Raw genomic sequence first — 82,472 nt, forward strand, 5'->3', positions numbered from 1 at the left:
GAAAAAAAACAGTTTACCCCTTTAGTTTTTCCTTCTGGACAGGGAGATGCACCAATCGGGGCAAGTGAGGGGCTGTTTGAAAATGTTCTCAAACACTATTTTGGTGAAATTGTTTCTCCCCAGCAGGTGATGCTTCCTCCAGGGCATCGACTACCATTTACGGCTGATTTTCTTATTATTGAACCAAATACTGGCTTACACATAGATTTGGAGGTTGATGAGCCAATTTCGTTTGCAACTCTTAAGCCTACCCACTGTATCGGCGAGGATGATTACCGAAACAAGTGTTTTGTCGATGCAAACTGGCTTGTCATTCGGTTTGCAGAGGAACAAGTCTCGTCTCAACCAGAACGCTGCGCTCGATTTATTGCTGGTGCGATCGCTCAACTAACGGGTAATGATACTTATCGGCAGAAGCTACTTCATGTAGAGAAAGTTACTCCTATGCGTCAGTGGTCTGCACGTCAAGCTTCCAAATTAAAGAAGAGTGATTACCGCCAAGGCTATCTTGTCCAAAGGAAGAACTAAGGATGTGATATTCTATATAACAATATTAGTGAGAGCGATTAGCATTCTGGCTCAACTTAGATTTCTGCAATGCTTTAGCTACTAAAAATAAATTAAAATCCTTATTTATGCTTTAGTTTAGTTGAGAAAAAATCTGGCTTTCAAATACAAATTAATTCCCCAATCAAATTCGCCGCTCGCTCTCCATATTTTTTCTTAACAGCACTGCTATATGGCAATTTAGCTTCGCTCAAAAAGTCGCGGATAAATAGAGAAAAGTTAAATCCTCTCTTCGAGTCAACATATTCTACTAGTTCAATATTAAATAATGCTTTGAATTCGTCTTCTCTTTGTTTGAGCGCTGAATATTTAGTTAAGTTGTTTGAAGAGAAGATTGGGCTGACTGTCTCATTAAACAGTTTTTCCATTAAGCGATCGCTCATATTTTTCTCTACACTTCTTTCCTAAGTTTTACTTCAACAGAACTTCAAGTTGTGTAACTGTGCTTTGAACTAAAAAATAAGAAAACTTCTAAACCATAAACAGAGCAAGAGGCAATGTAATTTCGTACTTGAGCGCCAATAATGACATAAAACTTTGCATCTATGCTCTCTTAAAAATAACCGCAAGCTAACTTAAAATCTACTGCCCACTCCTATTGTCCAGTAATACCTTAATCTAAATCTATTATCCATAATCCATTATCCCACTTCCAACCCCAAGAATTCATATTATGACGTTCAAGTTCTGACATATTGGTATAAGTTTTCAAAGATTTATCTTCTACATAAATGATACCCGGCTCGTTTATCTCTGAGCCAATACCAACATTGGCTGATTCATCGTACTTAACAATTAGGTTTAATCCGTTTGATAAGCGTTGGATTGTTGACATAATTTACTACTGTTTATCTAACTCAACCGTTTCTTCAGATATGGTTGCATTTGCTCCATTCTAAGGGAACAGGTAAGTTTTTTGGTATCATCACCGGGGCGAATGCACTGCAACCGACATTTAGAACAACGCCAGCCCACAGATTGTTTGACTTCCAGAGCGATATTTGACCAGTTTTCTGGATAATGTGACTGGTATTTAGAAGGCATTTCTTGATTCTCAAAATGCGTAGCGATTTAATTACCAGTTCTTGGATTACGATTAATCTACTACAAATGGAGTTCAACATAGTTAGGGGTGTACTATGTGGTTTTGGGAAAAGGAATCGGTTGAGTACGAGGTATTTAAGAAATATGAAGGAGCGCTGATAACTATCGGTGTGAATTTTGCCGATGCCGAAGTCCAAGATGCACTTGAAGGTTGTTCGTATGATTTAGAAGATGCGTTGCGAAGTGCAATCGAATATGCGCTGTGGTTGAGTGAGCATGAGAAAGAGATTTTCCCCAATGCCTTATTAATTCGTGCGTTACAAGATAATTGGAAGCCTAAAGCATGGCGTGATGAATATTTAGAAAGGGAGATGTTCTCTTCACCTGGGCAACGGTGGTGGAATGCCTCAGAAAAAATGTGGGGACGCGATGTGCGAAATCAATTGGTTGTTGATGTATTTTCTGACGAAGGTGGAGAATTTATCAAATTCAGCAACGGTAAAGAGATCCTAGTAAAAACTGCATGGGTATTGGGATGGGAACGATTGCTTGAATATGCCAGCCCAATATCTGTTTATCGATAATGGCTATCCGGGAATGCTCAATGTCAAATCGCCAATAATTCCCGCAAGTAGTAACCTGGGATGATGGGATCGATGTCCCAGAGGAATCGATCGCAATCTCAGTCAATCAACGGCGAGGCGCGATCGCATTTTTTACCCGCCGCATTCTTTTGGGAACTATATAAACGTCACCCAAAATTCATAAGTAGGGTAATTTCGTTTAGGGACTTCCAAAAAATATTTAATAAAGTACAAGCATATAGTTGTGTATAGCGAGATGAACTTCACCCCACACTGGCAACAAATCCGACAAAGTTATCCAGAAGCACACGCATCTCTACAATGGGCAGCTGGTGGAATTTATCAGCAATCTAAGGAGACTGTGCCTATACCGCCAATTGATGAAGTTGATTTAAGTCCGGGGCTTGAACTTGGGTTTCTGAGAAGCGATAATGGCAAGGTAGGTTTTTCTGATCCAGCAGTTCGGCACGACTACTTAGTTCGTTATGCTGTGAATTTAGTAATAGCGGCTTGGGACGAACTTGAAAATTTTGCCAGTTTGTTTTATGAGATATACAGGTGCAGTATTCGCATAAATGTTGGTAGTCAAATCGGAGTTGCTGTATTGCTTGTACTTAACTCTGAATATAAAAAAGATTTAGTGGGTCGTGTAGCAGAAGTAGCCAGACTAGAAACATCAAGAGAAAAACGAGATAAATCAAGAGAGAAGATTTACGAATTTTTCTGCGATGCACTTCCAGAACTTGACCTTAAACTTGAATCTCTAGTGGATGTGTTTGAACTAATATTTCAAACCAATGCTGGATATAAGATATACTCAATTGTTGAGAATTTGGCTGCTCATTCTCAAAGCAATGCTGATTTTATATACAACAAGTTTGTAGTAGCTCAAGAGCCGCGTATAGTTTCGCTAGCTTTTTATGCTCTTCGAGGACTTGCCAAATTCAACCCTGACGAAGCCCATCGTCGCGCTCTTGTTTTGACAAATTCAGAACAATCAATACTTCGGCAGATAGGTATTGCTTTCCTGGGTGAGTTTAGTTACGAAACTAGCTAGCAAGCAATCTGATCTACTGCAAGCCACTTTGGATAGATTCAATAGTTTCAAAGAAAAATTCAACGTAGAGACTGACCTTGTATTACTACAAGCCTACGGCAATTTAGCAAATAAATCAGATGAAGCAGCAGCAATCCTAGTTGAATTTGCATCAAGTCAGAACCATGTTGTCCGGGAACAGTTGAGCAATATATTGTTTCAGAAAGCGAGTGAAGCCTACAGCTGCTCGTGGTACAAAGAAGTACTTCTTCATTTAGTGCAGATACCTTCTTTCTCTACAGAAATGTTGGATAGCTTAGACTATTGTATCAACTACTGTTTAAAAAATGATCCCAAGACTGCCCTTCAACTAGTTGAGTTCATAGCATTAAGTTGGGATTATAGTTCTGGAGAACAAGCATCACTACCAAAAATTATTGATAGCACTTTTATTGAGCTACATAATAACCATCTCAACGCACTCAATAGTACAATCACACGCTGGTTTGCATCTCATAATAAACAATTGCACCTTGCTGGAAGTGATGTAATTCGTTTCTTTAATTCAATTCCAGTACATGAAAGTGATGACGATACAACGAAACTTGTTCACAAAAAAACAGCAAAAAATCGCCGTTCAATAACGCTCAATAAAGAAGTACTTGATACCCTTGATGATCAAACAGTTGTCTGGGTGCTGTATAGGCTTGCAGGTTACATAACAGATATTGCTTCTCTTCCTGCACTTCTATTATCAGCACTAAACCGGGAAATATATTCGCTTAATATTGCTAGCTTGATAGTGGAATTCTTCAGTGAGTACGTACTTTATAATCACCCCCATGACGCTGGCGATTACCTCAAAAGCAGGATGAAAGATGATGATGTGACAGAAGCTGAACTGAATGTAATTCAGGAGGTATTAAATCGTTCTGAAGCTTATTTCGATGCGCGGCAAAAACTACCCTATCTCAAGGAACTCAAACCTTCTTCACAGCGAACGTATCTTCTGCAATTAGCCAAGTGGAAGCAGCAAGATTTAATAATGAAAAAAGCAGACCAAAATTCAGTATTCGCAAGTATATCACCAATGGTAAAACTCAAGTATGGTCACGCTATTGCCTCTGAGCGGGATGGTGATTTTACAGAACCATCTCATATGGCTACTTTCTCCTATGAAGCAGAATTTCCACAAGGAGAATTTATCAACCCCCTTGGACAATTTAGTATGCGGTTTCAATGGCAGAATGTCGGGTTAAACAATACGAAAAACAGTACAGAAGATGAAATCACAGGGGAGACTACTGTATGAAGTTGGTTATCCGTGAATATCTCAGTATGCTCAAAGAATCAGGCGAGATAGATGCGCTACTCGCCGACCTTCTATTGATGATGGGAATTGATTTATTAAGTCGTCCTGCTGTTGGTTCACGCCAATTTGGTGTTGATATTCCTGCTGTTGGTGTTGACCCTAAAGATAATAAACAGAAACTATTTTTATTCACTGTGAAAGAGGGAGATATTACTCGCAGCAGTTGGGATACTGGCAAAAATGCTGTGCGTCCGTCGCTCAACGAAATACTTGACTCATACCTGCGTAACCGTATTAGACCAGAACACGAGGCGCTACCAAAAAAAATTATTCTTGCTACTGGGGGTGAAATAAAGCAGGATGTTGAGCCTGACTGGATAAATTTTATCCATAGGAACACTGGGACTGATCCAAAATATGGCGAGATTGAGTTTGAGTTTTGGGGTGGTGACCAATTAGCTTTGCTTATTGAACGTTATTTCCTTGATGAGTACCTATTTCCAGAGTCCGCCCAAAAGCATCTGCGTAAGACGATTGCACTTGCCGACCAAAATGAAGATGAACCGCGTTTCTTTTATGAACTTATCGAGGAGACACTTTTTAAAAAAGACTTGCCAAAAGAGAAAAGTAACAGTGCGGTGCGTGAGCGCCAAAAAGCACTTTGTCAATTTAATCTGAGTCTCAATATTGTTTTCTATTGGTGTCAAGAAGCTGATAATCTTCGACCTGCATTACTCTGTGCCGAACGTGCCATTCTCCGTACTTGGGACTGGATGCGTCAAAATGAACTTTTTGATTGCAAGAAAACAGCGAAAAAATTTGACCAACTATTCTTAACTTACCTCAAAGTAACTGAAGCATACGCCACCAAGCTCAAACCACATTGTTTTGTTAGAGATGGGTTGTTTGGGTATGGTGCTGATGAACTGGAGTATCCTCTTCGCACTTTTGAAGTCATTGGTATTCTTGGCACACTGGGAATAGCGTTGAATAATTTATTCGCAATTACCACTGATGAGCAGCAGCGTGAGACTTATCAGGGACAGATGCAAGCGGTTGCACAGATGCTTGCTGCTCTAATTGAGAACAATCCTTCGGCACTGACACCTCGATATGACAACCATGCTATCGACATTGCTTTGGGGCTTTTAACACTATCTGTAGCTGGGTACAGAAATCAAGCTGCTTATTGGCTTATAGAACTCAGCCATAGTATTGTATTGGCTTACAGGATTGGTAAATACTTCCCTATTGCCTCTGATAGTTATGATGACCTTGTAGCTATGGAGGTGGGTCAAGCTCCACCAAAAGAAGAGTTGATGCACGCTTCCACACTTTTGCCCATGCTAGCTGGTTGGTATGCCGTGTTGAATCTTGCTAATGATTATAGAGCTTTCCAAGAAGCTGTTGCTCGAACTTTTACAAGCACTAATCTTCAGCTTTGGTTTCCAGACAAAGATACAGATAACTATTTGTACAGTACTAATGCAGGTTATGCCAGTGGGTTTAATTTCCACCCGTTTCGATTGCCACAGACATTAGATGAGCTTAAAACTTACATTATTCGTATTCACGAAAAATATCAAACTTACACAGACCTTTCCTGTCTTAGATGGCAGTTGCCTGTAATAGCCTTGATTGCAAGTCGCCACTTCCGAACCCCCATTATTCCCGCATATTGGCAGGGAAATGTCTGTAACCCACAACAGAACGATCACGACATCAGCACAGATGGGGCTGAGAAGAAGCAACTTCCCCCTGATTAGCGATTTATTGTAGGCGAAAACTAGGGCAACCAAAAGCTCATTGCCCATTGATTGATTTGACTAGCAGGCAATCACATAAAGGTATCTACTGTCTTAAAGGAAGTAATTATCTTATAGACAACTTAGAGACAAGTTATAGATATCTTAGAGAAAGTTGCTAAAAAGACAAGTTATAGTCAAATAGTTCATTAAACAAAGTAATAATTATGTCTAAACGGTCATCTCAATTATCAAGTGAAGGCTCTAAAATTGCTCAAAAAGCTTTAGAATTAAAAGGCTGGACTAAAGAATTTTTAGCAAGTCAAATTTATCTATCTTCAGGTACTATTCATAGTTTTTTTGCTCGTAAACCTGTAGAAAAAGAAAATTTTGCTAAAATTTGTGGAATTCTTAAGATAGCTACTCAAGAGGTTATTGACATACCAAAATTTCAAAATATTGATAACCTAGTTGCAGAGATTCGTCAAAAAACTCAAGATAGTATTATTCAAAAATGTGGGGCAATGAAGGTACTAGATATGACTTACCCCATTGAAATTAACCACATTTACACTAATGTAAATATTTTAGATAAAATTACTGGAAGACAGCGAAAGAGTATTGATGAAATTACACAAAAATTTGACCGAAATAATTTAGATAGATGGGGATTACCTCAAGTTTTTGAAACACGAGTACCTGGATTAGAAGCCGTAAAAAAATATGATAACCTCTTGGTTTTAGGAAAACCAGGCTCTGGCAAAACAACGTTTTTAAAGCATTTAGCAATTCAATGTATATCAGAGCAAATATTCAGTAATTATCTCCCAATATTTTTATCTCTTAAAGAGTTTGCAGATACCGATGTCAAACTTAAATTATTAGATTACATCTGTCAACAATTAGCTGATGATCGGGTTGACAATAATTCAGTGATATCCCTGTTTGAATCTGGACGAATATTATTGCTACTGGATGGCTTAGATGAAGTCCAACAGCAGGCAGATAATTATGTGATAAGAGAAATTCGTGATTTTTCTCAACGATTTTCTAGGAATCGGTTTGTATTGACTTGCAGAATAGCCGCCAAAGAATATACATTTGAGCAATTTACCGAGGTAGAATTAGCTGATTTTGACCAGGAACAGATTCAGTCATTTGCCACCAAGTGGTTCACAGCTAAAAACTCTAATCTTGATAAAGTATTTATAGAACAATTACAAGAAAATCCATCAATTTATGAACTGGCATCTAGTCCTATATTACTGACTTTATTATGTATTGAATTTGAGGATGCTGGTGACTTTCCCAGGACTCGTACTGAACTATATCAAAGGGCAACTCATACACTTTTAAGAAGATGGGATGCTAAACGTGCTATTAAAAGAGATGATTTCTATAAGCATCTTTCAGTACTGCATAAGGAAAATTTACTCAGCTATCTTGCTTTGATGACTTTTGAAAAAGGAGAGTATTTCTGGAAGCAACAGGATGTGCAGAAGTATATCGCTTCTTATATTAGGAATTTCCCCGAATCTCCCCATGCTCTAGAAGCTTTAATGTTAGATAGTGAAGCTGTATTAAAATCTATTGAGTCTCAACACGGATTATTAGTAGAAAGAGCTAGAGAAATTTATTCCTTTTCTCACTTGACATTTCATGAATATTTTACAGCTAAAGAAATTGTAGCTAAAGCCAATCCTGAAATATTTAATGACCCATCTCTACTTAATTTGAGCAAGTATGTTTTTTACAAACAATGGCACGAGGTTTTCTTATTAACCTCAGAGATGTTAAAAAGTGCTGATGTTCTTTTGCTGTCTATGAAGTTTCAGATTGATATAGCAGCATCACACAATAGACATATTCAGGAATTATTGGCTTGGGCTAGCCAAAAATCTATTCAAGTATCTAGCTCTCACCACCCTGCTGCAATTAGAGCATTTTGTCTTTGTTTAGCTGCGGGTATTTGCATATTGGATCATACAATTTATCCGTTTTTAGAACATTGGGAATTCTTAGAACTGAGCGATTTATTAGAGTCGCTAGACTCCAATATAGAGTTAAGCTTTTATACAGGAAGTGGTTTAGGCTTTGGCATGGGCAATTTTCATGCTCCTGTTGAACTTGTTGATTCAAATCTAGCTTTAGACATTAACCTAGCTCATGCTCGCGCTCAGGCATCGTTGCTGTATCGCATCGCTAATAGAGATATCGCTAATAGAGATATTGAAAATGAGAATTTTACATCTATCATTCTCTGGCAAGCAGATGATTATGAATATTCAGAATCCGATGATGAAATGAGAGAAAAGCATCCAATAGATGATACTAATTTTTATACCTTAAATGAAGCTTTGTATACAGCTAGAAATTTGATTGATAATCAAGAATTTTTTGATGAAGTAGTCAAGTTAGATGAAGAGCTACCCCAAGGAGTTTACGATTATTGGGACGAATATTACCACTGGTATAAAAATGATAGCGGTGCTTGGGCTAATCGGCTCAAGGAGTTGAATCAAAAGTATCGTAATATAGATTACGATTGGCCATTAAATAATGCAGAAGAATGGGGACTATTAAGAGCCTATTGCTATGCTAATAAATTGTTATTAGATTGTCTTAATACCCAATGCTATGTCAGTCTTGACACTAGAGAATATATTCAAGAAACACTGCTATTGCCTTTTAATGAAATTGAAAAAATGATGGAAATAGAGAGAAAAAAATTACTTAATAGAGATTGAATCTAATACTACTCCCAGACTACAATGCAAAGCTCACATAATCCCGAGAAGCTAATGGTGGTCAGATAAGGAAATCGCTTATCGGTTATTCCCGTCCCTGAAACGGTGGCTCAGAACATTCTGGCGCTCATAACCTCCTAACTCACACGAATGTCAGTAATTATCTATAAACTGAATATAACTAAAAATAAACTTGAAGTATGACAAATTAATCGATTCATGACTAAGCCCTTCAAAGGAGAAACCCGCCCCCGCCATAATTGGTCAGTGACCCTCTGCACTGACCCAGAAGGTAAAGGCTTTTACGCGCAATGCACTTCGCCATTAGGCTTAATTCTTTGCACAGATATCTACAGTGACAAAGGTTTAGTTTGGCAACAAGGTTATGAGCTAGTAGACCGGACAATCCGCTCCGAACAAACCCGTCGTTACAATGCGATCGCTCTGCCTCTGACTCTTGCATTGTTATATGTGTCTGGAGGAGATGAGTACGGTGAATTAGGTAATGAACAATGTTTTCAAGGTAGGCGTGCCTACAAAGGCTATGACTTCGATATTTTAGATTTACTGACTACTGCTGGACTCATAGAAGAACAACGCTATCCTAAACAAGTTAAGTCGGTAGTTTTAACGCCAAAGGGAATTAAGGAAGCAAGACGAGTTTTACGAGGATTTAATCTAGATGGGGTCGAGGAGTTTCTTGGCGCTCTTGCCGAACACGATGATTTACCAGATGAATCAAAGAATGAATAAAGCAAATAAATCTCTCACCAGGGGCGGTTACTCAAAATTGATATCACGAGCTTGATAGCAAAAATTTACAAAACGGTGGTAGATAAGCAAGTACAGACAATTTTGATAGCAAAACTGATACCAGCCAGAAAGAAAGCCATCTTTCATTAGCTGACTCAAGTTTTTGCTCCCGATGCAAGTTGACGCTTAGGCACAAGCCTTGAAAAAAGATACCAGCCGCCACACAGCAGCTCTTTCTCTGGTTGAACCTAATAGCGAAACTTTTTTTTGTGCTGCCTCCACTGACTGGTCAGCGCGGTCAATGGTGGTGAGGGTGGCTTGCTGCTGTTGGTTCAGTTCCAACCACAGATTAAGGTGTTTACTCATTACTGATACTCAAGAGCATCCTTAAAAATCCATCCAGATGCAAAGCTGCTTTTTTATATTCTAGAGGCTGCCTGCCCAATTCAGAGAAGTAAGGTAGTGTTCTCGTGCCGCGAGTAACCTTGCAAGGTCGCTTCATATCATCAACGTTCCCGGGTCTACCAATTTTAAACGATGGAGTTTTTAGATTTTAAAGTCTTGCCAGTTCCAAAAAATGCCACTACGACTAATTAAGAAAGGCTTACTAAGTTTATCCAATAGGCGAGTGCAACAGCTTAGAAGTTGAGCATAATCGTCAGGATGAATGTCAAAGCTGCTTCTAGCTCGCGTTAACTCTTGTGTTTGGTTTTTGTGCCATTCCCAAGACTTATACCACCACGATGGATAGAATTCACTTTGTGGAGCGATTACGGCATAATCACGCCCCTTTTGCCTATCTTCATAATCCCATGCAGGAAGGTATGCAAGTAAATCAGTGGTAGCCCACCATTCTTCGATAATTGCTGTACTATCATCATCGCGCGTACCGATTCGCTTTCTGGCTTTGATGCGAATTTTTGCATTCCTTGCAATCACGGCGTAATCTTCCAGTCTTGTTGCTAGTGGATTGAACTCGATCAACATAATTTAATTCTCTGCTACCTCAGCACCTATAAAACTCAAACTGTGGTTGTAAAGTTATTAAAACCAACGATACTAGGTTAATCAAGAATATCAAAAGTCAAGTCAGTAATACACAAAAATAATAATCCTTGAAAAAAGCACATTGTGCTTGAGCAATTTATTTTAGGGAAGTACCTTAGTTCAATCCCTAGCTGACTCCAAATAAAGATAGTTGTCCTGGCGATACATTTCCTCTGCGTCGGGTATGAAAACTCAGGTGACAAGCTGTGCATAAGGCATATAAGTTTTCTCGACGATTATCATAAGGCAGCAAATTAGAGTTCTGTGTTGGTGGTCAAAAGCTTATTGTTGATTTGACTCGATGAAAGAGGTAATAGATTAATTAATCAAGTGTTGAATAATCATAAACTTCTGTCGGTTCTAACTCCCTTAAAAAGCCAGTTAATGCAAATGTATATTTACAATTTAGTTCTTTTTCTATCAACTCAGCATTCAGATTATATTCTTGACACACAGCATTAAAAATATCTTCAGTGGTTAATTCGAGATTTTGATCTAATTCCCAAACTCGCTCTTCTATTAAGTGGATGTCATCTCTTTCTGGGTAGGAAATTTCTGTTTTATAAGCGATTATTAGGTCAGTTATTTTGGAGACCGCCATTTTTAAATCTCCTCTGACTTCACAATATAATCATCAAAAGCCTGCAAGTTTATTAGACACCAGCCATTAGGTTGGGTTTCAATGTAAAAATGATCCGACTCGCAGACCGTATACCATGTGACTTTGAAGCCGGAATTGAGAAACTCCATTGGTCTGCTAGTTAAATACCAGCTTTGCGGTTCTTCATGATTAATACCAAAGTCTTGATGCTCCTTATAACCATGATTTTCTAAATACGTGAACAAAGTTCCAAGGATGATGTATGCCTCACTTAAACTCATTTGTTTAATCTTGTTAACAGATTTTTTGTAGATCCATGAAATGATCAGCAAGTTTATAATGGATGTGCAATTAGATGCGATAAGCCCTTGATATAGGGATTTCTAGAAAATAAAATTCACAGATTTCCAGATAATCTCTAGAAATCTGCTCTGGGCGATTAGCAATAAAACTGCAAACATCATCTAGGGAACTATAAACATTTGTGCAGATAGTTGGGTGCTTGTAATCCCCAACCCCTACTAAATATTGCTCCTCTCCATCTTCCTTGTAAGAAGAAAGAAAAATTCTGACCACATTATCTGGATAGCAATGCCAGTTTTGTGGATCAGAAACTACAGATATTGCATCTGTAGGCATAGGCAATTCATGGTGAATTTTCCCATCTGGAAATTCAGCCTTGTGTTTCGCTATATATTCTTGAATTTTTAGTTTTGTCATTTATGCTCCCAATCAGTTTTCTTATATTTTATTGCCTGAAAGCAAAGGCGATCACTTTTATTTCGGTGGAGCGATCGCCTTGCTCATCAGTTGGTATTCCTGAAGCGTGCAGTACGTAAAATTTAGCTCACTTTTCCCGTTAAGTCTCTCAAGATCGCTGCCAACCCTCTCTACGTTCGCGCAGCGTGTCGCAGACAGACGCTATGCGAACGCAGAGGTCGTTCAATTTTAACCAGCCTCGCCACAAAACCTGGATGCCAATTGGTGTTTTGCTTCGATGTTATAGCTAGCCTCCAAGATGAGCGATCGCCCAGATCGCAGGTTTAGATAAACTGATATTAAAATAAATTACTATCAGTTTATACTTTTATTATGCTGACTGTTTAATCTGGGTTAAGGCTATTAACATTTCTTCTCGGTTGAGATGTCGTTTCTTACCTGTTTTGGATTCTTGGATAGCATAACTCCATTTTATTCCAGCTTGTGAGCATCTTTTTCTTAAGTGTTGAACAGTCATCTGTTTGGTTGTAGATACTTGATTTTTGTTTTTGTTAGATATCTGAATTTGGGATTTTTCAGTTAAGGTCTCGGTTTTAATTACACTGTGTTTTGTAGATGTAGTGCAGTTACACTGTTTTTCAAAAGCGATAGATATATCTAGCAAGAATTGGAAAATAAAGAGAGTAGAAAATCCGTAAATAATAACGTAGAGAATTCCTGTTAGGATATACTGTGCTAATTCCATTGTTTTAACTCCTGTTGATATAATTAGTAACTGGCTATTTATGAAGCGATATGCCAGGTTGCTATTTATATTAAGCGTTAGCTTGTGTGATATTAAAAATAACTTTTACAATATTACTATATCGGCTTTGATCTTATCCAAAAACCAGAAATATTTAATATGGGTAAATGAATTTTAATTATTTAGTTTTGGTTGGTGTCGGGAGTGTCGGGAGTATTGATATGATAACTTTCCTGTTAAGCAAAGGTTCAGTATCAACTCAAGTTTTGATAATTTCTGTATCAAACTGATGTAGGAATAGTGATAAGATAACTTTTGAGTTTGGTTTGGTTAGATGAACCTGTTCATTTATATGTACTTAATAAATGTTCTGATATTATCTACTAACTGTACTACCATACCCAAAATAGCTTTCCAGCCAAGTATTATCCCCCAAAAGCCGCTAACAAATAGACCAAATACTGACTTGAGGAAGATAACTCCCCTGTAATTTATCTCGATATTTGATTCAGCTTTGGCATAGATAAAACCATCCCCAATTTTGTTTTCCAACTTCCTCATTTTTCGTTCTTCTCTATCTCTTCTTTCTTCTTGTACCTTCCAACCCCAAGGGGCAAATCCCAAAATAATCGAAATTGGAAGATAGAATGGCCAGCTATATATGTAGCCAAGGGAAGCATAGATGATAAAAAAGGTTAGCCCCAAACCAGTGCGCCAAACTAAACACCAGAGGATAAAAAAACTGTCGATAATAGCGTTACGGATAACTATACTTCGGTTTTTGTAATATGACATTTTAAGCTTGCTCCCGATAACTAATATTTAAGTTTTTATTTAGGGTGATTGCATCCCTTCAGATTAAACTTAAACTTAGCAGTAGTTTGAATTATCATATTGATAGTTGAAAAATAGAAACTACCTAATCAATTGCAATTACCTATTGAGCCACACTAAATAAGATTAAATATGCCAACCTGTCGTAACGATGTTTGTACCTAGCCCGACATAGTTACTGTTGCTGTCATTGATATCTACAATTTCATCGATTATATCTTCACGGAGTTTAAATTGAGGCAAAGTTTTGATGATTTTTTGAAAAAGTTTAAAATGGTGCTATACTTTAAAAAAAATAAAAATGATTAAGATTTGACCCTTAACCATTTGATGATATTTTTGTAAAATGATGGAATATACCTATGTTTGATTCACATGGTTGGGGCGTATGCCATTAGTTGTGGTTTTTCTTGTTGCGAGACTTACTACCTGATTGCACCTTAAACCGTACCTGCTTCCCGATACTTACCTCGGCAAGATTGCTAATATCTTTACCAGATTTATAAGCTTCAAGAATTGCCTTATTATTAGCTTGGTACTTAATAACTCTAAATTCATCAGGAAAATCTTCATCATCTACTTCTACTAGTAAGTTAGCAACTTTGGGTGGATTATCCCTGATTTCAATTACCCTTTCCTTACCAATATTTTTGTCACTGATTAATCCAATCTCGTGCAGATGGATCAGGGTACGCTTGATTTGTTCAAGTTGAGTTTTACGACGTGAGATTACCTGGTCGTGGAGTTCGGCTACTCGCGCTTTTCTTTCCTCCCAGGTTTCAAGGTCAAGATTTAACTGGTCAACTACCCAGGCGATCGCATCGATTTTGGTTTCGATACCATCTTGAACACCCATAAGTTCTTGTAAGAGTTGTTCTACATTACCCTGTTCGCCTAACTCGCCTGCTTCTTCTATCTGTGACCAAAGTTTAGCAGCATCTAGGCTTAATTCTTTGAGAGTGAGTTGGTTGATTTCGCGTTCAATTGCTGAAGTCATAATTTACTTTTGATAGAAAAAACAACTAGCAGTTAGTTGCTACTAGTTGTTGACTAAGAAGAGTTGATGCTTGAAGGGAGATTGAATTTAGTATCCGTACTGCAAGTGATAGTAGTCTGATTTTTCTTGTGCTAATTCTGCTTCGTAGTCGTAGTAATCTGCTTCGCTTATGAAGGTGCTTCTTTTTTGAATTTGCTGTGCAGATTTTACTAATTCTTTGTTAGTTTTTGGGTTATAACTCGTAGTAGTTTTCATGTCTATACAACTTCAATTGCTTCAACGAAGTTGTTGCGTCAGCAAATGTTGTTATCTTGAATTAGAAAGATAATATTTATCTTTTACCTTTATCATAACTATCTACTATTGATTTGTCTTAAACTACTAGTTTTTCTACCACAAAGATAGTTGTCCTGGTGATACATTTCCCCGTCTGCGCGTATGGAACAGCATATGACAAGCTGTGCATAAAGCCGCGAGATTTTCTGCTCGGTTGTCCTCGGGCGTATAATTGCGGTGGTGAACTACTAACGTTTTAATGCTGCGTTCTCTACGATTTAATCCATCTCTTTTATCAGTTGGACGTAAGCATTGCATACCGCAGCGCGTACATTTCCAGTCTGATTTGGATTTGACCTCAAGTGCGATATTATCCCAGTTTGAAGAATAGCGACTGCGGTTTTTACCAGTCATCAATCAGTTCCTTTTGGGTTGCAAAAAACTAATTTTGATTGAATTTGACGCGATATTATTGTGATTATATTTACGCAGAAAGTTTTCCGGAAAAATTCACCTGTGACATAACTTGTGTGCGTATTGAATTAGCAGCCTTCTCTGCAATTTCTTCTCTATCAGAATCAGTAAGAACTACTGCAAGTAGCGATTTGAGGACTTCACGGTTAGATATAAACTCTTCACCGTATAAATCATCTTGCAACAAAGTAGCTTCCAAGTGAGGTATTAACTCAGGCGTAGGAGATAGCAACCGCTCTTTAATACGTGCCCTTGCAGTCTCTGTTGCAGAAGTTGTACCTATACCTAAATCCCATGTTTCAATTATTAGCCTGACTTCGCGGTTGAGAGATACACGCAGCGTTGATAGGCGACCAAATAAAGGAAGGTTGAGCATTAAAGGTGGTAATGCATTACCCCAATCCAAACCAGCACCAATAGTACAATTTGCTTCATCTTCGATGCAAACAGCCTCTTCGAGCCATCTTTCACCAAAAAGTAAATCTATAGCTTCTTGGGTTGTTATTGACTCGTTTGCCTCAGAATTATCCTTTTGCTGTTGATGATTCATAAAATTTTACCCGATCGGACTTTATTTTCGTCTCAATACACCATACTCAAAGTAGACTAAATTATCATATTCTTCTTCCGAACCGCAGTTCAACATGTTTTGTTTTTCGTAAAATCCTTCAGACCTTGGTAAGGAATGCAACCCAATTCTACCTTCATACCCTAACTCAACACTTCTAATTCTTGCGAAATTTAATAGTGCTTGACCAACACCTTTGAATTGAGGCGGACGCTGAATTTCCATTCGGTTAGTAGGGGCAGTGGCAATGCCATCAACATAAACTAGCCTCTTACCAATATTCAACCGAGAACCGTGCATTTGCGTTTCTATTATCATTAATCCTTGAGTTTTGTTTTCGCACTCGATTGCGTAACCTTCAAGATTTTCTTGATTGTCAATATATCTTAATTTGAATATCCAATCCCAGTATTTATCTTCTTGACTAAATAACCTTAAGCTTTCTACCCAATAATTGACATAATCATCAACATGTCTTTGGACTAAATCTACCAAATAGGCTTCAACAGATGTATTATCAACACCCCTTTTTAACTCGATTTTTCGCTGCACCTAAAGCTCCTAATTGTCAACTGATTATTAAAGCTTGTGACTGCTATTTGACTGGTAGATAAAAGAGTAAATGTGAATGCGTATATCAATAGCTTGATGCCAACCAGCAAGCACAGCATCATCTGAAATGTCTCCAAGAACTACCAAACCATCTTCTTTGTCCATATAGTAAGGTAAAGGTTCAGCGCTCAACCAACCATAAGCAATGGCTTCTTGGTCTCGCTCAAAAATTAAAACTTCTAAACTTTGTTCATACCTTGAATAGTAGTAAGGTAAATAGCAGGCTGGATACTCTCTTAGAGATTCACGATTAACTGTGTATGATTGCCAACGCAGTTGCTCTCCCTTGATTTCTTTTGGATTACCTTCTAGCCAATCATAGAGCTTTTTAGCTTGCCGCAATGCGTGGTCTTTGCCTGCAAAAATGACGTTGGGAAGAAAAATATCGCCGTCAAAATGCACCGCAACGTCAAATAAATCTTCATCTTCATCTTCTGCTTCTGTTACCTCAATGATTCCAGCCTTATATAGTTCGGTCATTTCCCTACATTGGTAGCTCTACCCCTACATGGTTAAAATTTTAGCTAGTTACAGAATAATCAGAACACTCTGTTGGTTCTAGCCCACTTATGAAACTAATCAACGCAAAGGGACGCTAGAATTTCAACCAAATTATGAGGTGATGTCTTAAGTTCACTTCTTAAATAAACTGGGACGATCTCTTTCGGATAGTGCGCTTATGTATCGGCACTAGGGAGTAATGAGTATACGGATAGCGAGGGGAAGTGCGTCAACGCTACCTTTGAAGGTCAACACGCCAGGTCTAAATAGCAAGTGCGATGGCGTAACCGCCTGCTGGAAGCGATCGCTCTAGTAATAACGTAGCGTGTGCGCGGCGTACAGGCAAGCGATTTATGGACGGATGCCTGGAGCGGGGTAAAGCACCTAACAGAAATTGTTGAACTTTTTTATTCCTCTACAGCAGATTGTTTCTAAATGTAACAATCTTTCAAAACATGGACACAATTAATACTCAGTAAATTATAGCTTTGCGCCAAACCTTTTACAATCAATATGTCGATATCAAAAATGATATCAAATGCCTGACCAAAAGTCCCCACCAAGCGAGATGATTCGTGTGCCCGTTCCACTAATTAAGGTGGTTCGGCGACTATCAAAACTACATAGGCAAGGGCATACAATTGCCTTGCTGCAAGCCTTAGAGGAATTACTAATAAAATTTGATATCAATAATGATATCGATGTAACGGCAGGCAGTAAATCAGTCAAACAGCTAGAGAAAAAGCTGGAGAAACTGGAATCCCATCTTGCCGATCAAGGCTCCTCGGTGGAAACAAAATTTGAAGCCATCACCAAAAAGCTGGAGCTAATCGAACGGGCGATCGCCTCTGGGAGATTGGGCAACAACAAACCGCGAAGACAAGTGCACCCATACCAACAAACACAAGTTGAATTACAACCCAGGACAAACGAAAGTCTTGCTCCAAGACTCGGTGTTAGCCCCCAAAGCCTGATTGCTGAAAGAGAAAAACTCAGCGCCAAAGAATTTTTGAGTTGGTCACGTAACCGCGATCCAATGAGCGTGGGTTGGGAATGGAATGCTCTTGACGAACTGTATCATCCGCTCAGGTGACGCAAGCGTTCACATTTCTGAGGTAGTGGCGTTCGCCGCTAATTTCTAATCGGGGCATGTCTCACAAAGCCTCAGCGATATCGTTTGAGGTTAAGAGAGCTAGCTTCATCTTCACCCACGTGTAGATAGTTGTCTATCGTGATTTTCCCTGACGAGTGGCCCAGCGTTTTGGTGATGATGTGAATAGGCGTGTTTTTAGCAGCATGGGTAGCGTGGCTGTGCCGTAACCAGTGTGGGGAGGGGATGCGACTTAACCCTGCTACTTCGGCAATGGATTTGATGATGCGGCGGATGTGGCGATCGCAAATGGGTTCACCCGTTTTTTGGCTTGTGAAAAGCGGCTCGGTTTTGTCTTTAGTATGTTGTCGATTAGCCAAAAGGTATTGGTAAAGTTCTATTGGTATGGGAACATCGCGCTCCTTGTCTCCTTTGCCTACCACTTTAATGTAAGGTAGCCCGGACTGATTTGAATGCATGGTAGCCCAGGTTAAACCACTCTCACCTACCCGAATAGCACCGTAGTAAAAAAGCTCCAGAATTAGTTGGTTGCGTTGCGCTTGTATCTTTTTGTGAGGAGTGGGGGCTTGTTCTACAACTTGTGCAGCTGCATCGAATAGGATTTCAATCTCAGTTTCAGTCAGGGTGCGCTCCTTAATCTTTTTGCGCTCCGGAGGTACTTTCAACAACATTGCAGGGTTGGCCCGCAAGTAGCCTACATCGCAAGCGTAGCGCAGAAAGCTTTTAAGTGAAGCAAGGCGACGGCGGACGGAAGCACGAGCAATTTCCCCTGTTTTCTCTTTTTTAAGTAGGTGGGCTTTGTAATTGTCCACATCTTCTTTGGTGGTGGTGTGCAGGTTTAAATTATCTAAGTCTGGATAGTCAATGCCTAGTCGCCACTGAACAAAGTGCATCACGTCATTTCGGTATGCCCGCACAGTTTGCTCTGACTCCCTACTGGTGAGCCAACTAGAAAACAGTTCGCTGGTAGTTTCCGCCCCAGTGATTTTGGGTGTGCCAGTTGCCTGTACCACCGCTTCGACTGTTGCTTTGATCACCGCTAGTTGTTCCGGTGATAACTGAGCGATCGCCACCCCTAATTCTTCTGTATCTACACCTGCGTCTGTACGTGATAACGTCATCACACAGCCTCAAAATAATACGCGGGATGAAGCGGGTTTATCCGCCCCAAAATAATGTCCGATAACGTTTGTTCCCAGACATTTTTAGTCTCATTCTACTCCCCCTTGCTACTCTACTCACTACTAACAAAAAGGGTTTTGCCAAATTAATTGAAATGTTAACTTGTGTGAACGCACGAGTCGGTTTTCTGATACTCAAGAGCAAGGGTGTTCATCAGGCTTAGTATCTAAAACTACTCTTGGAATAGACATTCTGAAACTAATTCACCGCCCGTGTTTGTTCCGGAAGCTGATGCTGTTATAGCAAGGGACTGGGGACTAGGTGAAAAGTCTTTTTGTGTCTAAGTTTTATCATCTGTTAATGTCCTGACCACCAAGGCTTTTGCTATAGCTTCTTCCCAAACCGCCGCAGATGAACGGGAGCAACTGTTTAGGAGCGCGATAGGCTTACGCCCCGCCTTCTTGCGATGGCGTAACCGCCCGCCGTAGGCGATGACCTCCGGTCGGTCGGAGACCATCGCACCAATAAAGTGCAGATAATTCTCGTGAAAGCGCAATTTACCTACCTTGGTACGCCGTAAAATCCATCGTGTCAAGTCTAATTTGGGGGCGTTGCTGAATCAAAATATGAATCAGGCGATCGCTGCAATCAGACGAGTGCTGCACATCTTGAGTGGCACTGAACCATACTTCAGGTAATGTATTACCAATCGAATAGAAAGTTTAAGCATTTCTTCGGTCTTAGAGTAACAAAAAGTTTTACGATGTAGTCGAGCAAGATAATGTCGAAAACGACTGTTTTCTCCTTCAACCCTGGTCATGTAGGTTTTACTAACAATATGGTCTTCGTTGCTAATAAAACAAGGATAAACTGGGTAGCCATCTGTGACATAAAAATAAGAGTGCCAACAGCTTATAGTCTGCCATAAAAGCTCAAAAGTGTCGGAACTGCGGTCTCCTAAAACCCAGGCTATAACTCCGGGAATGTGCTTATTCACTGCTGTCCATAACCAAATTTTGTTTTTTTTTACCGATAAATGTTTCCAACTCATCAATTTGAGTGATTTCTGGTATTTCATCCTTTTCTGGTATATCAGGCAACCTATTACCAATCTCTTTTACCCAATTAATGACTGTCGTATGATAGCGAAGCGTTAGCGAGTCCGCGAGCGTCTGTACTTTTTTGACCCGTTCTATTGCTCGAAAACCAGAACCATTAACATACATTTCTAAACATTCGCGCTTGATTTCTTCTGAATAACCTTTCGGTTCATAAGAATCAATAAACTGACGACCACATTTGGCACAGATGTAATTTTGTTTACCTCTCTGTTTACCATTTTTTCGAATATGAGTTGATGCACATCTTGGACATTCCATAGCGATCGCACTAATTCATATTTCTATTCTGCAACGCCCTCAATTATTCTTCTCGTGGGAAGAAGCTCGCGCTTAAAAATTATATTTTTAATTGATGTCTAAAGTTGTTGCAGTTGACTGGCAACGTCTAAACAACTTGCGGCAGTCGCCATCCGATAGCGAAGTAGAGGTGGATGGCGAAGGAAATTCCGACACTGATAGCGACCGGCTTTTTGGGGAAGGCTCTGGTGGTGTGGGAGCAGAAAATACTGAAGGTTTTTGAAATTGATCATAAAACAATTGTATTGACCAAAAATAAGCCCCAATGAATTGAGCTAGAGGTTTTCTGGATTGAGGAGTGAATTTGACGGATAATACAGAGTTCTAAACAGCCCTCTAGGGAACTCCAAAAAATAAATTATCCAATTTCTGGACTTCACTACAACTTTCCCTCCCCCTGCTCCCTTGCCTTCAGAGCGATGGGATATTTTTTTATTTGGAAATCCCGTATTGTGCAACGCCAATTCTTCGCCATCCTCAAATTTTAAATGGTTTTCTCAACTACTACATAAGTAGTAAATTTAACACGATATTTCCCGCGCTCTCTTGCTAAAAAGGTCATCCCGATGTCAAAAATCACCTGATAATGTAGTCCGTCTTGTCGGTAGATTTCCAGAACGCGACCGTGAGGAATAAGGTGACTCCATTGTTTGAAATCAACTGAGCGTTTAACTCGAACCAACAAATTATTTTCATTTGGTTGGAGTTGAAGAAATACTTTTTTAAGCTCTTTCTCTATGGTTAAAGCGTTTTTAGCATCCTTATCTTCAGTTGTGAGAATTTCGACATGAGATTGAGTATCAAATCCACCCCATTTTAATAATTCAACTAAAATGGAAGCCCCTTGTTCCCTCAGATAGCGATCGCGGTAGATAATCTTCGTCACCTTGCTTCCAGATAAAGCAGCCTCTAATCTCAGTTTATTTCTAAGTTCTGACATGCTGAAGTCGCCGCGCCATTCCTTCTCAGAAGGATTTAAGAAGATTACGGTAGTGTTTATATCTTCTAACTCAGATGCTTGAACAAGTCTTGCTTCTTGGCGTAATTTTTCTAACCGACTAAAAACTGTTTTAACACCTTCTGGGCTTCGGGTTTGAAACCATGTTGGTGGTTCATTGTTTGAGAATTGCTGCAATGACAGTGCAATACGATTACTTTGGTTGCTATTGAAACAGAGAGTTGGGACATCCTGATGTAAATTTTCAGGAAAATGTTCAGCACAAGCCTGGTAAAGTTTTACTAAACCTTGGTCTATCAACTGTTGTAAGCGTTTTCGCCAAACCTTGAGGTGATTTCGTTGGTCTAAAGAAGTATCTGAAAGTGCATTGGGGTCTGGCAAATGGTTTACTATTAATTCAAGTGGCTTATTAATCGGTCTCATAGAGTAAACTGCATCTGTAAGCAGATTTAACCAAGGCAAATTTGAACCTTTATTTAAACCAAACTCATCGGTTAGTTTGGGTAAATAAATTAAAGTATCTGGTGCAGCCGCTCGGCAAATTGCTGGTAAGTTATCTGCGATGAGAGACAAACTTATTCTGTTAGAGTTGGGAGCAAATTTTTGTAATTCTTCATCTGGACTCACTTGCTCAACTATCGGTCTAAGAAAATCTGCCACTAAATGACGGTTAAATTGGTTGTGAAATGGCTGATTTGAGTAAGTTTGCAAACAGTCATAACAACTAGTTGCACAGTTGCATGATGAAACTATTTTTAATGCTGTCTTTAAAACTTCATCAAAGCGTTCAGCAACGCGACGGCTGTATCCTGCCCCTCCAGGCACATTGTCATAAATAATAATGTTAGCGCGTTTGTCCGAACGAGGCGTAAACAGCCCATCTAATTCTGTACGCGGTACGTCAATTACTTGGGCTGCTGCTGCTAACAATGCATAAGTGAGAGAACGCCAAAATTCTAAACCTCGGTTACGATTTTTTGTATTGGTAAAAATTTCGCCGTCATCTTCGCGTTCTCCGTCTTCGCCGAACAGGGGTGTGGGTTCAGTTTTGGAGTCAAAGACAATTTTTAGCAAATCGCTACAAAATTCATGTCCCAAATGCATCAATGTATAGCGGCCAGAACATGGTTTTCCTGTTCTGGGATGAGTATGAGGAATTTGCGATGATTGTTGGCTAGTTGCAGAGTTTTTATTGGCTCCTTTTTTACCTCGGCTTTTTTTCGGTTCTCCTTTGGGTAATAAATCGCTCAAATCGCGTCCACAGGTAGTACAAATTGCAAATCCTTTTCTATCAAACCCTTTGTCTTTACCATAGGAACCTTGATTAGCTAAAAAGAAATTTCCACCTTTACTAACAGTAAGAGTATACAAACCCAATTGTGGTGGTAAGGTTTCTGATAAATCCCCATCATTTATTAAGAAAATCTGAGATACTGGTTGACGCTGCGGTTTGATATAGGGGGTGACTTCTGGAAGCTTTTCCCAATCAGTTGTAAATGCTTTGGGAACCTTGTAAAGTTTCATTTTTTTAGCCGCAGGTGAGGATGGCTCATCACCGCAGACGGGACAGGATTCTACTAGTTCATCTCCCGTATTAGCATCTAAAAAATGATTACAATTTTGACAAACCCAATAAAATTTTTGTTCTAATTCTGTTGGTTTGAGAATGCCAACACTTTTGTACATTCGGTCATCTACTATTATTTCTTGGTCTGGAGCATATTCACCAAGAGCAAGTCGGCGATCGCGTTCTAGTCGATGTTTTCCTTGTGCGGAATTATACTCATTGCTTTCCCCGGTCAAAAGGCGAACTACGTCAATAGGAAAACCATAAATTGGTAGGATACTGGCTTGCGCTAGTTCGTTGTGTAGGCGACGAGAGCCAATTTTATCAAGTTCGCGCTTTGTCCCAGCAATAAGTCTGGCTATTTTCTCTAAATTTTTTGTTTCAGATGGATCGGTAATGCGGTTTCGTAGTTCAAGCATATCTTCCGCTAAACTGTCCCAATCTTGAAGTTGCTGCTCTTGAAAATCTTCAATCCCATCTTTAAAGCCTCTCAGCACTATAGCTGCTTGACTTTCAAAGCTACCTAACCGAGTTAGCCACTGCACGGCTAGCTGTGCTGCTTCATCGCTATTTAGCCATTGTTGTAACTTACAAATCTTGGCTTCAGCAGCAGGAGTGAAATTTTCAGAGGAAGCAGGATTTTCTAGTGGTAAATCCAAAAACTCTGCTATTTTTATTTCTTCTGCACTGAGATTCCAGTTTTTTCGTAAAAATGCAGCTAGTAACTCAGCATGAATGTGACGCTGCTGTATTTGGAAGTTAGCAGAATCAAGCTTGGGAATTTGATTGCTACCAGCAATTAACTCTTTTGGTTGCTCGAAATAAAAGCGGTCGTGGGGACGACGTTGACCGTACATTAAAGTAATAGCTACACCATCTGTGCGTCGTCCAGCGCGTCCGGCTCGTTGCTGGTAGTTGCTAACATGGGGAGGGAAATTGCGAAGAACCACCGCTTGCAACTCACCAATATCTACACCCATTTCTAAGGTTGTCGAACAACTGAGCATATTAATGCGACCTTGGCGAAAACGATTTTCGCGTTTTTCTAGTTCCGCAACACCTAGCTGTGCTGTATGTTCTTGCGATCGCAGTGGCAAGGGTAAGCGTTGTTTAATTAAATACTGCTGGTAATGTTCGGCAGAGGTTTGTTCAATTTTTTCAGGTGTGTAAGACTCAAGAGTACCACCACATTTATAAGCTGAACATCTTTGAACGCTAAGTTTTCCAAGAGTGATTTTTGATAAACTTGGAACATGAAAAATCTGCTGGCAGCAATTACATTTATACCAATCTTGCCGCGTCTCAAAAATATTTAACAGTCCCCAGTTGAGTTGAAATCCCTTTTTAGCTGAAACAAGTAAGCCAAAGTCTTGAAGTTGTCGGAAAAGCCATATAAAATCTTCTTTATTAGGAAGTTCCTCTTCGCCAAATATTTGTAAGAAGTACCAACCCAAGCGATTTGGTGGTTTTCTCACCTTTCCTTGTTTCCAAGGCATAAAAGAGGGAGAGTCTTTATATTTTTTTGTGTCATCATCTGATTTTTCTAGAAATAGGTAATTTTTAGACTTACCCTGAGCATCTATCATTTCGGGACGGCGACCATCGCCTCCGGTTTCTTGAAAGTAGCTGGATGAGCCTTCAATGCTAACAATTCCTGTGCGACGGATGATGTCAGTAATAACTGTCAAGAAAATCTGCGCCTCATCATTGCTGATTTCAAATTTACCAGCAACTGACTCTATTAAATGCTTCTCCAATTCTATATGACAAGTTAACAATGCAAATGCTTCTAAGGTTAAACGACGGTTAAAATAAAGAGCAAATTCCTTAACTAATATTTCCTTAGCTCGTTTCTGAGCTAAATCTTCCGCATCTATTTTATTTTTTCTATCTTTAGGTTCCTCTTCTGGATCGTTAGGACGGTAGCTTTTATAATTTACATCAGATTTTCGGTCAGGGTGAGGAATATAAAATTCTAAAAAGTCTGCTTTCAGTTGGTGAATTAATTGATTAACAGATGTAATACCTTCAGGATTTTTTACCTGATTAAATGCTTGCCAAAGCATCTGTCGGTATAGCATTTCGGTATGAGTACGTTGATAGTCAGAGGCAAAAAAGGCTGCATCTTGACGACCATCGGAAAAGGTAAGTATTTTCCGCTTTGAAGAGTTTTTATCAGTCTTTTCTGTTTCTGGTAGTAGTTCAAAGAGACTATCAAGCATCGCCTCTAATGGGCCATCTGTATAAGTCACAAATCGATTAATTGCTAGAGTAGTGCGCCCAGTTCCAGCACCACAAGCAGCACATCTGTTTAAATAACAACTGCCTTTATCTTCATCTCCGTCATTTTTTTTGCGATGCCATGCTAAAACAAATTCATTTTCTGGTGTTACTTTGTTTGTAAACGCTTCATCTGAAAGTTTACCAATCCAGCCATGCTTCTGAAGTTCAAATTTAAAAGTTTTTAGTGTTGTTGATTCTTGTTCCTCTTCATCTTCACCCATTTCCTCTTCTTCTGTTACACTGTCTAAATTGCCAGAAGTCAAAGTGTAAATCTTGGTATTATCCTTTAATGCTTGAATTGATCTGGGTAGAGATTCTAGTTCTCCCGAATCTTGACGTTGAGTAAATACATAACCCTGACCGCATTGAGAACAACTGCCCAATTCTAATACAGGCGAACCACAGCATTCACAGGTTTTTTTCTCATTCAAATAAAGTTGCCCATATCGTACTTCACGGTCTGAATAAATTGGGTCGTGCGCTGCTCCCGAACATTTGGGATTAATACAGGCATAAAGTCCCTCTAAACTGCGAAATAAAAGATGCAATCTCACAGGAAGTAAAGGTAAATCATCTGGATTTGCACGAGCGAGAGTACCTATTTGCAGCAAATGAGCTAGTGCAACTTCTGCATCTGTATCATCAACGCTACCATCTAATTTAATTGGCAGATTTACACCCCATAATTCTGTAGAGCGAACTATTTCTTTCCAAGGTTTAGGTTCGCGACAAAGTATATTAATCAGTCTATGTATTAAGGGATGCCCCTTGAGAGCAAACCAGAGGAATTTGTGGATATCGCTATCAGCTTGCGACTCAGCTAATTTTAGTTGTTGTTCGGGTACAATAGCGCTCAGTGGGTCAAACCAGGAACTAATTGGAGAACCTTGTTGTGGTAATTCGATAATACTTAAATATTGTATAATTTGCTCATTAGTAAGTGCAACAGGTAGAGTATAAGGTTTGCCTAATCGGTCTTTGGCATTGAGACGCTGACCGCGAATTACTTGACTAAAAGTTTCACCAAAAAACTCTCCTGCAAATGCGATAACTTTATCATCAACCGAAGCATCTCCTAAGCTGGCACTGGTAGCGATGCAGCGAATTTTACCTTTTTGTTCCACACCTACGGAAGCTTTAAAACGCTCTAATAGCATGGAAACTTCACTACCCTTAGCACCATCATAGGTGTGAGCTTCATCTACTACTAACATTTTGAAAGTATTTACTGAAGCCTCAAAAATTTTTTCTCGCTCCTTGGGCCGAATCAACATATGCTCCAGCATGGAGTAGTTGGTAATTAAAATATGGGGTGGTGCTTCCCACATTTCTTCTCTTGAGAGTAATTGCACTTGGCTAGTTTTTTCAATAGCTTTATCAATTAATTCCTCATCTTTTATAGATTTTATTTCAGCCGAGGTAAATAATTGCCGCAGTTCCTCTGGATCGTAAGCTGCAAATTCTTCTCTTAATGACTCTATTGCTTTACCTCTGTCCTTTTCGGTGCGACTGGTGTAGAATCCAAATTTAGTTTTGGTTGTCGTCTTTTGGCGACATAATAATTGCCGCAGACGTTTAACTTGGTCATTTACCAGAGCGTTCATCGGGTATAAAATTAGCACCCGCACTCCAGCGATCGATAAATTATCTCCTTCTTTCAGTAGCATATCGAGCATGGGTGTCAGGAAACACTCAGTTTTTCCCGAACCTGTACCAGTCGCAACGACTATATTTTGCTGTTGTTCCACAACTGCGCGGATAGCTTTTTCTTGATGTTCGTACAACCGACGGCTACTAGGTATAAATAGTGTTGCCATATCAGGGTGTAAAACCCCTTGTTTGACCAAATCATTGATACTAAGACTTGATTTATATGGCTGGGAACCTTCGAGGTAAGGATGTTGCCAAAGGTTTCCAGGCTGCTCTAATAATTGCTTAAAACCGTAGCGGAGATGGGGGTCACGTAGGGGGTAAGCTGTAAGTAAATAGCGAATAAAGTCTGCACGCGGTTGTTCAACTGCTGCGATTGGATCTAGATATTTAGTCATACTAATTTAGCTCCTAAACGTTTAAATGCTTCTTTTACAAGTGGCCAGTTTTTTGATTGAAAATTTCGAGTTCTGTATTCTTCTCCAGGCTCAGAAATATGCCATAACCACCGTGCATAGGTACTGGGAAGATAGACACCTTGCAAATTTAACTTTCCTGGAGGTTCATCCCAAATTATTTTTAAAGGACATCCCATTTGTTTGTCCTGGTAGAACATGGCTAAAATAGCTAAATCTGGCTCTAATTCATAAAAGTTTTGGTCTTCAAACCAGAGATATTCACCTGTGGGTAAGTGCAATATATCTTCATTTTTGATACTTTCGCGGCTCGGATTGCGCCAACGTTCTTTCTGCGCTTCATTACAGGGTACGTATCGCTGAATATAGCTTCCATTTTGCCAATTTTTGATAGAAAAAGGGTCTTCTGTCCAAGTTGAACGCAACTCCGATTTCAAGGGTTTTCTTGGGATTGGGAAATTTTCAATACTATCTGAAATAGTCAGCAAACGAATACCAACTTGATGAAGACGGTTTTTAATCCTATGAAATTGATTACTTTGAGGGCGTAACACTAAAGGATTTGGAGGGTTTTGTTGACTTTCTAGGACTTGATGAGCCAGAGTCAAATAAGCGCGATCGCCCCGAAATAGCAAACTTGTTAAATCTTCTTTATTCTGGGCTAAAACCATCGGAGGAGCAATGCAGTAATAGTTTCGTTTCCCTGCTAGCACTTCTCCTTCTGCTTGTAATTCATTTAGGATGTTTTGAATTTTATCTGTTAGGTTCTTTTGAGATTCGTTGGGAGAAAGGCTTGAACTTATTATTGATACAATTTCATGCTTGGTTAAAACCTGCGGGAACTCCGGATTTTTCGGATTGCGATGATTGCTGAGTATTAGAGTAATTTTTTCAGTTAACATTTTATTAATAAACTATGATATTTTTTGAGCATCTTGATATGTTAATGTCTGAGTTGTTTGAACGTACTCCACTTCTTGGATATAACTCTGAACATTTTTTATATTGGTGCATTGCATCAATATAGAATCTTTGTAAATCCATTGCTTTGGTAGCTGAATACTTAAAATTTCATTTTTGAGATTGTATTTTTTTTCTATATGTCTTATGATGTTATGAACATACTCACGTTTCTGTGGGCTAGTTATTTTTATTAATAACCAATTCTTTTTCGTGTCAGCTATATTATTATTTTTCGCTTTTGAAATAGTTTTCTCTTCTCGTCTAGCCGGACTTGTAAGTTCTATTTTAAAAGTATTAAGGAGAGCTTGTAGCTTGTTGGTAAGAGAATTATTATCTAACCATTTTGGAAAAAAATATGCTAAACCGCAGAGGCTATGAATAGCAGTTTTTAGTAACTGATATTCATAGTCAAAATGTTGAGCAGCATTTAAAAAATCTTGGACAGATTCGTCACCAAGAATTGTGTAACAGTAATTTTCTAAAGTCTCATTTTCTAAGACTTCATCTGGTAAATCATTTTGATTACTACCACACCACCAACCAAGATTATGTCGTAGTTTACGTGAGCCTAATATCTGAATATTATAAATTCCAGGTTGCAATTTTAACGGAACATTAATTTTATCTTCATTTGACGAAACTGGGGAAATTTTAATTTCTACTGGCGGATTTTCAGGTAAGAGTAAATTCCAGCATGAAAGAGAATAAAGTTCGTTAGGTAATAAACCAGATATTTGAACTGCTTGATTATCCCAAGTGCAGCTAATTACCAGCGAAGCAACTTCCATTTCTATTAAACGTTGTGTTTCCCCACCTATCCTCTGGAAATCTAAAGCATACCAATTAGAATGAGGAGATAATAAATTATAGAAAGATGCCAAGTTTATGTGTAAATTACCCAATGAATCTGCTTGACACTGAGAAGATACAGTTTCCTGCCTATCATATAAAGATAAACTGATAATTTCTAGAGGTAAAAGACCTTTCATTTTAATTTCTTCTGCCCAAAAAGTATCAGCAGAACCATTATGAATAGGTAAGTGTTCTACCTGTCCTTGTGAACTGCTACTAATTAGTAAATTTTTAATCTCTGGCTTGCTAGCCATCTGATAGTTAGACTGAGTTTCAAACTTATATGACCAGCGATGAAATTGATTCCAAAAGCGAGCTTCATATTTCCCTGATTCAATAATCCATTTATCGAGAGGAATTGCTTGCCATTTATCGCTTGGTTGTATTATTTCAGTTGTAGTAATAATTGTTTTTTGATGGGTGATATTTTCGATAGAAACATTTAAGGATATTTGTCCCTCAATAGGCGGATACCAGAACGTGGGAATTTCTAGATAAACAGATTTTTTACCCTTGAGTTTCAGTCCTCTTAAGCTTGGTTGTTCCTGAGAAGAAAGTTTCCAGCTAATCGTTGGGAATGTAGTAATCTCTTCATCGGAGAAAGCTATGAAGACAATTGATGATTCTTTCGTTGTCAGTGTCAGTTGTTTACCTTGCCAGCCTCTAATACTAGATGGTACACAAGTATCTACAATTTCAATACCATTACCAAAGTCTAGACAAATGCCTTTAGGAGTAAAGAAAATAATTTCTTTGGCTCCCCTGATGCTAGGATTAGCAGAGTCTAAATTTAAGTGTTCGCCTGTCCCAGCATCGAATATTAGACAAGGCAGATTGCTGGCTACACCCTCAAGCTTCCACTCATTTAAGCAATTTTTTCGATGATCTAAGAGTTGCCATTCCCATAGTTCAGCCCCACTTTTGATATTTACAACTTGTTCGGGAATCATTAATCCTGGATTATTGGGAATAGTACCTTCCCAATGTGCTGCTGGAATTCGGCAGAAAGTACCACTTAAGCGTTCCCAACCTTTCTTCCAAAGGCTTTGTTCTGGCAGCACTAGCTGCATATTCAATGATTCAGTAACATCTAAAACCAGTGATAGAGGCTTTTGGCGACGACTAATTATTTTACGGCTATTACCAAAACGACGCTGTTTAGGAGTTAAAACCTGAATTAAACTGTTCCAGTCCCTCAAGAAAAAATTGTTTGGTAAGTAATAGTTTCTCAGCAGCTTTTCGCGCTCATTGTCATCTTTCAGCGTTTCAGGTAATGTTCCTTGACGTTCAAGTTCAACAGCAATAATAGCAATACCTTGAAGTAACTGCCCGGATATTGGTTCAACTTCCTCGTTTTCTTTCTGCGGGCAACTAGATTTAAGAAAATGAATTAGAGTAGTCCATTGAGGATGCTTTTCGTGACAAAAATCAAACAGTTCTTCAGAAATATCTTCACATGAGCTATGGGCAATTTCCCACCATCCATATTCATTTGAGAATTCCTGAACTAAGTGGGCAAAATGATTGAGGTTTTGTTGAGGAATACCACTTTGCAGCCATAAGGTTGATACATAGGGATACCCTCCTTTAGCTTTGACAAGACCAAGTAGGTCAAACCCTTCACCAACGATCCGACGTAGTGTCTTCTCTAAACTTTGATTACACGAAAGTTTTAACCTTTGACAAAAACCATACCAAAATTTTTCTTCAACGCTTGAATAATAATATGCATACTCAGATAGAGCAAAAGTTAGAATTTTCAACCAATTCTGCTCAGGTTCATCGAATCTTTCGTATAACTTATTATAAGTAACTGTACTTAGGTTGCTCAGGTTATAGCCTACAATATCTAAAACTTGGTCTGTATCTTTTTGACTAATCTGAATGCTACCCAAAAATCGCTGCTTATCTGGACGATTATAATGAGACCAATGTGACGAAATTTTCTGCCAAAGATGTTGCGTTTGTCTTGGTATAGAGAAGTTTAAAGTAGTCATTGTTTAGTAGATAACTAACTTAGTTAAATTACTTACTTGAATATGTGAAGAACGCAGTCCCGATAAAACGAGTTTCAAAAGCCTTGGATGAAAGAATGACTGGGGACTGGGGACTGGTATTTTTACTCAGCACGGGCTAAACCTTAGCTATCCGCTAACAGCAAGTCAGAAGGATGCAATATCGTGGGGCTTCAAACCCCAACCAATTGCAGTCCACCAAAATCAAAGATTTGGTGGGGGACTCAAACCCGTGACTCGCTCCGGCTGCCCAGACGGTGATGCTCCTGCGTCGCTAACGCTGGGCTATCGGGCAATCGGGGAAGGGATTTATCTCTTCTGCCTTCTTCCCTCTGCTTTCTTGTTCAATTTTTACTAACCAGACAACCAACAAAGTTCGGTTGCTGCTCTGACAAAAAAGTATCTCTATACTTAAGATTCCCTGCAAAGGGTTTTAAGTAACTATTTTTACACTATATCTACAATTTACGCGGAAAATTATCTATTTAAGATATCGGTCTAGTACTTCTGCCGTTTGAGTGCAATGTAGCCTGAATTCCTTGATTTACCTTGTATAAACTGCATAGTAGCAAAAGGAATTTCAAGAAATCCATTAAATCCGAGTATTTATTTGATTATTTAAAATTACCTAAAAAGCAAGACTAGTAGAGCTTTGAGAGGTTAATTTAAGTACTAGTTGAATATTTTCTTTTACTTGACAGGTCAAAATGCCCAAGAAGTCTATTGCTCATCTTTATACTGACCTCCAGGCGTTTGAACGGTTGATGCTACTGATTGCGACTTTTGTGCGTTATCCCGGAGTGGGCAACAGTGATTTTAATGATTCAATCGATACAAAATCTGGGGGTTATCATGATGCACTTACTGAGGTGTCGGTGCGTTTGCAGGAAGTTGCTCGTGACTGCGGTATTGATTTGCCAGCTTACTCATTGCACACGCTGCGAAAAGATTTGCGGACATTGCGTCACTACAATATCCTAGACAACCGCATGTATCGTTGGGGTTATTATCTGGGGACTGGTGCAATGAGTCTGGTCGAATTACAGGTTGCGTTCAATGCCTTAACCTCTCAAGCAAAATATCAACAAGATCCGCAAGTTAACAAAATTTATCAAATATTGATGCGACGATTGCGGGGACTGAACTTAGCAGACCAATTTGCCTATCCAGTGCGAGCGCAAATCAATCGAGCAATTATTTACACTGACCCGCAAGAAATGATGGCTGATAGTAAGTATCGTGGCACCCTTTTTGAAAAACTAGAACAGCTAGAAAGTGCTATTATTCGGGGCCAGACAATAGAAATTTACCGCAGTCGTAATGCTTATCAAAAAGGTATTACTGAGTTTTTAAATATCTACCCTTTACAACTTATCTACTCAGATATAGCTTGGTATTTATTGCATGAAGATTGTCAGAATGGACATTTAGCTATCTCAAGGTTGGATAGGTTTACCGAACACTTTAAGTTGCTTGACTCTAAAGGACGGGATTCAACAGAACAATGGCAAAGCCTCCAAGTCGCACATCAACTACTGGAGAATGGCTGGGGGTTATATTTAGGTAAACAAGAGGAACAAAGTTTAGAGCGACAAGGAAAATTAGATTTTGTTAAAGTAACCGTGCGCTTCTTTCCTGATGTTATGGTGTTTATTGAAGAAGGCGAAAAACGCCATAAAAGCCAGAAAATTTCTTTTGGAGCAAAAACTCCAGATGGAAAACCAAGCTACCTAGATTACAGACTCAAACTTCCATCGCGATCGCTGACGGAATTTAGCCGTTGGGTTTATCGCTTTATGGGTAGCGCTCAATTCCTTACACCCAAGGAATTGGTGGAAAAACACAAGCAAGCTGCTCAGGAATTGCTTGCTCGTTATCTTTGAATTATTGGCATCTCCTTTCTTTTCTAGCCCTAATTGATTAAATGCTTGGTTAGAGCGATCACGAAGCACACTAAGCGGTTAATTTCAGCGGCTAACTTTCAAAAGGTTCAAGAATGGGTGAAAGGAGAGTTGGCTCAAGTTCTTGCTGACGGTGTTGTTCTACAGCCTTTCTCACAATGGCTAGCTTTTCGACATCATGGTTGAGGTGAGGGAGAATATCTGAATCAGACACTACTTCGATCTTGTCAATATTGCAAAGTCCAGCATCAAGTAATTGCAAATATTCACCCCGTGTCAAACGGGTACCCACCTGCCTTGCTAAATCAATGGCTGCTGCCGGAACTCCAACATTCAACCGTATGAGCAAACGAGAAATAAGTTCATCTAAATCAAGGCTAGGATACAGTATTCCTGCAACTTGAGCTACAGTAGGTAATAGATCACAGGTTCGTTCAACAACATCACGAATTGCTCCTGCTGCTCCGCCGAATGCGCCTCCAAATTTTGTAAGAATATCCTCAATTGCAGCCATTGGTCGGTGGGTTACAAATAGAAGACAAGCAACTGCTTTTTTTGCTCTTAAAGTGCTTTGATGCTGAGTGGTAACACCCCGATCCAGAGTATGCAGTAATAAATGAGGAACACCTTGTCCTAGAAGTTCTTGCTTCCAAGCAATAGGTTCTTTATTTTTACTGTTCCAATTGATTGGAAACAAAAGTCGATCTAATTCAACTGTTAACTGTGTTGCAGCCAAGAGCGTTGGTTCAAGAATAGATTCAGGATTGAGTTGGGAGAGGCAGGCGACTAGACGAATGATCGACTCAACTTCAACGCCTGCCTCTCCAGCTAATCGCCCTAAATGGGTTAAGTGATAGAAATTGTTGTCATCTTGCTCAACCAGTCTATGCTGCGACAAACTCTGAAGTGCGTTTATAAGCTGGGTACGATCCCATTTCCATTGATCGGTAAGTTGCGTTTGTTGAAATGCACCAAAGCTAGATTCCAAAAACTCTATTAAATCCTCCGCCTGCATTCCTTGCATGTGTAACTGCTGGGTTGTTTTTGGCTTGGATAGCTTTTGAGTTGCAGAAAGAATCCGTAAAAGCAGCGATCGTGGATCAGTATCAGTACTTAAGAAGCGAGAAATAAGGGATTCTGGATGACCTTTAACGTATTGTGTCCAAAAATTGTGTACTTGGAGTGGATCTAAAGCTAAGAGATAAGACGTTCCTCTTTCTGCCAACTGAAGCCGTCCAGCGCGTCCAGCCAAGTTTTTGTACTCTGCTATTGAATAAGGACTAGATCCTTTGTTAGCCAAAGGATGGTTTAGACCAACAATAACAACAGCTTCAGCTGGTGTGTTAATTCCCATTGCCAGAGTGGTTGTAGCCGCAATCACTCGCAAGGTTGTCTTCTTGGCACGAAACTGCTCTTCAATGACTCGTCGTTCCTCTGCGGTAAGTTCGCTAGTATGAAATGCAACGCCGGCTTGCAATGCTAACTTCAAATCGGTTGAAGCTTTCGAGTCGTCGCCAGTTGGTAAAGAATCTAAAGCTATTTGAGCCGATGGCAATCCTAGTTCTCTAGCTAAATAAAGTGCACATCCACGAGCCTCTCCCTTTTTCTCACGGAAAACAAGCACCTGTTTCCCTTCACTAATCAATTTCTGAACCAGTGGAATCACATAGTCCTGGCTAGAATTCTTAATGGGCTGGGGTTGAAAGAGTGGCTCCGTTATCTTTTCTTCACCAGAATCTCCATCAATAAACCGGAAACGGCCATCTGCAAGTAAAATTCCTTCATCCAAAGGAACAGGTCGTTCTTCCCGCCGCAGTAAGCGTGCACCTAGCCAATGTTCCAGCCCATTTGTATTTCCAATAACCGCTGAAAGCGCAATGACTTGAGGCTCAAGCCCTTGCCGTCGTCTCACTCGCAGCAAAGTTAAGATAAACTCTAGATTCACACCCCGCGTTTCATCCGCGATCATCTGCACTTCATCAATTACAACTGTACCAACCAGATTCAAAATATGTGGATTTGTCAAAACAACAGATGCAAATTTCTCATAGGTGAGCAGGCAAATGTCATACCGTCCTTGTAGCAAGGCTGTAATATCGTCTGTTTCCCCTGTAGCTTGCATTGTGATAATGCCAAACGAACCGTAAGATTCATTAAAAATTCTAAATTTGTCACTAACTAACGCTTTGAGTGGCAATAGGAATAGCGCCCGCTTGCGCTCTAGCACACTTTTCAACGCAGCCAGTTCTCCTATGGTCGTCTTGCCTGAAGAAGTAGGTGCTGACACAACCAGATGCTCTCCTTCTAGTACCTTAAATTCATTGATTGCTGCAAGTTGGAGCGCATTGAAGGAGGGAATGACTGTTGCCCAAGTTTGAAGTAAAGTTTCTGGAAAACCATAGGCAGCAAGGCTTTGAATATCAGATGTGACTTCAGGATGCGATCGTTCTGGAAATGCCGTTCGATACAATGAACCAGGTTTAAAAATGGGTAAAAATAACTTACCGTCAATCTTGCCCCTTAGTGTGGGATGCTGTGGCTTACCAAGCTGAGTGGATGCGTCAATAACTCGCTGCGTAATGTATTGAAGCATGGGGTAAACAGCGAGTTTGCCAGATTGTTGTACTTCTTCTGCTCCTTGTAGGGCTTCCAATAAATAATGGGTCAGTAAGCCATGCCCAAGTCGTATATTTTCATAGGCTGATTCCGCTGAACCTGATGCCGTCAAAATTATTCGTCCTTCCCCGGACAATTGAGATAGCGCAGCATCAACAGATTCCAAATTGCGTGCCACAGTTTCAACCTGAAATACTTTGGCTTCTACACCACCAGAAAAGCAGCAATCTAAGAAGCAGATGAGCCGACGTGCTGGAATTTGTGCAATTTGCTCAGCTAAAAATTCAAGAGAGATTGATGTGTTATCTAAGTTGTAAGTATCCGTGTCATACGCAACAAGCTGATGAGAATTGGTTCCATGGCCAGAGAACGCGATAACAACAAGATCCTCTTCGTTACAAGTTGCTAGAGCGGCCAAACATTCGAGAATGTCTTGGTAAGTGGCTTGCTGGTCAATCAAAAGTTCAGCTTCACCACCTAACGTGTCACAGAATAAAGCATGGAGTGCTGTGGCATCACGTTTGGCACAGCTTAACCACGAGATTTTGGATGAGTCGTGGCGATCGATACCAATGAATAATCCTTTGAATCTCATACCCTGACGTTCCGTGCTTGGCAGTTCGTTAAGCTCAGGCTGAAAGGCCATGGCATCGCGTAGGTTGGTAAGTGGATGACAATGTTCAGCAGAACTCACGCTAAGCTCCTAAGAAAGGGTAGGTTAATTTTTAACAGGTATGTAAATGGACAATATAGCAAAAATGCAAGCTGACGATCTTATTCATCAGGGCTTGGAATTTTATCAAAACCATCAGTTTTCTCAAGCACTTCAAACTTTGCAGCAAGCCTTAGACCTGTATCGAGTAATAGGAGATCGTGAATGGGCGTTTAATACGCTTGGTACATTAAGTATTATTTACTATCATTCTTGCAAAACAACATCTTGGTTGGATTGGATAAGTTTAGCGTCTTGAGGGCGTACAATTGTGATTGCGATCGCCTGCGTCGTCCAATGGTCATTGCTTTCATTAGAAAACGGAATGCCATCGCGAGTATAAATCCGATCCATTAAACGATTTAAAAGTCCCTTGGGAATTATGGTAGAGCGTGTTCTAGTGGCGGGATCTAACCCCTCTTGTTCCAAAAGACTGGCATCAAAGTCAGTTGTATTGACAATCAACTTGAGAATATCCTTGTATTCGGTAATACCTTGCTCCAGATAATTAGGTGGGATAAACAAACCAATCTGCTTACTCGCAATCTGTTCATTGGGTGGAATTCTTACACTACTCTGTGCTTCAAAGAATGGCAGATCCACCTTGTAATTTTCTGATAGCAACAAAACATTACAGTAAAGTGTTTTATTACTATGATTAGTAAGTGTTAGTTGAATGCCTGGAAATTGCCACTCAGTATTGTCATTGTCATAGACATATTCAAGGCGTATGTCTGCAATTGTGGATGTGCTATGAGTAGAATCTGAATCTGAAGTAGTTGCTTGAGTTCCTCGCAAAATCTCAATTTCTAGGGTGATATCAGTAGACTTAATGCTACTATTTGCTGGGCTAGCAAGATCCAAAATGTTCTGCCAACGTGCGATCGCTTCCAGATGTCGAATCACCTCGGAAGCGGACTGGAGTGTGTAATCACCTTGCGGATGAGGTTGGCTTGGAACGGGAGGAATCAAAAGACGATTATCCGCAGGATGGGTGATCCAATACTGTCCACAGCGAGCTAGAAGGTGATAATCAGCAGTTTCCGGCTCTGTTGTTTGACTGAGATATAGTGAAGGGTGTTGATTATAATTCCGAGTCTGAAGAGCTTGCGTGGCACGGTCTATTCCTACTGTACTATGAGTATCGCTCTCAAAGTAAATATTCAACCGTTTGAGCGGCAAACTAATAATCACTGCCCAATAGCTTGATTGGTCATCTAATGGTTTTTCGTTATTAATAATTTGGACAACACTGTGATTTGACCGTACTTTTGTAATCTTGGTTATAGCTAAAGGATCTGACAAGTGACGTAAGCGCTCTCCATCGTTGGTTGGAAAGATTGCCAGTAGAGCTTCTTCCCGCTCAGCAATCTTGGGAACACCGTGTAAAACACCTCCATTAATCACCCAGTTATTTTCTTGGTTGCGGGTCAAGACAAAATAAGAGCGACGTTCTTTAATTGCATCTTTACCTAGAAAACTTTGCTTAAGGTCGTCGGGGTTGATTACCTCTGCTTGAGGTGACTGATCCCGAACTTTACCTGTGACCAACGCATTAATATTCCAGTTTAAATCACGATAAGAAATGTTTCCCTTTGTCTGTTGTAGTGTTTGTAATAAGAAGTAAGAAAACACACCTCTGCGTGACCCATCCTCTGTCAAATATTCCTTAGCTTCCTGATGATCGCGGCAGGCGGCGAGGAGGACGTGCTTCCCTTGAGGGAACACCAGACGGTTGGGCTTTTGGGCAGCATCGTTAGAAGTGAGTAAATATTCTGCAAATGCTCGATCTTCTGCAAAGATGAAATCGTGCAGCGATCGTACTCGTGCATCTGGCGGTGCAGTACGCACATCCGTAACCAAAACTCCCTCTCGTGTACCAGAACTAGAGTGACAGCAATCTAAAATTACAAGAATGTGTGGTTTTCGTTCAGCAAGTTTAGCAATCAAATAAGATAATTCCTTATCAACTAAATCCCAACTACCTGCTGTGCGGCTGTCGTAGCAAACTAGGGTTTCGTTCAAGTGGTCAGGCTCGAGATGCCAGAACTCTTCTGGTGCCTTCTCCTGAGAACCGTGACCAGCATAGTAGAAAAGCACAACATCATTAGAACCTGCATTGCATAGATGGTGCTCAAAGCCATCTATAATTGCTTGACGGGTTGCATCTTGATTCAGTAGTATGCATTTTATATCTTGAGGTTTTACTAGTTCATACTCATCCTTATTAATTCGTTCATCTAAGTAATCTCGGATAGCTTCAATATCAGCAACACAGCCTTGTAGAGAGGGTACTGGAGGATAAGAAGCAGGATGATAATTGTTAATCCCAACAAGAAGTGCATAAATCTTACGCATAATTTTTTTGTTTACACATGCTTGCGCTTAAAGATGTAGAAAAAGTCAACTAACAATCACTGCATCCTTGAATATTCTTTAGTAGTTTCCGCTCCTTAATAAAATTAATGTTAATCCTAACATCTGCTCTTTGCTTTCTTTTAGTCAGACGTGGAGGCGATCGCTCTTTGCTGATTTTGCTTAACCCCCTTAAAGACAGCATTTCATTGACAAAAACGAATATATTCTTAAAACTGCAAGATATTGAGAAAAATAGGCAGTTTTGCCAATTTGGGCATCTAATCTGATAAATGATATTGCATTCTAGATGTTCCCTAACTTGCATTCCCACAGCATATGCAAGCAATGGGGGCACCGAATTTCCGATTTCTCTTTGGGCGTGGAGTATTGCCTCGCTGAAATTAAACCAATCAGGATAACTGTGTAAACGAGCAGCTTCTCTAACTGAGATAACCCGTGGCTGTTCTGGATGGAGGGGACGTAATGCGGTGCGGTTGCCACTCCCCGCTCTTAACGTCACGCAGAATCCATCCCATTCCAGTTTCTTTGATTTTGATTTAGCTTCCCTTGTACCTGGGGGAGTGTTGAGAAATTGCTGAATTACTTCTGGTGCATGTGTTGTCGCTGCGAATCCAGTTAGGGAGTTGCTTATTGCACCTTGGTTGGGAAATATTTTTTCTAGATGCTGGGCATATTCTCCCTTAGACCAGTTAAATGGTAAAACTTGAGTGTTTTGTTTAGGGAGTAGGGGTATTGGTAGTAGGTCAGCGATCGCATCTCTAACTGTATGTTGAGGTTGATGCTTTGGCGGTATAATTTCTCCAAACTTAGATGCAACAAAAAACACCCTTTTTCTAGCTTGTGGAACCCCGTAATCTGAAGCGTTCAGGTTCCATTTGCTAAGGAAATAATGTTCTTCTAGCACTGCTTGGAGGGAATCGGTGATGGTGCCAAACTTCTGATTCTCAATCCCCGGCACATTCTCCATGATTGCCGCAAGGGGATTGAGTTCCAACACCACAGCCGAACAAACTCCCCTACCAACGAGTTTCTCTCATCTTCAACATTTTGCAGTCCGGCAACACTAAATCCTTGGCATGGTGGCCCACCAAAAACGGCATGAATCTCCCCATCCCAATCTACATACTTTGCCTGTATACAGGCGCGTATTTCTTCCCCTGTCACCTCCCAAATGTCTTTGCACAAGACTGTGGTGTGCGGGAAATTATGTTGGTATGTTGCTAGGGCGATGGGATTATTATCAATGGCGATCACTATTTCAAATCCTGCTGCATTAAATCCCAAGTCAAATCCACCCACCCCGGAGAATAGGCTAACAGCTATTTTTTTGTTTGTTGCTGTTGAGTTCATCAAGATTCTAATTAATGTTAACTTCTTGTACTTGGTTTTAAACACACATCAATTACAATCGGAGTTCTGCTTGAGTTTTAAGTCTGCCAACCATCTGTCTAACCGACTATTACTAATTGTTTCTTCTATTAATGGGTAATCTGTAGTGAAGACTTTATATACCCCTCCTGACTCCATCTCATAAAAGTTGACAATCAACCCTTCACGCTTGGCATTACTAAGCTTTTTGATTGCCTCTGGAAGCATCTGCCATACAGATTTCCTTTCCGAATCCGAGAGGAGGTTCCAAGCTTCTTCTTTAGCTTGTTGATATTGCCATAGTCCCCGACGCACTGAGGAATAATCTGAAGCTTTCCGCAATATGTCTGCGAGGATTTCTGCGTCAGTTGCTCTTAATTCATTTGTACCGAACATCCCAGCCAATATACTTTCTACTGCTTCAATCTCATCTTCTTCAAAGTCAATGTTCGATTCTTCAGGCTCTTCTAGGTATTCTTCGCAGTCATATTCTTCTGTATCCCTTTGCCACAAGGTTTCAAGTTCTCGCTGCATTACCTCAAGGTTTGTTGGGTTGACGACACTTTTATCGTTGGCAGGAATCAATTCTTCTATGGTGTTAGTGGGTTGTTCACAAGGGATTAGTTCTTCAAAGGAGCCGATTTCATTCTTGGCTATCTCAGCTTGATGCTTTTCATATAAGTCAGCGATCGCCTTTCTAACAATTCGCTGTGGTGACAGTCCCAATTCCTCTATTAACTTCTCGGTAAACACTCCTGTTTGGTGGTCATCCTCCATAATTTTGCCGAAGGTATAGTATCTATTTCCATCTGGTGTTGCTCGCCAGTTGCCATCTTTTTTTTCTTGATTCATGGCTTTGAGAAATAATCTTCTTTTCTCAATCAGTTCTAACACTAATCCACAAGTCAATCCACCAATAGGAATATCTTTCAATTCATCGATTAGGATTTTGTAGTTCACAGAACATAACCGAAGTAGTACGGATATTGGTAAAACCGCCAAGTGTTCCGGGCAACTGATAAATGCTTGAAAATTCTCGGCAATTCGGAGCGATCGCCTTGACTCAGCACTGCCCTTGTCCCAGCCGTACTCTTCTAACAGTGCGCGATATTCTTTTTTGGTGTAAGTCTGCTTGTACTCATAGAGTAAGAAAGCCGTATGGAGGTACTCTAGGGTACTTTGCTCCATGTGGGTGGTAGGATTGGAGTCTACCTGATGCTGCTCGACGTATAATTTATTTGCAAAAGTTATTGTAGTCATGATATTGTATGCGCGGTCTTAATCTCTAAGACCAAGTTTCCTAATTCGACTAGTTAAATAAGTCAGGCCGCTTTTTCCCAATTTTTTGATGATGATTTAGAAATAGCAGCCAAGGCATAGCCCAACGTGTGTTTATGAATTTTGGGCATTTTGTGAAACGACATATCCTGACCCCAATCTTGGACTGACTTGGTGCCAATATGTAATACTTGCGTGAGATTTTTGACACAAGTTGCGCGAAAATTAGCGTGAGAGACAGTTTGTAGTACTTGTTGTTCGCTTAACCCTTCGAGGAGTATTTTTTCTAGAAACGTTTGAGCATCTACTTCCGGTACGTTGTATTCTCCTCTCAAGATGCTCTTTAGCTGCTTTGGCACAATTTCGGCAGCGTGAATGTAAGCAAGTGAAACTTTGGAGTAGTTGGGTATCCCGTCAAAGTTGAGGTCACTTCCCCACTTGCGAACTGTTGGTCTTTGTACACCTAAGACTGCACATAGTACAGTGATACATTTTTTGCGGTATTGTGAGTCGGTTTCTTCTTCCAGCAGTTCTCTGGGACTAAGTTCGGCGATATCAAAACAGTGGCGTAGAAATTGTCTGGGTTCTAGTCCTTGTTTTGGTAGTACTTCTAGTATTTTGTAGTTCTTTTGCATCTTTATTAGCTCTTGGACGATTTTTACCGAGTTAGCTCGATTTATCTCAAGCCCTTCTTTTGTGCTTTTTAGGTAAAGTTTACCGATTTGCCGACTTAGTGATGCATTAAATTAATATTACTTAATATTTAGTGATGCACTAATTTTAATTAGTGCATCACTAAAATCACAAAGTTTATTGATGGTGAGGTGTTTATTTGTTCTAGCAATATAGGTTTTGATATAAAACTTAAGGTTTGTAACTAAAACCCCTGTTGTTTCTATAAACTGAAGAGAAATCTCGATAAACCAAGTTCAAAAAACGTGTGTCAAATCAGCGCGAACGCTTTTCTGGAGGGGATACTGACCGAGTATCTTTTACCCTTGCGCCCGGTGTGCGGCAAAAGGTAGATGATTTACTGCCGATATTGGGTGGCACTTTGGCGAAAGCTTTAAGGCGTTTAGTTGATTTGGGTTTAGATTTAGTTGACCTAGCTCAAAAAAGTGGTAAGCCGGTTCCTCAACCGGGTAGTTTGGAGCAGATGTTTTCTGGTTATGCCTCTTTGGGCATAGAACTGATATTTGCGTGCGAATCCTTGGGTTTATCAGTACCAGAAGTTGGCCAGGTAGGGGTTTGGTTTGTAGATAATCTCTCCCTTGGCTTGGGTGATATTGAGGGTATCAAGAAAGACAATGATTTTCAGGCATCACGTATATTTCGCTTAAGTCGAGAAATTCAAAAGTTTTTTCAGCAGCAGCTTAATGTCTTATCGGAAGACGAGTATGCTGCATTTCTGAAAAATTTGCATAGGGAAGCTGTTATTGGACAAGAGTTTGTAGCTGCTTGTCAGACGCTGGGTTGGCAACTGCCAGAGACAGGAAAGCTACAGGAGTGGTTGCAGGATTTGGTGGTGCGTTCGCACAGCGTCTCCGCAGTAGAATCACAATTATCAAACGAGTTATTAGAAGAATGCGATCGACTGGGGATAGACCCGCCAAAAAGGAGTGAAGTTGCAGCGTGGCTACAAAATACCCGCCCTGCGGTATTTGAGCAGCCGATGCACGAACATAGATTACCTTTTACGGATGATGGTTTGCCTTTAGGGGGGTCGCAACCTTTTTTGGAGCATTTACTTACACTAAATGCACCGCCAACTGAAGATGAGGAGTATGACATTGCTCATAGGTTTGGTGTAGATCCAGCGCATCTTAAGGATTTGATATCCCGCATGAGGTTTGACAAAAACGGACAGACCAATAATTGTCATTAATAAGCTTGGGGCATAAATGCATGGATGCCATTGAAGATTCTTCTGCGTTATGGGCTTTACTATGCAAGCCTGGATGGGAAATTAAACCCAATCCAGTAAAGCATCTACTCAAAATTAAAGCTCCTGACTACCAGGAAGCATTAATGCTTTATACCAACTATCGGAAATTTCTAGCAATGTGGGCGGCATCCCTCGATTGTACCTGTGCTTTGATAGGAATTCAGGGGATGCGTGGGTCTGCATTTAAAATTATTGCAGCAACGCCAGCATCACAGCAGAAGTTATATGAAGACCTGATTTTTGCAAGCTTACGAAAGTCGGTTAGTTATGAATCCGACAGACTAGTTGATCGGGAATTTGAGAATGATATCAGCAAGTATTCAGGGTTTTACATTGCCGAAACTTGTTTGCACCCTGAGCTTAGACCAATTGTTGATGAAATATTCTCAAACCCAGACAAGAAACTTGCCTTAACGCGAATGTCTGACAATTTGCAATTGATCGTGTCCGCATCAGCAGCACGGGCGATGAGTTCTGACTCACAAGATGTGGTGCGTCGTCGAACGACTGATTTTTGGCACGCTAGAGACTATGAATGTTTTTTGCAGATGTTCAAGCAAGATGGGGGAGCGGGGTTTGAAATTACCTACCAAGCAACAACCAATCTCCCAAAAATTAATCCTTTGGCACCGTGGGCGCGGTTTACTACAAGCTATCAGTTTTTTGAAATTGATGTTGGCGATCGCACAGAAGTGTACCGTTTGGGCGAAGGTAAAGATATCACCCTAATCAGTCGTCCCAAGGTTATTTCATAATATAGCGAGGTTTTATGGCAGTAAGATTCTTAGAAAACAAGGGCAGTGGCAATATCTTAGAAATTAGTCGAGCTAGGCTTTTAGAACTTACCCCCAATGTTTATCCCCTCACCTGGGAAGCGATTCTTTCAGGTAATGGTGATAGTGCAGCTATCTTGGGTCCAGGTTTTGTCGAACGTGAAGTTTTTTTTGGTTTTGAGGGAGTTGACTTAACGCACTACCAACTTCCGACAATCGACTGTTACGACATTGCTACTAATCCGCCAGAAAAGTTTTTAGCTTTACGCAGCCAATACCCAAACCTACAGTTAAATTATTTTTGCGATCGCAATCTAGCAGAACTAGAACTGACAAAACTTTACGCTCCAAATAGCCTGCGGCTAGTTTCGGTTCATGGAGTATTAGATTACTTACAACCACATACGGTTACAAAAACATTACTTGATATCGCGAAGGTGCAGCCAGAGGCAATATCGATACGGTTATTTTTAATTGGCAATCCGTGGTCGCGTAATTTTGCGAGTATAGAGCAACTAGCGATGGAATTAAATTCAATAGAAATTACTACAAATGGCTTAGTCGAGTCGATTGATTTTGATATATTTTGTCGTACAGGTGTTGTGCAATTAAATATTTTAGACCAGGATAAAATTGAACATAATTTGTTACCAAGTTACGGCGCATCTCATGTCATGCCTGATAAATTAGTTGGTTATTTAACTAATCAAGGATATCAGCTTGTTGCAACTGATGTGTACTCACTTTCAAGTCAAGATTTGCAAGGGTATGAGTCGGAGAATCACAATAGTAATAAAGATGTATCTTTAGATAATCCACATGGAATGTTGTTATTTTTTAAACGATAAAATACTCATTTTAATCGAGCTAATCAACGAGAATGAATACGTCCACAAGGACGATTTATGAAATAATGTTGGTAATTAAGATTGGCGACTGAGGTTAAGTAATTGATTCTGCTGATCCGCGAACGCGCGACAAAAGAGCAACTTGACGAAATGCTCAAAACCTGGGGAGTGTTTATAAAATTGGCAGTCGATATAGACAGAGAAATTCTTGTTGGAGGCAGTCAACTTCATTATGAATGTGAAGAAGTTTTGCTGAAAGATGGTAGCAGACAAAAAGATATTTGGGGTGCTGATTGGTTTCCCTACACTCAAGAAGTAGGTTTTGAGTCGATTATCAACATCCGTCCCAGTCAAAACAATCGTACAATGGAAATTCAATCTCCTGAAATTCGAGAACAAGTAGCTCTAATTACCCGGCGATTGCTAGGAGGAATATAATGCCTGATTGGAGAGCAATTGAAGCGAGTTTTTTACGCCAACCTAAAGCAAACCGCTTAGGAGAGTTGGCAGCTAGTTTGGCGCGTATCAAATCCCGATGCCAAAATCCAGCTAACCAAGGCTTAGTTGCTGCTTTTATTGAGGAAAGTCTATTTTTTGTTGGGTTGATTATCCCAGATACAGATACCGAGAAGGCAGGAGAATTAAACCAACTACAAAGCCAGTTAAGGGAGTGGCAGCAAGACTGGTCAAATATTTGGGCAAGCCCAACAGAACGTGGAAATATCGCTACTGTAGCCAGTAATTGGTCAGAGCAAGTGTTGAGTATGTCAGGTTTGTTATCTGAATCAATGACTGCTTAAAAAGAGGGCGTTGCTACTGGGTGTTTTGCGCTGCTTGGCTGATCGCATCCAACAAAAACAAACCCAAATCTTTATGCAGTGCTTCATTATGCTGCGGACAACCCGTTGAATGTAGACACCTTGGACAACCTGCTTCACAATCACATTCAGCTGCTAGCGCGTATGCTTTAGCAGTGAAATTGGGCAAGTCGGAAAAGATAGCTTCTGCTGCTCCATTACCACCTTCACAAGTGTCAAAAAAGTAGCCAATTGTTCTACTCCCTTTTTGCGTGACTATTCCATCCACATCTAGGCTGGAGGACAAAACTACCAGTGGTACAGCTTTTACTATCTGGTGTTGGATGCTATGGAGTGCCGCAAAATCAGCACTACTAGTCCACAATGTTTGATATTGTTCAGGAACTTCACCTCCATTTGAGGTCATAATTTCTTGTTTGTATTTGTTGACTTGTATTTGTAGCACCTTTTGTAGGGGTTCATTTATTTCTACTAGTACGCAGGGTGCTTGGTATTTTGTAACGTATGGCTCCTCAAATGCCACTTCTTTTTGAAGTTTTGTGACTTCAGCCGAACTTAGAGAACGCTTACATAAGGAGCAACTTTTCCCTTCAAGCGGTTTTTTGTAGTTACCACAGCGCTGATTTTTACAAGTCATCCCGTAAGTGCGTTTCATCAACCGATAACCTGTAACAGAATTCGTAATTTCTCCCCAAACAAGGGTTAAACGTAACCTACCATCTTTAATTTTGGTGGGGATGATCTTGGATTCTGCCAGTGTAGAAAGTGGTTGAATATCTAGTTCTGATTCGGCTTCAGTAAATAAATCTGTATCTTTACCTAAAAACGCTAGTAGCGCTTCTCCTTTCTCTTCGTTTAGACTTTCGCTACGGTAGGCTATTAACTGGCCGCTTTCATCTTGCACCATATATATTGCTTGGGGAAACACCTCCCGATGGGCTAGCGGAAGGGACATAATTTCTAAGATTTCGCCAGTATGCTTCTCAATTAGGGAAATCGAAGTTTGAGTGCTGCTTCTAATATTAATGTCCTTGTGGGGATAACCCCTTCCCCAGAGTTTTCCGTTATTACTGAGAAAAATTTTGTTTTGTTGTAAAAGAGAATCTGCAACTGCGCCGGCTGCTTTTCCAAAACGAGTATTGAGTTCCTTTAAAGCAAGACTACTTTCAATGCAGGCGCATTCTAAATGTTTGCCTAGAATTGTTGGATAGTCTGGGTTAAATGCAGCACATTCAACTTCCCCTGACAGTAACTGTTCAGGATGCCGAGCGTAGAATACATCAATGGGGTTTTGTCCCAAGGGTAGATAAATCACAAGTCCATGCTGTTTGCGTCCGGCTCTCCCTACCCGTTGCCAAAATGACATGAGGCTACCTGGAAACCCCCGAATCAAACAGCAGTCTAGTTCAGGTAAATCGATTCCTGCTTCTAGCGAAGAAGTAGAAATAATCACCTTGATTTGTCCGGCTTGCAGTTTTTGAATAATCTCCCGACGGCGATCGCCTGTCAAGGAACTGTAGAACACCGCCACCTTGCTTGTTAAATAACCTAACCCAACGCGTTGTGTTTCTCTTTGGATTAACCCTAGTAAACCTTTGACAGCAGCACGGGAATTACAGAAGACAATCCCACTGAGGTTATGTTGCAACCAGAAAATAACAATCTTGGAAGCTTCGACATTAGCTGCACTATTTGGAGCAAGGCATAACAGGGTACGTCCTGCATTAGCTGCACCACTGCGTTCAATTAGGTGTAGTCTTTGAGGTTGCTGGGTTCTGTTGCTAAACCTGAGTGCCATCTCTTGGGGATTGCCAATTGTGGCACTGGAACAGATAAATTGCAGCCTTTGAGAATTACCGCCAACAGCATCAACTGCTAACCTTAGCCGCCGCATCAAATTGGCAAAGTGTGCGCCAAAAGCACCAATATAGGTGTGGCTTTCGTCAATTACACAATAACGCAACTGTCTTAAAAACTGCCGCCATCCTTCTCCTGACTCTCGCCGCCGCACATTATAAAGATAGTGGTGCAACAAGTCGGGACTGACTGCCAAGATGTTGGGAGGATTGGGAATAAACAAGCGCTGCCGCTCGGATGCAGGTGTATCCCCTGTCATCAAAGCGAGTTTGAGGCGGTTGTTGGGCATTGCCTTAACCAGCGATTGCAACTTTCGCATTTGGTCAAGGGCTAATGCCTTAAGTGGGAAAATATATAAAGCCGTTGTTTGCGGTTGCTTGATACACGATTCTAGAATAGCGAGATTGTAACAGAGCGTCTTCCCGCTTGCCGTAGGGGTGGTAACACTCAAGTCAAAACCAGCACGTAACTTTATCAGAGCTTCTAGTTGGTGAGAAAAAATGCTGACGATACCGTTCTTTTGCAACGCCAAACGTAAAGCGGGCGGTAAATCATTAGGTATGGGGTGAAGCATCCCTTGGTTGGCATTTTTGATATCTACTGCGGCGATCGTTGCAATCAGTTCTTGAGCGACAGACTGAAATGCCAGGTGTGGGATTTGTTGAATGCGTTCAGAAATTGTTGCAGTTACGGCGTTAGTTTCTTCGAGCAACGTTGTGGAAGAAACTAAGTTGGCGTTACTTGATTTAATTGATCCAAGAGCGATCGCTTCTTCCCAATCGTCAAATTGAGTTGGATTAACCTCTTCAACAAACTTGACAATCAACCGCCTGCCCAACAACGCCATGACTTCCCCTACTCCGTATTCAGGAGAGTATATACGGTTGCCCACAGTCAACCATTCAGGCGGTTCCGGAACAGTTTGGTTAGCGGCGCGGATAAGGGCAGCATAGTCGGTTGGTTTATTGTTGGTCACAAATCTACGTTTTTGCTACCAAAAAATATTTGTCATTTGTTAAGTATAAATCTAATTATTTAATTGCGGTAATATCGTCGTCACAGGATTTGCCGTAGTGTAGTTTTACTTTATAGCTCTGCAATGGGAATTTTAGGTAAGTACACCCTACTTACCGCAATATTGTGATGAATTGGAAGGATTGGTCTAACGTTACTTTTAGCGAACGTCATCACTTGCCTGAACGTTCGGGAATTTATGTCATTGCCGATATTAATGACTGCGTGTGGTATATCGGACAAGCTGCCAACCTAAAAAATCGGTGGGCTAGTAGAACTCACCACAGATACCCACAATTAATCCGCTCCAACCGCAAACTTATGCACCGTATTTATTGGCAGGAGGTTTCAATCAACTGCTTGGACGAACGAGAAAGGTATTATATTAACTTATTTCAACCCGAACTCAACGGGTGTAAAGTGAAGAAATATTTGCCGAAACAACCACAAATAGAGCGAGAAATTAAACGTTTATTGAAAGTATTAAATAAACCAACAATGCTTTTTCCCGTGATTCGCTCTGTGGTAGCTGGCGAGTATAAAGACGAAGAGGGAACAAAGTGCATTTTAGTTATTATTAATATTAATGATGAGCAAATAATAAGTAATTCAACACGAAAGCGGTATGCAAATGAGGTTAGAAAAGCTTGGGATTATTATAAAACTTATTGTGGTAAAGACGAGCAGCAATACAGCCAAGTATGGGTGAAAACATACAATTTAAACGTTTGTAAGTTTGAATTTGTTATTGCAGATTGGGAGTTTTTTCAATATTTTGAAGATAATGCTGATGCTCGCACACAGTATCTTGAAGAAGTAGAAATTTTTAGTGAAAAAGTGAAAGCCTTAAAAAATCTAAGTATTTTTGAAAAAATATCTTTACAAGAGGAATACAGTTACATCAACTATGAGGGAAAGAAAAGCCTAACAATCGCTGCTTATATCAGGTATCGTAGACCAATACTCAATTCCATTACAACAATTATCTCGTAATACCTATTCTTGTCGCTTTAAATTAACAGCAGAAATTCAAAAAGATTTTCTAAAAATTGATTTTCAAGGTTATTTTACCGAAAATTTCGCTCCTAAGAATCGCTCCTATTCCAATCCAATAAATGACTTTTGCCGCAACAAGAGCGTTGATTACCGCCTACTTTGGTATAAGATAGAACTAGCATTATCGGGCTGGTGGCGGACTGGAATTCTATCACTTGAGTATACTCACTTCGTGCAGAAGTGGTTGAGCAAAGAAGGGGAGGAAATTTCTAGTCCCTATTTAGATGGTGATAAGTTTGAGGCGATCGCTGCTTCTTTGTACCCGATTTTACAGCAGTATTTTCAAGTTTGAATTGGTGCTTGCGCTCTCCAACCCCAAATAAGCAAGCAGAGGTAATTTCTCTTCTCTAGCTATTTCAACTCTGTTGAGTATATGTTTCTGTTACAGTGCTTTTTACTCTATTAGTTATTTTTCAATATTTTTTAACTGATATATGCAAATGTGCTTGCATTGACCATAGGTAATATGTAACAAATGCAAGTGTGAAGTTTAGCAGGAGATTAACGGTACTTTAGTTGTACTCAAGTTGAACTGTACTTGTACTAAATCTAAATAGGTTGTGAATTATTTTTTAATTCACAAGTGATTTGGTAAGTTGCTAGTTTAATTTGCTTTCAATTGATGAAGTCTTTCAGTTGGAATAGAGTTTGATGATATGTGAGAACGTTATCTACACCCAGAAAACACTTGCCGAAAGATACGGGATTTCCATTGCCGCTTTACAACGGTGGTATCCCTATGCCGGTATAGTCAAACCACGAAAGCGGGGCGGCTATTTTGATGCAACAACAGTCGAGATTGCCGACATTTTCTACGTCGCTATCAAGATTCGGCGGTTGACTTGTGAAGAATATTTACAGCAGGTGATTCCTGCTGGTGGCTTAGATGCTTATTTGCAAAAAGTCAATGACGTAAGCCTTTATGACTTTTTGACTAAGCATATATCTGATGAAGAAAAAAATAACCCAATTGTGCAAGCAGTTATTAGGAGGATTGAGCGAAATGAAGCATATCAACAAAGTGGCAGAGACTTTGCAGGTGTCGCCTGATATAGTACGTACCTGCTGTCGGTTGTTGGATTTAGCTTTGCAGTCAAATGATACACTTGACGAAACTGTTGAGCAGCAGCTAGTTAAACTCAAAGAGATAGCCTCTGGTGAAGGTATGTCCCTTGAAGAAGCTGCCCAGCATTTGATTGCAATGCGCGATCGCAAATCAGAAGTAGGCGAACATAAGTTCGACAAGCGCGAGTACATCAAACAGCGATTTGGCGTAGACCCAGAACAAGCTTCACCCGACAGCTTTGTAGGAATACTTTACCGAGATGCAGATAGGGGTATTCAGTTAGGGGAATTACGCCATAAGGTGGTGCTTGAATCTTCCACACTTGCTCTAGAAGAATTTGTTTTTCATGGCAGCAGTTTACTTGGTGAAGGTGATACTTCCGTTCCGCCTGGTTACGATGAAGCGCAAGAGCGAATTAACTCGCGCATCAATAACGATTTTTTCGGCAAAGTGAACTGGGGGGAAGAGACTCATCCACTGTTGGTCGGTACATCGACACCGCAGCCGAGACAGTTGAAGTCCTCGCAGCCGAAAACCGGGCAATCTCCGAAGAAATAGTAGCTCAAATGCTACCCATCTGCTATCAAATACGGGATGAGAGTTTACTCAACTTGAGAAAGACATCTACCCAGGCAGTTGGTATAAATTTACTTTCGGTAGTAGCTGGTACTGTTATTGGGACGTGGGTAGCAGTTCCCCCAACTCAAGAGAGACAGGAAATTCCGAGTATTCAGCCAATTTTGATTGGTGTGGGTATAGGTGAATTATTTGGCTTGATTCTGGCACTAGTAATAATTTGGTTTACCAGGGACGAACAAAAAACCTAATCAACTTTTCTCTCATCAAGGGAATTACTCATTTTAGTCGCATTATTGCCAGGGAGCAGGTATGAGTGCAGCATTTGACTTTTTGGTGAACACGGCAGGTGGTTTGTTGATGAACCTGGGTGTTTCTGGAATGGTAGGACAATTATTGGGAGTGGGAGCGACCCTTGCCTTGCATCCTCTGTTGTTACTAACCGGGATAGTTGTCGGTGGTGCAGGAATTGCGATCGCGCGCGAGTTAAACAAGCGCCCTCAGTTGCAGTTGGTTGTTGATAATACGTGAGGGGTAGACGATGTTTACTCCTACACCTGTGCGAAATAAACAGCCAAGTCGCAGAAAGAAAAAGGTAAATGTTACCCTGTGGACGGTTTGTTCAACTGTTAGTGCGCTGTCTGTTATTGGGGCGGTTGCATTGATGGTTGGATGGAAGCAACAGGTTCCAGGTAATCAAATATCGGAGGTACAGCAGGTAAAGGCGCAAGTTTCCCAAATTCGGGAAGTGTACTTAGAAAAGCTTTCCCGTACTGACTACAATATAGACCATCTTTCCAGTTACTCCTCAGTCGAGGGAGCGCCTACTCTTACGGGCTGGCGACAGTTGGCGGCGGCATTGTGGGGACAGCAATTGCGGAGTGAAATATCCAGAATGCAGGCTAATGAGAAATCTGGGTTTTACCGCCTTCACTATATGCCGGCACTGGAGATAGTTAAATTCAACTCGCTGGATGTTTTACTAGAAGCGGCTTCTGGAAATAATACTTTTTATTGGGGGTACCGCAAAACCGATGGTACGAAAGTTGAGGAGAAGATATCAACCGGGGCGGCTGCTGTTTTGATTTTAGGCAAATTAGAGGCGATTGATTACGCTCAAAACTTGGAATCTCAACCATCGGTTGATCTGAATCAAATGCTAATTCAGATTAAGAATGCTCAAGAACCATATTCTCTTGCACAGGCACAGCTGTTACGAGCGCGGGGGTATTTAGATCCAGTAGAGCAGATGGCACAGGTGGCAGACATCCGCGAGAGAATACGCCAACGGGAGGAGGAAAGGCGGATGTATATCCAACAAATGAAGAAGCAATTACCTCAGCCAGTTCCTAATAAACAGCCTGTTAATAAATTGAGGGGGTGATATCATGTATCCCAAGTTTGCTGCTGCGATAATTTGCATAGCTTTGTGTTCGCTCAATGTTGTAGCGGCAGTCAAACGTACCCCTATTCGTACTACCCTTGAAGGTTCAACTCGCACGACAGTTGAGATGATGCCATCTCCCAATTCAGGAGTGCATTGGATGAGTGCAGTTATATTTCTGGCTGGATTTGCTTGTTTTTTGGGCTGGGGAATTTCTGACTATAACAATGCAGTTGAAGAAACAGATGAACTGTCTGATAACTTGGCTAATCCTGGCAATCAACAACTTCATGTTGGTGCTTCTGATACTGATATTCAGCCTTCTTTAATGCCCCCAGTATCACCTTCTTCTGGGATGAGATTAAATAGCGAATTCTCTGCCAAGAATGTAGTCCAATTTTCTCCTCGTTCTAGTGTTTCTGGATTAGGGCGAGTACATAGTAGCCAATTTGTTGAAGATGGAGTGCAAAATCAATCTGGAATGTTATCTCCAGAGGAGTTTTATGCCCAACTTCAGGATGAAGATTTCTGGGAAGATACTAACTCCCAGGTAAATGATAAACCTGCCAGCTAGTTACTTAATTTGAGGTCATATTATGAGCAGAAATCAGCGCCGCAACTTTGATGTTGATTATTCTGAAGGTGGAGCAATTGTGCCTGCAAACCGATTGCAAAATATGTTGCAACAGGTACAGCAAGGAGGAATAGTAAATCAGCAACCTAACGTTTCTCCCATGACGACTTATGAGACTCAGCCAGTAGAAGTTAGGTATATCAATGCACCTACTGCCTATAAGCCGAGGGTTCCTCAGATAGAGATTCCTTACATTGAGACTTGGAAAGCACATCGGCTGCACCCACAAAACCCCTGGAGATTCGGCTGGTATCCAGTATATTTTTTATCGGATGTAATTAAATCTCCTGTGGGTGTGGCTGGTGTGGGAGTGTGGTTGTTAATAATGCTGTTGAATTTTTTCCTAAATGGCAGTTATACCGGGCCGGGGTATGCGTCTGGGAAGAAGATTGAAGTTGTACCCAAGGAAGTTCCCTCTTTTGCCCTGCCTGTGGTTAAGCAATTGGAATAATGACGGTAAAGGCAATTTTTTGGTTCGTACTGCTGGTATGGATTGCAGATATTTTGCAACCGGGATATTTGCAGTTTTATAACTGGCGTAATGCTGTGGCATTGGTACAAAAGCTTCAGTTTTCATCGCCGGCTGTTGTACCCACTGCTGCACCTGGCGTGAATATATCTTCTACTTCTGTTCCTACACGTTACTCTCCTCAAGTAAGGGAACCTGCAACATCTGGGGATGGCCTAAATTCTCCTGATTGCCATGTGGCTAGGAATGATTTTGAGGAAGTATTGAGTACTGCAAGGATTGGTTGTTGGCAGGTTTCTCCTGCTAATGCGAAAAGGCGTTGAGGGAATGCGAATAATCTTTGAAACTGACGCTGACAAGGAGGTTAGTAATTCGACTGTAACTAGTTTGAATGAGACGGTCGATACTAGTTCGAGTGCAAATTGGAGATATGCGATCGCAACCTCAGTTTTGATTTTAGCTATGGTGCTTCCCCAGGTTTCTGGGTGGGTTGAATCTCAGCTATTAGTTAAATCTTTCCAGGGTTTGGTACTACCTAGAACTATTGGTAGTAATAAGGTTTTAAATACTGGTCGAATTGCCTTTCCAACTGCGGCTGGTACTCCTGTAACTAGTGAGTTTGGGTGGCGAACACACCCCATTACGGGTGATCGCAAGTTTCACGCGGGGATTGATTTTGGTGCAGCAAAGGGTACGCCAATTTATGCGATTGATGCTGGTCGAGTAGTTTTTGCAGGCGACAAGGGTGGTTATGGCAAAGCAGCTGTTATTCAGCATCAAAGAGGTTTATCTACTCTCTATGGTCATGCTAGTCAGATGTATGTACAGCAAGGACAACAAGTTGTGCGTGGGCAGATGATTGCAGCAGTCGGTAGTACTGGTTTTTCAACGGGGCCACATTTGCATTTTGAAGTTCGCTCTCATGGTGTAGCGCAGAATCCCCGTCCTTATTTACACGAGTATTTAGCTAACCGTTGAAGTTATTTAGCTATTGGCAAGAGAAATGCAAATTGTACCGATTTTTATATCAGGTTTGGTTGGTGCAACTTGCTCTGTTGCATTTTCTTATGGAGTGGCTTCACTGCCATGTGGATTGGTATCAAAGGGTGCAGATACAGTCTGTCAGGTGCGTAGTTTTGGTAAAGCACTCGATAGTTGGAAATTTGGGTTTATTGTTGGTGGTTTAGGTGGGTTGATTTTGAGTCCTCGCCATCAATTTTTATCCCGTTTTCAACCCATTCATTTGTCAACTGCTTCCTTAATTACTTTGGGAATTTATTTTTCAATTTCTCAAGGTACTAGTGTTTCTTCAACATCATTAAATAGTTTAAGAGGCAGAGTGAGTACAAGTTCTTACTCAACACATCCTTATTCACCAAGATTGAGTGCTTTTTTAGCAACAATTCGTTGGGCAGAAACAGGAACCAGTGAGCCAGAAAGTTATAACAAATTAGTATTTAACGGAACTTTTAATAATTTTTCTACACACCCGTTAAAGAAACAGTGCGCTCCTATTAATGGTAAAAATGTTTGTTCAACTGCGGCTGGTGCTTATCAAATGTTGGATAAAAGTTGGTCTGATATTCAACCAAAGTTAAACTTAAAAGATTTTAGTCCAGCTTCTCAGGACAAGATGGCAATTGAATATATTCGTCGTAATAATGCCTTAAGCGATGTTGAAGCAGGAAGGTTTGATACTGCGATATGTAAAGTAGGTAGGGTATGGGCCAGTCTTATTTGCAACTCGTACAATCAAAACCCAAAATCTTTAGCGCAGTTGAGAATTTACTATCAGCAGCAATTACAAAAATTTGAAATTTCTAGGAGGTAAAAATCAGTGATGTTATTACCATACAATAACACTAATGGTAATATTGAAGTTCAAAAACAACAGCTTTTGACTGCAATTGTGCAAGCAAAACAAGATGGTTTGGGTAATGAAGAGATTATAGAAAATATACGGGAAGCTTTACCTGACGTAATGGTTTATTATGCTGAAACTGTTTTAAAGCAGATTGATTTCAGAGCAAAATTATCACGTCAGGTTATAGAATTTAACTTAGAATTTTTATTTCAGGTAATATACGAATCAGTAATTGCAGGTACAAACGATGAAGAAATATTATCAATATGTGCAGAGCACTGTACTTTAAACCAGTACGAGTTTGCACGTTATGCACTTGAATATATTCATCTCAATCGAATGCCATCACAGTGGGAGCAAAATAACGTATATCAAAAAATGATTGAGATAGTTAATCTATCACCCATTGAATCTTTATTTGAATATATTGAAGCAATCAAAAATATTTATCTCAAGCAGATTGGTTATAAAGTAGTTCAGGAGAATCTTTATAATTTATTTTTGAGCAATAAAGAAACTAGTTATTTTACTGATTTAGCGAATAAATCGAGAGATAAATTCATTAAAAACTATTGCTGTCGAACGGCAGTACTTGTTGCGCGTACTACAGGTAAGCCATTAGATTTAAAACTGACAGGTGATGGTTTAATTCTTTTAAAAGAGCCTAAATATTTAGATAGAAATAGTGGTGCAAATGAGATTGCTACTTCCCAAATGGTACAGGCAGGGAAGTTATTAGTTGATACTCTCGAAGAATTTAGTATTAATGCCAAATATGTTGATGCTAAAACGGGTCCAACATTCAACCGCATTAAGGTAAAATTAGGACGAGGTGTAAGTTATAAAAAAGTAGAAGATATTGGCAATGACTTAGTGCAGCAGCTTGGTGAAGAGTTAAACTTGAAAGTTGCACCAATGGTAAGTGTTGTGCCTGGGGGAGTTGTATTTGACATACCCCGGTTAGATAGACAATTTGCTTATTTCCGCGATTATTTTACTTTTGACGGCGAACCTGATATTCATTCGGTATCGATCCCCGGTGGTGTTGATGTAGATGGCACCTATGTCGAAATTCCGCTTTATAGCGACAACGTAACCCATATCTTGGGTGGTGGGCGGACACGGGGTGGGAAGTCGCAATTTGAGAAAGCAGCAATCTTATATTTAGTGCGGCAGTATCCACCTTCTGTTGTTCGATTAGCGCTTTCGGATGTTAAGCGCGTGACCTTTGGTAAATTTGATGGGCTACCCCATCTTGTTGCCCCAGTTGCGCGTGACGCGGAGGCGACTGCTAACTTGCTTGATTACTTGGTTGAAGAGATGGAATTGCGGTACCAGGAATTTGAGCGCCACAACAGTATTGAAACGATCGCACAGTACAACATGCGGTTTGCACCTGATTTTGTCATGCCGCGAGTGATCTGTCTGATTGACGAGTGTTTTGATCTACTTTCCGATGATAACTACTGCGATCGCATTGAGACTGCGTTGATGAAGTTGCTTGCAAAAGCTGGTGGTGCAGGGATTCACGTACTTTTGTACACCCAGCGACCTGATAAAAACGTGATTGATCCGTTGATTCGCTCAAACTTTCCAGCCAAGACAGCCTTTGTTACGACTCGCCCTGAAGACAGTTGTATTATCCTTGGAGACGATAAAGACAAACGTGCAGTTTATTTACTGGGATACGGAGATTTCTTGTACAAAACGACTGAAGTGCTGCGACTCCAGGCGCTTTATGTAGCTGACGATGAAGACCCTGAATACTTCCAGCAATTACTCCTAGAAGCTAAAAATCAGAACGACCCCTACACAGCTTGGCAGTCTGGGTTAGACTTTGATGAATTTGTCGCTAGTTTGTACGGCGAGCGCAATAGTAAGGACATAGGTAAATCTAAAACTACTGCTGTTACTAAAACTAAACAGTCCAAAACTGATTTTGAGGGCAGTTTTAACTTTAAGGTACAGCTTGACGAGGAAGCAAGAAACTCAATTTTGAACTTGCATCAAAAGGGTTATCAACTTGATGAAATTGTCAAAGCGGTATTTAATTTATCCCGTCAAGATGGTAGATCGTACAAGAAATTTAGAAATGTTGTTGAGGATTTTTTAAAGAGCTTGAAAGGGGGTGAAGAAGATGATATTTGAATTAACGATGCCTTTACCTCCTAGTATGAACGAAATTATTAACCAGGCACGGTCAGGTTGGCAAGCCAGCGCTGGACTTAAGAAGTACTGGACAAACTTAATTGGTGAATTTGTTCGAGAATGTGGATTTTGTTTGGATAGTAAAGTTTGGATTGAGTTCCATTGGTATCTCAAAAATTTTGGACGAGATAGTGATAATGTAGCTGCTGCCGCCAAATTTATCATGGATGGTCTGGTTACAGGACAAGCAATCCGTAACGATAACTTGACAGTTATCCAATCACCTGTAGTTCATTATTATCATCGCAGTAGTGGTGATGATGGTGTGCTGTTGAGACTTTCACAATCACCTGACTTTCTGTTAGATAATTTTATTGTATCTAACCAGTTTTCTAGAAAAAGCTTAGAAAAGCATAATCAAAAAGTCACATACTTAGTATCAATTTAATTTATGGATATATTGGATTTAAAAGAAGGTAATAATGTTACGTTATAAAGACTACCGTCAGTTAATCGATCAGGTAAATGCAGGCAAGAATGTTAACCTATGGGGCAAGCCAAATATTGGTAAGACTCTTACTGTTAAAAACTGTTTACTCAAGGATATTTACTTAGAGTCTGTTTACCTCAATCTTGAATATCCTTTTAGTGTAGATCATCTCTTCAACGTTATTCCTATTAGCTTTAGCTTTTACTACCAACAGGATTGGCAAAATCTCATAGGCAAATTATCTGATGCTTATAATAGGCTGCTGGTGATAGATAATTTTGATAGATTACACTTTGTTAGCGATACTTTTAGCGACGATTTATTTCGATTACAACAGTTAGCTAAACTAGAAAATTTTTCTTTACTATTAATATCTCGTATGCCGCTAAGATATTTCCACTTCCCAGTTTTTGCTAACTATTTTGAAGAATTAGAATTGAACGAAACTAATACTTGGACTTTTGGAAAGTAGATATGTGATTTCTAGATATTGTTTTTTGGTGATATTCCACTCCGGGTAGATTGTTGTTTTCAGCAATAAAGCAAGTTCGACTCTTGCTATCACCATTGGGGATGAAACTACTGCCGATACTGAAAATTAACCAATACAAATCTATTAAATAGTTTTGGAATTGTTAATAGAGTAAGGGGTAGGTTAGTAGTGTATTTCTCAGCAAATACCAATTCTTGCCGGGGCGAGAGTAATTAAAAACCTTGTAACCTGCATTTTGGAGGGATGACTTATGTTGAAGAAGTTTGCGTTGAATTGCTTGAGGAACTTTAATGCTGCTTTTGGAATGGTGTCTTTAACTGCTATTGGTTTGGGCGCTATAGCAACTTTTTCTGGTTTGGGCTTATTGTACTTAGCTAGGGGCGGATTCCCAATCGTTGAGAAAGAACGCTCTGAACAAATTGCCTCTACCGGCATTGGTGCTATTGTATTAGGCTTTACCGGAATTATTTTTGCTTCCTTGGGCGGTGCTTTCTTAACTATTGTTGAAGAATCGGAGGAAACTAATTGTGATTTTACCCCTTGCATGACCAAACTGTGAACCATAGCGTGACCAAAAGTTGTAACTTAAGGGATAATGTGGCCGGAATTAAAGGATAAAGTGGCCGCTTTTAAATCCTGGAATGCTTATTTTTGCATTGCCCTACTTTCAGCATACTTTACAAGCGATCGCATTCAATTATTTCAAATACGCTTCTGTCATAGGTTCTGTTCTGCGGTCACTTTATCCTTTAAAAACGGCCACATTATCCTTTAAGTAACAAAAGTTAACGTAATTTCAAGATTTTTAGCCAATCAAAAACCTAACTTTATGAATCAAATTATGTCCGCGTGTTTTAAATGCGAACCATAATACAACCAAAAGTTTTATTTTTGACTTGGTAAAAAATGCAGAGCAAGACACACTAATTTAACCCTTAAATTTTAAACTTTCGGTCAAAGTTTGGTTCAAAATGCCCACAATATGGTTCAAAAATATGTTTGGCCAAAAATTGAGTGATAAAGCGATCGCCTGAAATCTGAATTTTTATTTCTCTCTCATCGCGGCACGGTACAAATGAACTATAAGACCATGTTCCTTGCTGTAATTAAGTTTTGAGTTTTTTGAACTCCATTTATAGCTTTGAACTATATGTTGTCCTAGTAGAGAGTGAAGTATTTCGTGACCGTTTGGCTAAATTATCGTTCAAATCACACTAATTCTAGGATAGAACCTGCAAAAATAGCTGACATAAAACCGCTTGTATTTACAAAACCTGAGAGCTTTGAAAAATCTAATGATGTGCCTTTTATTTACACCTATACGGTAATAAATTTTGAGGGAAATTCTGATTTTAAGGGCTTGGTTATTTGCAGATTTGAGGAAGAACCGTATCGAAAATTAGTACTTTACGAGAAATTACGTTCTCACCACATTGACGACTTGGCTGTAATCTATGATGAAATTGATCCAGACAGATTAATTGGACAAACTTTTTCCTCATATAAGCCTTTACCTTGTGAAGCTTTAGAGGAACATTTAAATATACACCGACGCTATGTTAATGCAGTTAATAGCGAAGAATTTACTTCTTGCTATTTGCAAGTGTGTGCTGGGTGTAAGTTACTGCATGGTGCCAATAATATTGTTTGTGGCATTCATCCATACGGATGGTTTGAAGATGGTTGCTGTCCAGATAAGCAATGGGATGAACGTAAGGCGTTGTTTCCATTTGAAGATGATGCTGTTGTCGAAAGCTTAAATAGAGAAATATCGTCCAATCAGGCGAATATTTGCAAGTTTTACGGCGACCTTATTTTGTGGGATGAATACGCTAATCGTAGGTTTTCTTTTTCTTATTCCGGTATCTTGCTTAAACATTCTGATAGACTGCTTGAGCTTGGTACCGAAGCGAGACTTCTTTCCTACATCCAGTATTTCCGCACTCGAAATGTAGTGGTCTTTGACTACGTAGCATCAGGGCGAGTTTCGGAGTTTACGAAGGAACTTAAGGGCATAGCCCAAATCGAGGTTGATGGTGATGAAATATCTATCTTTTTTGATATATATGCGCCTTGTCACCGCTTTCGCCGTGATGGTGTAGCGCTGCATCCTTACTCAACTTTTGTTCCCCAAGAACTCAGATATAACTACAACTTGGTTAGTTACGTCAACTATCTTAAGAGTAAAAAATCTGGAGTGCTGGGATGAATAAGGAAGTTTCTAAAAGCTGCGGGTGCAAGTCGGAAAAATCGCATTTTTGTAATTTCTGTATCTTGGATTGGTAATTTCTAAAATTCAACAACTGCAAATTTTGGAAAACTTGGTTCGTCTAATTGCTTAAAGGCAATTTACCCTCCTTCCTCCTACTGGTAGATGGGATACGTATAAAGGCTTTCACTCAGTACGGGGGTTTCCCCCGCTACTGGGTGGCAAGTCGCTATAACGCCGCTCATCAGTAATTTATGGAGGAATCACATTATGTCTGCTTTTGCAACATCACCTTTTGTGCAATCTGTTAACGATGTTTTGTTTCCAATCGAGTTGTTTTTGACTATCTTCCCAATCTTGTACGTGATTTTTGTCCCTGCTCAATCAGCATCACTTCAAGTTAGTAATAGCGCTGGGGTGATTTCTGAAGAGTCGCTAGTTTTGGAAACTCAGGGGTATTTGACTGTGGTTGGTGCTGTTTATGATGAAAAAGAATTTTTTGAACCAGAATCTTCGATTATTGAAACTGCGCCGCCATCTGTTGAAATTAGGATTGCAGATGAAGCCAGACAACTTGTGCTAATAGAGGTTACGGAAGAAAGGAAGAAGCTTTTGGATTTAGGTGCGCGGAAGCTGCGACAGTTCTGCAAAGAACGCCAGATTCAAGGCTATTCTAGCGTTTACAACCGTAAAAAACTCGATGGACTCGTTGACTTTCTGATCGCGCAACAAGTGACTTCTGCTCAAGTAGTCGAGTTTGTGGAAATGCTTGCTTAGAGTTTGATGAAAAGCCTCGGTAAAAACTGGGATTTCAAAACTACTTTCTTGATATAGGATGGTACTTGCTTGATAAGTCCTTCTATTAAGTTTGGGCTTCTAAGATGCGTCCTATACTTCTTGGCGATAATGTCGGTAATCCCCTCCGAGTGGCTTCCTCAGCTACCTGCGTATGGTAATGGTGCTTTGAACGACTGGGTTTTCGGTTCTTGCTCCATTCGCTGATTTCGACAATTTTGCTTGCCTCTGTACTTTTGCACTTCTTAGGTCTGCCTACGTTGACACCTAAAACCTCGTTAGCTTTTGCGATCGCCCCCTCCTGGGTTTCTGACAAGATGGTACTTGATGTCCATCTTTTTTTCCACTTTGCTATTGAGTTTTCGGTTACGCCAATCTCTTGGGCTAAGGCTACATATTTTTTGCCTTCGTTTAGTCCTAGCAGAATTTTCGCTCTTTTGCTAACTTCATCGCTGCTGGTCGCTGCTATGTGCTCTAGTGCTTGCTTTTCGATAGAATTTAGTATTTGAAGACGAGGCATCTAAAAATTTACCCCTCTTTACTGTACAATTTTGCCAAATGGAATGAAGGCTGATATACTTTTTTTGTAGAGTCCATTTTTCCTAAAAATTCACTCAAAGCCCTGTTTGCACCAGGGCTTTGAGAAAAAAAACAAACCCACCTGTTACTAAGACAGGACGGAATTTTGTTTTGTCAATTTAGTTATCTAGAGCCATCATATCATGAGTTTACACAGTTTTACAAATCTTTCTTCGGATAGATGCTTTTTGTGCCAATATCAGCGCCTTAAATATCTCTTCAGTTGTATTAGTTGTCAATGGGTTGAGAATAATAGTTACTGCGGGAGAAAATCTCTAAAAGAGAATCTTCTGGTAGGTAATTTTTGGTATTTACAAAAATTAATTATTTTTTAAAATAATCAATTTTCCCAAGGGATAGAAGCGCTGCAAATGTTGCTGTATAGGCTTTTCCTGCTTGATTTTTGGGATTTTCACTTCTTGAAATTATCTTTTGACTGACAATTTGTGAACCGGAGTATAAATATGTCTCTTGTGCAGAATCCGGCAATCGTATATATTTCGCCTGCGGAGTTGGTTGTTCATCCGAAGCTGATAGAAATATATGGTGAAAATGAGGAACGTCCGGCTTTAGAAAAAAGTATCTTGGAAAAAGGGATTCTTGAATCTTTAAAGGTATCTGCACGTACTGGTGTCAATGTAGTCTTGGCAGGGAAGTGTCGTTTGCAGATAGCTCGCCAGTTAGGGATTTCCACTGTGAAAGTGGAATTTGTCGAGTCTGGTTCGCCTGAAGAAGATTTGAAACTAGTGCTTGACTTTAATCTCCATCGGGAAGGTGGGAAGACTCATTACCAGAAATTTCACGAGGGGCAGTACTGGGAGAGCGTACTTCGTCCCCAAGCGAAAGAAAGACAAAGGGAGAGCGCTCGTCGTTTGAATGAATCGAAGTATTCAAATTTGAATCATTCGACAAATGAGAGCAAGTCTCAATTAAAGAAGGGTAAACCCGTGATTCAGGAGGTTTCAGAAAACCTAAATATAAGTGTTGGTAGTTATCACAAGGGCAAGAAAGTTTTTGAACTAATTTCTCAATTACGAGAAATGGAAAAATTTAAGGCAGTTGTTGCACTGGAGATGGAATTTAACCGAAGTATTGATGCAGCGTACAAGTTTGTTTGCAATCAAGATATTTGTTACCAGGTGATAGACCTTCTGGAGGCAGATGAGATAGGTAGTATAGGCGATGGTATTGCTTGGATGCTGAATGGCGAGCGCAATCCGTTTCGGTGTTTCCAGCTTGACCAAGTATATCAATTCAAAAAGAGACTGCGGCCCGAGTTGGAAATTGTGGGACGGGTTATTGGTATAACTAATGAGTTTGTTGTGTTTGGATTGAGGAATTTAGTGAATATGAACCTAGAAATTGTGAATCTACGTCCGCGACAAATTGATGCAGAATTGCAGGATGAACCATCTGCATCACAGAGGAAGAGAATATTTCACTTAATGCAAAAGTTTAGTGATGTTTTCCCAGTTCAAGTGTCTTTGGCGGAGTTGTTGAAACTTCCTAATCTAACTGATAAAGAGGAGGTTTTATTGCGGATGTATGAGTCTGACGTATTTGAAAAAACTTGGGAAGATTATAAGACCCAAATGAAAGCAATGGAAATATCTACAAATAGAAAAAAGGATAATATTCGTGCTGCATAGGTAGCTGTGGGCTGATAATTTGTCCCACAATTTAACATTACTTACTAGATTAGCATCTCAATACTAATTGCAATACGAGTTCACTATTGTGGGTGCTGAACTCGTATCAAGATATTTGACTGTTTTTTGTTTTTTAACTCGGTGGTGGAGTATGAGTAATTTCATCTTCACTACTTGTACTAGCAAAAGCTAATGTACGGTGACACTTTTAGGTGTTGCTAGCTTTGCATTGTTATCCGAAACTCTTTTGTCGATTTAGTAACAACTTTGCTCGAACTGCCTCATTTAAATAATTACCAAAAAAAAGTTGGGTAGTCGCATTGTTGTTGGTGAAGCGTGTTGGACTAAATCTTAGCCTAAGCCTACGTATGTCTAAGCCTAAACAAGTATAAACCTTTGTTTGCTTTCAACCACGAGACGATTACCAGTCGCCTCCAACAAGCGGATAACCAACCGCTTCAAAATAAAAAATTTCAAATTTAGGCTAACACATTTTGACCAACAGCGAGACTACCTGATGCACAAAAATCATCAGGACAGTCACTCATGTACCAAGAAGATTTCGGGGCTGATGTTGATAGCAAGCCCCAATTAAGCCTTTCACAGCCTTCAAAAAAGAAAATCAAACCCCACCTGCCCGCAGAATCCGTGGGTAAACGCTACGTAGAGCGCTTTTGGCATCCATTTGGGGCGATAGTTGCCCCTTCTTTAGTAGAAGGTACAAAACCAGCATGGCGTACCATCGACTATTACCTCCAACCCTCCCAACTGTGGAACCTGCACCAAGACAAGTCGAAACTAGTAGGTCTGCGCTTTAACGACACAACTAGTTACGCCACAATCGATTTAGACTTTTTTGGGGACTACCATAACATTGAATCTATAAATCGGATCAAAGCGGTGCTAGAGGACATCGGCATAGTTGATATCATCATCCTCCAGTCCAGCTTCAGTGGCGGCTATCACCTGATCCTAACCTTTGCTTCCTCCCTGCCCACCTTTCCCCTAGCCTGCGCCCTAGAGATTACCTTAAGAAACGCAGGCTTTATCCTCCGCCAAGGACACCTAGAAATCTTCCCCAATACCAAACCATATAGTGCCAAACAAATAACTAACTACAAAGCCATCCGTTGCCCCATGCAACCGGGTAGCGGGTCATTTTTACTTAATGATGACCTACAACCAATTAGCGACTCAGTTTCTATCTTCCTCGATTATTGCGATCACGCCGCAAGTCGGCAAGATTTAACTAAATTAAAACGGGTAGCGAACAAAGCCAAAAAACAAATTTCACGGGAGAGATATCGCAAGCAAGAATCTGCTGACGTTGTACAGTGGCGTGCCAACTGGGAAGAAATCATCAGCACAGGCTGGACAGGAAAAGGACAAACAAACACCCTCCTACAAATCTTCGTAGGGTACGGAATCGTCTTTTTAGATTTAGAAAGTGATAAATTAGTCGAATTTTGCCTTACTACCGCAATTAACGCCCCCGGCTACAGCCAATATTGCCGACACCAACACGAAATCGAAGCTAGAGTGCGGCATTGGGTAGAATCGACAAGTTGTAACAAATGGTATAGCCCTTACCAGAGTTATCCCGAACGGCTATTGGGTACATTCGCAAACACATTTGCAGAAGCCATAGCAGGCATTAGCAGCATTGATAAACCCAAAGACAACGTAATCCCATTTGACCGTCGTAAGCAACAGAACTGGGAACGCAGCCAACAAGCCCAAAAACGCATCCAGATAGTAGTAAGAGCAATAGAGTGGGATGGTGCGTTCCCAGCAGGTGCTACTGAACGAGCGAAAGTGATACGTACTGAGTATAAACGCCGCTTTCATAAAACTATCTCACAAGAGACATTACAAAAGCACGTACATTTGTGGCATCCCACACGTTACATTTTAGACCCTTGGGCAGGAAATAGCTCAAACCCTTATCAACCAAGCAATGACGGGCAATTTGATAGTTTTGAAAACTCATCTAAAAAACAAAGTGCTGAAAACCTTTACCAAAAGGAAAATGACGGTCATTTTTACTATATGAAGGTTTTTTGTAATTGTTTACCTTCTGCTGCCGATGCCCCTACAGGGCAGTTGGCAGCCGCAAGTTTTGAAGAAGTTGCTGAGTCTGAAGGAGAATTTTTTGTATTACAGGTACGAGATGAATCTGACGAAATTAATTTTAATTCTGAAGAATTGAATTTATTACAACCAGAAGATTTGTCGTTAACTTCATCTTTTAATAATTCTGATAATTCATCAGTTTCTTCAAATATTATACAACTTGCTCAAAATGTTAATCAAAGTAATTCAGATAAGGATTTTAAATACCTTTCTAACCCCAGCGCGGCTGAAAATTACAATAACAAAAACTTATTAATCAATTCTGCCAGTATTCCGCTTACTGCGCCTACACCTGCAATTGTGCCGTCTGAAACCTCACAAAAAGCTGAAGTTAGCGAGCAAAGTACATCTTCAAGCGATCCAGCAGCAACTCTCGCTTTGTCAGAACTGAAGAATCTGACTAAGTTGCGACTCCAAGCAGCATCTTACGCCAAGCGTGTAGCTAGAGAGTACTGCCTAATTGCGCGATGCCTAATTGGGGGCAAAGAACGCGAAAGACTGGAGCAGAGTGCCAAAATGCAATTTTATCTCGATTCGGGTAACAAAACCCTAATTGCAGAAGCCAACGAGTGGGCAGCTGCCAATCCTGGGTGCCTACCGTTTTCGTTGGAGTTAGCGTTTCAAAAAGGTGAGACGTGATGGCTGAATTTCACAGGATGTGATACTGGTTCGCCCTGGTGAGAAAATTCCTGTTGACGGGGAAGTTATTGAGGGAGCATCCACAATTGATGAAGGGATGGTGACAGGGGAAAGTGTGGCTGTCAAAAAGCAACCAGGGGATGAAGTGATTGGAGCTACCATCAACAAAACTGGGAGTTTCAAGTTTCGGGCGACACGAGTCGGAAGTGATACTGTGCTGGCACAGATTGTCCAATTAATACAGCAAGCACAGGGTTCCAAAGCCCCAATTCAGAGATTAGCAGACCAAGTAACTGGATGGTTTGTACCTGCGGTAATTGCGATCGCACTGCTCACTTTCATCATTTGGTTTAATTTTACAGGCAACATGACTTTAGCGCTGATCACCACTGTTGGAGTACTAATTATCGCCTATCCTTGTGCGCTGGGTTTAGCCACACCAACATCTGTGATGGTAGGAACGGGTAAAGGTGCAGAAAATGGCATTTTGATTAAAGGTGCTGAAAGCCTAGAACTGGCACACAAAATTCAAACAATCGTGCTAGATAAAACTGGAACTATCACTCAAGGTAAACCAACAGTTACCGATTTTGTCACCGTCAATGGTACTGCTAATAGCAATGAGATCAAGTTGGTGCAACTTACGGCATCTGTGGAACGCAATTCTGAACATCCATTGGCAGAAGCAGTTGTGAGATACGCTCAATCTCAAGAAGTGGTGTTAGCAGATGTCAGAGAGTTTGAAGCGATCGCAGGCAGTGGTGTACAAGGTATAGTTTCTGGTCATCTTGTGCAAATTGGAACGCAACGCTGGATGTCAGAATTAGGCATTGACACCCAAGCCTTGCAACAAGATAAAGAGCGTTTGGAGTATCTAGGTAAAACTGCGATTTGGATTGCAGTTGACGGACAAATTCAGGGATTGATGGGGATTGCTGATGCCATCAAACCTACCTCTATACAGGCAGTTCGAGCTTTGCAAAAACTGGGTTTAGAAGTGGTGATGCTTACCGGGGATAATCGCCGTACCGCCGAAACTATCGCCCGTGAAGTTGGTATCAAGCGTGTCTTGGCAGAAGTTCGGCCCGACCAAAAAGCCGCTACAGTGCAGAAACTACAATCAGAAGGAAAGATTGTAGCAATGGTTGGAGATGGTATCAATGATGCACCAGCACTAGCTCAAGCCGATGTCGGAATGGCAATTGGCACTGGTACAGATGTAGCGATCGCCGCTAGTGACATTACACTCATCTCAGGCGATTTACAAGGTATAGTCACAGCAATTCAACTCAGCCGTGCCAAACCATTAGCAAACAAAGTTGCAGTTACGCTTGGTGGATTGGGGCTGATTGGTTTAGAACTCTGGTGGTTTTTGCTCAGTAAGCCCAAATCCCAAAAGGCAGTTGCAGCAAGCCAGGGTATCCAAGAAGTAACCATCACCGTTGATGGTGGATACGAGCCAAGCCGGATTGTAGTGGAAGCGCTTAAACCCGTGCGGCTTTTATTCGACCGCAGAGATCCTAGCAGTTGCTTAGAGCAAGTTTTAATTCCAGACTTTCATATTGCCGTTGATTTACCACTAAATCAAGTTACTGCTGTAGAATTTACACCCAAACAAGTCGGAAATTATGTCTTTACTTGTGGCATGAACATGTTTCATGGGGAAATTCGAGCCGAAGCTTTAAACACTTAATCAACAGCCCCAAGGGAACATAAAACTATGACAGAACCTCAATCCAGATCCGTACACCAGTGGCAGCAATGGGAAATGGGTATTTATCTAGAACCGGCCACTAAAGCAATGTTCAATCTTCAGCCAGGTAGTCAAAGCCAAAGATGGTTAATTGAGGTATTATTTTTAAAGTCGCTCAACCCATATATACTCTTAATTTCAAGCAAAATGCCCATGCTTGATTTAGGCACAACAAAGAAATGAAATTTTTCTTCCCTTCTAGTCCCTAGTACTAACTCCCTATTTTAAAAAAGGAGACACAATCATGGATGCGAAATGGAATCTTGCAGGCACGTATTTTGAGGCTTGCAATTGTGATGTTGCCTGCCCATGCGTTTTCTTGAGTCCACCAACTGAGGGGGAATGTACTGTTTTGATCGGCTGGCATATTGATCGGGGGAACTTTGAGGATGTCTCCTTAGACGGGCTGAATGTTGCGTTCGCTATCCACTCACCTGGGCATATGATGCAAGTAGAGTGGAAAGCTGCCATTTATTTAGACGATCGCGCTAGTCAATCTCAAAAGGATGCCTTGACCAAAATTTTTTCCGGGCAAGCGGGTGGCCATCCTGCGATTCTAGCATCACATGTGGGCGAAGTTCTAGGCATCAAAAGCGTGACTATTGATTACCAAGCACAGGGAAAGCAGCGAAGTTTGCGAATTCCTAACATAGCCGAAGCCGAGATTGAAGCGATCGCTGGTCAGGCGGGTGGTGATATCACAATCGCCAATCATCCATTAGCTGTTGCTCCCGGACACCCTGTAGTGGTATCAAAATCCAAGCAGTTGAATTATAAAGACCACAAATTAGCTTGGAACATCTCACAGAAGAATGGCTTCTTTTCGCCCTTCTCTTACCAAGCTTCCTAATTAGCTTATGGTTAAATATCAACAGACACAGATAGAAACACTACTAAAGCGAGATCGCGCTTTAGTACTCTCCGGTTTAGTTGCTATCTCAGTGCTGGCATGGATATATGTGCTTAAAATGGCATTGGGCATGAGAAACACGAACATGGGAATGGAAATGGCCATGCCTCACATGCACACTTGGCAAGCTTTCGATCTCGTGATGGTGTTTGTGATGTGGACAGTGATGATGATAGCGATGATGCTTCCCTCAGCATCGCCTATGATTCTCACGTTTGCTAACATGTACCGTAAACGCCCCAATCACGATAACCTCTTAGTGCTAACTAGCGCCTTCCTTTTAGGATATCTGGTAGTTTGGACAGGATTCAGCGCTTTGGTAAGTTTAGCTCAATTGGGTCTCCACTCAGTTGCCTTGCTTTCGCCAATGATGGTAAGCACAAGTCCCATTTTAGGAGGCTCACTGCTTCTGTTTGCTGGAATTTTTCAGTTAACTCCTCTTAAGCAAGCTTGTCTGTCTTACTGTCGTTCTCCAATTGGGTTTTTGATGAGCGAGTGGCGAGAAGGAATACAAGGTGCTTTGATAATGGGTTTTCGGCATGGTATCTTTTGTGTAGGATGCTGCTGGATACTCATGCTCCTTTTATTTGTAACTGGAGTGATGAATCTCTTGTGGGTAGCAATTATTAGTGGGTTTGTCCTGATAGAGAAATTACTTCCTTTGGGAGTTTGGGTGGGTCGAGTTGCCGGATTGCTACTTATTGGATTAGGCATAAGAGTGATTTTACCAAGTTTGCTATCAGTGGCAAGCTAGGGTTGTGTTGCAACAAAGATATACAGCTGCAATTATTGACAAGTTAATTGTTCGTTTGATGTTAATAATATACTAGTAGCAGCATATTTAGATTTTGATTATTAGCAACTAAAACTTGATACTGTCTATCCTTGACTCTCCAGTTAGCTGGAGAGTTTAGTATAAGTATAGAAGTTGTGTATATTATAAAAGTAGGTAAATATGTTAGCTCAAGAACAACCAAAATTAATTGGTTCGGTTGCAAAAGAAAGTAGCGTACCAATTAAAACTATTCGCTACTATGAAGAACTTGGTCTACTCAAATCATCAGGTAGAACCGAGGGTAGATTTAGATTGTTTAATGCTGATATTTTAGCTCGCTTGCACTTTATTAAACGCGCTCAAAGTCTGGGTTTAAGTTTATCAGAAATTAAAGAATTCTTGGATGTTCATGATGGTGGTGAATTACCTTGTGAACATATAAAAACTAAGCTAGAAGATAAGGTAAAAGCTATTGATGAGCAAATTCAGCAATTGCTTATTTTGAAACAAGATTTACAAGGTTTACTTTCTGGTTGGGAAATAAAACCTGAAAATACTTATCAAACCATTTGTCCAATTATTGAATAGAAATTAAGAAGTTAACTTTGTTAAAAAACTTAACTAGCACAGTAACTTATGCTACGGGTTACTGTGCTTTTTTGTTTGATTTGGTTTTGAGAGTAAGAACTTTAATCATGAATTACTATTACAAAAAATTTAATATAAAAAATCATGCTAGACAAGCATTACTGAGATTGACCTCAGCAAGATCAACTCTAGTAAAATCTCGCTCTCCTGCTATATATCGCCTCAGCAGTTCAGCAGTTCAGTAACTTCCATTACTTGTGCCCCTAAACAATTGCCACAATGACTGCTTCAATCAAACTGCCTATAAATCAGTCTGTTACATTGAAATTCAAATTAAATGGAATGAATTCTAGGTTGAATTTAGCTTGCTATGATAAATATGAAAAGATAGTTCAATAAAACTTGATGGATTCTCTTGACACTCTCCCGAACGCTACTATTGTTGCTGGTTTTCACGCTCTTTCTGAACCACTACGGCTTCAGGTCTTGGAACTGTTGCGAGAGCAAGAACTGTGTGTGTGTGACTTGTGCGAGACTTTAGGAGTTACTCAGTCGAAACTGTCTTTTCATCTGAAAACTTTGAAAGAAGCTGGCTTAGTCCGCTCACGCCAAGAGGGACGCTGGATTTACTACAGCCTTAATTTGACTCAATTTGTTGTCCTAGAGCAATATTTATCCGATTATCGCCGCCTAGTTCAAATATTACCTGCCCGCTCTTGCCAAAATCCCCAATGACATATCAAGTTTTTTTGATGAATTTTTATATCTTGTAGTTGACAATACACTAACGTATCAAGAAAACTTGATATAAGAGAAAGACAAACTTAGCTACAAGACGGGGGTGAAGAGGTCGATGAAAGCAAAAGTTAATAAATTGGCTCTCGCGCTATTGACGCTTGCTCTGACAAGCAGTTGTGCAGCTAGCTCAACTTCTAGTACTCAAAGTCAACAGTCCCCAAATGCTATTGAAGCTATTAATACTGCAAAAGCTGGGACGACGATTAAGATTGATGGTTCTAGTACGGTATATCCGATTACCCAAGCGATCGCTAAAGAGTATCAAGCGAACTCCAACAACAAAGCGCAGTTTGCAGTTAATATTTCCGGTACTACTGGCGGGTTTGAAAAATTCTGTGCTGGAGAAACTGACATCAGCGACGCTTCCCGACCGATTTTGAAGGCAGAGATGGAAACTTGCAAGAAAAATGGTGTGGTGTATTTGGAGTTCCCTATTGCTTTTGATGCGCTAACGGTCGCCGTTAATCCGCAAAACGACTGGGCAAAAGACATCACAGTAGCAGAATTGAAAAAGATTTGGGAACCTGATGCCCAAGGGAAAATTACCCGATGGAATCAAGTACGTGCATCTTGGCCAGATCGCCCACTTAATTTGTATGGTGCTGGGAAAAAGTCTGGTACTTTTGACTACTTTACAGAAGCGACTGTAGGTAAAACTAGAGCCAGCCGTAATGATTACACAGCAAGTGAGGATGATGAGGTATTGGTAGATGGCATCAGCAAAGATCCAAATGCTTTAGGTTATTTTGGCTATGCCTATTACGAAAAACACCAAGATAAGTTAAAAGTGCTGGCAATTGACAACGGCAAAGTTGCAGTACTGCCGTCGCGTCAAACTGTAGAGAAAGTCCAGTATCAACCCCTGGCTCGACCTTTGTTTATCTACGTTAATTTTCGGGATCAGCAAGACAAAGGATTAGTAAACAAATTTGTAGAATTTTACATTGATAAAGCACCAACAACAGCTAGCGCCGTGGGCTATATACCTTTACCAGATGATAGCAAACGCCTCAATTACGTTCACTTGTATCAAGGCAAAGTGGGAACAGTATTTGGAGGAAAAGCAGAGATGAAACTGACAATTGGAGAGTTATTACGGAAAGAAGGACAATTCTAGACATGGATAACCCATCTAAAGCAACCAACTTGTTCATTATGAAACTTTAGAATGCAAACTGTGTGAAAAGAGTGATGAACAAAAAGACTTCAAAACGCCTTTCCTTTCTTGACCGATTTTTAACCTTGTGGATTTTTTTAGCAATGGCTCTTGGTGTTGGTCTTGGCTATTTCTTTCCTGGAGTAGAAGGATTTATCAACCAGTTCCAAGTGGGAGCAACCAATATACCAATTGCTATCGGGTTAATTCTGATGATGTATCCACCCTTAGCGAAAGTGCGATACGAAGAGTTAGGGGATGTATTTCGCAACGGGAAAATTCTCGGTCTGTCTCTAGTTCAAAATTGGATTATCGGGCCAATTCTGATGTTTGCTCTGGCAGCTACCTTCTTACGTAGTTATCCAGAATATATGACAGGATTGATTTTGATTGGATTAGCTCGCTGTATTGCAATGGTCGTCGTCTGGAGTGACTTAGCACGAGGCAACACGGAGTACACGGCTGGATTGGTTGCTTTTAACAGCATCTTTCAAGTCATCTTTTACAGTCCTTATGCGTGGTTCTTTATTAGTGTGCTACCGCCTCTGTTTGGGTTGCAAGGTAGTGTCGTTAACGTGAGTATTGCCGAGATTGCCGAGAGCGTGTTTATCTATCTTGGTATTCCCTTTTTAGCTGGATTTTTCACTCGTTACTTCTTAGTGAAGGCGAAGAGTAAGCAATGGTATCACGAAGAATTTGTGCCTAAAATCAGCCCGATTACGCTGATTGCTCTGCTATTTACAATAGTGGTCATGTTCAGCTTGAAAGGAAATTTAATCGTTCAAATTCCCTTAGATGTAGTTAAGATTGCAATTCCGATGATCATCTACTTCGTTGTGATGTTTTTGGTCAGCTTTTACATGGCATGGCGCATTAAGACAGACTATTCTAGAGCCGCCAGTGTAGCGTTTACAGCAGCAGGAAATAATTTTGAGTTAGCGATCGCAGTGGCAATTGCAGTGTTTGGCATCAATTCAGGTGTGGCTTTTGCAGCTGTCGTTGGCCCGCTAGTAGAAGTGCCTGTGCTAATTAGTCTGGTTAATGTTGCCTTCTGGCTCCAAAAGCGTTATTTCGCAACGCCTGAATCGAGCAGCTGATAAATTTAACGACATTATTAGGGGAATCAAACTATGAAACGAGTGATGTTTGTTTGTAAAAAGAATTCTGCCCGTTCTCAAATGGCAGAAGGCTTTGCTAAAACCCTTGGTAAGGGAAAAATTGAAGTAGTTAGCTCTGGGTTAGAAGCAAGTGTTGTCAGACCAGAGGCGATCGCTACCATGAAAGAAATCGGCATTAACATTACCGATCAACACTCCAAAGCTCTGAGTGATTTTAAAGCGGAGGATTTTGATATTGTAATTTCTCTGTGTGGTTGTGGCGTGAATTTGCCACCAGAGTGGGTCGTGCGCGAAGTATTTGAAGACTGGCAGTTGGATGACCCAGCCGAACAGCCTGAAATATTCCCCAGAGTACGCGATGAGATTAAAGAACGGGTGGCTCAATTAATTGAGTCACTGAAAGAAGAATCTACGCCTGCTGTTTAGAAATTGCAATGTTAGCTCAAATTGTAATGCTGGAATGAGACTGAGGTCAAACCAATGGAGCAGGAATCAAGTCAACCGATAAGAGAAAACCTGTGGTGGGTGATTCCAGGGAAGCTGGCAGGTATGCGTAAGCCGATGGCAGAAGAGTTGACTGAATTACAAGCGGTGGGTATTCGTGCGATCGTCTCTGTTATGGATGACCCCTCCAATCTAGATTTATATCAGCAGGCAGACATTACTTACCTCTGGGTGCCTATTAAAGGAGGCACCGCACCCAGCCAAGAACAGCTTCAGGAATTACAAAACTTTATTAACAGTCAAAACGCTCTTGGCAACGGTGTTGCAGTTCATTGCACTAGTGGCAGACGGCGGACAGGAACAATCTTAGCTTCCTACTTGATTAGTGCTGGTTCATCTTACGACGATGCTATCAAAACAATCCTGACCATGAACCCTGATGTTGAGCTGCGAGAAGCTCAAACTACGTTTCTGCGAGAGTTGGCAAAAGAGTAAGTCATTACCGTGCCTGGTCTGCTTGATTGTTGGGAGCAAGTATGCAGGTGAAGTGCAGCCTTATTTGCTCTCTCTTTGGTATTCTTAAGTTGCCCCTGGAACACTGTCTTCCTCAATCAATCTGCAAATCTTTCAATCTCGTTTTGATTTTGGAAGAGTTAGTACCTTCTGCAATATCTCGAACCGCTCTGGTACTAACCGATAGTAAATCCAAGTGCCGCGTCGTTCCTTTTGGAGCAAGCCTGCTTCATACAACACCTTCAGATGATGGCTGACAGTGGGTTGCGATAAACCAAGTGGTTCTACCAACTGGCAAACACAAGCTTCTTGTGCAGGTTGAACTGCAATAAAACTGAGCAACTGTAACCGAGCTGATTCACCCAGCACTCGAAATAATGCAGCAATCTGAGCCGCTTCATCTGGCTGCAACACCTCTTGCAGCAGGAAAAGACAACACGTTGAAGTAGAGGTTAAAGAATTCATATTTATATATTGACACTCATCAATATAGTTTGGCAATATATAGATACACATCAATATTGATGTGTATCGATTTAAGGAGAACTGTTATGTCTCGTGTTCAACTTGCTTTGAATGTTAGTGATATAGATGCTGCGGTTGATTTCTATAGCAAGCTTTTTGGTACTGAGCCTGCAAAACGCCGCCCTGGTTACGTCAACTTTGCGATCGCCCAGCCTCCTCTAAAACTAGTACTGATTGAAAATACAGAGAGGGCTGGCACTTTAAATCATTTGGGTGTGGAGGTTGAGACAGCGGATGAAGTTGTAACCGCAAGCGATCGCCTGCAACAACTTGGGCTAGAGACTCGACCAGAGGAGCAAGTGACTTGTTGCTATGCCCTTCAGGATAAAGTGTGGGTGCATGACCCAGATGGCTCACCCTGGGAGATTTATAAAGTTTTGGGTGACTCACAGGTACGGGATATTAAACCTGTTGAAGCTAGTAGTCAAGTGTGCAATCAAGGAGCCTGTTGTTAGTCTGTAGCTCTACGTTTTGTGCCAATTATTAATTTGTATCCTGACATTTCTATGACGACATTTGACCATCCCCCCAGAATTTTGTTTTTGTATGGCTCGTTGCGTGAGCGTTCCTATAGCCGACTTTTGGCAGAGGAGGCCGCACGCATCATTCAGGAATTTGGGGCAGAGGTGAAGTTTTTCGACTCACGTGAACTACCAATCTACGGCAGCGTACCTGACACTCATCCCAAAGTGCAAGAGTTGCGCCAATTGAGCCAATGGTCAGAAGGACAGGTCTGGTCTAGCCCAGAAATGCACGGTCAGATCACTGGCATCATGAAAAACCAGATCGATTGGATTCCTCTCAGTATTGGAGCAGTTAGACCGACACAGGGTAGAACTTTGGCCGTCATGCAAGTTAGTGGTGGTTCTCAGTCTTTTAACGCTGTCAATACATTGCGGCTTTTAGGACGATGGATGCGGATGTTTACAATTCCGAATCAATCCTCTGTTGCTAAAGCTTACCTTGAGTTCAATTCTGACGGCACAATGAAAGACTCGCCCTACCGCGATCGCGTTGTGGATGTCATGGAAGAACTTTATAAGTTCACCTTGTTGCTACGAGACAAGGTGGATTACCTCACTGATCGCTACAGCGAACGCAAGGAAAAAGCTGCTAAGGATATAGCTGCAATCGCAAATTCATCTCTTGAAGGGAATTTAACTAAAAAAGCATAGTTACCTAAAAATTTATTATGGGTCTTTTATGCAACCCTTTACAATCAGACACAGAAATTCCTCACTCTGGGCTTTGGCGCTAGCAATCACGTTTATCTTGTCAGGGCTTTTTCTAATCGCTTTCTTTGGGCGAGTGACAACGCTAACTTGTAACCGAGTCGATCCAAACCAGGAACGTTGTGAATTAGTAGAAACCAGTTTATTGGTATCAAATGTCATAAAGTTTCCACAGGGCGAACTGCAAGGAGCTAAAGTTGGCAAGATTAGTATGGATAATGGCTCTAGTGACCAAATCCTTCTTTTGACTACAAAAGGCGAAGTATCTTTCTCACCCTTCTACACCCCTTTCTATGTATCAACTCAGACAATAGTTTCCCAAATCAATGCTTTCGTTAATTATCCAAATCGAACCGTATTGAGAGTTTGGGAAGATGATCGTTGGTTTTACTATTCTTTAGGGTGTATTGGCATCATTTTAGGCTTCTTTGTACTCTTACAGGATTTAACGTAACCCAAAAGTCCTTCCCCTCAGCTACCGTAGGTCTGGGTAGTTCATACAAACATGAAAACTCCCTCTCATTTTCTCATGACAGCGGCTCTAGATAAGGCATTACCACGAGTACCGATTGTTAAAAGTGCTTTTCTGCTTGGCTCTGTGGCTCCTGATATACCCCTTTGGGTTTTGTCTATCAGCGGAATTATTTACTATCATTTGATTTTGGGTTGGAGTCTAGCTAATACTTTTCATTTAATGTTTGACCAGCTGTACTTTTACAACCCAGCTTGGATAGCATTCCATAATTTACTACATAGCCCCGTGTTGCTTGTGCTTGGCTTAGGATTAGTCTGGCGACGTAGAAGAAACATTGGGTCACACGAACGCTGGTTATTCTGGTTCCTGCTAGCATGTTTATTCCATGCTGTTGTGGACATCTTCACCCATACCAACGATGGGCCGTTATTGTTTTTTCCTTTAGAATGGAGTATCCGTTTCCATAGTCCTATTAGCTATTGGGATTGGCGCTATCATGGACGAGAATTTGCACGATTTGAACTGGCTCTAGATAGTGTACTGCTAATCTATCTTCTGGCTTCGCGTTTCTTCTTCAAACGCTCCAAAATGCCATAAATCTCTCCAATCACAATTTAGAAAGCGTTAAGCATTCACCTTTGTATATTTTTAGTGTGTTTGATCTTATAAGATTAATTTAATAATTAAAACTCATTTTTCTTTAGGTAATTGAACTGTAAAAGTGCTACCTTTACCTAATTCACTTTCTACATTTGTTTTACCTTTATGTGCTTGAACAATGGCTAATCCTAAACTAGAACCACCAGTACTACGAGAGCGATCAGCCTTGTTAATGCCTATGTGTAGTATCTGCGAGTATGCTAAAGAAACGCGATCGCACTCCTAAGTTGAACAATATCGCAAGGTCGTTACTGCCACAGATGTAGCTTAACTCATCTGAGGCATAAAAGCTGAATATATGCTAGCTAATTTGCTTTTAAAGTAGGGAAGGACAGATATAAACTTTAAATTCCAGGTGTAATTGACTAGTCATGGCTAACTGATTGATTGGATTGCCAGGATTTACGCAGTGTTACAAATGCAAGCATACTCACAACTGTGAGGTAAATACGTTGTAACCAGATACTACTCAAGCTGAGAGTAATATGTCCGCCAATTATTCCACCCATAAACATTGTCAGACCAAGAATCACACCTAGTTTGTAATCCACAATGCCCTGCATCATGAATATTAAAGTGGCAACTAATGAAGAAAATATATTAACCAGCTTAGTTGTAGCTATTGCTTGAACAAATGTCATGCGAAATAACATCACGTAGGCTGCTGTCAGTAAGGTAACATAACCGCCACTGAAAAAGCCGCCGTAAATACCAAGTAGGAAAGTGACTATATAGCCTGCGATTTCTGCTATCCGCGAAGGTATTACTTCTGCTGGAACTACTCCAGCATTCCTGTTGGCAATTGATAACACGGTAACTACAATCATCGAGATAGAGATAATAAGTGGCATCGATTTTGACGGCACAACCAGAACAAGCAATGCTCCCAATATTGATCCTGCCAGGGTTAGAACTATTAATCGTGGTAAGCGACGGCGGTCAATTACTCCTTTACCAATAAAAGGTAATGTGCCACCGATACTCATTAATGTTAGTGCCAGCATATTAGTAGCAAGGGCAGTGCGCGGTTCAACCCCAAACTGAAGCATTATAGGTACGGTAATTAGAGACGTGCTACCAGTGATAACGCTAATGACGCTTGCTATCAAGAAAACTGTAATAAGGACGAGTAATTGGATGGTTGTCAAGGTAGATATCGCTTTATTCAAAATTGCGGTTTATCGGTCGGATTACCGGAGTTATCAATAAGAGTAAATTAGCAGAAAATGGGTGACAAACGCTCTAAATCCAACTCATCAAAACGTAATTGTTCCTCGGCTGCTCTAATGCGAGCCGACCTGGAGCCAGAGGTGTAAATGTTATAACTCAGTTGTGCCGCTCCAGAAGAGGTTGTACTTGGAGCTTGTTCTGTAGAAGGTATCCCACTTCGAGAACGCAGTTCAGCAGAAAGCTGACTACTAGCAGATTGTTGAGGAGAAATATCAGTATTTAAACTAACATTGGGATACAAAGCAGCTTGTGCTTCACGTAGAGTTGCACGACTTCGTTCTGAAGTCAGTATTGATACTTGTAGCTCCCGATTATTCCGCTGTGCCAGTTCCAAAGCTTGTTGCAGAGTAATCGGCTGAGTAGCCTGAATTTTGACATCTTCTGGTTTGGTAGGAAACTGTAGAGAATTGGGATTAGGGTTGAGGTTATCGAGTAAAGTCGGAGTGGGAGATGCAGACTGAGCAGTTAGTAATGAGTCTGCTTGAGAAGGAACTTTTTCTGTTTGACTACTCTGAGGCTGAGTCAAAGCACGTACAGGTTGAACTGAATTAGCAGCAAAATCACTTAAGGTAAATACACAACCAATACCCGCAATTACTAGATAACGATAGTTTGACATATATTATTTAAACTCCTGTAATTCACACCACACAGCAAAAAATGACTACACTCTAAAAGCAGGGGTAGTAACAAAAGATAGAAAACCTATAGGTTAAATACGAAATTTTCTATTTAGATTGGCGTAAGCGGCGAAACAGTCATTTAAATGGCGAAAAAGAGCGAACCCTGTTTAGGTGGATAACATTAAACGGTAGTTCGATGGTAAAAGTACTACCTTTACCTAATTCGCTTTGCACATTCAAACTACCGTGGTGTGCCTGAACAATTGCAGAGGCGATCGCCAATCCTAATCCAGAACCGCCAGTGCTACGAGAGCGATCGCTATTCACGCGATAAAAGCGATCGTAAATTCGAGTCAGTTCCTTCTCTGGGATACCAATACCCGTATCATGAACCCGAATCACAGCATGATTGTCACTACAACCCAGGCAAACCGTAACCTCCCCTCCTTTGGGTGTATACTGAATTGCATTAACAATTAAATTAGAAACTAAACGATAAAGCTGGTCACTATCACCGACAATATTTACTGGCTTATTTACCTTGATCCTAGATTGCAGCATTACACCTGCCGCAATTGCCATCGCTTCAAATTCCTCGACTAAATCGCTGACAATATCATTTAGACAACATTGTTCTAGTTGTACTGGCAAGTGTTGCCTATCTAAACGAGCCAATAATAATAAATCTACAACCAAAGTAATAAGTCGCTGATTCTGACGGTGGATAGTTCGCAGAATGTCCCGCGTTTCTTCTTCATCCAGCTGCGACATTAAAAGCGCTGATTCCACCGTTGCGCCTGTTGCAGCTAAAGGCGTTCGCAATTCGTGTGCTGCATCTGCTGTAAATTGTTGAATTTGTCGATAAGATTGGTAAATTGGCTGCATAGCTAATCCTGATAGCCACCAACTAGCAACTGCAACCATACCCATTGCGATCGGCAATCCTAAACCTAAATTGAATTTGACACTATCCAGATAACGATTAAATTCTTCAAGACTTCGCCCCACTTGCATATAGCCCCAATCCCGATGATCTTGGGTGTGTAGCATTAAAGAATTTTGGTGGTAATCATTGCCTTTGCTGTCTTTGAGAAATAACCATTTTTCATTGCTGAAAACAGTAGACAGCCCTTCTGGATAATTGCCGGTAGTAGCAATTAAGCGTCCTGAAATATCAAAAAAACGCACATAGTAGTGATCTTTATTAACTACACCAAGAAAATGGCGTTTAGTATCTGACTGCTGTTGAGTACAGCTGGCTCCAATTCTACATAAATTTATATTTGGGAATAGCTGCTGTACAACAGGTTCCAAACTCCCAGGCTGCCTGAGCTTAAATTCAATACTGTCATGTAGTGTTCCTGCTACAGACTCAATTTCACTGTCTAAAGCTACCACATGAGCACGGAAAACAGCTCTGTAGACACCGAAAGCACAAACGCTTAAAATTGAACCCATGACGAGGGCATACCACAGAGCTAAACGAACACGAGTTCCTCGAAACAGTTTATTTTGATTCATTAATCACATTAAGACGATATCCCATACCGTGCAAAGTTTCAATCGGGTTGGTGCAGTCGAAGCAGGCTAGCTTGCGACGCAACAAACGTACTTGCGCTGCTACCACATTGCTAGCAGGTTCTGCACTTACTTCCCAAAGCTGATTGCGAATCTGTTCGGTGGTAACAATTTGATTGGGGTGCTTCATAAAATATTCCACCAGTTGGAATTCTTTATTAGTTAAAGAAATTTCCTGTTTTTCGCCCGTCGTATTTTGACCGACAACTGTACTATTGCTGTAATCTAAAGTAAAGTTACCAACGGTTAGTTGTTGAGGTTGTAAGTGGGGATAACGCCGCTGCAATGCCCTCAACCTTGCCAGTAATTCTGCCATTCCAAAAGGCTTCACCAAGTAATCATCAGCACCCGCATCTAAACCAGCAACTTTATCTTCCATGCTATCTCTAGCTGTGAGCATCAAGACAGGCAAAGAATTTCCTTTTAAACGCAGCCTTTTACACAATTCCAAACCAGTAAATCCTGGGAGCATCCAATCTAAAATCGCCACTGTATATTGTGCCGAACTATTTTCTAAATATGCCCATGCTTCATTACCATCCATTACCCAGTCAACTAAATACTTTTGCTGCTTCAGCGTTCGCTTAATAGCAGCGCCCAAATCTGACTCATCTTCGACTAGCAACACACGCATATCAAATTGAAAAGTTAGAGGTTCGTGGCAGTTTTGTGAAATCAGCATAGTTAATAACAGGGTTATCCCTTAGAAATAGATTGACAGAAGTTTATGAAATTAAGATGAAATTCTGAGTTATTCAATCATGTATACAAGCAAGCTATCTAAGATCATAAACAGATGCTACGCTTTATACCAATTTAATATGAAGCTGCATAGAAAAGAGCTTCTAAAATAAAGTTATAAGATGAGATAGATATTACCTCA

81 protein-coding genes and 3 pseudogenes (1 of these 84 cut by a window edge) are annotated in these 82,472 nt (G+C 40.5%); 49 read left to right on the plus strand and 35 right to left on the minus strand.

Annotated features, from left to right (window positions below; translation table 11 throughout):
• Window positions 1-528 carry the 3' portion of a hypothetical protein gene (locus tag RMZ41_RS11425; RefSeq protein WP_322642112.1) on the plus strand. The gene continues 51 nt to the left of window position 1, outside the view, so 528 of the gene's 579 nt are visible here — the last part of the coding sequence; its start codon lies off the left edge, out of view; it ends in the stop codon at window positions 526-528.
• Window positions 529-668: 140 nt separating this feature from the next.
• Here RMZ41_RS11425 and RMZ41_RS11430 read toward each other — a convergent pair whose 3' ends face one another.
• From RMZ41_RS11430 to RMZ41_RS11440, 3 genes are all read right to left on the minus strand, one after another.
• Complete coding sequence (locus tag RMZ41_RS11430; RefSeq protein ID WP_322642111.1) at window positions 669-950, minus strand: hypothetical protein; 282 nt, start codon at window positions 948-950, stop codon at window positions 669-671.
• 230 nt (window positions 951-1,180) lie between these two features.
• On the minus strand, window positions 1,181-1,402 hold the full coding sequence (locus tag RMZ41_RS11435; protein ID WP_104899406.1) for a hypothetical protein: 222 nt from the start codon (window positions 1,400-1,402) through the stop codon (window positions 1,181-1,183).
• A 17-nt stretch (window positions 1,403-1,419) separates the two neighbouring features.
• On the minus strand, window positions 1,420-1,611 hold the full coding sequence (locus RMZ41_RS11440) for a hypothetical protein (RefSeq protein WP_229490100.1): 192 nt from the start codon (window positions 1,609-1,611) through the stop codon (window positions 1,420-1,422).
• A gap of 95 nt (window positions 1,612-1,706) precedes the next feature.
• On the opposite strand from RMZ41_RS11440, the gene RMZ41_RS11445 reads away from it, so the two are divergent.
• The 6 genes from RMZ41_RS11445 to RMZ41_RS11470 all read left to right on the plus strand — a co-directional run bounded on the left by RMZ41_RS11445 (window position 1,707) and on the right by RMZ41_RS11470 (window position 9,788).
• Window positions 1,707-2,195, plus strand: a complete 489-nt coding sequence (locus tag RMZ41_RS11445) for a hypothetical protein (protein ID WP_322642110.1) — start codon at window positions 1,707-1,709, stop codon at window positions 2,193-2,195.
• Window positions 2,196-2,451: 256 nt separating this feature from the next.
• Window positions 2,452-3,252, plus strand: coding sequence for a hypothetical protein (locus RMZ41_RS11450; RefSeq protein ID WP_322642109.1), 801 nt, complete (start codon window positions 2,452-2,454; stop codon window positions 3,250-3,252).
• Window positions 3,227-4,543 (plus strand): hypothetical protein, encoded by a 1,317-nt coding sequence (locus RMZ41_RS11455; protein WP_322642108.1) that lies wholly within the window; start codon window positions 3,227-3,229, stop codon window positions 4,541-4,543. Before RMZ41_RS11450 ends, RMZ41_RS11455 begins: the two co-directional genes overlap by 26 nt.
• A complete protein-coding gene (locus RMZ41_RS11460) occupies window positions 4,540-6,309 on the plus strand; it encodes a hypothetical protein (RefSeq protein WP_322642107.1) in 1,770 nt (589 codons plus the stop codon). The genes RMZ41_RS11455 and RMZ41_RS11460 overlap by 4 nt, the downstream gene beginning before the upstream one ends.
• A gap of 206 nt (window positions 6,310-6,515) precedes the next feature.
• Window positions 6,516-9,035: an NACHT domain-containing NTPase gene (locus tag RMZ41_RS11465; RefSeq protein ID WP_322642106.1), complete on the plus strand. Its 2,520-nt coding sequence runs from the start codon at window positions 6,516-6,518 to the stop codon at window positions 9,033-9,035.
• 219 nt (window positions 9,036-9,254) lie between these two features.
• Window positions 9,255-9,788 (plus strand): DUF6429 family protein, encoded by a 534-nt coding sequence (locus RMZ41_RS11470; protein WP_322642105.1) that lies wholly within the window; start codon window positions 9,255-9,257, stop codon window positions 9,786-9,788.
• A gap of 186 nt (window positions 9,789-9,974) precedes the next feature.
• Here RMZ41_RS11470 and RMZ41_RS11475 read toward each other — a convergent pair whose 3' ends face one another.
• The 13 genes and pseudogenes from RMZ41_RS11475 to RMZ41_RS11535 all read right to left on the minus strand — a co-directional run bounded on the left by RMZ41_RS11475 (window position 9,975) and on the right by RMZ41_RS11535 (window position 17,142).
• Window positions 9,975-10,154, minus strand: coding sequence for a hypothetical protein (locus RMZ41_RS11475; protein WP_322642104.1), 180 nt, complete (start codon window positions 10,152-10,154; stop codon window positions 9,975-9,977).
• A gap of 180 nt (window positions 10,155-10,334) precedes the next feature.
• Entirely contained in the window at window positions 10,335-10,775 is a 441-nt protein-coding gene (locus tag RMZ41_RS11480) for a hypothetical protein (protein WP_322642103.1), read from the minus strand.
• A 187-nt stretch (window positions 10,776-10,962) separates the two neighbouring features.
• Window positions 10,963-11,091 (minus strand): annotated as a pseudogene (locus tag RMZ41_RS11485) (HNH endonuclease); the annotation flags it as partial.
• 66 nt (window positions 11,092-11,157) lie between these two features.
• Window positions 11,158-11,436, minus strand: a complete 279-nt coding sequence (locus RMZ41_RS11490) for a hypothetical protein (protein WP_322642102.1) — start codon at window positions 11,434-11,436, stop codon at window positions 11,158-11,160.
• 2 nt (window positions 11,437-11,438) lie between these two features.
• Window positions 11,439-11,717: a hypothetical protein gene (locus tag RMZ41_RS11495; protein WP_322642101.1), complete on the minus strand. Its 279-nt coding sequence runs from the start codon at window positions 11,715-11,717 to the stop codon at window positions 11,439-11,441.
• 70 nt (window positions 11,718-11,787) lie between these two features.
• Entirely contained in the window at window positions 11,788-12,156 is a 369-nt protein-coding gene (locus tag RMZ41_RS11500; protein WP_322642100.1) for a hypothetical protein, read from the minus strand.
• A gap of 370 nt (window positions 12,157-12,526) precedes the next feature.
• The gene (locus RMZ41_RS11505) at window positions 12,527-12,901 is read right to left on the minus strand and encodes a hypothetical protein (RefSeq protein WP_322642099.1); all 375 of its coding nucleotides are present in this window, start codon (window positions 12,899-12,901) and stop codon (window positions 12,527-12,529) included.
• 348 nt (window positions 12,902-13,249) lie between these two features.
• Window positions 13,250-13,696, minus strand: coding sequence for a hypothetical protein (locus RMZ41_RS11510; RefSeq protein WP_322642098.1), 447 nt, complete (start codon window positions 13,694-13,696; stop codon window positions 13,250-13,252).
• A 433-nt stretch (window positions 13,697-14,129) separates the two neighbouring features.
• Complete coding sequence (locus tag RMZ41_RS11515) at window positions 14,130-14,732, minus strand: siphovirus Gp157 family protein (protein WP_322642097.1); 603 nt, start codon at window positions 14,730-14,732, stop codon at window positions 14,130-14,132.
• 87 nt (window positions 14,733-14,819) lie between these two features.
• The gene (locus RMZ41_RS11520; protein WP_322642096.1) at window positions 14,820-14,987 is read right to left on the minus strand and encodes a hypothetical protein; all 168 of its coding nucleotides are present in this window, start codon (window positions 14,985-14,987) and stop codon (window positions 14,820-14,822) included.
• Window positions 14,988-15,492: 505 nt separating this feature from the next.
• On the minus strand, window positions 15,493-16,032 hold the full coding sequence (locus tag RMZ41_RS11525) for a hypothetical protein (RefSeq protein WP_322642095.1): 540 nt from the start codon (window positions 16,030-16,032) through the stop codon (window positions 15,493-15,495).
• Window positions 16,033-16,053: 21 nt separating this feature from the next.
• Window positions 16,054-16,602 (minus strand): GNAT family N-acetyltransferase, encoded by a 549-nt coding sequence (locus tag RMZ41_RS11530; protein ID WP_322642094.1) that lies wholly within the window; start codon window positions 16,600-16,602, stop codon window positions 16,054-16,056.
• A gap of 27 nt (window positions 16,603-16,629) precedes the next feature.
• A complete protein-coding gene (locus RMZ41_RS11535; RefSeq protein WP_322642093.1) occupies window positions 16,630-17,142 on the minus strand; it encodes a hypothetical protein in 513 nt (170 codons plus the stop codon).
• 559 nt (window positions 17,143-17,701) lie between these two features.
• Here RMZ41_RS11535 and RMZ41_RS11540 point away from each other — a divergent pair.
• A complete protein-coding gene (locus RMZ41_RS11540) occupies window positions 17,702-18,256 on the plus strand; it encodes a hypothetical protein (protein WP_322642092.1) in 555 nt (184 codons plus the stop codon).
• 71 nt (window positions 18,257-18,327) lie between these two features.
• Here RMZ41_RS11540 and RMZ41_RS11545 read toward each other — a convergent pair whose 3' ends face one another.
• Window positions 18,328-19,395, minus strand: coding sequence for a tyrosine-type recombinase/integrase (locus RMZ41_RS11545; protein WP_069072344.1), 1,068 nt, complete (start codon window positions 19,393-19,395; stop codon window positions 18,328-18,330).
• 632 nt (window positions 19,396-20,027) lie between these two features.
• Window positions 20,028-20,775 (minus strand): IS1 family transposase gene (locus RMZ41_RS11550; RefSeq protein ID WP_409875155.1). Its coding sequence is split into 2 segments (ribosomal slippage): window positions 20,028-20,424 and window positions 20,423-20,775, totalling 750 coding nucleotides; the frame shifts between segments, so codons are not numbered across the junction.
• Between the two features lie 94 nt (window positions 20,776-20,869).
• On the opposite strand from RMZ41_RS11550, the gene RMZ41_RS11555 reads away from it, so the two are divergent.
• Window positions 20,870-21,037 (plus strand): hypothetical protein, encoded by a 168-nt coding sequence (locus RMZ41_RS11555; RefSeq protein WP_322642091.1) that lies wholly within the window; start codon window positions 20,870-20,872, stop codon window positions 21,035-21,037.
• Between the two features lie 261 nt (window positions 21,038-21,298).
• On the opposite strand, the gene RMZ41_RS11560 is transcribed toward RMZ41_RS11555, so the two are convergent.
• The 3 genes from RMZ41_RS11560 to RMZ41_RS11570 are packed head-to-tail and all read right to left on the minus strand — an operon-like array spanning window position 21,299 to window position 31,500.
• Window positions 21,299-27,670, minus strand: coding sequence for a DEAD/DEAH box helicase (locus RMZ41_RS11560; protein ID WP_322642090.1), 6,372 nt, complete (start codon window positions 27,668-27,670; stop codon window positions 21,299-21,301).
• Entirely contained in the window at window positions 27,667-28,590 is a 924-nt protein-coding gene (locus RMZ41_RS11565; protein ID WP_322642089.1) for a hypothetical protein, read from the minus strand. Before RMZ41_RS11565 ends, RMZ41_RS11560 begins: the two co-directional genes overlap by 4 nt.
• A 12-nt stretch (window positions 28,591-28,602) precedes the next feature.
• Window positions 28,603-31,500 carry a chromosome partitioning protein ParA gene (locus tag RMZ41_RS11570; protein ID WP_322642088.1) on the minus strand — a complete coding sequence of 966 codons (2,898 nt, stop codon included), beginning with the start codon at window positions 31,498-31,500 and terminating at the stop codon, window positions 28,603-28,605.
• Window positions 31,501-32,225: 725 nt separating this feature from the next.
• Between RMZ41_RS11570 and RMZ41_RS11575 the strand changes: the two genes are divergently transcribed.
• On the plus strand, window positions 32,226-33,401 hold the full coding sequence (locus tag RMZ41_RS11575; RefSeq protein ID WP_322642087.1) for a WYL domain-containing protein: 1,176 nt from the start codon (window positions 32,226-32,228) through the stop codon (window positions 33,399-33,401).
• A 91-nt stretch (window positions 33,402-33,492) separates the two neighbouring features.
• On the opposite strand, the gene RMZ41_RS11580 is transcribed toward RMZ41_RS11575, so the two are convergent.
• From RMZ41_RS11580 to RMZ41_RS11605, 6 genes are all read right to left on the minus strand, one after another.
• The gene (locus RMZ41_RS11580) at window positions 33,493-36,729 is read right to left on the minus strand and encodes a DEAD/DEAH box helicase (RefSeq protein ID WP_322642086.1); all 3,237 of its coding nucleotides are present in this window, start codon (window positions 36,727-36,729) and stop codon (window positions 33,493-33,495) included.
• 225 nt (window positions 36,730-36,954) lie between these two features.
• A complete protein-coding gene (locus tag RMZ41_RS11585) occupies window positions 36,955-39,105 on the minus strand; it encodes a caspase domain-containing protein (RefSeq protein ID WP_322642085.1) in 2,151 nt (716 codons plus the stop codon).
• A gap of 49 nt (window positions 39,106-39,154) precedes the next feature.
• Window positions 39,155-40,093 carry a DNA cytosine methyltransferase gene (locus RMZ41_RS11590; RefSeq protein WP_322642084.1) on the minus strand — a complete coding sequence of 313 codons (939 nt, stop codon included), beginning with the start codon at window positions 40,091-40,093 and terminating at the stop codon, window positions 39,155-39,157.
• Entirely contained in the window at window positions 40,024-40,476 is a 453-nt protein-coding gene (locus RMZ41_RS11595) for a DNA cytosine methyltransferase (protein WP_322642083.1), read from the minus strand. The genes RMZ41_RS11590 and RMZ41_RS11595 overlap by 70 nt, the downstream gene beginning before the upstream one ends.
• A 48-nt stretch (window positions 40,477-40,524) precedes the next feature.
• The gene (locus RMZ41_RS11600) at window positions 40,525-41,754 is read right to left on the minus strand and encodes a hypothetical protein (protein ID WP_322642082.1); all 1,230 of its coding nucleotides are present in this window, start codon (window positions 41,752-41,754) and stop codon (window positions 40,525-40,527) included.
• A gap of 62 nt (window positions 41,755-41,816) precedes the next feature.
• A complete protein-coding gene (locus RMZ41_RS11605; protein ID WP_322642081.1) occupies window positions 41,817-42,407 on the minus strand; it encodes a hypothetical protein in 591 nt (196 codons plus the stop codon).
• A gap of 305 nt (window positions 42,408-42,712) precedes the next feature.
• Between RMZ41_RS11605 and RMZ41_RS11610 the strand changes: the two genes are divergently transcribed.
• The 5 genes from RMZ41_RS11610 to RMZ41_RS11630 all read left to right on the plus strand — a co-directional run bounded on the left by RMZ41_RS11610 (window position 42,713) and on the right by RMZ41_RS11630 (window position 46,138).
• Window positions 42,713-43,657: a hypothetical protein gene (locus RMZ41_RS11610; RefSeq protein ID WP_322642080.1), complete on the plus strand. Its 945-nt coding sequence runs from the start codon at window positions 42,713-42,715 to the stop codon at window positions 43,655-43,657.
• 20 nt (window positions 43,658-43,677) lie between these two features.
• The gene (locus RMZ41_RS11615) at window positions 43,678-44,472 is read left to right on the plus strand and encodes a hypothetical protein (protein WP_322642079.1); all 795 of its coding nucleotides are present in this window, start codon (window positions 43,678-43,680) and stop codon (window positions 44,470-44,472) included.
• A gap of 14 nt (window positions 44,473-44,486) precedes the next feature.
• The gene (locus RMZ41_RS11620; RefSeq protein WP_322642078.1) at window positions 44,487-45,338 is read left to right on the plus strand and encodes a hypothetical protein; all 852 of its coding nucleotides are present in this window, start codon (window positions 44,487-44,489) and stop codon (window positions 45,336-45,338) included.
• A 102-nt stretch (window positions 45,339-45,440) separates the two neighbouring features.
• Window positions 45,441-45,776 (plus strand): DUF5674 family protein, encoded by a 336-nt coding sequence (locus tag RMZ41_RS11625; protein ID WP_322642077.1) that lies wholly within the window; start codon window positions 45,441-45,443, stop codon window positions 45,774-45,776.
• Window positions 45,776-46,138, plus strand: coding sequence for a hypothetical protein (locus RMZ41_RS11630; RefSeq protein WP_322642076.1), 363 nt, complete (start codon window positions 45,776-45,778; stop codon window positions 46,136-46,138). The genes RMZ41_RS11625 and RMZ41_RS11630 overlap by 1 nt, the downstream gene beginning before the upstream one ends.
• Before the next feature lie 13 nt (window positions 46,139-46,151).
• Here RMZ41_RS11630 and RMZ41_RS11635 read toward each other — a convergent pair whose 3' ends face one another.
• Window positions 46,152-48,989, minus strand: coding sequence for a DEAD/DEAH box helicase (locus RMZ41_RS11635; RefSeq protein ID WP_322642075.1), 2,838 nt, complete (start codon window positions 48,987-48,989; stop codon window positions 46,152-46,154).
• Window positions 48,990-49,156: 167 nt separating this feature from the next.
• Between RMZ41_RS11635 and RMZ41_RS11640 the strand changes: the two genes are divergently transcribed.
• The 17 genes from RMZ41_RS11640 (at window position 49,157) to RMZ41_RS11720 (ending at window position 62,193) form a co-directional block, all read left to right on the plus strand.
• The gene (locus RMZ41_RS11640; protein ID WP_322642074.1) at window positions 49,157-50,020 is read left to right on the plus strand and encodes a GIY-YIG nuclease family protein; all 864 of its coding nucleotides are present in this window, start codon (window positions 49,157-49,159) and stop codon (window positions 50,018-50,020) included.
• 714 nt (window positions 50,021-50,734) lie between these two features.
• Complete coding sequence (locus RMZ41_RS11645; protein ID WP_104899257.1) at window positions 50,735-51,133, plus strand: hypothetical protein; 399 nt, start codon at window positions 50,735-50,737, stop codon at window positions 51,131-51,133.
• A 22-nt stretch (window positions 51,134-51,155) separates the two neighbouring features.
• Window positions 51,156-51,707, plus strand: coding sequence for a hypothetical protein (locus RMZ41_RS11650; RefSeq protein ID WP_322642120.1), 552 nt, complete (start codon window positions 51,156-51,158; stop codon window positions 51,705-51,707).
• Between the two features lie 8 nt (window positions 51,708-51,715).
• Complete coding sequence (locus tag RMZ41_RS11655; protein WP_322642073.1) at window positions 51,716-51,976, plus strand: hypothetical protein; 261 nt, start codon at window positions 51,716-51,718, stop codon at window positions 51,974-51,976.
• 61 nt (window positions 51,977-52,037) lie between these two features.
• Window positions 52,038-52,256: a hypothetical protein gene (locus RMZ41_RS11660; RefSeq protein ID WP_011316696.1), complete on the plus strand. Its 219-nt coding sequence runs from the start codon at window positions 52,038-52,040 to the stop codon at window positions 52,254-52,256.
• A 10-nt stretch (window positions 52,257-52,266) separates the two neighbouring features.
• On the plus strand, window positions 52,267-53,109 hold the full coding sequence (locus RMZ41_RS11665) for a phage terminase large subunit family protein (RefSeq protein WP_322642072.1): 843 nt from the start codon (window positions 52,267-52,269) through the stop codon (window positions 53,107-53,109).
• A 4-nt stretch (window positions 53,110-53,113) separates the two neighbouring features.
• On the plus strand, window positions 53,114-53,683 hold the full coding sequence (locus tag RMZ41_RS11670) for a hypothetical protein (RefSeq protein WP_322642071.1): 570 nt from the start codon (window positions 53,114-53,116) through the stop codon (window positions 53,681-53,683).
• A 22-nt stretch (window positions 53,684-53,705) separates the two neighbouring features.
• Window positions 53,706-54,194 carry a hypothetical protein gene (locus RMZ41_RS11675; protein WP_322642070.1) on the plus strand — a complete coding sequence of 163 codons (489 nt, stop codon included), beginning with the start codon at window positions 53,706-53,708 and terminating at the stop codon, window positions 54,192-54,194.
• Window positions 54,194-54,535: a hypothetical protein gene (locus RMZ41_RS11680; RefSeq protein WP_029631339.1), complete on the plus strand. Its 342-nt coding sequence runs from the start codon at window positions 54,194-54,196 to the stop codon at window positions 54,533-54,535. The genes RMZ41_RS11675 and RMZ41_RS11680 overlap by 1 nt, the downstream gene beginning before the upstream one ends.
• A 4-nt stretch (window positions 54,536-54,539) precedes the next feature.
• Window positions 54,540-55,190 carry a M23 family metallopeptidase gene (locus tag RMZ41_RS11685; protein WP_322642069.1) on the plus strand — a complete coding sequence of 217 codons (651 nt, stop codon included), beginning with the start codon at window positions 54,540-54,542 and terminating at the stop codon, window positions 55,188-55,190.
• A 25-nt stretch (window positions 55,191-55,215) separates the two neighbouring features.
• Window positions 55,216-56,043, plus strand: coding sequence for a lysozyme (locus RMZ41_RS11690; RefSeq protein ID WP_322642068.1), 828 nt, complete (start codon window positions 55,216-55,218; stop codon window positions 56,041-56,043).
• 9 nt (window positions 56,044-56,052) lie between these two features.
• Entirely contained in the window at window positions 56,053-58,224 is a 2,172-nt protein-coding gene (locus tag RMZ41_RS11695; RefSeq protein ID WP_322642119.1) for a DNA translocase FtsK, read from the plus strand.
• Entirely contained in the window at window positions 58,214-58,672 is a 459-nt protein-coding gene (locus tag RMZ41_RS11700) for a hypothetical protein (RefSeq protein WP_322642067.1), read from the plus strand. The genes RMZ41_RS11695 and RMZ41_RS11700 overlap by 11 nt, the downstream gene beginning before the upstream one ends.
• A 34-nt stretch (window positions 58,673-58,706) precedes the next feature.
• The gene (locus RMZ41_RS11705; protein ID WP_322642066.1) at window positions 58,707-59,186 is read left to right on the plus strand and encodes an ATP-binding protein; all 480 of its coding nucleotides are present in this window, start codon (window positions 58,707-58,709) and stop codon (window positions 59,184-59,186) included.
• A 271-nt stretch (window positions 59,187-59,457) separates the two neighbouring features.
• On the plus strand, window positions 59,458-59,766 hold the full coding sequence (locus RMZ41_RS11710; protein WP_322642065.1) for a hypothetical protein: 309 nt from the start codon (window positions 59,458-59,460) through the stop codon (window positions 59,764-59,766).
• Window positions 59,767-60,387: 621 nt separating this feature from the next.
• Entirely contained in the window at window positions 60,388-61,416 is a 1,029-nt protein-coding gene (locus RMZ41_RS11715) for a hypothetical protein (protein ID WP_322642064.1), read from the plus strand.
• Window positions 61,417-61,686: 270 nt separating this feature from the next.
• A complete protein-coding gene (locus tag RMZ41_RS11720; RefSeq protein ID WP_322642063.1) occupies window positions 61,687-62,193 on the plus strand; it encodes a hypothetical protein in 507 nt (168 codons plus the stop codon).
• 85 nt (window positions 62,194-62,278) lie between these two features.
• Here RMZ41_RS11720 and RMZ41_RS11725 read toward each other — a convergent pair whose 3' ends face one another.
• On the minus strand, window positions 62,279-62,731 hold the full coding sequence (locus RMZ41_RS11725; protein WP_190895174.1) for a helix-turn-helix domain-containing protein: 453 nt from the start codon (window positions 62,729-62,731) through the stop codon (window positions 62,279-62,281).
• Window positions 62,732-63,254: 523 nt separating this feature from the next.
• Between RMZ41_RS11725 and RMZ41_RS11730 the strand changes: the two genes are divergently transcribed.
• The 13 genes and pseudogenes from RMZ41_RS11730 (at window position 63,255) to RMZ41_RS11790 (ending at window position 75,248) form a co-directional block, all read left to right on the plus strand.
• The gene (locus RMZ41_RS11730; protein ID WP_322642062.1) at window positions 63,255-64,439 is read left to right on the plus strand and encodes a hypothetical protein; all 1,185 of its coding nucleotides are present in this window, start codon (window positions 63,255-63,257) and stop codon (window positions 64,437-64,439) included.
• Between the two features lie 546 nt (window positions 64,440-64,985).
• Window positions 64,986-67,211 carry a hypothetical protein gene (locus RMZ41_RS11735; protein ID WP_322642061.1) on the plus strand — a complete coding sequence of 742 codons (2,226 nt, stop codon included), beginning with the start codon at window positions 64,986-64,988 and terminating at the stop codon, window positions 67,209-67,211.
• Window positions 67,212-67,227: 16 nt separating this feature from the next.
• A pseudogene (locus RMZ41_RS11740) lies at window positions 67,228-68,511 on the plus strand (heavy metal translocating P-type ATPase); the annotation flags it as partial.
• A 72-nt stretch (window positions 68,512-68,583) separates the two neighbouring features.
• Window positions 68,584-68,904, plus strand: a complete 321-nt coding sequence (locus tag RMZ41_RS11745) for a cupredoxin domain-containing protein (protein WP_409875171.1) — start codon at window positions 68,584-68,586, stop codon at window positions 68,902-68,904.
• A 27-nt stretch (window positions 68,905-68,931) separates the two neighbouring features.
• Entirely contained in the window at window positions 68,932-69,147 is a 216-nt protein-coding gene (locus RMZ41_RS11750) for a hypothetical protein (RefSeq protein WP_322642060.1), read from the plus strand.
• Window positions 69,148-69,208: 61 nt separating this feature from the next.
• The gene (locus RMZ41_RS11755; protein ID WP_322642059.1) at window positions 69,209-69,814 is read left to right on the plus strand and encodes a DUF1326 domain-containing protein; all 606 of its coding nucleotides are present in this window, start codon (window positions 69,209-69,211) and stop codon (window positions 69,812-69,814) included.
• Window positions 69,815-69,821: 7 nt separating this feature from the next.
• Complete coding sequence (locus tag RMZ41_RS11760) at window positions 69,822-70,628, plus strand: DUF2182 domain-containing protein (protein ID WP_322642058.1); 807 nt, start codon at window positions 69,822-69,824, stop codon at window positions 70,626-70,628.
• Between the two features lie 201 nt (window positions 70,629-70,829).
• Complete coding sequence (locus RMZ41_RS11765; RefSeq protein ID WP_322642057.1) at window positions 70,830-71,237, plus strand: heavy metal-responsive transcriptional regulator; 408 nt, start codon at window positions 70,830-70,832, stop codon at window positions 71,235-71,237.
• 405 nt (window positions 71,238-71,642) lie between these two features.
• The gene (locus RMZ41_RS11770) at window positions 71,643-71,972 is read left to right on the plus strand and encodes a metalloregulator ArsR/SmtB family transcription factor (RefSeq protein ID WP_322642056.1); all 330 of its coding nucleotides are present in this window, start codon (window positions 71,643-71,645) and stop codon (window positions 71,970-71,972) included.
• A 118-nt stretch (window positions 71,973-72,090) separates the two neighbouring features.
• Window positions 72,091-73,152 (plus strand): PstS family phosphate ABC transporter substrate-binding protein, encoded by a 1,062-nt coding sequence (locus RMZ41_RS11775; RefSeq protein ID WP_322642055.1) that lies wholly within the window; start codon window positions 72,091-72,093, stop codon window positions 73,150-73,152.
• A 74-nt stretch (window positions 73,153-73,226) separates the two neighbouring features.
• The gene (gene arsB, locus RMZ41_RS11780) at window positions 73,227-74,288 is read left to right on the plus strand and encodes an ACR3 family arsenite efflux transporter (RefSeq protein WP_322642054.1); all 1,062 of its coding nucleotides are present in this window, start codon (window positions 73,227-73,229) and stop codon (window positions 74,286-74,288) included.
• Between the two features lie 33 nt (window positions 74,289-74,321).
• Entirely contained in the window at window positions 74,322-74,735 is a 414-nt protein-coding gene (arsC, locus tag RMZ41_RS11785; protein ID WP_322642053.1) for an arsenate reductase, glutathione/glutaredoxin type, read from the plus strand.
• 54 nt (window positions 74,736-74,789) lie between these two features.
• A complete protein-coding gene (locus tag RMZ41_RS11790; protein WP_322642052.1) occupies window positions 74,790-75,248 on the plus strand; it encodes a dual specificity protein phosphatase family protein in 459 nt (152 codons plus the stop codon).
• 132 nt (window positions 75,249-75,380) lie between these two features.
• Here the strand turns inward: RMZ41_RS11790 and RMZ41_RS11795 are convergent, their stop codons facing one another.
• Window positions 75,381-75,731 (minus strand): metalloregulator ArsR/SmtB family transcription factor, encoded by a 351-nt coding sequence (locus RMZ41_RS11795; RefSeq protein WP_322642051.1) that lies wholly within the window; start codon window positions 75,729-75,731, stop codon window positions 75,381-75,383.
• 86 nt (window positions 75,732-75,817) lie between these two features.
• Here RMZ41_RS11795 and RMZ41_RS11800 point away from each other — a divergent pair, with 86 nt between their 5' ends.
• The 4 genes from RMZ41_RS11800 to RMZ41_RS11815 are packed head-to-tail and all read left to right on the plus strand — an operon-like array spanning window position 75,818 to window position 78,095.
• Window positions 75,818-76,246 (plus strand): ArsI/CadI family heavy metal resistance metalloenzyme, encoded by a 429-nt coding sequence (locus RMZ41_RS11800; protein WP_322642050.1) that lies wholly within the window; start codon window positions 75,818-75,820, stop codon window positions 76,244-76,246.
• Window positions 76,247-76,297: 51 nt separating this feature from the next.
• Window positions 76,298-76,966 (plus strand): arsenical resistance protein ArsH, encoded by a 669-nt coding sequence (gene arsH / locus RMZ41_RS11805; protein ID WP_322642049.1) that lies wholly within the window; start codon window positions 76,298-76,300, stop codon window positions 76,964-76,966.
• Window positions 76,967-76,994: 28 nt separating this feature from the next.
• Window positions 76,995-77,477 (plus strand): hypothetical protein, encoded by a 483-nt coding sequence (locus tag RMZ41_RS11810; RefSeq protein ID WP_322642048.1) that lies wholly within the window; start codon window positions 76,995-76,997, stop codon window positions 77,475-77,477.
• A gap of 51 nt (window positions 77,478-77,528) precedes the next feature.
• The gene (locus tag RMZ41_RS11815) at window positions 77,529-78,095 is read left to right on the plus strand and encodes a metal-dependent hydrolase (RefSeq protein ID WP_322642047.1); all 567 of its coding nucleotides are present in this window, start codon (window positions 77,529-77,531) and stop codon (window positions 78,093-78,095) included.
• Window positions 78,096-78,188: 93 nt separating this feature from the next.
• Here the strand turns inward: RMZ41_RS11815 and RMZ41_RS11820 are convergent.
• The 5 genes and pseudogenes from RMZ41_RS11820 to rppA all read right to left on the minus strand — a co-directional run.
• Window positions 78,189-78,323, minus strand: a pseudogene (locus tag RMZ41_RS11820) (ATP-binding protein); the annotation flags it as partial.
• Window positions 78,324-78,523: 200 nt separating this feature from the next.
• On the minus strand, window positions 78,524-79,306 hold the full coding sequence (locus RMZ41_RS11825) for a sulfite exporter TauE/SafE family protein (RefSeq protein ID WP_322642046.1): 783 nt from the start codon (window positions 79,304-79,306) through the stop codon (window positions 78,524-78,526).
• Between the two features lie 68 nt (window positions 79,307-79,374).
• Window positions 79,375-80,007, minus strand: a complete 633-nt coding sequence (locus RMZ41_RS11830; RefSeq protein WP_322642045.1) for a TolC family protein — start codon at window positions 80,005-80,007, stop codon at window positions 79,375-79,377.
• A 139-nt stretch (window positions 80,008-80,146) separates the two neighbouring features.
• On the minus strand, window positions 80,147-81,532 hold the full coding sequence (gene rppB / locus RMZ41_RS11835; RefSeq protein WP_322642044.1) for a two-component system sensor histidine kinase RppB: 1,386 nt from the start codon (window positions 81,530-81,532) through the stop codon (window positions 80,147-80,149).
• Complete coding sequence (rppA, locus tag RMZ41_RS11840; protein WP_322642043.1) at window positions 81,519-82,271, minus strand: two-component system response regulator RppA; 753 nt, start codon at window positions 82,269-82,271, stop codon at window positions 81,519-81,521. Before rppA ends, rppB begins: the two co-directional genes overlap by 14 nt.
• Between the last annotated feature and the right edge of the window lie 201 nt (window positions 82,272-82,472).

The sequence above is a fragment of the Nostoc sp. DedVER02 genome (genome assembly GCF_034530675.2).
In the GTDB taxonomy this organism is placed as follows: Bacteria; Cyanobacteriota; Cyanobacteriia; order Cyanobacteriales; family Nostocaceae; genus Nostoc.

Excerpts from the sequence above, each read along its gene's own strand:
- RMZ41_RS11430 (WP_322642111.1), bottom strand. The coding sequence starts at position 950 with ATGAGCGATCGCTTAATGGAAAAACTGTTTAATGAGACAGTCAGCCCA.
- RMZ41_RS11435 (WP_104899406.1), bottom strand. The coding sequence starts at position 1,402 with ATGTCAACAATCCAACGCTTATCAAACGGATTAAACCTAATTGTTAAG.
- RMZ41_RS11440 (WP_229490100.1), bottom strand. The coding sequence starts at position 1,611 with ATGCCTTCTAAATACCAGTCACATTATCCAGAAAACTGGTCAAATATC.
- RMZ41_RS11445 (WP_322642110.1), top strand. The coding sequence starts at position 1,707 with ATGTGGTTTTGGGAAAAGGAATCGGTTGAGTACGAGGTATTTAAGAAA.
- RMZ41_RS11450 (WP_322642109.1), top strand. The coding sequence starts at position 2,452 with ATGAACTTCACCCCACACTGGCAACAAATCCGACAAAGTTATCCAGAA.
- RMZ41_RS11460 (WP_322642107.1), top strand. The coding sequence starts at position 4,540 with ATGAAGTTGGTTATCCGTGAATATCTCAGTATGCTCAAAGAATCAGGC.
- RMZ41_RS11465 (WP_322642106.1), top strand. The coding sequence starts at position 6,516 with ATGTCTAAACGGTCATCTCAATTATCAAGTGAAGGCTCTAAAATTGCT.
- RMZ41_RS11470 (WP_322642105.1), top strand. The coding sequence starts at position 9,255 with ATGACTAAGCCCTTCAAAGGAGAAACCCGCCCCCGCCATAATTGGTCA.
- RMZ41_RS11475 (WP_322642104.1), bottom strand. The coding sequence starts at position 10,154 with ATGAGTAAACACCTTAATCTGTGGTTGGAACTGAACCAACAGCAGCAA.
- RMZ41_RS11480 (WP_322642103.1), bottom strand. The coding sequence starts at position 10,775 with ATGTTGATCGAGTTCAATCCACTAGCAACAAGACTGGAAGATTACGCC.
- RMZ41_RS11490 (WP_322642102.1), bottom strand. The coding sequence starts at position 11,436 with ATGGCGGTCTCCAAAATAACTGACCTAATAATCGCTTATAAAACAGAA.
- RMZ41_RS11495 (WP_322642101.1), bottom strand. The coding sequence starts at position 11,717 with ATGAGTTTAAGTGAGGCATACATCATCCTTGGAACTTTGTTCACGTAT.
- RMZ41_RS11500 (WP_322642100.1), bottom strand. The coding sequence starts at position 12,156 with ATGACAAAACTAAAAATTCAAGAATATATAGCGAAACACAAGGCTGAA.
- RMZ41_RS11505 (WP_322642099.1), bottom strand. The coding sequence starts at position 12,901 with ATGGAATTAGCACAGTATATCCTAACAGGAATTCTCTACGTTATTATT.
- RMZ41_RS11510 (WP_322642098.1), bottom strand. The coding sequence starts at position 13,696 with ATGTCATATTACAAAAACCGAAGTATAGTTATCCGTAACGCTATTATC.
- RMZ41_RS11515 (WP_322642097.1), bottom strand. The coding sequence starts at position 14,732 with ATGACTTCAGCAATTGAACGCGAAATCAACCAACTCACTCTCAAAGAA.
- RMZ41_RS11520 (WP_322642096.1), bottom strand. The coding sequence starts at position 14,987 with ATGAAAACTACTACGAGTTATAACCCAAAAACTAACAAAGAATTAGTA.
- RMZ41_RS11525 (WP_322642095.1), bottom strand. The coding sequence starts at position 16,032 with ATGAATCATCAACAGCAAAAGGATAATTCTGAGGCAAACGAGTCAATA.
- RMZ41_RS11535 (WP_322642093.1), bottom strand. The coding sequence starts at position 17,142 with ATGACCGAACTATATAAGGCTGGAATCATTGAGGTAACAGAAGCAGAA.
- RMZ41_RS11540 (WP_322642092.1), top strand. The coding sequence starts at position 17,702 with ATGCCTGACCAAAAGTCCCCACCAAGCGAGATGATTCGTGTGCCCGTT.
- RMZ41_RS11545 (WP_069072344.1), bottom strand. The coding sequence starts at position 19,395 with ATGACGTTATCACGTACAGACGCAGGTGTAGATACAGAAGAATTAGGG.
- RMZ41_RS11555 (WP_322642091.1), top strand. The coding sequence starts at position 20,870 with ATGTCTAAAGTTGTTGCAGTTGACTGGCAACGTCTAAACAACTTGCGG.
- RMZ41_RS11560 (WP_322642090.1), bottom strand. The coding sequence starts at position 27,670 with ATGACTAAATATCTAGATCCAATCGCAGCAGTTGAACAACCGCGTGCA.
- RMZ41_RS11565 (WP_322642089.1), bottom strand. The coding sequence starts at position 28,590 with ATGTTAACTGAAAAAATTACTCTAATACTCAGCAATCATCGCAATCCG.
- RMZ41_RS11570 (WP_322642088.1), bottom strand. The coding sequence starts at position 31,500 with ATGACTACTTTAAACTTCTCTATACCAAGACAAACGCAACATCTTTGG.
- RMZ41_RS11575 (WP_322642087.1), top strand. The coding sequence starts at position 32,226 with ATGCCCAAGAAGTCTATTGCTCATCTTTATACTGACCTCCAGGCGTTT.
- RMZ41_RS11585 (WP_322642085.1), bottom strand. The coding sequence starts at position 39,105 with ATGCGTAAGATTTATGCACTTCTTGTTGGGATTAACAATTATCATCCT.
- RMZ41_RS11590 (WP_322642084.1), bottom strand. The coding sequence starts at position 40,093 with ATGGAGAATGTGCCGGGGATTGAGAATCAGAAGTTTGGCACCATCACC.
- RMZ41_RS11595 (WP_322642083.1), bottom strand. The coding sequence starts at position 40,476 with ATGAACTCAACAGCAACAAACAAAAAAATAGCTGTTAGCCTATTCTCC.
- RMZ41_RS11600 (WP_322642082.1), bottom strand. The coding sequence starts at position 41,754 with ATGACTACAATAACTTTTGCAAATAAATTATACGTCGAGCAGCATCAG.
- RMZ41_RS11605 (WP_322642081.1), bottom strand. The coding sequence starts at position 42,407 with ATGCAAAAGAACTACAAAATACTAGAAGTACTACCAAAACAAGGACTA.
- RMZ41_RS11615 (WP_322642079.1), top strand. The coding sequence starts at position 43,678 with ATGGATGCCATTGAAGATTCTTCTGCGTTATGGGCTTTACTATGCAAG.
- RMZ41_RS11620 (WP_322642078.1), top strand. The coding sequence starts at position 44,487 with ATGGCAGTAAGATTCTTAGAAAACAAGGGCAGTGGCAATATCTTAGAA.
- RMZ41_RS11630 (WP_322642076.1), top strand. The coding sequence starts at position 45,776 with ATGCCTGATTGGAGAGCAATTGAAGCGAGTTTTTTACGCCAACCTAAA.
- RMZ41_RS11640 (WP_322642074.1), top strand. The coding sequence starts at position 49,157 with ATGAATTGGAAGGATTGGTCTAACGTTACTTTTAGCGAACGTCATCAC.
- RMZ41_RS11645 (WP_104899257.1), top strand. The coding sequence starts at position 50,735 with ATGATATGTGAGAACGTTATCTACACCCAGAAAACACTTGCCGAAAGA.
- RMZ41_RS11655 (WP_322642073.1), top strand. The coding sequence starts at position 51,716 with ATGCTACCCATCTGCTATCAAATACGGGATGAGAGTTTACTCAACTTG.
- RMZ41_RS11660 (WP_011316696.1), top strand. The coding sequence starts at position 52,038 with ATGAGTGCAGCATTTGACTTTTTGGTGAACACGGCAGGTGGTTTGTTG.
- RMZ41_RS11665 (WP_322642072.1), top strand. The coding sequence starts at position 52,267 with ATGTTTACTCCTACACCTGTGCGAAATAAACAGCCAAGTCGCAGAAAG.
- RMZ41_RS11670 (WP_322642071.1), top strand. The coding sequence starts at position 53,114 with ATGTATCCCAAGTTTGCTGCTGCGATAATTTGCATAGCTTTGTGTTCG.
- RMZ41_RS11675 (WP_322642070.1), top strand. The coding sequence starts at position 53,706 with ATGAGCAGAAATCAGCGCCGCAACTTTGATGTTGATTATTCTGAAGGT.
- RMZ41_RS11680 (WP_029631339.1), top strand. The coding sequence starts at position 54,194 with ATGACGGTAAAGGCAATTTTTTGGTTCGTACTGCTGGTATGGATTGCA.
- RMZ41_RS11685 (WP_322642069.1), top strand. The coding sequence starts at position 54,540 with ATGCGAATAATCTTTGAAACTGACGCTGACAAGGAGGTTAGTAATTCG.
- RMZ41_RS11690 (WP_322642068.1), top strand. The coding sequence starts at position 55,216 with ATGCAAATTGTACCGATTTTTATATCAGGTTTGGTTGGTGCAACTTGC.
- RMZ41_RS11695 (WP_322642119.1), top strand. The coding sequence starts at position 56,053 with ATGTTATTACCATACAATAACACTAATGGTAATATTGAAGTTCAAAAA.
- RMZ41_RS11700 (WP_322642067.1), top strand. The coding sequence starts at position 58,214 with ATGATATTTGAATTAACGATGCCTTTACCTCCTAGTATGAACGAAATT.
- RMZ41_RS11705 (WP_322642066.1), top strand. The coding sequence starts at position 58,707 with ATGTTACGTTATAAAGACTACCGTCAGTTAATCGATCAGGTAAATGCA.
- RMZ41_RS11710 (WP_322642065.1), top strand. The coding sequence starts at position 59,458 with ATGTTGAAGAAGTTTGCGTTGAATTGCTTGAGGAACTTTAATGCTGCT.
- RMZ41_RS11720 (WP_322642063.1), top strand. The coding sequence starts at position 61,687 with ATGTCTGCTTTTGCAACATCACCTTTTGTGCAATCTGTTAACGATGTT.
- RMZ41_RS11725 (WP_190895174.1), bottom strand. The coding sequence starts at position 62,731 with ATGCCTCGTCTTCAAATACTAAATTCTATCGAAAAGCAAGCACTAGAG.
- RMZ41_RS11730 (WP_322642062.1), top strand. The coding sequence starts at position 63,255 with ATGTCTCTTGTGCAGAATCCGGCAATCGTATATATTTCGCCTGCGGAG.
- RMZ41_RS11735 (WP_322642061.1), top strand. The coding sequence starts at position 64,986 with ATGTACCAAGAAGATTTCGGGGCTGATGTTGATAGCAAGCCCCAATTA.
- RMZ41_RS11750 (WP_322642060.1), top strand. The coding sequence starts at position 68,932 with ATGACAGAACCTCAATCCAGATCCGTACACCAGTGGCAGCAATGGGAA.
- RMZ41_RS11755 (WP_322642059.1), top strand. The coding sequence starts at position 69,209 with ATGGATGCGAAATGGAATCTTGCAGGCACGTATTTTGAGGCTTGCAAT.
- RMZ41_RS11760 (WP_322642058.1), top strand. The coding sequence starts at position 69,822 with ATGGTTAAATATCAACAGACACAGATAGAAACACTACTAAAGCGAGAT.
- RMZ41_RS11765 (WP_322642057.1), top strand. The coding sequence starts at position 70,830 with ATGTTAGCTCAAGAACAACCAAAATTAATTGGTTCGGTTGCAAAAGAA.
- RMZ41_RS11770 (WP_322642056.1), top strand. The coding sequence starts at position 71,643 with ATGGATTCTCTTGACACTCTCCCGAACGCTACTATTGTTGCTGGTTTT.
- RMZ41_RS11775 (WP_322642055.1), top strand. The coding sequence starts at position 72,091 with ATGAAAGCAAAAGTTAATAAATTGGCTCTCGCGCTATTGACGCTTGCT.
- arsB (WP_322642054.1), top strand. The coding sequence starts at position 73,227 with ATGAACAAAAAGACTTCAAAACGCCTTTCCTTTCTTGACCGATTTTTA.
- arsC (WP_322642053.1), top strand. The coding sequence starts at position 74,322 with ATGAAACGAGTGATGTTTGTTTGTAAAAAGAATTCTGCCCGTTCTCAA.
- RMZ41_RS11790 (WP_322642052.1), top strand. The coding sequence starts at position 74,790 with ATGGAGCAGGAATCAAGTCAACCGATAAGAGAAAACCTGTGGTGGGTG.
- RMZ41_RS11795 (WP_322642051.1), bottom strand. The coding sequence starts at position 75,731 with ATGAATTCTTTAACCTCTACTTCAACGTGTTGTCTTTTCCTGCTGCAA.
- RMZ41_RS11800 (WP_322642050.1), top strand. The coding sequence starts at position 75,818 with ATGTCTCGTGTTCAACTTGCTTTGAATGTTAGTGATATAGATGCTGCG.
- arsH (WP_322642049.1), top strand. The coding sequence starts at position 76,298 with ATGACGACATTTGACCATCCCCCCAGAATTTTGTTTTTGTATGGCTCG.
- RMZ41_RS11810 (WP_322642048.1), top strand. The coding sequence starts at position 76,995 with ATGCAACCCTTTACAATCAGACACAGAAATTCCTCACTCTGGGCTTTG.
- RMZ41_RS11815 (WP_322642047.1), top strand. The coding sequence starts at position 77,529 with ATGAAAACTCCCTCTCATTTTCTCATGACAGCGGCTCTAGATAAGGCA.
- RMZ41_RS11830 (WP_322642045.1), bottom strand. The coding sequence starts at position 80,007 with ATGTCAAACTATCGTTATCTAGTAATTGCGGGTATTGGTTGTGTATTT.
- rppB (WP_322642044.1), bottom strand. The coding sequence starts at position 81,532 with ATGAATCAAAATAAACTGTTTCGAGGAACTCGTGTTCGTTTAGCTCTG.
- rppA (WP_322642043.1), bottom strand. The coding sequence starts at position 82,271 with ATGCTGATTTCACAAAACTGCCACGAACCTCTAACTTTTCAATTTGAT.